At 71.6% G+C, this 114,049-nt stretch carries 103 protein-coding genes (2 of these 103 only partly in view); 48 read left to right on the top strand and 55 right to left on the bottom strand.

Annotated elements, in window-relative coordinates; all coding sequences use genetic code 11:
- Nucleotides 1–1,437: the 5' portion of a long-chain-fatty-acid--CoA ligase gene (locus tag OHA21_RS22630; protein WP_328478494.1), read on the bottom strand. It extends 111 nt beyond the left edge of the window; the window shows 1,437 of its 1,548 coding nt (coding positions 1–1,437); it begins with the start codon at nt 1,435–1,437; the stop codon falls past the left edge of the window.
- Nucleotides 1,438–1,578: 141 nt separating this feature from the next.
- On the opposite strand from OHA21_RS22630, the gene OHA21_RS22625 reads away from it, so the two are divergent.
- Nucleotides 1,579–2,802: an EAL and HDOD domain-containing protein gene (locus tag OHA21_RS22625; RefSeq protein ID WP_328476717.1), complete on the top strand. Its 1,224-nt coding sequence runs from the start codon at nt 1,579–1,581 to the stop codon at nt 2,800–2,802.
- A 1-nt stretch (nt 2,803) separates the two neighbouring features.
- Here OHA21_RS22625 and OHA21_RS22620 read toward each other — a convergent pair whose 3' ends face one another.
- From OHA21_RS22620 to OHA21_RS22610, 3 genes are all read right to left on the bottom strand, one after another.
- Nucleotides 2,804–3,199, bottom strand: a complete 396-nt coding sequence (locus OHA21_RS22620) for a hypothetical protein (RefSeq protein ID WP_328476715.1) — start codon at nt 3,197–3,199, stop codon at nt 2,804–2,806.
- Between the two features lie 111 nt (nt 3,200–3,310).
- Nucleotides 3,311–5,629, bottom strand: a complete 2,319-nt coding sequence (locus OHA21_RS22615) for an FtsX-like permease family protein (protein ID WP_328476713.1) — start codon at nt 5,627–5,629, stop codon at nt 3,311–3,313.
- Nucleotides 5,626–6,375, bottom strand: coding sequence for an ABC transporter ATP-binding protein (locus OHA21_RS22610; RefSeq protein WP_328476711.1), 750 nt, complete (start codon nt 6,373–6,375; stop codon nt 5,626–5,628). The genes OHA21_RS22615 and OHA21_RS22610 overlap by 4 nt, the downstream gene beginning before the upstream one ends.
- A 110-nt stretch (nt 6,376–6,485) precedes the next feature.
- On the opposite strand from OHA21_RS22610, the gene OHA21_RS22605 reads away from it, so the two are divergent.
- Together OHA21_RS22605 and OHA21_RS22600 are read left to right on the top strand one after the other, a co-directional pair.
- Nucleotides 6,486–7,733, top strand: coding sequence for a sensor histidine kinase (locus OHA21_RS22605; RefSeq protein WP_328476709.1), 1,248 nt, complete (start codon nt 6,486–6,488; stop codon nt 7,731–7,733).
- A complete protein-coding gene (locus OHA21_RS22600) occupies nt 7,730–8,383 on the top strand; it encodes a response regulator transcription factor (RefSeq protein WP_328476707.1) in 654 nt (217 codons plus the stop codon). The genes OHA21_RS22605 and OHA21_RS22600 overlap by 4 nt, the downstream gene beginning before the upstream one ends.
- Nucleotides 8,384–8,709: 326 nt before the next feature.
- Here the strand turns inward: OHA21_RS22600 and OHA21_RS22595 are convergent, their stop codons facing one another.
- The 11 genes from OHA21_RS22595 to OHA21_RS22545 all read right to left on the bottom strand — a co-directional run bounded on the left by OHA21_RS22595 (nt 8,710) and on the right by OHA21_RS22545 (nt 22,242).
- Complete coding sequence (locus OHA21_RS22595) at nt 8,710–9,345, bottom strand: hypothetical protein (protein WP_328476705.1); 636 nt, start codon at nt 9,343–9,345, stop codon at nt 8,710–8,712.
- Nucleotides 9,346–9,443: 98 nt separating this feature from the next.
- On the bottom strand, nt 9,444–10,199 hold the full coding sequence (locus tag OHA21_RS22590) for an ABC transporter permease (RefSeq protein ID WP_442875169.1): 756 nt from the start codon (nt 10,197–10,199) through the stop codon (nt 9,444–9,446).
- Between the two features lie 80 nt (nt 10,200–10,279).
- Nucleotides 10,280–11,260 carry an ATP-binding cassette domain-containing protein gene (locus OHA21_RS22585; protein ID WP_328476701.1) on the bottom strand — a complete coding sequence of 327 codons (981 nt, stop codon included), beginning with the start codon at nt 11,258–11,260 and terminating at the stop codon, nt 10,280–10,282.
- Between the two features lie 58 nt (nt 11,261–11,318).
- Entirely contained in the window at nt 11,319–14,588 is a 3,270-nt protein-coding gene (locus OHA21_RS22580) for an AfsR/SARP family transcriptional regulator (protein WP_328476699.1), read from the bottom strand.
- Between the two features lie 49 nt (nt 14,589–14,637).
- Nucleotides 14,638–16,017: a GGDEF domain-containing protein gene (locus OHA21_RS22575; RefSeq protein ID WP_328476697.1), complete on the bottom strand. Its 1,380-nt coding sequence runs from the start codon at nt 16,015–16,017 to the stop codon at nt 14,638–14,640.
- Nucleotides 16,014–17,081, bottom strand: coding sequence for a glycosyltransferase (locus tag OHA21_RS22570; protein WP_328476695.1), 1,068 nt, complete (start codon nt 17,079–17,081; stop codon nt 16,014–16,016). The genes OHA21_RS22575 and OHA21_RS22570 overlap by 4 nt, the downstream gene beginning before the upstream one ends.
- A 5-nt stretch (nt 17,082–17,086) precedes the next feature.
- The gene (locus tag OHA21_RS22565) at nt 17,087–18,034 is read right to left on the bottom strand and encodes a phosphodiester glycosidase family protein (protein ID WP_328476693.1); all 948 of its coding nucleotides are present in this window, start codon (nt 18,032–18,034) and stop codon (nt 17,087–17,089) included.
- 52 nt (nt 18,035–18,086) lie between these two features.
- Nucleotides 18,087–18,959: a helix-turn-helix domain-containing protein gene (locus OHA21_RS22560; protein ID WP_328476691.1), complete on the bottom strand. Its 873-nt coding sequence runs from the start codon at nt 18,957–18,959 to the stop codon at nt 18,087–18,089.
- Nucleotides 18,960–19,122: 163 nt separating this feature from the next.
- Complete coding sequence (locus OHA21_RS22555) at nt 19,123–20,904, bottom strand: carbohydrate-binding domain-containing protein (protein WP_328476689.1); 1,782 nt, start codon at nt 20,902–20,904, stop codon at nt 19,123–19,125.
- A gap of 10 nt (nt 20,905–20,914) precedes the next feature.
- Entirely contained in the window at nt 20,915–21,646 is a 732-nt protein-coding gene (locus tag OHA21_RS22550; protein ID WP_328476687.1) for a polyphosphate polymerase domain-containing protein, read from the bottom strand.
- Nucleotides 21,643–22,242 carry a DUF4956 domain-containing protein gene (locus OHA21_RS22545; protein WP_328476685.1) on the bottom strand — a complete coding sequence of 200 codons (600 nt, stop codon included), beginning with the start codon at nt 22,240–22,242 and terminating at the stop codon, nt 21,643–21,645. Before OHA21_RS22545 ends, OHA21_RS22550 begins: the two co-directional genes overlap by 4 nt.
- A gap of 153 nt (nt 22,243–22,395) precedes the next feature.
- Here OHA21_RS22545 and OHA21_RS22540 point away from each other — a divergent pair, with 153 nt between their 5' ends.
- Genes OHA21_RS22540 through OHA21_RS22525 form a run of 4 tightly spaced genes read left to right on the top strand, consistent with a single transcriptional unit; the run spans nt 22,396 to nt 26,208 of the window.
- Nucleotides 22,396–23,709: a ferredoxin reductase family protein gene (locus OHA21_RS22540; protein ID WP_328476683.1), complete on the top strand. Its 1,314-nt coding sequence runs from the start codon at nt 22,396–22,398 to the stop codon at nt 23,707–23,709.
- A 17-nt stretch (nt 23,710–23,726) separates the two neighbouring features.
- Nucleotides 23,727–24,137: an FMN-binding protein gene (locus OHA21_RS22535; protein ID WP_328476681.1), complete on the top strand. Its 411-nt coding sequence runs from the start codon at nt 23,727–23,729 to the stop codon at nt 24,135–24,137.
- 5 nt (nt 24,138–24,142) lie between these two features.
- Nucleotides 24,143–24,826, top strand: coding sequence for a response regulator transcription factor (locus OHA21_RS22530; RefSeq protein ID WP_328476679.1), 684 nt, complete (start codon nt 24,143–24,145; stop codon nt 24,824–24,826).
- Complete coding sequence (locus OHA21_RS22525; protein WP_328476677.1) at nt 24,823–26,208, top strand: sensor histidine kinase; 1,386 nt, start codon at nt 24,823–24,825, stop codon at nt 26,206–26,208. The genes OHA21_RS22530 and OHA21_RS22525 overlap by 4 nt, the downstream gene beginning before the upstream one ends.
- A gap of 218 nt (nt 26,209–26,426) precedes the next feature.
- On the opposite strand, the gene OHA21_RS22520 is transcribed toward OHA21_RS22525, so the two are convergent.
- Entirely contained in the window at nt 26,427–27,107 is a 681-nt protein-coding gene (locus OHA21_RS22520; RefSeq protein ID WP_328478492.1) for a GntR family transcriptional regulator, read from the bottom strand.
- 361 nt (nt 27,108–27,468) lie between these two features.
- On the opposite strand from OHA21_RS22520, the gene OHA21_RS22515 reads away from it, so the two are divergent.
- The gene (locus tag OHA21_RS22515) at nt 27,469–28,794 is read left to right on the top strand and encodes a PrpF domain-containing protein (protein ID WP_328476675.1); all 1,326 of its coding nucleotides are present in this window, start codon (nt 27,469–27,471) and stop codon (nt 28,792–28,794) included.
- 229 nt (nt 28,795–29,023) lie between these two features.
- Here the strand turns inward: OHA21_RS22515 and OHA21_RS22510 are convergent, their stop codons facing one another.
- Complete coding sequence (locus OHA21_RS22510; RefSeq protein ID WP_328476673.1) at nt 29,024–29,434, bottom strand: cupin domain-containing protein; 411 nt, start codon at nt 29,432–29,434, stop codon at nt 29,024–29,026.
- Between the two features lie 127 nt (nt 29,435–29,561).
- On the opposite strand from OHA21_RS22510, the gene OHA21_RS22505 reads away from it, so the two are divergent.
- From OHA21_RS22505 to OHA21_RS22450, 12 genes are all read left to right on the top strand, one after another.
- Entirely contained in the window at nt 29,562–30,134 is a 573-nt protein-coding gene (locus OHA21_RS22505) for a carboxymuconolactone decarboxylase family protein (RefSeq protein ID WP_328476671.1), read from the top strand.
- The gene (locus OHA21_RS22500) at nt 30,131–31,618 is read left to right on the top strand and encodes a sugar ABC transporter ATP-binding protein (RefSeq protein WP_328476669.1); all 1,488 of its coding nucleotides are present in this window, start codon (nt 30,131–30,133) and stop codon (nt 31,616–31,618) included. The genes OHA21_RS22505 and OHA21_RS22500 overlap by 4 nt, the downstream gene beginning before the upstream one ends.
- Nucleotides 31,615–32,568, top strand: a complete 954-nt coding sequence (locus tag OHA21_RS22495) for an ABC transporter permease (protein WP_328476667.1) — start codon at nt 31,615–31,617, stop codon at nt 32,566–32,568. The genes OHA21_RS22500 and OHA21_RS22495 overlap by 4 nt, the downstream gene beginning before the upstream one ends.
- 3 nt (nt 32,569–32,571) lie before the next feature.
- The gene (locus tag OHA21_RS22490; protein ID WP_328476665.1) at nt 32,572–33,501 is read left to right on the top strand and encodes a sugar ABC transporter substrate-binding protein; all 930 of its coding nucleotides are present in this window, start codon (nt 32,572–32,574) and stop codon (nt 33,499–33,501) included.
- Nucleotides 33,502–33,505: 4 nt separating this feature from the next.
- Entirely contained in the window at nt 33,506–34,426 is a 921-nt protein-coding gene (locus OHA21_RS22485; protein ID WP_328476663.1) for a LysR family transcriptional regulator, read from the top strand.
- Nucleotides 34,427–34,507: 81 nt separating this feature from the next.
- A complete protein-coding gene (locus tag OHA21_RS22480; RefSeq protein WP_328476661.1) occupies nt 34,508–35,410 on the top strand; it encodes a VOC family protein in 903 nt (300 codons plus the stop codon).
- A complete protein-coding gene (locus OHA21_RS22475; RefSeq protein ID WP_328476659.1) occupies nt 35,407–36,822 on the top strand; it encodes an NAD-dependent succinate-semialdehyde dehydrogenase in 1,416 nt (471 codons plus the stop codon). Before OHA21_RS22480 ends, OHA21_RS22475 begins: the two co-directional genes overlap by 4 nt.
- A complete protein-coding gene (locus tag OHA21_RS22470) occupies nt 36,822–37,592 on the top strand; it encodes a fumarylacetoacetate hydrolase family protein (RefSeq protein ID WP_328476657.1) in 771 nt (256 codons plus the stop codon). Before OHA21_RS22475 ends, OHA21_RS22470 begins: the two co-directional genes overlap by 1 nt.
- Complete coding sequence (locus OHA21_RS22465) at nt 37,592–37,963, top strand: VOC family protein (RefSeq protein ID WP_328476655.1); 372 nt, start codon at nt 37,592–37,594, stop codon at nt 37,961–37,963. The genes OHA21_RS22470 and OHA21_RS22465 overlap by 1 nt, the downstream gene beginning before the upstream one ends.
- Nucleotides 37,963–38,733, top strand: a complete 771-nt coding sequence (locus OHA21_RS22460) for an alpha/beta fold hydrolase (RefSeq protein WP_328476653.1) — start codon at nt 37,963–37,965, stop codon at nt 38,731–38,733. Before OHA21_RS22465 ends, OHA21_RS22460 begins: the two co-directional genes overlap by 1 nt.
- Nucleotides 38,730–39,176, top strand: a complete 447-nt coding sequence (locus tag OHA21_RS22455) for a GlcG/HbpS family heme-binding protein (RefSeq protein WP_328476651.1) — start codon at nt 38,730–38,732, stop codon at nt 39,174–39,176. The genes OHA21_RS22460 and OHA21_RS22455 overlap by 4 nt, the downstream gene beginning before the upstream one ends.
- Nucleotides 39,169–40,170 (top strand): hypothetical protein, encoded by a 1,002-nt coding sequence (locus OHA21_RS22450; RefSeq protein ID WP_328476649.1) that lies wholly within the window; start codon nt 39,169–39,171, stop codon nt 40,168–40,170. Before OHA21_RS22455 ends, OHA21_RS22450 begins: the two co-directional genes overlap by 8 nt.
- 40 nt (nt 40,171–40,210) lie before the next feature.
- Here OHA21_RS22450 and OHA21_RS22445 read toward each other — a convergent pair whose 3' ends face one another.
- Nucleotides 40,211–40,492 carry a putative quinol monooxygenase gene (locus OHA21_RS22445; RefSeq protein WP_328476647.1) on the bottom strand — a complete coding sequence of 94 codons (282 nt, stop codon included), beginning with the start codon at nt 40,490–40,492 and terminating at the stop codon, nt 40,211–40,213.
- 165 nt (nt 40,493–40,657) lie between these two features.
- Here OHA21_RS22445 and OHA21_RS22440 point away from each other — a divergent pair, with 165 nt between their 5' ends.
- From OHA21_RS22440 to OHA21_RS22415, 6 genes are all read left to right on the top strand, one after another.
- A complete protein-coding gene (locus OHA21_RS22440; RefSeq protein ID WP_328476645.1) occupies nt 40,658–42,100 on the top strand; it encodes an aldehyde dehydrogenase family protein in 1,443 nt (480 codons plus the stop codon).
- 21 nt (nt 42,101–42,121) lie between these two features.
- Complete coding sequence (lhgO, locus tag OHA21_RS22435; protein ID WP_328476643.1) at nt 42,122–43,318, top strand: L-2-hydroxyglutarate oxidase; 1,197 nt, start codon at nt 42,122–42,124, stop codon at nt 43,316–43,318.
- A gap of 107 nt (nt 43,319–43,425) precedes the next feature.
- Complete coding sequence (locus OHA21_RS22430) at nt 43,426–44,283, top strand: amidohydrolase family protein (RefSeq protein WP_328476641.1); 858 nt, start codon at nt 43,426–43,428, stop codon at nt 44,281–44,283.
- Nucleotides 44,280–45,947 (top strand): thiamine pyrophosphate-dependent enzyme, encoded by a 1,668-nt coding sequence (locus OHA21_RS22425; RefSeq protein ID WP_328476639.1) that lies wholly within the window; start codon nt 44,280–44,282, stop codon nt 45,945–45,947. The genes OHA21_RS22430 and OHA21_RS22425 overlap by 4 nt, the downstream gene beginning before the upstream one ends.
- Nucleotides 45,948–46,235: 288 nt before the next feature.
- The gene (locus OHA21_RS22420) at nt 46,236–47,462 is read left to right on the top strand and encodes an IS110 family transposase (RefSeq protein ID WP_328478252.1); all 1,227 of its coding nucleotides are present in this window, start codon (nt 46,236–46,238) and stop codon (nt 47,460–47,462) included.
- 52 nt (nt 47,463–47,514) lie between these two features.
- Nucleotides 47,515–48,564 (top strand): Ldh family oxidoreductase, encoded by a 1,050-nt coding sequence (locus OHA21_RS22415; RefSeq protein WP_328476638.1) that lies wholly within the window; start codon nt 47,515–47,517, stop codon nt 48,562–48,564.
- Between the two features lie 130 nt (nt 48,565–48,694).
- Here OHA21_RS22415 and OHA21_RS22410 read toward each other — a convergent pair whose 3' ends face one another.
- From OHA21_RS22410 to OHA21_RS22395, 4 genes are read right to left on the bottom strand one after another with little or no spacing between them, the layout of a single operon-like run.
- Complete coding sequence (locus tag OHA21_RS22410) at nt 48,695–50,296, bottom strand: methyl-accepting chemotaxis protein (protein ID WP_328476636.1); 1,602 nt, start codon at nt 50,294–50,296, stop codon at nt 48,695–48,697.
- 38 nt (nt 50,297–50,334) lie between these two features.
- Nucleotides 50,335–51,108, bottom strand: coding sequence for an ABC transporter ATP-binding protein (locus tag OHA21_RS22405; RefSeq protein WP_328478490.1), 774 nt, complete (start codon nt 51,106–51,108; stop codon nt 50,335–50,337).
- Nucleotides 51,109–51,155: 47 nt separating this feature from the next.
- The gene (locus tag OHA21_RS22400) at nt 51,156–52,178 is read right to left on the bottom strand and encodes a FecCD family ABC transporter permease (RefSeq protein ID WP_328476634.1); all 1,023 of its coding nucleotides are present in this window, start codon (nt 52,176–52,178) and stop codon (nt 51,156–51,158) included.
- Complete coding sequence (locus OHA21_RS22395) at nt 52,175–53,107, bottom strand: FecCD family ABC transporter permease (RefSeq protein WP_442875168.1); 933 nt, start codon at nt 53,105–53,107, stop codon at nt 52,175–52,177. Before OHA21_RS22395 ends, OHA21_RS22400 begins: the two co-directional genes overlap by 4 nt.
- Before the next feature lie 223 nt (nt 53,108–53,330).
- Here OHA21_RS22395 and OHA21_RS22390 point away from each other — a divergent pair, with 223 nt between their 5' ends.
- From OHA21_RS22390 to OHA21_RS22370, 5 genes are all read left to right on the top strand, one after another.
- Nucleotides 53,331–54,368, top strand: coding sequence for an ABC transporter substrate-binding protein (locus OHA21_RS22390; RefSeq protein WP_328476632.1), 1,038 nt, complete (start codon nt 53,331–53,333; stop codon nt 54,366–54,368).
- Nucleotides 54,369–54,432: 64 nt separating this feature from the next.
- The gene (locus OHA21_RS22385) at nt 54,433–55,419 is read left to right on the top strand and encodes an ABC transporter substrate-binding protein (protein WP_328476630.1); all 987 of its coding nucleotides are present in this window, start codon (nt 54,433–54,435) and stop codon (nt 55,417–55,419) included.
- Nucleotides 55,419–56,444 (top strand): FecCD family ABC transporter permease, encoded by a 1,026-nt coding sequence (locus OHA21_RS22380; protein WP_328476628.1) that lies wholly within the window; start codon nt 55,419–55,421, stop codon nt 56,442–56,444. The genes OHA21_RS22385 and OHA21_RS22380 overlap by 1 nt, the downstream gene beginning before the upstream one ends.
- Entirely contained in the window at nt 56,441–57,499 is a 1,059-nt protein-coding gene (locus OHA21_RS22375; RefSeq protein ID WP_328476626.1) for a FecCD family ABC transporter permease, read from the top strand. The genes OHA21_RS22380 and OHA21_RS22375 overlap by 4 nt, the downstream gene beginning before the upstream one ends.
- Nucleotides 57,496–58,290, top strand: coding sequence for an ABC transporter ATP-binding protein (locus tag OHA21_RS22370; protein ID WP_328476624.1), 795 nt, complete (start codon nt 57,496–57,498; stop codon nt 58,288–58,290). Before OHA21_RS22375 ends, OHA21_RS22370 begins: the two co-directional genes overlap by 4 nt.
- A gap of 657 nt (nt 58,291–58,947) precedes the next feature.
- Here the strand turns inward: OHA21_RS22370 and OHA21_RS22365 are convergent.
- The 12 genes from OHA21_RS22365 to OHA21_RS22310 all read right to left on the bottom strand — a co-directional run bounded on the left by OHA21_RS22365 (nt 58,948) and on the right by OHA21_RS22310 (nt 70,319).
- Entirely contained in the window at nt 58,948–59,589 is a 642-nt protein-coding gene (locus tag OHA21_RS22365) for a response regulator transcription factor (protein WP_328476622.1), read from the bottom strand.
- Nucleotides 59,586–61,664 carry a sensor histidine kinase gene (locus OHA21_RS22360; protein WP_328476620.1) on the bottom strand — a complete coding sequence of 693 codons (2,079 nt, stop codon included), beginning with the start codon at nt 61,662–61,664 and terminating at the stop codon, nt 59,586–59,588. The genes OHA21_RS22365 and OHA21_RS22360 overlap by 4 nt, the downstream gene beginning before the upstream one ends.
- Before the next feature lie 220 nt (nt 61,665–61,884).
- Nucleotides 61,885–62,571 carry a hypothetical protein gene (locus tag OHA21_RS22355; RefSeq protein WP_328476618.1) on the bottom strand — a complete coding sequence of 229 codons (687 nt, stop codon included), beginning with the start codon at nt 62,569–62,571 and terminating at the stop codon, nt 61,885–61,887.
- 231 nt (nt 62,572–62,802) lie between these two features.
- Complete coding sequence (locus OHA21_RS22350; protein WP_328476616.1) at nt 62,803–63,228, bottom strand: Hsp20/alpha crystallin family protein; 426 nt, start codon at nt 63,226–63,228, stop codon at nt 62,803–62,805.
- 88 nt (nt 63,229–63,316) lie between these two features.
- Nucleotides 63,317–63,655 carry an MmcQ/YjbR family DNA-binding protein gene (locus OHA21_RS22345; RefSeq protein ID WP_328476614.1) on the bottom strand — a complete coding sequence of 113 codons (339 nt, stop codon included), beginning with the start codon at nt 63,653–63,655 and terminating at the stop codon, nt 63,317–63,319.
- 172 nt (nt 63,656–63,827) lie between these two features.
- A complete protein-coding gene (locus OHA21_RS22340) occupies nt 63,828–64,457 on the bottom strand; it encodes an SRPBCC family protein (protein ID WP_328476612.1) in 630 nt (209 codons plus the stop codon).
- Nucleotides 64,450–64,815 (bottom strand): ArsR/SmtB family transcription factor, encoded by a 366-nt coding sequence (locus OHA21_RS22335; RefSeq protein WP_328476610.1) that lies wholly within the window; start codon nt 64,813–64,815, stop codon nt 64,450–64,452. The genes OHA21_RS22340 and OHA21_RS22335 overlap by 8 nt, the downstream gene beginning before the upstream one ends.
- Nucleotides 64,816–64,966: 151 nt before the next feature.
- The gene (locus OHA21_RS22330; protein WP_328476608.1) at nt 64,967–66,397 is read right to left on the bottom strand and encodes a cellulase family glycosylhydrolase; all 1,431 of its coding nucleotides are present in this window, start codon (nt 66,395–66,397) and stop codon (nt 64,967–64,969) included.
- Nucleotides 66,398–66,522: 125 nt separating this feature from the next.
- The gene (locus OHA21_RS22325) at nt 66,523–67,542 is read right to left on the bottom strand and encodes an ABC transporter ATP-binding protein (RefSeq protein WP_328476606.1); all 1,020 of its coding nucleotides are present in this window, start codon (nt 67,540–67,542) and stop codon (nt 66,523–66,525) included.
- Complete coding sequence (locus OHA21_RS22320) at nt 67,539–68,324, bottom strand: ABC transporter permease (RefSeq protein WP_328476604.1); 786 nt, start codon at nt 68,322–68,324, stop codon at nt 67,539–67,541. Before OHA21_RS22320 ends, OHA21_RS22325 begins: the two co-directional genes overlap by 4 nt.
- Nucleotides 68,312–69,208 (bottom strand): ABC transporter permease, encoded by an 897-nt coding sequence (locus OHA21_RS22315; RefSeq protein WP_328476602.1) that lies wholly within the window; start codon nt 69,206–69,208, stop codon nt 68,312–68,314. The genes OHA21_RS22320 and OHA21_RS22315 overlap by 13 nt, the downstream gene beginning before the upstream one ends.
- Entirely contained in the window at nt 69,201–70,319 is a 1,119-nt protein-coding gene (locus OHA21_RS22310; protein WP_328476600.1) for an ABC transporter substrate-binding protein, read from the bottom strand. Before OHA21_RS22310 ends, OHA21_RS22315 begins: the two co-directional genes overlap by 8 nt.
- A 410-nt stretch (nt 70,320–70,729) precedes the next feature.
- Here OHA21_RS22310 and OHA21_RS22305 point away from each other — a divergent pair, with 410 nt between their 5' ends.
- Nucleotides 70,730–71,068, top strand: coding sequence for a hypothetical protein (locus OHA21_RS22305; RefSeq protein WP_328476598.1), 339 nt, complete (start codon nt 70,730–70,732; stop codon nt 71,066–71,068).
- Here OHA21_RS22305 and OHA21_RS22300 read toward each other — a convergent pair.
- Nucleotides 71,065–71,709, bottom strand: a complete 645-nt coding sequence (locus OHA21_RS22300) for a LysE family translocator (RefSeq protein WP_328478486.1) — start codon at nt 71,707–71,709, stop codon at nt 71,065–71,067. The two genes, OHA21_RS22305 and OHA21_RS22300, sit on opposite strands and share 4 nt — an antisense overlap.
- 144 nt (nt 71,710–71,853) lie before the next feature.
- Here OHA21_RS22300 and OHA21_RS22295 point away from each other — a divergent pair, with 144 nt between their 5' ends.
- Entirely contained in the window at nt 71,854–72,399 is a 546-nt protein-coding gene (locus OHA21_RS22295) for a GNAT family N-acetyltransferase (RefSeq protein ID WP_328476596.1), read from the top strand.
- Here OHA21_RS22295 and OHA21_RS22290 read toward each other — a convergent pair.
- A complete protein-coding gene (locus OHA21_RS22290; protein ID WP_328476594.1) occupies nt 72,329–72,724 on the bottom strand; it encodes an SRPBCC family protein in 396 nt (131 codons plus the stop codon). The genes OHA21_RS22295 and OHA21_RS22290 overlap by 71 nt on opposite strands.
- Nucleotides 72,725–72,856: 132 nt before the next feature.
- Here OHA21_RS22290 and OHA21_RS22285 point away from each other — a divergent pair, with 132 nt between their 5' ends.
- Complete coding sequence (locus OHA21_RS22285; RefSeq protein ID WP_328476593.1) at nt 72,857–73,717, top strand: alpha/beta hydrolase family protein; 861 nt, start codon at nt 72,857–72,859, stop codon at nt 73,715–73,717.
- Nucleotides 73,718–73,741: 24 nt separating this feature from the next.
- Here OHA21_RS22285 and OHA21_RS22280 read toward each other — a convergent pair whose 3' ends face one another.
- From OHA21_RS22280 to OHA21_RS22265, 4 genes are all read right to left on the bottom strand, one after another.
- The gene (locus OHA21_RS22280; protein ID WP_328476591.1) at nt 73,742–74,308 is read right to left on the bottom strand and encodes a hypothetical protein; all 567 of its coding nucleotides are present in this window, start codon (nt 74,306–74,308) and stop codon (nt 73,742–73,744) included.
- A gap of 25 nt (nt 74,309–74,333) precedes the next feature.
- On the bottom strand, nt 74,334–75,161 hold the full coding sequence (locus OHA21_RS22275; RefSeq protein ID WP_328476589.1) for a class I SAM-dependent methyltransferase: 828 nt from the start codon (nt 75,159–75,161) through the stop codon (nt 74,334–74,336).
- A gap of 391 nt (nt 75,162–75,552) precedes the next feature.
- On the bottom strand, nt 75,553–76,023 hold the full coding sequence (locus OHA21_RS22270; protein ID WP_328476587.1) for a hypothetical protein: 471 nt from the start codon (nt 76,021–76,023) through the stop codon (nt 75,553–75,555).
- A 95-nt stretch (nt 76,024–76,118) separates the two neighbouring features.
- A complete protein-coding gene (locus OHA21_RS22265) occupies nt 76,119–77,633 on the bottom strand; it encodes a M28 family metallopeptidase (protein ID WP_328476585.1) in 1,515 nt (504 codons plus the stop codon).
- A 144-nt stretch (nt 77,634–77,777) separates the two neighbouring features.
- Between OHA21_RS22265 and OHA21_RS22260 the strand changes: the two genes are divergently transcribed.
- Nucleotides 77,778–79,244, top strand: coding sequence for an ATP-binding protein (locus OHA21_RS22260; RefSeq protein ID WP_328476583.1), 1,467 nt, complete (start codon nt 77,778–77,780; stop codon nt 79,242–79,244).
- A gap of 1 nt (nt 79,245) precedes the next feature.
- Here OHA21_RS22260 and OHA21_RS22255 read toward each other — a convergent pair whose 3' ends face one another.
- On the bottom strand, nt 79,246–80,856 hold the full coding sequence (locus OHA21_RS22255; RefSeq protein ID WP_328476581.1) for an acyl-CoA dehydrogenase family protein: 1,611 nt from the start codon (nt 80,854–80,856) through the stop codon (nt 79,246–79,248).
- A 178-nt stretch (nt 80,857–81,034) separates the two neighbouring features.
- Here OHA21_RS22255 and OHA21_RS22250 point away from each other — a divergent pair, with 178 nt between their 5' ends.
- From OHA21_RS22250 to OHA21_RS22240, 3 genes are read left to right on the top strand one after another with little or no spacing between them, the layout of a single operon-like run.
- Entirely contained in the window at nt 81,035–81,256 is a 222-nt protein-coding gene (locus OHA21_RS22250) for a hypothetical protein (protein WP_328476579.1), read from the top strand.
- Nucleotides 81,257–81,265: 9 nt separating this feature from the next.
- Nucleotides 81,266–81,958 (top strand): phosphatase PAP2 family protein, encoded by a 693-nt coding sequence (locus OHA21_RS22245; RefSeq protein ID WP_328476577.1) that lies wholly within the window; start codon nt 81,266–81,268, stop codon nt 81,956–81,958.
- Between the two features lie 10 nt (nt 81,959–81,968).
- Nucleotides 81,969–82,685: a phosphatase PAP2 family protein gene (locus OHA21_RS22240; protein WP_328476575.1), complete on the top strand. Its 717-nt coding sequence runs from the start codon at nt 81,969–81,971 to the stop codon at nt 82,683–82,685.
- Between the two features lie 7 nt (nt 82,686–82,692).
- Here OHA21_RS22240 and OHA21_RS22235 read toward each other — a convergent pair whose 3' ends face one another.
- Genes OHA21_RS22235 through OHA21_RS22225 form a run of 3 tightly spaced genes read right to left on the bottom strand, consistent with a single transcriptional unit; the run spans nt 82,693 to nt 87,229 of the window.
- On the bottom strand, nt 82,693–84,090 hold the full coding sequence (locus OHA21_RS22235; protein WP_328476573.1) for a sulfatase-like hydrolase/transferase: 1,398 nt from the start codon (nt 84,088–84,090) through the stop codon (nt 82,693–82,695).
- Between the two features lie 31 nt (nt 84,091–84,121).
- Nucleotides 84,122–85,096, bottom strand: a complete 975-nt coding sequence (locus tag OHA21_RS22230; protein WP_328476571.1) for a hypothetical protein — start codon at nt 85,094–85,096, stop codon at nt 84,122–84,124.
- 57 nt (nt 85,097–85,153) lie between these two features.
- On the bottom strand, nt 85,154–87,229 hold the full coding sequence (locus tag OHA21_RS22225) for a hypothetical protein (protein ID WP_328476569.1): 2,076 nt from the start codon (nt 87,227–87,229) through the stop codon (nt 85,154–85,156).
- A gap of 32 nt (nt 87,230–87,261) precedes the next feature.
- On the opposite strand from OHA21_RS22225, the gene OHA21_RS22220 reads away from it, so the two are divergent.
- The gene (locus OHA21_RS22220; RefSeq protein WP_328476567.1) at nt 87,262–87,912 is read left to right on the top strand and encodes a VOC family protein; all 651 of its coding nucleotides are present in this window, start codon (nt 87,262–87,264) and stop codon (nt 87,910–87,912) included.
- 114 nt (nt 87,913–88,026) lie between these two features.
- Here the strand turns inward: OHA21_RS22220 and aceB are convergent, their stop codons facing one another.
- Nucleotides 88,027–89,652 (bottom strand): malate synthase A, encoded by a 1,626-nt coding sequence (gene aceB / locus OHA21_RS22215; protein ID WP_328476565.1) that lies wholly within the window; start codon nt 89,650–89,652, stop codon nt 88,027–88,029.
- A gap of 19 nt (nt 89,653–89,671) precedes the next feature.
- On the bottom strand, nt 89,672–90,958 hold the full coding sequence (gene aceA / locus OHA21_RS22210; RefSeq protein WP_328476563.1) for an isocitrate lyase: 1,287 nt from the start codon (nt 90,956–90,958) through the stop codon (nt 89,672–89,674).
- Between the two features lie 128 nt (nt 90,959–91,086).
- On the opposite strand from aceA, the gene OHA21_RS22205 reads away from it, so the two are divergent.
- Entirely contained in the window at nt 91,087–92,538 is a 1,452-nt protein-coding gene (locus tag OHA21_RS22205) for a helix-turn-helix domain-containing protein (RefSeq protein ID WP_328476562.1), read from the top strand.
- Between the two features lie 44 nt (nt 92,539–92,582).
- Here the strand turns inward: OHA21_RS22205 and OHA21_RS22200 are convergent, their stop codons facing one another.
- A complete protein-coding gene (locus tag OHA21_RS22200) occupies nt 92,583–93,371 on the bottom strand; it encodes an aminoglycoside phosphotransferase family protein (protein ID WP_328476560.1) in 789 nt (262 codons plus the stop codon).
- A gap of 97 nt (nt 93,372–93,468) precedes the next feature.
- Here OHA21_RS22200 and OHA21_RS22195 point away from each other — a divergent pair, with 97 nt between their 5' ends.
- The 3 genes from OHA21_RS22195 (at nt 93,469) to OHA21_RS22185 (ending at nt 95,646) form a co-directional block, all read left to right on the top strand.
- The gene (locus OHA21_RS22195; RefSeq protein ID WP_328476558.1) at nt 93,469–94,236 is read left to right on the top strand and encodes a lytic polysaccharide monooxygenase; all 768 of its coding nucleotides are present in this window, start codon (nt 93,469–93,471) and stop codon (nt 94,234–94,236) included.
- 5 nt (nt 94,237–94,241) lie between these two features.
- Complete coding sequence (locus OHA21_RS22190; protein WP_328476556.1) at nt 94,242–94,799, top strand: DUF305 domain-containing protein; 558 nt, start codon at nt 94,242–94,244, stop codon at nt 94,797–94,799.
- 322 nt (nt 94,800–95,121) lie between these two features.
- Nucleotides 95,122–95,646, top strand: a complete 525-nt coding sequence (locus tag OHA21_RS22185; protein WP_328476554.1) for a GNAT family N-acetyltransferase — start codon at nt 95,122–95,124, stop codon at nt 95,644–95,646.
- A gap of 484 nt (nt 95,647–96,130) precedes the next feature.
- Here OHA21_RS22185 and OHA21_RS22180 read toward each other — a convergent pair whose 3' ends face one another.
- Complete coding sequence (locus OHA21_RS22180; protein WP_328476552.1) at nt 96,131–97,069, bottom strand: LysR family transcriptional regulator; 939 nt, start codon at nt 97,067–97,069, stop codon at nt 96,131–96,133.
- A 70-nt stretch (nt 97,070–97,139) separates the two neighbouring features.
- Here OHA21_RS22180 and OHA21_RS22175 point away from each other — a divergent pair, with 70 nt between their 5' ends.
- A complete protein-coding gene (locus OHA21_RS22175) occupies nt 97,140–98,015 on the top strand; it encodes a DMT family transporter (RefSeq protein WP_328476550.1) in 876 nt (291 codons plus the stop codon).
- Nucleotides 98,016–98,236: 221 nt separating this feature from the next.
- Nucleotides 98,237–99,244, top strand: coding sequence for a sulfotransferase family protein (locus OHA21_RS22170; protein WP_328476548.1), 1,008 nt, complete (start codon nt 98,237–98,239; stop codon nt 99,242–99,244).
- 24 nt (nt 99,245–99,268) lie between these two features.
- On the opposite strand, the gene OHA21_RS22165 is transcribed toward OHA21_RS22170, so the two are convergent.
- Together OHA21_RS22165 and OHA21_RS22160 are read right to left on the bottom strand one after the other, a co-directional pair.
- Nucleotides 99,269–99,907, bottom strand: a complete 639-nt coding sequence (locus OHA21_RS22165) for a response regulator transcription factor (protein ID WP_328476546.1) — start codon at nt 99,905–99,907, stop codon at nt 99,269–99,271.
- Nucleotides 99,904–101,061 (bottom strand): sensor histidine kinase, encoded by a 1,158-nt coding sequence (locus tag OHA21_RS22160; RefSeq protein ID WP_328476544.1) that lies wholly within the window; start codon nt 101,059–101,061, stop codon nt 99,904–99,906. The genes OHA21_RS22165 and OHA21_RS22160 overlap by 4 nt, the downstream gene beginning before the upstream one ends.
- Before the next feature lie 146 nt (nt 101,062–101,207).
- Between OHA21_RS22160 and OHA21_RS22155 the strand changes: the two genes are divergently transcribed.
- The 3 genes from OHA21_RS22155 to OHA21_RS22145 all read left to right on the top strand — a co-directional run bounded on the left by OHA21_RS22155 (nt 101,208) and on the right by OHA21_RS22145 (nt 106,943).
- Complete coding sequence (locus tag OHA21_RS22155; protein ID WP_328476542.1) at nt 101,208–101,963, top strand: ABC transporter ATP-binding protein; 756 nt, start codon at nt 101,208–101,210, stop codon at nt 101,961–101,963.
- Nucleotides 101,960–104,464 (top strand): ABC transporter permease, encoded by a 2,505-nt coding sequence (locus OHA21_RS22150; RefSeq protein ID WP_328476540.1) that lies wholly within the window; start codon nt 101,960–101,962, stop codon nt 104,462–104,464. Before OHA21_RS22155 ends, OHA21_RS22150 begins: the two co-directional genes overlap by 4 nt.
- A 148-nt stretch (nt 104,465–104,612) precedes the next feature.
- On the top strand, nt 104,613–106,943 hold the full coding sequence (locus OHA21_RS22145; protein ID WP_328476538.1) for an N-acetylmuramoyl-L-alanine amidase: 2,331 nt from the start codon (nt 104,613–104,615) through the stop codon (nt 106,941–106,943).
- Nucleotides 106,944–106,947: 4 nt separating this feature from the next.
- On the opposite strand, the gene OHA21_RS22140 is transcribed toward OHA21_RS22145, so the two are convergent.
- The 5 genes in view from OHA21_RS22140 to OHA21_RS22120 are tightly spaced (at most 11 nt apart) and all read right to left on the bottom strand, a layout consistent with a single transcriptional unit that may run on beyond the window.
- Nucleotides 106,948–108,939, bottom strand: a complete 1,992-nt coding sequence (locus tag OHA21_RS22140; RefSeq protein ID WP_328476536.1) for a response regulator — start codon at nt 108,937–108,939, stop codon at nt 106,948–106,950.
- Nucleotides 108,936–110,027 (bottom strand): chemotaxis-specific protein-glutamate methyltransferase CheB, encoded by a 1,092-nt coding sequence (gene cheB, locus OHA21_RS22135; RefSeq protein WP_328476534.1) that lies wholly within the window; start codon nt 110,025–110,027, stop codon nt 108,936–108,938. The genes OHA21_RS22140 and cheB overlap by 4 nt, the downstream gene beginning before the upstream one ends.
- Complete coding sequence (locus OHA21_RS22130; protein WP_328476532.1) at nt 110,024–112,093, bottom strand: hybrid sensor histidine kinase/response regulator; 2,070 nt, start codon at nt 112,091–112,093, stop codon at nt 110,024–110,026. The genes cheB and OHA21_RS22130 overlap by 4 nt, the downstream gene beginning before the upstream one ends.
- An 11-nt stretch (nt 112,094–112,104) precedes the next feature.
- Nucleotides 112,105–113,574, bottom strand: coding sequence for a methyl-accepting chemotaxis protein (locus tag OHA21_RS22125; protein WP_328476530.1), 1,470 nt, complete (start codon nt 113,572–113,574; stop codon nt 112,105–112,107).
- A protein-coding gene (locus tag OHA21_RS22120) for a chemotaxis protein CheW (RefSeq protein ID WP_328476528.1) crosses the window boundary here: on the bottom strand, nt 113,574–114,049 show its 3' portion. It continues 61 nt past the right edge of the window; only the last 476 of its 537 coding nucleotides appear in the window; its start codon lies beyond the right edge, outside the window — the gene reads right to left on this strand; the stop codon is at nt 113,574–113,576. Before OHA21_RS22120 ends, OHA21_RS22125 begins: the two co-directional genes overlap by 1 nt.

Genomic DNA, 114,049 nt, shown 5'->3' with positions numbered 1-114,049 from the left:
CACCAGCTCGTCCTCGGTGGCCTGCGCGCCCGGCTTGAGGATCACGAATGCCTTGATCTCCTCGCCGTGGCTGGGGTGCGGCACGCCGATCACCGCCGCGAGCGAGACCGCCTCGTGGGTGATCAGGACCTCCTCGATCTCCCGCGGGTAGACGTTGAAGCCACCGCGGATGATCATGTCCTTGGCCCGGTCGACGATGTAGTAGAAGCCGTCCTTGTCGCGGCGGGCCAGGTCACCGGTGCGGAACCAGCCGTTGCGGATCACCTCGGCGGTCGCCTCCGGCCGGCCGATGTAGCCGCGGAAGATGTTGTGGCCGCGGATCGCGATCTCGCCGATCTCGTCGGACGCCTCGATCGTGTTCCACTCCGGGTCGATCAGCTTCACCTCGACGCCCCAGATCGGGACGCCGATCGAGCCGGGACGCGGCTCGCTGTCCGGGTCGCTGAAGGTGGCCACCGGCGAGGTCTCGGACAGGCCGTAGCCCTCCAGGATGGTGACCCCGAAACGCTCCTTGACCGCCTTGATGATCTCCACGGGCAGGCTGGAGCCGCCGGAGACCGCGACCCGCATGTTGCCGGCGATCCGCTCCACGTCGACGCCCTCGCCCAGCGCGTTGAGCAGGCCCCACCACATGGTCGGGACGCCGGCGAAGAAGGTGACGTTCTCCGACTGCAGCAGCTGCACCGCGGCCGCCGCGTCGAAGCGGGGCAGCAGCACCAGGGTGGCGGCGGTGGAGAAGCCCGCGTTCATGTTGACCGTCGAGCCGAACGAGTGGAACAGCGGCAGCACCAGCAGGTGGGTGTCGGTGGCCGGCTGGGTGCCGAAGAGCCGGTTGCAGGTCAGCGCGTTGAGCACCAGGTTCGAGTGGGACAGCTCGGCGCCCTTGGCCTGCCCGGTGGTGCCGCTGGTGTAGAGGATGACCGCGGCATCGGTCTCGTCGCGCAGCACGGTCTCGAAGACCGGCGACTGCCCGGCCAGGCCCGAACCCAGCGTCTGGGCGCCCTCGATCGGCGAGGCGGCCGCCGGGTCGGCGGTGATCAGGAAGAACTGCTCGCAGTCGCCGACCTCGTGGAAACCCGCGAAGCCCTCGGCGCCCATCGGCAGTTCCGGGGTGCCCTCGAAGCACAGGTACGCCTTCGCCTGCGAGTCCCTCAGGTGGTACGCGATCTCGCGGCCCTTGAGCAGCACGTTCAGCGGGACGACGACGGCGCCGGCCTTCAGGATGCCGTAGTAGACGATCGGGAAGAACGGCAGGTTGGGACAGGAGAGCGCCACCTTGTCGCCGGGCTGGATCCCGCGCGCGACCAGAAGGTTGGCCACCTGGTTCGCCGCGGCGTTCACCTGTGCGTAGGTCAGCCGCCGGGGCCCGAAGACGACGGCGTCGCGCTCCGGGTAGTGGCGGGCGCTGTCCTCCAGCAGTACGGAGAGGTTGAGCATCCGGTGGTTCCCCTTCACGAGGTGAGCTGTGGCGGCGGTCTCATCCCAACACGCCCACGGGTAATGGTGGAAGCCTACGTTTCGGCTTTGTTTCCCGGCCGGATTCATCAAGTGAGCCCGTCCGGTGCCGATGGCCACGACGTGGGAATCCCGGTGTTGGACGCGGTGCACGTGGGCCGCCAGCCGATCTTCGATGCCAGCGGCGCTGTCGTGGCGTACGAGCTGCTGTTCCGTGGGCGGATGGACGACGTCGCGTCCGGCCGCCAGGACACGTATGCGACCAGCACCGTGATGATCAACGTGTTCACCGAGTTCGGCATCGCCGAGGTGGCCGGGCGGCGTCCGTGCTTCATCAACCTGACCCGCGAGTTCGTGACCGGGCGGCTGCCGTTGCCGTTCGGGCCCGAGCAGGTGGTGCTGGAAATCCTGGAGACGGTCGAGGTCGACGACGAGGTGATCGACGGGATCACCGCGCTGGCCCAGGCCGGGTACAAGATCGCCCTGGACGACTTCGTGTGGGGTTCCGGGCACGAGCAGCTGCTCGGCCTCGCCTCGTACGTCAAGCTCGACCTGCTCGACGGCGACCTGAGCCGGCTCGACGAGATCGTCAGCGCCTGCCGTGAGTACCCCGGTCTCGAGCTGGTCGCCGAGCGGCTGGAGACGGCCGAGCAGGTGGCCATCGCCGACCGCTACGGCATGGAGCTGCGCCAGGGGTACGCCCTGAGCCGCCCCCAGGTGCTCAGCACCCCCAGCCTCTCCCCGTCCCGGCTGCGCCGCCTCGAGTTGGTCTCCGCGCTGATGCACCCGGACGTCCGCCTCGACAAGATCACCACGATCATCGCGAGCGACCCGGCCCTCGCCATGCGGGTGCTGCGGGTGAGCAACTCGGTGGCCGCCGGGGTGGTCAGCCGGATCTCCTCGGTCCGCCAGGCGATCATGATGATCGGGCTGACCCACATCCGCCGCTGGGCCACCCTCATGGTGGTCGACGACGTGGCCGAGGCGCCGGAGGAGCAGCTGCTCACCGCGCTCACCCAGGCCCGGCTCTGCGAGAACCTGGCGAACCGCTTCGGCGTCGACCCGGGCGCCGCGTTCGTGGCCGGGCTGGTCACCGGGATGGCCCGGCTGATGGGGCTGAGCCCGGCCGCGATGACCGAGCAGCTGCCGCTGGCGGTGGAGGTCTCGGACGCGCTGACCTACGGCACCGGGCGGCTCGGCGGGCTGCTGGAAGCGGTCCGGGCGTACGAGGCGGGGGAGTGGGGCTCGGGCGACCTGGCCGGCCCGGCCCTGGACGCGATGCGCTGGTCGACCCGGACACTCAGCGCGGCGCACCGGTTCGTCCCGGCCGGCACCCGCGGCGGCTGAGTCAGCCCCTGAGGTCGGACTCCTCCTCGGCGTCCTCGGAGTCCGGGTCGTACTCCTCGATCTCCCAGTCGCTCTCCGACACCGGGTGCCGGCCGCTCCACCACAGGAAACCCGTGGTCAGAGCCAGGTTGAGCAGGGCCGGCCCGATGACGATCAGGTCGCCCACGGCGCTGTCGAACAGCTCGTACTGATTGTCGAGCAGGCAGACGAAGACCGACCACGGCAGTCCGAACGCGAGCAGGTAGAGGCCGATGAGCCCGGCCCCGATGTTCGCGTCCGGAGCGGACTCCACGGCGTCCTGTGCCGGACCGAGCCAGATGTAGACCACCGGCAACACCAGGACCGCCTGCACGGCGACCAGCGCCCAGAGCCACCTCCGGCGCGTGTCACTCCCCATCTTCCGACCCCTTTGGCTGAGCATTCGCTGAGAGCGATCGCGTCAGCCTAGAGGTTTTGTGCCGTCATCGGAGCCCCCCGATGTCGATCAGATTTCGGGGGGCTCTACCGATCACCGTCGGCGCAGGACCGGCACGGCCGCCGCGACCACCGCCACGACCGCGCAACCGGTGGTCACGGCGACGGCGGCCGGCCACGGGATCACCAGCGCGATCTTCTGGTCCAGTTCGGATTCGACGGCGGCCCGCACGCCGAGCAGCGAGACACCGGCGACCGCCCCGCCGAGCAGGGCGCCGACCACCACGGCCAGCAGTGATTCGGCCGACACGACCCGCAGGACCTGCCCGGTTCCGGCACCGGCGAGCCGGAGTGCGCCGAATTCTCCCCGTCGCGCGGCGGTCGCCATCAGCAGGGTGTTGGCCACCGCGATGCCGGTGTAACCGGCGGTCAGGCCGATCAGCGTCCACAGGAACAGGTCGACGAGCTGCCCCTCCTCGTCGATCTCCTGCCGGACGAACTCGGCGACCGTCATGGTGGTGGCGCCGGGGGCGGCCGTCGCGTCGCCGTCCAGGACGACCATCGAGGTCAGCGCCGCCGGGTCCCGTTCGCGGACCAGGTCGGCGGGGAACACCACCGGGGCGGGGGCTTTCCGGTCGATGGCGCGTACCGGGGTCTGTGACGTGCTGCCGTCCGGCCAGCGCACCGCGAGCGTGCTGCCGGCCTCGACGCCCAGCTCGGTGGCGGTGTCCCCGGCCAGGACCGCACCCGGCCCGGCGCCGGCCACACCGGCCGCGTAATAGCTGGTGAGCTGCCCACCATCGGCGATCAGGACCCGCGTCTCCAGCCGCGACTCGCCCGGCTGCCCGGCCACCGCGGCCGCGGTCAGGCCCGGCGTGCCGTCCGGAACCAGCAGGTTCGCCGCCGGGTACTCGGCGGCCTCGTCGATGCCGGCCGCGTCCTCGATGGTCGCGATGGTGCCGGTCAGCAGCACGGTCAGACCGACCGTGGCCAGCACCGGAGCGGCCGTCGCGGCGACCCGGCGGACCCCGGTCAGGGTGCCCTCGCGGACCAGCATGCCGATCGCGGTCCGGCGCACCGGCCAGGCCACCAGCCGCACCAGCGGGCCGATCAGCACCGGCGAGAGCAGGGTGGCGGCGCTGAGCAGCAGCATCGCGGCGCCCAGCCCGGCGGTGGTCTGCGCCTCCAGCGGCATCGACGGCATCGCCACCAGCAGCGCGCCGCCCGCCGCCGTTCCGAGCAGGCCGGACACCCAGCGGGACGCGGTCATCGCCCGCGGATCCACGGCCGCCTCGCGCAGCGCGTCCAGCGGCGGGACCCGGCTCGCGCGGCGGGCTGCCACGGCGACGCCGCAGAGCGCGACCAGCACGCCGAGTAACGCTGCGCCGAACACGGCGAGCGGCTGCCAGGTCACCGTGAACCCGGCCGGCTCCAGACCGGCGTCGACCATCGGGGCGGCCAGCAGCGGGGCGGTCAGCGCGCCCAACGGTGCCCCGACCAGGCCTCCCAGCAGGGCGATCAGGGTGGTTTCGGCGTACATCTGCCGTCGCACCTGACCGGGGGTCGCGCCCACCGCACGCAGCAGACCCAGCTCGCGCCGCCGCTGAGCGGCGCTCAGCGCGCAGGTCGAGGAGACCACGAAGATCGTGGCGAAGGCACTCAGCGTGACCAGCGCGATCAGCAACTGGGCGCCGATCCAGCGGATCCGGGTGACGTGCGTGGCCTCCAACTTGTCCCGTTCCGCCCCGGTCCGGACCGTGCCGGCCCCGCTGAGCAGGGCGCGCGCGGCATCGGCCACCTGCGCCTCATCACCGGTCACCGTCAGACCGATGAGGGGTACGCCCGGCGCGCGCCGAAACGCGTCGGAGTCCGCCACGTAGAACCCGGGTCCGTCCACAGTGCCGCTGACCGTCCACGACTCCGGCCCGGCCGCGGTCAGCACCTCGACCCGCGTGCCCGGGGCGACACCGGCAAGCGCCACCTCTCTCGTTCTGCCCGGCGCCTGCCCCGCCGTCAGCCGGTAGCCGCCGAGCTGCGCGGACGACCACGAGTGCCCGTCGACGCGGGCCGCTTCCGCGTCACCGGTCGCCCGGCCACCGGTCAGGCGCTGCACGTAGAACGCGGGATCGGGCACCGCCGCCGCGACCCCGGGCAGCTCGGCCAGCCGGGCCGCCAGCTTCGTCGCGTCCGCCGCCGTCCAGGGCGGGCGTTCCTCCTCGCCGTACTGATTCATGCCGACCGTCGCCGGCTGCACCAGCACCGGGGCGTCGTCGTAGCGGGCCGGCGCGACCGGCTGCGAATTCAGATGCAGGGTCGCCGAGCCGGCCAGCACCGCCACACCCAGCGCCACCGCGACGAACGTGCCGGCGAAACTCGCGAACCGGTGCCGCACCATCGCTACGGCCGCGCTCATCGGGTCACCGCTTCCAGGCGCGCGGTGTGCAGGGCGACCTGCTCCACGTCGACCGGGCCCTGCACGTCGTCGACCACCCGGCCGTCGGCCAGGAACAGCACCCGGTCGGCGTGCGCCGCGGCGAGCGGGTCGTGGGTCACCATCACGATGGTCTGGCCGTGCCGGTCCACCGCGGCCCGCAGCAGCCGCAGCACCTCCTTGCCGGAGGTGGCGTCCAGGGCGCCGGTCGGCTCGTCGGCGAAGAGCACCGCCGGCCGGGTGACCAGCGCCCGGGCGATCGCCACCCGCTGCTGCTGGCCGCCGGACAGCTCGGACGGCCGGTGCCCGGCCCGCTCGGCCAGGCCCACCTCGGCGAGCACCGCGCTCACCTCGCCCGGCGCCGGGCGCCGCCCGGCCAGGCGCAGCGGCAACGCCACGTTCTGCGCCGCGGTCAGCGCCGGCACCAGGTTGAAGGACTGGAAGACGAAACCCACCCGGGTACGGCGAAGCTTCGTCAAATTCCGTTCGCTGAGCCCTTCGACCGGCACGCCGTCGATCACCACCCGGCCCGAGCTGACCCGGTCCAGCCCCGCCGCGCAGTGCAGCAGCGTCGACTTGCCCGACCCGGACGGCCCCATCACCGCCGTGAACGTGCCCGGCTCGAACCGGATGTCCACCCCGTCCAGCGCGGCCACCGCCCGCTCCCCGGTGCCGTAACGCCTGGTCACCCCATGCAGCTCGACAGCCGCGGTCGTTCGTATCGTCATGCCCCTCAGCCAACCGCCCGGCGCGGCCGGGCACAGTCACGCGGACTCGACGATCAGGGGTATACCCAGCACTACCTACAGCCGGGAGGGTGGCCGGTAGCGTGCCGGGCATGGCCGTTCGTAACGCCTTGGAGGCGCTCACCCTGCGGCCCACGGTGTTCCTGCGTTCGGCCTGGCCGTGGCGGTCGCTGGCGTACCTGCTCGGGGGAGCGCTGATCGGTGCGGCGACCATCCTTGCGGTGGTCGGGCTGCTGCTTGCCGGAACCGTCCTGTCGGTGCTGGTCGTCGGCTTCGCCGGATACATCGCCACGGTCCTCTCCGGGATCGTGGTGGCCCGGGTGGAGCGGCGGCGGCTGCGGCTGGTGGACCTGGACGAGCTGCCGGACCCGCACCAGCCGCCGCCGCGGGCGGGGCTGCGCGCCTGGCTGAACCTGCGGTTGCGGGAGCAGGCGACGTGGCGTGAGCTGGGCTACGCGATGATCTCGGCGGGTGTGCTGTGCTGGATGGACGCGCTGGTGGTGGGCGGGACGGCGTACGCCGTGGCGGTCACGCTCGGCGGGCCGTACTTCATCAGCGACGAGCCGCTGTCGAACACGGTGTGGTTCACCCTGCTCGGGATTCCGTTGACGATCGTTCTCGCGTACCCGATCACCGCCTGGGCCGGGGCCCGCGCCGCGATGGCCCGGGCCATCCTCGCGCCGCGCACCGACGACACCGACGCCCGCCTGGTCGAGGTCACCCGGTCCCGGGCCCGGCTGGTCGACGCCTTCGAGGTGGAACGGCGCCGCATCGAACGCGACCTGCACGACGGCGCCCAGCAGCGGCTCGTCGCGCTCAGCATGCAGCTCGGCCTGGCCCGCCTCGAACTGCCGCCCGGCACGCCCGCCGCCGACTCCGTGGCGGCCGCCCACGATCTGGCCAAACAGGCCCTCACCGACCTGCGGGAGCTGATCCGCGGGGTGCATCCGCAGGTCCTCACCGACCGGGGCCTGGCCGCGGCCATCGGCGAGGTGGCGTCGACCGCGCCGCTGCCGGTCGACCTGAACGTCCGGCTGCCCGGGCGGCTGCCGGCGGCGATCGAGGTGACCGCCTACTTCGTGGTCGCCGAGGCGCTCACCAACGTGGCCAAGCACAGCGGCGCGCAGCGGGCCGCGATCCGCGCCTGGATCACCGACGGCCGCCTGGTCCTGGACGTCAGCGACGACGGCCGCGGCGGCGCCGATCCGGCCGGCGGATCCGGGCTGGTCGGGCTAGCCGACCGGGTCTCCGTGCTGGACGGGACCGTGACGCTGTCCAGCCCGGCCGGAGGGCCTACCCTCGTGCGCGTGGAGATCCCCGTGCCGTTCGAGCTGTCATGAGCGCGGCCCTGCGCGTCGTCATCGCCGAGGACGGCATCATCGTGCGCGAGGGCGTGGCCGGCATGCTGCGCCGGTTCGGGCACGAGGTGGTCGCTGCGGTCGGTGACGCCTCCGCCCTGCGGGCGGCGGTGGCCGAGCACCGGCCCGACATCGTGGTCACGGACGTACGGATGCCGCCCGGCTTCAGCGACGAAGGGTTGCAGGCCGCGATCGAGTTGCGCGCCGCCGACCCGGATCTGCCGGTGCTGGTGCTCAGCCAATATGTGGAGCAGACGTACGCCGCCGAGCTGCTCGACTCCGGCCGGGCCGCCGGGGTCGGCTACCTGCTGAAGGACCGGATCGGCGAGGTCACCGAGTTCGTCGACGCGCTCACCGCGGTGGCGGCCGGGCGCACCGTGGTCGACCCGGAGGTGGTCCGGCAGCTGCTCAGCCGGCGGCGGGATCCGCTGCACCGGCTCACCGCCCGCGAGCGCGAGGTGCTCGGGTTGATGGCGCAGGGCCGCTCCAACACGGCGATCGCCCGCGAGCTGGTGGTGACGGAGGCCGCGGTGGCCAAGCACATCGGGAGCCTGCTCGCCAAGCTGGACCTCCCGCCGGACGTCGACGACCATCGCCGGGTCCGGGCCGTGCTCGCCTATCTGCGTGGCTGACCGCCTGCGGGCCGCCTACCGCGTCGGGCGAGGAAGTCGCGGTAAGCGACCGGATACCGCTTGATTCGGCTGTTTGTCGGTTTTGGCGCAGCGGCCGATTCGGCAGTCTGTCGGAGCCATGGGTATGTGGGGACGGGTTCTGCCGATGCCGCCGCGAGCCGGCCCGGTCGGTCGGTCCGCGGCTGGCGCCCGTACCCCGACGGTTTTGGCGGTTGGTGGAAATCGGGCCGCAAGCGGTGAACCTGCCGTGCCCACCGGGGAGTACAGGAGATTGTCGTGGCGTGGGGCGATCGTGATGCCCGGAATCGTCCCGCGTCGCGGCCCTTTCAGTTCACCGCGACCGTGATGCCGGCCAGGATGCCGGAGGCGATGTCGTAGCGGTCGCGGGGGACGGCGTTGAGGATCGCGCCGGTGGTTGCTTCCGGGTCGTCGTCGTTCGGGGTCCGGGCTGTCGTCTGCTCCCGGTACGGCGGCAGGGCGGTGACCTGGGTGGTCAGATCCTCCGGGAAGTACAGCCGGCCGGTGTGTGCGACCGAGCGGCCGCCGGCGAGGTATCCGCCCAGGTGGACCTCGGCGCGGATTTGGACGGCCTGGCCGGGCAGCCAGCCGGGGTGGATCGTGCGGAATTCGGCGTACCCCTGGGGGTCGGTGGTCTGCGCGCCGCGCAGGAATTCGCCGTTGTCGGGGGCGATGTGCCGGATGTCGACGACCGCGCTGGCCACCGGGTCGCCGGTGAGGGCGCCGAGGACCCGGATGCGCAGCATCAGCGGCACGCCGGGGCGGTCGCCGGCGATGTCGCGGCGGACCAGTTCGAGCGGGAGCTGCTGGGAGCGGGCGGTGCCGGCGGGGGTGAGCAGCAGGGAGTAGGGCAGTGCGGGCCGGGCCGGGAAGTCGGCCCGGCGTGCGCCCGGGAACGTGGTCTCTTGCCTGGTGATGACCGGTCCGGTCGCGTCGTTCCGCACTGCCTACCCCCGCTGTTGATCAGTTAAATGATCTTTGCAGGGCAACAAGCAATTAGTGCTGTTTTAGGCGTTTTTGTCCTAAGGCTGCCGGCCCGGCCTCAGTTGCCCAGCTTGCGATAGCGGCGTACGGCCAGCGGCGCGAAGATCACAGTCAGCACGATCGGCCAGGCCACCGCGAGCAGCAGCGCATGCTCGGTCGGCCAGGAGTCACCGGCCAGCCCGGGATTGCCGAACAGCTCGCGGATCGCCGTGGTGGTCGCGGACAGCGGGTTCCACGCCGCGATCGTGCCCAGCCAGCCGGGCATCAGCTCCGGCGCCACGAAGATGTTCGAGACCGCGCTCAACGGGAACGCCAGCGGGAAGACGATCGTCGCGACTGTGTCCGGGTTCGGCGCGATCAGCCCGAGCGTCATGCCGACCCAGCTCAGCGCCAGCCGCAGCAGCAGGAGCAGACCGACCGCGGCCAGCATGTTCCCGATGCCGCGGTGCCACGTCCAGCCGACCAGCAGCCCGCACGCCACCAGCACGGTGGTCTCCAGCAGGGCGCGCGCCTGGTCGGCGATCGCCCGGCCGGTCATCAGCGCGGACCGGGCCACCGGCATCGACCGGAACCGGTCCACCACACCGCGCCCGACGTCGGCGGCGATGCCGGTGGCGGTCGCGCCGATGCCGTACAGCATGGTCATCACGAAGACGCCGGGGAGCAGGAACTCCCGGTAGCTCCCGCCGCCGGGCACCTGCATGCCGCTGCCGAAGACATACCCGAAGACCAGCACGAACATGATCGGCAGGCTGAAATAGATCACCAGTTCCTCGGGCGCGCGGATCACGTGCCGCAGATAGCGGCCGGTCATCACCCGGGCATCCAGGAAGGCGCGGCGCCGCCGGGCCGGGGAAGCCACGGTACGGGTGACCGGCGTTTCGGTGATGGTGGTCATCGGTTCTCCTCCGTCGCTGACGCCTGGGCGGTGTGGCCGGTGAGGTGCAGGAACGCCTCGTCGAGGGTGGGGCTGTGGATGCCGACGTCGGCCACCGCGATCCCGGCGTCCTGCAGCGCGCGCACCACCGCGGTCAGCGCGGCCACCCGGTCCGCGACCGGAACCCGCAGCCGCCGGTGATCCCGGTCCACGTCCGGCGCCGTGCCGGTGATCCGGGTGACCAGCGCCGCCGCGTCGTCGAGCCGGTCGGCGTCGCGGACACCCACCTCGAGCCGGTCCGCGCCGATCGCCGCCTTCAGCTCGCCCGGGGTGCCCTCGGCCACCACCCGGCCGGCGTCCACCACCGCGATCCGGCCGGCCAGCTGGTCGGCCTCCTCCAGGTACTGGGTGGTGAGCAGCACGGTCGTCCCGTCGGCGACCAGGCCGCGGACGGTGTCCCAGACCTGGTTGCGGCTGCGCGGGTCCAGCCCGGTGGTCGGCTCGTCGAGGAAGAGCACCTGCGGGCGGCGGATCAGGCTGGCGGCCAGGTCGAGCCGGCGGCGCATGCCACCGGAGTACTGCCCGGCCGACCGGTCGGCGGCGCCGGCCAGGTCGAAGCGTTCGAGCAGTTCGTCGGCGCGGCTGCGGGCCTCCCCGGCACTCAGGTGGTGCAGGCGGCCGAACAGGATCAGGTTCTGCCGGCCGCTGAGGATCTCGTCGACCGCGGCGTACTGGCCGGTCAGCGCGATCCGGTCGCGGACCACGTCGGGCCGGCGGGTGACGTCGGCGCCGGCCACCTCCGCCCGGCCGGCGTCGAAGCTGAGCAGAGTGGACAGGATCCGTACGGCGGTCGTCTTGCCCGCGCCGTTCGGGCCGAGCAGACCGTAGACGGTGCCGGCCGGGGCGTGCAGGTCGAATCCGTCCAGGGCGGTGGTGCCGTTCCCGCCCCGATAGCGTTTGCGCAGCCCTTCGGCCACGACCGCGGATGTCGTCGTCATGCGCTGAGCCTGGCCCGGCCCACTGACCGTCCACGCACCGCGCGCTGACGGCCGCCGGTCAGCCGGGTCGTGCCTGCAGAAGGGTGTAGACCTCGGCGGTGGACAGGGCGGCGCCGCGGGCCACGGCGGCGGCGTACGCGTCCGGGCCGAGCTTTTCGCGGGCGTCGGAGGCGACCCGCTCGGCCAGTTCGGAGCCCTCCATGTCGGGCCGCAGGCGCAGGGCCAGGACCGTGCTGAGCAGGGTGGCGGCCCCGGCGGCGTCGCCGTCGGCCAGAGTCAGCGTGGCCAGCCGGTCGATCGCCTCGGCCATCACCTGGAAGCCGAGCATCCCGGTGCGGACCGTGAACACCTGCCGGTAGCGATCGGCCGCGGTCACCGGGTCGCCGGTGGCCTCGGCGATCCGGCCCAGCACCACCAGGATCGCCATCCGGGTCCCGTCGGCGCCGTACCAGCCGTTCGGGCACGCCTCCAGAGCCGCCTGGCAGCGGCGGACCGCCTCGGCCAGATCGTTGCGGGTCAGGGCCACCGTGCCCAGGCCGAGCAGGGCGGCCGCGACCAGTTCGGGGGCGCCGCAACCGCGGGCCAGTTCGGCGGAGCGGGTGAAGTCGTCGGCGGCGCCGGCCAGGTCGCCGGCGCTCATCCGGCCCTCGCCGCGGCCGCGGAGCAGGTCGGCGACGTCCACCGTGGAGCCGAGTTCCCCGGCGAGCCGCAGCGCCTCGTCCATCGGCTCGATCGCGCCGGCCGCATCACCCCGCCAGATCGCCATCTCCGACATCCCGGACAGGGCGAGCATGGTGCCCCAGCGTTCGCCGAGCCGGCGGAACCCGGCCAGCGCGGCAGCGAAGTCCCGCTCGGCCTCGTCCACCGTGGCCCCGGCGAAGATCAGCATCCAGCCGCCGCCGATGCCGCCGAGCGCATGGCTCCACGGTTCACCGCCGAGCTTCGACCGCAACCGGTGGTTGAGGGCCACGACCTCGCCGGGTGCGGCGTCCGGCGGGCCGACCGCCATCGCCGACAGGTAGAGCAGGAACGGCTGGGTCGGCGGCTCGGTGAGCGTCATGATGAACTTCGCCCAGCGTGGCGCGGGTGGCTCGGCGCCACCGAGGGTCGCGTTGAGCACGCAGAGGGCGTACTCCTCGGTGAGTCCCGGCGGCGGCTCGGCGCCGGTGTCGCTCAGCACCCGCCGGGCCAGCTCGGTGGCCTCGGCGCGCAGCCCGCGCAGCCACCAGTAGAAGGAGAGCGCGGAGACCAGGCGCAACGCCGAGCCGGCGTCGCCGGCGGCCGAGGAACGCCGCAGCGCGGCGTGCAGATTGTCGCGGTCGGCGTCCAGCCGGTCCAGCCAGACGAGCTGTTCGGCGGTACGCAGCCGCGGGTCAGCCGTCCGCGCCAGGCCGACGAAGTACGCGGCGTGCGCGCGCCGCATCTGTTCCTGCTCGCCGGATTCGGCCAGGCGGTCCGCGCAGTACGCCCGGATCGTCGCCAGCATCCGGTAGCGGTCCCCGTCGCGCTCGATCAGCGACTTGCCCACCAGGCCGGTGAGGATCTCGACGCTGTCCGGCCCGGATCCGCAGATTTGCTCGACGGCGTCCAGTCCGGCGCTGCCGGCGAAGACGGTGAAGCGGCGGGCCAGGACCCGTTCGGGTTCGGTGAGCAGGTCCCAGCTCCAGGCGACCACGGCCTGCAGCGTCCGGTGCCGGGGGTCGGCGGTCCGGCTTCCCCGGGACAGCAGCCGGAACCGGTCGTCGAGGCGGGCGGCCACCTCGACGACCGGCAGGGCGTGCAGGCGGGCGGCGGCCAGTTCGACGGCGAGCGGCAGGCCGTCGAGCATCCGGCAGATCTGGTGGACCGCGGCGGCGTTCTCGCGCGTGACGGCGAAGCCGGGGGAGACGTCGGCGGCGCGGTCGGTGAACAGCCGGACGGCGGGGAAGTCGTGGCCGGCGGCGCCGTCCGGGGGCACCGGCAGGCCGGAGACCGGGATCAGGGTTTCACCGGTTATGCCGAGGGGTTCCCGGCTGGTGGCGAGGATGCGTACCTGCGGCGCGGCGGCGAGCAGCCGCCCGGCCAGGGTGGCGGCCGCGTCGACGACGTGCTCGCAGTTGTCCAGCACGAGCAGGAGCCGCCGGTTGGCCAGGGCGGCGACCAGCCGGTCGGTGGCGGCGGGCGGTTCGGCGGCGACGGCCTGCCGGTCGGTGAGGCCGACGTCGCGCAGGCCCAGCGCGCCGAGGACCGCCCGGGGCACGTCGTCGGCGCCGGCGGCGGCCAGCTCCACGAAGCAGGCGTCGCCGTCATGGCGGCCGGCGGACTCGGCGGCCAGCCGGGTCTTGCCGGCGCCGCCCGGGCCGTGCAGGGTGACCAGCCGGTTGGTGCCGAGCGCGGCGGCGACCCGGTTCAGCTCGTCGTCGCGCCCGATGAAGCTGGTCAGCTGGGTGGGCACCCCGAGGCGGACGGGACCGGCCGGTTCGGCAGGACCCGGCACCGGCGGCGATGGCGAGGGGCCGGACCGGGCGGCCGGCGGCGGGTGCGGCCGTGCGGCAGCCGAAGCCGGCGGAGTGGCGGTGCCGCGCAGGATCGCGGTGTGCAGGGCGGCCAGCTCGGGGGACGGGTCGGCGCCCAGCTCCTCGGCGAGGGTTCGGCGGGCTTCCTCGTACGTCGCCAGGGCTTCGGCCGGACGGCCGGCCGCGACCAGGGCGCGCATGAGCAACCCCCGCGGCCGCTCGCGCAGTGGATGCGCGGCAACCAGCGTGCGCAGCTCGGCGATCGCGTCGCCCGGCAGCGATGCGGGCGGCCCCGGAAGTCGGCTCCCGTCGCCCGGAGGCACCGGAGAGCCGGTCCGGCGCAGCTGGGCCTCGTGCCGGTCCTCGGTGGCGCTCAGGTGCAGTTCGGTCAGCCGGTCGGCGTGGACGCCGGCGAACGGCGCGCCGCGCACATCGGCCAGCGGCTCACCGCGCCACAGCGTCGCGGCCTCGTCCAGCAGCTTCGCGGCCCGGTCCGGGTCACCGGCGGTGAGGGCCTGCCGGCCGGCCGCGGCGAGGGCGGCGAAGCGGTGGGCGTCGACGTCGTCCGGTTCGACGGCGAGCCGGTAGCCGGCCGGGCCGAGCTCGACCGGCAGCGTCTGGCGCAGCCGGGACACCTGCGACTGCAGCGCGTTGCCGGCGCCGGCCGGCGGATGCGTGCCGTAGAGGCCGTCGATCAGCCGTTCGATGCCGACCGGGCGGCCCGCCTCGAGCAGCAGCATGGCCAGCAGGGCCCGCAGGCGGGGGCCGCCGAGGGGGATCGGCCGCCCGTCGGGGTGCTCCGCCCGGAGCGGACCCAGGATGCCGAACCGCATGCCGACGATTGTGACTGTTCGGAATACGCGGCCGACACCCCGGTCGGGGTCAGGCGGCGGCGGAGGCCGGGAGCTGGTCGGCGCCGTCGGCGGCGGCGACCCGGTTGCGGCCGGCGTTCTTGGCGGCGTACAGGGCGCGGTCCGCCGCGAGCACCAGCTCGTCGGTGGTGGCCGCGGCCGGCATGCCGGCGATGCCGACCGAGACGGTGACCCGGGACAGCCGGTCCGGGCCGACCGCGATCGGCGCGGCGCCCACCCCGCGGCGGACCCGCTCGGCGATCTCCCAGGCCTGCTCCGGCCCGGTGTTCGGCAGCAGCACGGCGAACTCCTCGCCGCCGTACCGGGCCACCACGTCGCCCGGGCGGATCAGCTCCTGCACCCGGTGGGTGACCTCGACCAGCACCCGGTCGCCGCCGTTGTGGCCGTACGTGTCGTTGACGTGCTTGAAGTGGTCGATGTCCAGCAGCAGCATGCTCAGCGGCTGTTCGTGCCGTTCCGCGCGGGCGCCCTCGTTGCCGAGCGCCTCCTCGAAGTAGCGGCGGCTGCGCAGACCGGTCAGGCCGTCGGTGATGGCGGCCAGCCGCTGCGCCCGGACCAGGCCGGTCATCCGGACCAGTACGAGCAGGAAGAGCACGTTGCAGACCGCCGCGGCGGCGACCACCTGGGCCTCGCGGCCGTTCGCGACCTGGAACAGGATCGAGGTCGGCGCGATCATCGCGGCCAGCGCCAGGATGACCAGTCGCCCGGTGGTGGCGTCCGGGGTGGCCGCGTTCGACTCGCTGACCAGCTTCGGGGCCGACGGGTGCAGCATGGCCGCGGCGAACAGGAAGCCCGAGGCGATCCAGAGCGCGTCCAGGTAGTTCGCCACCTGGTAGGTGCCGTTGAGGGTCTGGATGCTGTACACCGTGTCCGGGTAGAGCACCAGGCCGAGGTAGCCGCCGATCAGGCGCAGCGATACCGACCGGGGCCCGGCGCCGAGCATCAGCCGGGCGCCGACCGCGACGATCGCCGCGTCGATGGCGCTGGCCCCGTCCCAGCCGGGGGTGCGGCGGCGGATGATGAGCAGCAGGCCGACCGCCATCAGCGGGTAGGCGGCGAGGTAGAACGCGTCGGCGACGCCCGGGTAGGGCACCTCGTCGTTGACCAGCGCCTGGAAGTAGAAGATGACGTCGGCGGCCACGCTGACCAGCGACGACGCCGCCAGGAAGAGCGCGGCCCGGCGCAGCACGGGGTGGCGGCGGGCGGCGTACAGGCAGCACAGCGCGGAGACGGCGTTGGCGCTGACGTAGAGCGCCATCTGGGTTCCGGGCGACACGTCCAGGCGGACCAGGGCGTAGTACGCGGCGATGACGATCGGGGCGGCGGCCAGGCAGAGGTGCCAGGCCGCGATGCGCCGGGTCAGCACGGCGGAACTCGAGGCGCTGCTCATGAGACAAGGCTGCGGACCTCCGGGTGTCGGCCGGATGCGGCCGGGTTGCGATTCAGGCGCGGGTGGGCGAAGACGTACGCCCGTTGCAGCGCGAACCCGGCCAGGAAGAGCCCGAACTCGGTGACGACCTTGCTCACCACCAGCGATCCGGTTGCCGTGGCCAGCAGTTGCAGCAGCAGCACGTTCGCGGTCAGCGAGGTCAGGGCGAGCGCAACGTAGCGCGGCGCCGCCTGCCGGTGCGGGATCCGGGCGCCGCCGCGGAAGACCGCTCCCCGGTTGACGGTGTAGTTCAGGGTCGCGCTGACCAGGCGGGCGGCGACGGCCGAGGCGGCCAGCTCCCCGGTCCACGTGACCAGCCCCGCGAGCAGCGCGGCGTCCACCGCGAAGGCCAGCAGCGACGACCCGGCGAAGGCGAGCAGCGGCCGGTAGATCCGGGCCGAGTCGCGCAGCGGCCGGAAGTGCGACGATCTGTTGCCGTCGAGGTAGACGGTGGCGATCTCGACCTCCTCGATCGGCATCCGGTCCCGCGCGGCGCGCAGGAGCAGGCGTAGCTCGTACTCGAACCGGTCGCCGGGCACCTCGCCCAGCGTGCGCAGCATGCGGGCCGGATAGCCGCGCAGCCCGGTCTGGGTGTCGGTGACCGCCAGGCCGGTCGCCAGCCGGAAGAACAGCCGGGTGGCGGCGTTGCCGAAGCGGCTGCGGGCCGGCACCGGCCCGGTGAAGCGGCGTACGCCGAGCACCATCGCCGCATCACCGGTGCCGACCCGGGCCGCGACCGCCTCGATGTCCTCCGGCCGGTGCTGCCCGTCGCTGTCCGCGCAGACCACGTCCTCGCCGGGGTGGCGGGCCCCGATGTGCGCGAAGCCGGTCTTCAGGGCGAAGCCCTTACCCCGGTTGTGGTCCAGCGTGACGATCTCGGCGCCGGCCAGGCGCGCTTCGGCGAACACCTCGGCGTACGCGTGACCACTGCCGTCGTCGACCACGACCACCCGGTGCCGGCCGAGCCGGTGGACCAGGTCGGCGAGCCGGCCGTCCGGCTGGTACGCGGGAATCAGCACGATCATGACGATCAGCCCGCGACGTACAGGATGTCGCTGGTGCCCCGCTCCTGACCTTTGCCGAGCGGGTTGTTCACCAGCCCGCCCTGGAAGATCATCGCCGAGGATCCGCCCCCGTCGAGGTTGTAGGCGACGTCGGCGCCGCGGTCGGCGAAGATCTGCGCGAACTCCGGCATGGTGACGCCCCGGCTGTACCCCTGGCTGCGCCCGTCCACCACGATGAACAGCAGGTGGTTGGCGTCGATCAGGCCGACCCCGGTACGCGGCTGGTTGCCCTGCACCGAGTGGTTGCCGAAGTTCGTGTCCACCTCGACCTGGTCGATGCCGCTGATCACCGTGCCGTTCTCGACCAGCCCCGGCCCGAACGACAGCGTGTTCCACACCCCGGCGGCGAGCAGCTTCTCCGCGGTGGTGCTGGTCTCGTCGTACAGCGAAGCCGATCCGTCGGCGTAGAACGCCAGGCCCTGCCGCGCCCCGGAGTCGCGGAACGCCACCCCGTTGCGGATCACGATGCCGGTGTCCCGGAACCCGTAGTAGTCCCCGTTGATCGCGAGCACCGCGTTCACCGAGGCGGCGATCTGCGACGGGTCGGCGATGATGTTCTCGCCGAACTGGTCGTTGGCGAAGGCGGACCGCACGATCGTCGCGTCGCCGACCCGCACGTCCGCGACGAAGTAGGTCACCTGGTCCGACCCGGATCCGGTGACCACCTTCTCGATGGCGATCGTCGCGGTGTCGCTGGTGTATCCGGTCGCGGTCGCCGTGCCCGAGGCGTCGGCCTCGGCGGCCACCACGTTCGTCGCGGTCAGGGCGGAGGCGCCGGACACCTCGACGTGGTCGAGCACATACCGGTCGAGGGCCCAGCCCCCGCCGGCGCCGGCCGCGGCCAGCAGACCCAGACCACCGGCCAGCAGGCCACGTCGGCTGATCTTGCGAGTTTCGCTGTTGAAGCTGTTCACACTCGGAAGTGAAGCGGCGGAGCTTGTGCGGGATCTGTGCCCCGACTTGGCGTTACCCGTCCAGCTCGGCGAGCAGCTTGCGCAGGAACGTCGGCGTCCGGCTGGGGTGCTCGGCCTCGATGAAGAGCCGGCCGATCGCCGCCGCGTAGTGGTCGACCTCTTCGCGCTTCTCCAGGTAGAGACCGCTGGTCAGATGCTCGATGTAGACCACGTCGGGCAGTTCCTGATGCGGGAAGCGCAGGATGCTGAACGCGCCGCCGGCCGCGGCGTGCCCACCGGACTCGAACGGCATCACCTGCAGCCGCACGTTCGGCGAGTCGCAGGCGGCGATCAGCGACTCGATCTGCTCGCGCAGCACCGCGCGGCCGCCGATCGGGCGGCGCAGCACGGCCTCGTCGAGGACGGCCCAGAGCCGGGGCGCGTCCGGGCCCTCGAGCACCTGTTTGCGGGCCATCCGCAGTTTGGCGCGCCGGTCGATCTCGCCGGGGGAGGCGTTGTCGTGGCCGAGGCGGATCACGGCCCGCGCGTACGCGTCGGTCTGCAGCAGACCGGGGACGAACTGCACCTCGTAGGTCCGGATCAGCTCGGCGGCCTGCTCCAGGTCGAGGTAGTTCTGGAACCAGTTCTCGAGGACGTCGCCGTACGCCTGCCACCAGCTGGGCGCGTTCGCCTCGCGGGTCATCGTCAGGACCCGGGTGTGTTCTGCGGGGTCGTCCACCCCGTACAGCTTCAGCAGGTCGGTGACGTCGCGTTCCTTGAAACTGACCCGGCCCAGCTCCATCCGGCTGATCTTCGACTCGGAGCCGCGGATGTGATAGCCGGCCTGGTCGCGGGTCAGCCCGGCGGCCCGGCGCAGGGCTCGCAGGTGCGCGCCGAGCTGGAGCCGGCGGACTGTCGCGCCGCCGGACTCGTGGTCAGTGCTCACCCGGGCCTCCCCGATCAGGGATCTTGCAGCCGCCGGATGGGTCCTTTGTGGAACCGCCGGCCGGGATTCCTGGTCAGCTTACCCATGCCTGAACCGGAACAGTCACGTACCCGATCGACGAACAGCCCCCGGCGCGTCGCCGGGGGCTGCTGGCCGGGCATGATCAGCGCGGGCCGCGGCCACCGCCGCCCGCCGGGGCCTCACCCGCAGTGACCGTGGCGACCTTCGTGGCCGACCCGAGGGAGCCCTCGGCGGCCAGCCCACCGGTGCTCGCGCCGCCGGCCGAGCCGCCGGAGTAGACGGTGTACTGCTCGCCGGACGTGATCGCCGACGACGAGTAGACGATGTTCTGCATGCTCTTGCTGGTCACGTAGGTGGCCACCACGTCCCCGTCGGCGTTCACGATCTGCAGGGTGGTGTCGGCCGCCACGGTGCCGTCCAGGGTGACGGAGAGCCAGCCCTGCGGCGAGTCGGTGCCCGGCGCGACCACCATGCCGGAGCTGCCGGACGCCAGCAGCACACCGCCGCTGATCGTGAAGGAGCCGTTCACGTCGAGCGCGCCGTTGCCGCCCTGCTGCGGGCCGTTGACCACCACGGTGCCGCCGGTGATCGTCGCGGTGCCGTTGGAGTCCAGGCCGTCGCCCTCCGAGTTGATGACCAGAGTTCCGCCGTTGACGGTGACGGAGAAGTCGCCGACCTCGCTCCCACCGCCGCCCGGGCCGCCGCGCTGGCCGGTCTCAGCGGTGGACGTTCCGCCGGCGCCGTTGATGCCGTCGTCGCTGGAGGTGACGGTCACGGTGCCGTCGTTGAGCACGAAGTCGGCTGCTTCCAGTCCCTCGACCGCCGCGGTCACCTCGACGCTGCCGCCGTCGACGATCTGTTGTCCCTCCGCGTGCACCCCGTCGTCGCCGCTGGCCACGGTGACCTCCGCGCCGGCGAAGTGGATCGCGCCGTCGCTGTGCACCGCGTCGTCGGAGGCGTCCACCGACGCGGCGCCGCCCTCCAGCACGGTGATCACGCCGGACTTGAGGCCCTTGGCGCTGGTGTCGTCGCTCGGCTGGACGCTGTGCCCGCCGCCGGCGGTGACCGTGATCGTTCCGCCGGTGGTGACGATGTCGGTGACCGCGTCGACCCCGTCGCCCTCGGCCTCGATGGTCAGCGTGCCGCCGGCCACCGACACGTAGCCGGAGTCGGCGTCCTCCTCGTTGTCGGCCTTCACGCCGTCGCCGCCTGCCGTGACGGTGATCGTGCCGCCGTTGACCACCACGTAGTCCTTGCCGCGGATCCCGTCGTCCTTCGCGGACACCGTGATCGTGCCGGACTGGATGAGCGTGCCGTCCTTGCTGGCGATGCCGTCGTTGCCGTTTCCGGTCACGGTCAGCGAGCCGTCGCCGGTGACGGTCAGATCGCCGGCGCTGAACAGGGCGGCGTTCACGTCGGCGTCCTCGGCGTACGACGAGGTGTCAGCCAGCCTGTTGGTGCTCCCGTCGGCGAGCTGCACCACCAGCTCACCGGCTTCGGTGGCGGCGATCGCGGCGGTGGTCGAGCTGGTGATGTCGACCCCGTCGAGGATCAGCGTGACGGTGGCGTCCGGCGCGTTGACGACGATCTGGCCGTCGGTGAGGGTGCCGCTGATCCGGTAGGTGCCGGCCGCACTGATCGTCACGGTCGAGCCGTCGATCGTCACGCCGTCCGCGGACGACGAGGCGGAGTCGCCGGCGAGGGTGATCTCGGCGGCGGCGGAGGTGTCGACGGTGGCCGCGGTGTGCGCGGTCTTGTTGGCGGCCAGCACCGCAGCGGCGCTCTGTGTGCCGTCCACGGCCGAGGCGCTCACCGCAGTCGTCGCGGCGGTGGCGGCGGTGGTCTGGTCCGACGAGCCGCTCCCGCAGCCGGCCAGAAGCGAGACGGCGAGCACGGCGGCGACGACCTTCTTACGAATTCTCATGGTGGGTTCCTCAGCGGGTGAAGTGGCGGCGCAGCACGGGGTGCCACCGGTTGGCGGGCAGGTCGGGGCGCAGGGCGGCGAGGCCGGTGGCGTACTTAGAGATCGAGCAGGGGCGGTGACCGAGCGACCAGAGCAGCCGGTCGACGTCGGAGGCGGCCCGGGCGGTCTTGGTCTCCACGATCACCGAGTGCGGCATCCGTACGGTCGAGCCGTCCGGCAGCATCCAGGCGAGATCGGTGTCGACGGTGACCCGGCTGCCGGTGGACGGGACGTACAGCGTGCTGCGGCGGTAGTGGGTGGCGAGCACCGGGCGGAACTCGTGCGCGTCGGCCGGGATGCCGGCGCCGGCGAGCACGTCCTGGCACTCCGCGCCGAGGTCGGTGCCGTTTCCGGCGTACGCAATCCGCTCTTTGATCGTCAGTCCGCGGGAACCGCGGGTCTTGATCTCGAGAAACTCCAGGCCGCTGTCCAGGTAGGTGCGGATCCGGACCTTGAAGCGGCGCCGGCGGCGGTGGGCCGCCGCGAGGTAGGCGTCCAGGCCGGCGGTGTCGAAATAGACCGACCGGTACGCGAAACCGCGCCGTCCCTCGATCTCCAGCATCCGCACGCCGGCCGGCATCAGGTCGAGCACGCCGGGCAGCTCGGTGGCCGGGATCAGGTACTTGCGGTCCAGCCGGGTCAGCAGCGCCGCCTCGCCGACCAGGTCGTCCAGCGCGATCGGCGCGAAGGTCCGTGCGCTCATCCGGCGTTCACCCGCTGCACCTGCGGGCTCGGCTCACGCCGCACCCGGCCGGCCGGCGCCGCGACGTAGCGGACGTCGACCAGGGTGCTGTCGTTGACCAGGTCGACCTGCTTGACCACCAGGCCCATCACCTGGCCGCCGAGCAGCGTCTCCAGGTGGGTACGCAGCGCGTCCTCGTCGGTGTACGCCACATCCAGCCGCAACTGCTGATTGCGGTAGCGGCGGAACAGCGACGGATGGTCACCGACGTAGAGAGCCGCCACCACCAGCAGCATCAGGCCGCCGGACAGCAGGTCCGGGGTGCCGCCGAGCCCGGCGATCAGGCCCAGTGCGAGGGCGGCGAAGTAGTAGGCGATCTCGTGCTGGGCAATCTCGTCCGACCGGAGCCGGATGATCGAGAGGACGCCGAACAGGCCGAGGCCCAGCCCGGCCCCGACGGTGGTGGAGCCCAGCACGATCGCCACCGCGAGGACGCCGATGTTCACCCCGAGGAACGCGGCGACCAGGTCGCGGCGGCGGTGCCGGGGGAAGTAGACGCCGAATGTCAGCAGGGCGATCGCGGTCAGGTCCGCGGCTACGGCGAGCAAGGTGTCCAAGAGTCTGTCCTTCAGCGGGAGTTCATCAGCTGTTCCCATTGAGGGGTCGCTTCCTGTTCACCTCCTGTGAAGCGGCTTTGCGGAGCCCGTTTCTTAGCGAACATTTACGGTCGTCCTGACCGGCTCTTAGGTGGGCTGGAGACGGTGGGCACCATGACCGTCACCGCCGTGCGCACACCCGCACCCACCACGCAGCATCGGAACCGGCGCTGGTGGGGAGCAGCCGCTGCCGGGCTCAGCCTTGTCATCGTCACCGCGCTCTGGGCACGCAACGGGGGCAGCCTCACCGACCTCACCGGGATCGGCCGGCTCACCGGCCTGTGGGCCTCCGACCTGCTGCTGCTCCAGGTGCTGCTGATGGCCCGGATCCCGGTCGTCGAGCGGGCGTTCGGTCAGGACCGGCTGGCCCGCTGGCACCGGTGGACCGGGTTCAGCTCGTTCTGGCTGATGGTGGCGCACATCGTGACGATCACGCTGGGCTACGCGGCCGGGAACACCAGTTTCCTCGTGCAGCTGTGGGACCTGGTCCGGACGTACCCCGGCATGCTTCTGGCCGCGGCGGGCACGGTGTCGCTGCTGATGGTCGTGGTGACCTCGATCCGGGCGGCCCGCCGCAGGCTGCGCTACGAGTCCTGGCACCTGCTCCACCTGTACGCCTACCTCGGCGTCGGTCTCGCCCTGCCGCACCAGATCTGGACCGGTTCCGAGTTCACCGGCAACGCCTGGGCCCGCGCCTACTGGTGGACGCTGTACCTGGGCGCGGCGGGTGCTGTCCTCGCGTACCGGATCGGGTTGCCGGCCTGGCGCAACCGGCGGCACCGCCTGGTGGTGAGCCGGGTCGTGCCGGAAGGCCCGGGCCTGACCTCGGTGTACCTGACCGGGCAGCGGCTCGGCGATCTGCCGGCGCGGGCCGGGCAGTTCTTCCACTGGCGCTTCCTCGACGGGCCGGGCTGGACCCGGTCGCACCCGTTCTCGCTGTCGGCCACCCCGGGTGCGGACATGCTGCGGATCACCGTGAAGAACCAGGGCGACGGCAGCGCCCGGGTCGCCGCCCTGAAGCCCGGCACCCGGGTTCTGGTCGAGGGCCCGTACGGGAAGCTGACCGGCGAACACTACGACGGCGGCCCGGTCGTGATGCTGGCCTGCGGCATCGGGATCACCCCGCTGCTGTCGCTGCTGGGCGAGCTGCCGTACCGCGACGGCGAGGCGACCCTGGTCCATCGGGTGCGGACCGAGGCCGACCTGGCGTTCCGCGACGAGCTGGAGTGGTTCGCCACCCGGCGCGGCGTGCGGGTGGTGCCGCTGGTGGGCAGCCGGCGTGAGCATCCGGTGACCGACCTGCCGGTGGTCGCGGGGGCGCACGTCTACATCTGCGGCCCGGAGGAGTGGGCTGTCGCCGCCCGTGCCGCGGCCATCGAGGCGGGCGCGCGCCCGGACCGGATCCACACCGAACTGTTCGCCTGGTGATCGGGAGTCTCGGAAAAATGCGACGAATCGTTCTTTGGCTGCTCTCCACCGTCGCCGCGCTGGTGCTGCTGTTCAGCTACCGCACCAGCACCGGCGCCTCGCTCACCTCTGAAGTCGTAGCGAGCGCGCCGGTGGACGCCGGATCCGGCGCCACCTACACCGGCGACACCGTGCAGACCCAGGAGGGCGACGTCCAGGTCGTCATCACGGTCGCCGACGGGAAGATCACCGCGGTCAGCGTGCCGGTGCACCCGTCCGGCAGCGCCCGGCACGACGAGATCAGCGCACGGACGCTGCCGGCGCTGGTCGAGGCCACCCTGGCCGCGCAGAGCGCCGACATCGACTCCGTCTCCGGCGCGACCTACACCAGCGGTGGCTACCAGGAGTCACTGCAGTCCGCGCTCGACCAGGCGGGCCTGGCAGGCTAGATCACATGCGGATCCTGGTGGTGGAGGACGACGCGGCGGTACGCGACTCGCTCGCCCGTACCCTGCGGTTCGAGGGATATCAGGTGCACACCGCCGGTGACGGGCAGCAGGCCCTGGACGCGGTGCGCACCGGCGAACCGGACGCGCTGATCCTGGACGTCAGCATGCCGCGGATGGACGGCCTGACCGCCTGCCGGCAGTTGCGCGCCGACGGGGTGGTGCTGCCGGTGCTGATGCTGACCGCCCGCGACAGCGTCGGCGACCGGGTCGCCGGCCTGGACGCCGGCGCCGACGACTACCTGGTCAAACCGTTCGCCCTGCAGGAGCTGCTGGCCCGGGTCCGGGCGCTGCTGCGGCGGGCGGCACTGGCCGCGCCGGCCGCTGACCTGCTCACCTTCGCCGACGTACGCCTCGACCCGGACACCCGCGAGGTGTGGCGGGGCGAGCGGTCGCTGCGGCTGACCCGTACCGAATTCGCCATTCTCGAGGCGTTCCTGCGCCACCCGCGGCAGGTGCTCTCCCGGGCGCTGCTGTTCGAGCAGGTCTGGGGCTACGACTTCGGCGAGCAGTCGAACAGCCTGCACGTCTACCTTGGCTACCTGCGGCGCAAGCTGGAGGCCGAGGGTGAGACGCGGCTGCTGCACACCGTCCGCGGGGTCGGTTTCGTGCTGCGCGAGGAGCCGCTGTGAGCCCGGCCGCCTGGTGGCGGTCCCGCACCCTGCACGCCCGGCTGTCGTTGCTGGTCACCGGGGCGGTCGCGGCGGCCGTGCTGGTGGTCTCGGTGGGCGCGTTCCTCAGCGTGCGCGAGATCCAGAAGAGCAAGGTGTCGGCCGAGCTGATGGCCGACGCCCGGACCATCGCCGCCGACCCGCAGCAGTGGCTGGCCGCCGAGGGCGCCCGCTACGAGTACCGGCCGGCCGGCGCCGGGCGGGAACTCGGACCGTGCTGGCAACTTCTGGACGCCGCCGGGTCGGTGGTCGGCGGGACGGCCACCCCGCTGCCGGTCACCGACGTGGCCCGGAAAATCGCCGCGGGCGGGCACCGGGAGCTGCAGGAACAGGTCACTATCGGGCCTGGCGACTACCTGATGCTCACCGTGCCGATCGAGGGCGGGGGAGCCGTACAGGTCGCCGTCGACCGGGACCCCGACCGGCGCGTGCTCGCCCTGTTCGCGATCCTGCTGGCTGTCGGCTGCGCGGCCGGGATCGGCGGGGCTGCGCTGCTCGGGCGTACCGTCTCGCGCGCCGGCCTGGCCCCCGTCGACCGGCTGACCGGCGCGGTCGAGGACGTGGCGGTGACCATGGACCTGACCCGGCCGATCGAGGTGTCCGGCGACGACGAGATCGCCCGGCTGGGCCGCTCGGTGAACGCCATGCTCGCCGCCATCGACGCCTCCCGGCGGGCGCAGCGGGCCCTGGTCGAGGACGCGGGGCACGAGTTGCGTACGCCGCTGACCAGCATCCGCACCAACGTCGAGTTGCTGCTCGCGGTGGAACAGCGGCCCGAACTCGCCCACCGCCTGCCACCCTCGGAACGCCTCAAACTCCTCGACGACCTCGACGCCCAGGTGCGCGAGCTGGCCACCCTGACCACCGAACTGGTCGAACTGTCCCGCGAGGAGGGCAGCCGCGAGACGATCGAACAGGTCGACTTCGCCGACGTGGTGACAGCCGCGATCAACCGGGTCCGGATCCGGGCGCCCGGCCTGCAGTTCGACACGCTGCTCACGCCGGTCACGGTCATGGGCCGGCCCGGCGAACTCGAACGCATGGTCGTCAACGTCCTCGACAACGCGGCCAAGTGGAGCCCACCCGGCGGCACCGTCACGACCCGGCTGACCGCGGGCGCGCTCACCGTCGCCGACACCGGCCCCGGCATCGCCGGGGAGGACCTGCCGTACATCTTCGACCGCTTCTACCGCGCCCCGGCCGCACGTTCCATGCCCGGCTCCGGCCTCGGCCTCGCCATCGTCGCGCAGACCGCGGCCCAGCACGGGGGCACGGTCAGCGTCGGCCCCCACCAGCCACACGGCACGCTGATCACAGTGCGACTACCTTTCCGGTACGCGTGACGCCGCCCCCGACCCCACCCACCCCGTCCCCGCTCACCCGGGGCGACCTCAGCGCGTCCCCAGGCCGATGCGCCGCCGCCGGGCTGATGCGGTGGCCCAGCTGTCACCCAGCCGGCCGGACCACTGGGTGAGCCCGGCGGCGGCGCTGGGGCCCGGTGGCGTGCGAAGGTCGCCCCGGGTGAGCGGGGACCGGTGTCGTGCGTACAAGGAATGGGTTTTCAGGTGGCCAGGTAGTCCAGGCCGCGCAAGGTCTCTATGACGCTGGCGATGTGGTCGCGCATCGCGGTCTCCGCGGCCTTCGGGTCGCGGTCCCGGATCGCGGCGATGATGCGTTCGTGCTGGGGCAGTGACTTCTGGGGGCGGCCGGGGACCAGCGAGAGCATGTACTGGTGGCGGACCAGCTGGCCGCGCAGGGTCTCCACGATGCGGTCGGCGGTGCGGTGTTCGGCGATCCGCCGGACCAGGGCGTGCAGCCGCTGGTTGAGGTCGCTGTAGCGGCGGTGCTCGCCGGCTTCGACCGCGCGGCGCATCAGTATGCCGATCTCGTCGAGTTCGGTGGCCTGGTCGTCGGTGACGCGTTCGGCGGCGCGGGCGGCGATCAGACCCTCGACGACCATCCGCACCTCGGTGATCTCGACGGCTTCGGCCATCGACACCTTGCGAACCTGGGCGCCGCGGTTGCGCTGGGTCTCGATCAGGCCTTCGGCGGCGAGGTCCTGCAGCGCGGCGCGGACGTTGAAGCGGCTGGCTTCGAGGCGGGCGCAGAGTTGAGCTTCTACCAGGCGTTCGCCCGGCAGGTACACACCTTTGAGGATGGCGTCGCGCAGCGCGTTCCGGACCTGCGCCGCGGTGTTGATGGCGCGCGCCGGCCGGCGTTTGGTCTGGCGGTCAGAAGGCATCTGCACCCGTTGCTCCTCAGGCCTGTGGCTCCTGGCCCGTTGCTTCTGGTCTGTTGCTCTTGGCCCGTTGCTCCCGGCCGTTCACTCCCGGCTGGTTGTTGCCGGCCCGTTCTGCCTGCCCGTTGTTGCCGGCCCTGCCCGGCTGCCGGCTCGTGCTGCCGCTCGTGCTGCCGGCTCGTGCTGCCGGCTCGTGCTGCCGGCCCGTCGCCGGCAGCCCGTTCGCCCAGCTCAGAACGGACTTACCCACCCGAAGCCTGCCTTGCACCCACAACATTGTCAACAATTGATCCTGGGTTCCGACAGGCTTATTGTTCGTCCCGGCGGCTTTCCAGACATGATTGTCGACAATCAGGAGCGGGCGATGACGCGGATTCCGGTCGTGATCATGCGGGGCGGCGCCTCGAAGGGCGCGTACTTCCTGAGCGCGGACCTGCCCGCCTCCCCGCAGGACCGGGACGACGTCCTGTTGTCGATCATGGGCTCACCGGACCCGCGGCAGATCGACGGCATCGGGGGTGGCGATCTGCGAACCAGCAGGGTCGCCGTGGTGAGCCGGTCAGCCGATCCGGCCGTGGATGTCGACTGTCTCCTGCTGCAGGTGCGGGTCGATGAGCCACGGGTCAGCGCCGGGCTGCTGTGCGCCGACATCCTGGCCGGGGTCGGCCCATTCGCGATCGAGCGCGGTCTGGTGGCCGCGTCCGGCGCGACGACTCCGGTGCGTGTCCGGATGGCCGTTGGCGGCGCGCTCGTGATCGTGCATGTCCCGGTGAAAGGCGGGCGGCCGGAGTACTCGGGGGAGACCGCGATCAGCGGAGTGCCGGGGAGGGCGGCCCGCATCGAGGTCGAGTTCCGGGAAGCCGGGGCGCTGTTGCCGGCCGGCCGGAAGGCCGGGGCGTTGCCGCCGGCTGGGCGGGAGGCGAGGGTGCTGTTGCCGAGTGGGCGGGCGGTTGATGACCTGGGTGAGGTGGCGGCCACCCTGATCGACAACGGGACGCCGCTGGTGCTGGCCGCCGCGTCGTCGCTCGGGGTGAGCGGCTATGAGTCACCGACGCGCCTGGAATACGACGAGCGGCTGCGCCGCCGGGTCGAGGCGCTGCGGATGGCTGCCGGGGAGCGGATGGGCCTGGGTGACGTTCGGGCGGCGATCGACCCGCAGGTCTGCCTGCTGGCCCCGGGCGCTGAGGGCGGCAGCCTGTGCACCCGGATGTTCGTCCCGCACCGCGTGCACCCCGGAATCGAGGCGCTCGCCGCTGTCACCGTCGGCGCCGCGGCTGCCCTGCCCGGCACGATCGCGGCCGACCTGGCGGTGCCGGCCGACTCGAGAGCGGGCCTGGCGGCGGCCGGCATGGCAGCGGGCCTGGCGGCGGCTGGCGTGAGAGCGGCGGCTGGCGTGAGAGCGGCGGCCGGCTTGAGGGCGGCGGCCGGCTTGAGGGCGGCGGCTGGCGTGAGAGCGGCGGCCGGCTTGAGAGCCGGACTGGCTGCGGCGGGCGGCTTGAGTGCGAGCGTGGCGGCGGGTGGCGAGGCGGCGTCGGGCGGCCGCAGGGAGTTCCGGCTTGAACATCCGTCTGGATTCGCTGACGTGGTGGTCGAGACTGACGTCGCCGGAGCGGTGATCACGGTGAGCCGTTCGGCGGTTGTCAGCACGGCCCGGCTTCTGCTCGAGGGCGAGGTCCACGTCCGCGTTTAGCTGCCAATATTGGTGACAATCGAAAACGCCCCGTCACCGCAGGTGGCAGGGCGTTTAGCGTCGCTTCCGGAAAGCTGAACGAAGCCTGAGAAGTGATTTTGTTGACATCATTGGGGACGATTCGTAGCGTGCCCGTTACGCCCGTCACACAAGCATGCCTCGTCCCCCGGCGGCTGCGTGACGAGGCGCGGAAAGGTCCGGGATGTTGGCTTCGAAACTGCGCGGACGCTCAGTCCCGGCCCATCTGGTCCTGCGGGGACAGGTGCTCCACGGTCACGCCGGTCTCGGTGAACGTCCGGGTCACGTGACCCGACGTGTAGACCCACAGGATCCGCAGCGGCTGGTCACCCACATTGCGGAACAGATGGGGGATCGGCGACGGGATGTACGTGGTGTCGTACCGGCTGAGCCGCGTCACCGTCCCCTCGACGAGCACCTCGGCCTCGCCGTCGAGGATCGTCACGTGCTCGTCGCAGTTGTGCGAGTGCATGGGCGCCCCGGTGCCGACCGGGTAGACGCTGATGCCGCTGGTGATCCGGTTCTCGCCGCCGGCCGCGGACGTGGTGATCAGCGGCGTGGTGACGATGGCCCCGCCGCGGTCGAGAACGGGAACCTGCGACGACTTGATGATCACGGTCATGGCCCGAGCGTAGGACTGCCGGGCGCACGTCAGGCGCAGCCTTACCTTGCGTTCGGCGACCTGTGAGGGCGATTTCCCCGTTGTTACGTTCCTGCGAAACATCACCAGCTAGAGGGGCCAGTCGTCGATGAGACTTCCCGTGATCAACCCGGATGACATGACTCCGCGCCAGCGGGAGGTGGCCGAGCGCATCGCCGGTCGCCGGGGCGCGGTCCGCGGACCGTTCCGGGTGTGGCTGAACAGTCCGGAGCTGTGCGACCGGGTCGAGTCGCTGGGCGCGTTCCTGCGCTTCGAGTCCAGCCTGCCGTTGCGCCTGCGTGAGCTGTCGCTGCTGATCGCGGCCCGGCACTTCGACGCCCAGTACTCCTGGAACGCGCACTGGGAGAAGGCGGTCGCCGAGGGCATCCCGGCCGAGGCGGTGCGGGCGATCGCCGAGAAGCGCGAGCCGGCGTTCGCGTACGCCGAGGACCAGGTCTTCTACCGGTTCTGCACCGAGCTGCTGGAGGACCATTTCGTGTCCGCGGAGACGTTCGCCGAGGCGAAGGAGCACTTCGGAGCCCAGGGCCTGGTCGACGCGGTGGGTTCGCTCGGCAACTTCAGCATGCTGGCGATGTGCCTGAACGCCTTCGAGGTGGACCTGCAGGCCGATCGGGAACCGCCTTTTCCTGATATCCGTGGGTACGCCCGGGCCGCCGGATGACGGCGCCGATAGTCCGGGTCAAGGGTGTCACCAAGAGCTTCGGCGGTGCGGCGGCGCTCAAGGACGTGTCGGTGGACTTCCGGCCCGGCGAGGTGCACGCGCTGATGGGCATGAACGGCGCCGGGAAGTCGACGCTCGTACAGATCCTGTCCGGCGCCCTGACCCCGGACACCGGTGAGCTGGAGGTGGGTGGCCAGAAGCAGGACCACCTCACCCCGCGGCAGGCCCGCAAGGTCGGCATCTCCACCGTCCCGCAGCGCCGGGAGCTGGTGATGAGCCTGACCGTCGCCGAGAACATCATGCTCGGCGACCTGCCGACCAGCGGCGCCGTGGTGCGCTGGAAGTCGGTACGCGACACCGCGCAGCGGGCGCTGACCGACCTCGGCATCGCGATCGACGCGGACGCGATCGCCGGCGACCTGACCGTGGCCGAGCAGACCATGGTCGAGGTGGCCCGCGAGGTACGCCGCGGCGGCCGGGTGCTGATCCTGGACGAGCCGACCGCCTGCCTCGGCCCGGAGGCCGCCGCGCAGATCCGCGACCTGGTCGTCCGGCTCCGCGACAGCGGCGTCGCGATCATCTTCATCTCGCATCACATCTCCGAGGTCCTGCATCTCGCCGACCGGATCACCGTGCTGCGCGACGGCGAGGTGACCTGGGCGGGCCCGGCGAAGGACACCGACGAGGCGGGTCTGGTCCGCGACATGGTCGGCCGGGACGTGGTGTCGCAGCGCCCGGTACGCGCCGAGCGCTCACCGGAGGTCGGGATCAGCATTCGCGGGCTCCACGACGGCCGGTTCCTGCAGGGCTTCGACATCGACGTGCACCGCGGCGAGGTCGTGGCCGTGCTGGGCCCGGCCGGCGACGCCCAGTCGCGCCTGTTCGACCTGCTCTCCGGCCGCCGCCGGGCCCAGAGCGGCAGCGTCGAGATCACCGGCCGTCCGCTGCGAAGCGGAAAGATACGGCACTCGCTGGCCAGTGGTCTGCGATGCGTGACCGGCGACCGCCGCCGGCTCGGGCTGATCCCCGGCCTGACCGTCGACGAGAACATCCTTCTCGCGCAGGACCGGCTGGACCGCCGCCGGATGCACAACTGGCGACTGCTCACCAAGCGGGCGGCGCCGTTGCGGGCCGGCTACCGGGTGGTCTCGCTGGCCGAGAACCCGCCGGTGGAGCAGCTTTCCGGCGGCAACCAGCAGAAGGTGCTGCTGGCCAAGTGGCTCGGCACCACGCCCTCGGCGGTGCTGCTCGAGGACCCGACCAACGGTGTGGACGTGGCCGCGATGGCCGAGATCCACAGCCTCGTCGACGAGCTGACCGGCCGGGGCGTCGCCGTCCTGCTGGCCTCCTCGTCCGCCGAGGAGGTGATGCGCCTGGCCGACCGGGTCGTGGTGGTCCGGGACGGCCGGCGGATCGCCGAGCACGAGGTCGACCGCATCACCCGCGACGAACTGATCGCGGCCACGCTGGGAGGAACACTGTGACCTATCAACTGGCGCTCCCCAGAAAGCTGTCGGTTCCGCACGCCGGCCTCCTGCTGGTGCTGGCCGGGATCGTCGTGTTCGCCAGCGTGCGGGCTGACGCGTTCCTCAACACGAACAACCTGCTCAACGTAATGCGCCAGGTGAGCGTGGTGGCCGTGATCGCGGCCGGCCTCACCCTGCTGATGATCGCCGGCGGGATGGACTTCTCGATGGGCGGCAACGTCGCCGTCACCACCGCGGTGGCAGCGCAGATGCTCTCGCACGGCTACTCGACCGCGCTGACCCTCGCCGCGTCGATCGGCCTGTCCATCGCGATCGGCCTCGTCAACGGCATCGTGGTGACCTTCACCAACGTGGCGCCGTTCGTCGCGACGCTGGCCACCGCGACCCTCCTCGACGGGGTGGCGCTGCTGGTCATCAACGGGATGAGCATCTCGATCGGCGACCACCTGTCCACGCTCGGCAACGGCACAACGTTCGGCCTGCCCAACCTGATCTTCGTGGCGGCGCTGGTGCTGGCGGTCACCGCGTTCGTCATGCGTTACACCGCGTTCGGCCGCGACGCTTTCGCGATCGGCGGCAACGAGGAAGTGGCCCGGCTCAGCGGCATCAACGTGGTCCGCGACAAGCTTCTCCTGTACGGCCTCGCCGGCGCCCTGTCCGGCCTGGCCGGCATCATGCTGCTCTCCCGGCTGGCGGCCAGCAGCCCCGGCACCGGCGGTCTGCAGTTGCAGCTGACCGCGGTTGCCGCCGTGGTCATCGGCGGCACATCGCTGGCCGGTGGTCGCGGATCGATCGTCGGGACCATCCTCGGCGTGCTGCTGCTCGGCGTCGTTGCCAACGTCCTCAACCTGCTGCAGATCTCCTCGTACTACCAGCAGATAGCTGTCGGCGCGGTGCTGCTGGTCGCCGCCATCGCGAACCTTCTGCACAACTCGAGAAAGCGATAAGAGATGAAATTTCGAGCAGCAGCGGTCGCAGCGCTCTGTGTGCTAGCGACCGCAGCGTGCAGTGACGAAGCCGGTGCCGGCGGCGACACGGTCACCCTCGGATTCGTCAACGGCGCCAACACCGAGTTCCACACCTGCCTGCAGCGGGCGGTCGACTCGGAGGCGAAGACCGCGGGCGCCAAGCTGATCACCGCCAACTCGAAGCAGGACCCGGCCACCGAGCTGAACAACATCGAGGACATGATCTCGCGCAACGTCGACGCGCTGATCGTGCAGACGGTGAACGTCGACGCGCTGAAGAACGACATCACCAAGGCGAAGAACGCCGACATCCCGATCTTCCTGACCTCGGTGATCACCCAGGACACCTCGGAGATCCTCGGCGCGGTCGTGGTGGACCTGGAGAAGGTCGGCGCGCTCGACGCCGGCTTCATCGCCGAGGACGCCGGGGACACCCCGGTCGAGGTGGGCATCATCGCCGGCGCCCCGGGCGCCGCGTCCGACCTGATGGTGAAGGGCTTCGAGAGCGCCCTGCCGGCCACCGCCACGGTGGTCGCGAACCAGCCGGGCATGTTCAACCGGACCAAGGCGCAGGACGTCGCCGAGAACATGATCCAGGCGCACCCGAACATCGCGTACGCCTTCGTGGCGAACGAGGAGATGGCGTTCGGCGCGCTCCAGGCATTCGAGGCGGCCGGCAAGAAGGTCAAGATCGTCACCACCAACGGTACGGACGAAGGGCTCGCCGCCGTGCAGGACGGCCGGTTCGCCGCCACGGTCGCCAACTCGGCGACGGTGACCGGTCAGCTCGCCGTCAAGAACACGCTCGCCCTGCTCAACAAGGGCACGAGCGAGAAAATCGCGAACACCCCGATCAAGTTGATCACCAAGGAGAACCTCACGGACGCGCCGAAGTACTGTCTGGAGGGCTGACAAAGTGGATCGCATTCTGGTCATGCGCAGTTTCGTCACGGTCGCGAAGGTCGGCAGTTTCAGCGGGGCGGCCAAACAACTCGGGACCTCGGGATCTCTGATCTCCCGGCACGTCGCCGATCTGGAGAAACAGCTCGGCGTGCACCTGGTCAACCGCACCGCCCGCTCGGTCAGCCTGACCGAGCCGGGCCTGCGGTACAGCGAGTTCGCCCAGCGGATCCTGGACGAGATCGACCAGGAGGACGCCCGCATCGCGGAGGCGCACGACCGGCCCGAGGGCCCGCTCTCCATCATCTGTCCCAAGTGGATCGGCGGGCTGGACCTCGGTGACGCGATCGCCGAGTTCTCCGTGGCACACCCCAAGATCGCTGTTCGGTACGAGCTGGGCGGCATGTCCGACCGCACCTACGACTTCCTGGACAGCGGCTTCGACGTCGCGTTCCACACCCGGGACCTGCGGGACTCCAGCGTCCGGCTCAAGCGGATCGCCTCGCTGCCGTTCGTGCTCTGCGCGTCGGACCGGTACGTCGCCAAGCACGGCCTGCTCACCGACCCCAACGACCTCGCCGACCACGACTGCCTGGTGCACGTGAACGACCCGGTCTGGCGGATCGGGCACGGGCACGCCAGCACCCTGCACAAGATCCGGAACATCGCGTTCCAGTCGAACTCGTACGTCGCCCTGCACAAGGCGGCGGTGCACGGCCGCGGCATCGCGCTGCTGCCGAGCCGGTCGGCGTACGACGACCTGGTGGCCGGCAACCTGCGGGTGCTGCTGCCGGAGCTGCCGGTGCCCAGCCGGTCCCTGTACGCGATCTACGGCCCGGCCCCGCAGGTGCCCCGCAAGGTCGAGGTCTTCCTCGGTTACCTGACGAAGTGGTTCGCCGAGAATCCGCTCCCGGTATTCGAACGCGACGCGCAATAAAGGCTTGCGAAATCGCGGGGGTGGACCCGGCGAAAAGGCTCCTAGGATCGATTTCGACACCTGGCAGAAAGGTAGCCGACGGTGGGAATCCAGCGCATCGAGTCGGTGACGTACACCGTCGATGATCTCGACACCAACGTACGATTCTTCGAGGACTTCGGCCTGACGCTCGTCTCCCGCGACGAGACCCGGGCGGTCTTCGAGACGCGCATCAAGCAGACCCTGCACCTGGATGCCACCGAGCGTCCCGACCTGCCGGCTCCGGTGGAGAACGGCCCGACGCTGCGCGAGATCGTCTGGGGCGTCGACACCCGCGCCGAGCTGGAGCGGCTGGCGAAGCAGGCCGGCGCCGACCGGGAGACCCCGGACGGCGTCCTGCACACCGTCGACCTGACCGGCTTCGGCGTCGGCCTGACCCTGGCCCGCGCCTTCGACGGCGAGCACGACGCGCCGCGCGCGGCGAACAAATCCGGGTACGTGAACCGGGTCAACGCCGCCCTCGAAACGGTCGGGCAGGTCCGCCCGATCCGGATGTGCCACGTGGCGCTGAACATCCCGAAGGCGGGCCGCGAGGAGGCAGTCGCCTTCTACACCGAGCGGCTGGAGTTCATCCCGACCGACGTGGTCAAGCCGATGGGTGTGTTCATGCGCGTCGAGGGCGACGCCGACCAGCACAACTTCCTGCTCTGCCACCGTCCCGACAAGGCCGGCGTCAACCACGTCTCGTACGAGGTGAACGGCTTCGACGACGTGATCGAGGGCGGCAACCACATGATCGAGAAGGGCTGGCAGGAGGCCCGCAGACTCGGCCGGCACACGGTCGGCTCGAACGTCTTCCGGTTCGTGCACGCCCCGTGCGGCGGCCGGGTCGAGCTGGCCGCCGACATGGACCGGATCGACGACTCCTACGGCACCCGGGTGCACGAGACCACGCCGCCGCATCACATCTGGACCCTGCGCACCAACCGGGAGAGCAGCTCATGACGCTTTTCATCGATGGCGAATGGATCACGACGGGGAACACCGCGCCGGTGATCGACCCGGCCACCGAGGAGGTCACCGGCGAGATCTCGCTCGCGAGCACGGCCGACCTCGACCGGGCGATCGCGGCCGCGGTCCGGGGCGGCCGGGCCTGGCGGAACACCCCGATCGCCGACCGCACCCGGATCCTGCTCAAGGCCGCCGACCTGCTGGCTGCGCGGGCTGATCATGTCGCGACCGTGATGACCCGCGAACAGGGCAAACCGAGAAGCGAAGCCAAGGGCGAGGTGCTGCGGGTGGCCGGCGCGTTGCGCTGGGACGCCGAGGACGCGCGCCGGGCGTACGGCCGGATCATCCCCTCCGCCGGCGACACCGTGCTCAGCGTGCGGCACGAGCCGATCGGCCCGGTCGCCGCGTTCACCCCGTGGAACTTCCCGGCCGGCTCCCCGATGCGCAAACTCGCGGGAGCGTTGAGCGCCGGCTGCTCGATCGTCATCAAGGCCTCCGAGGAGACCCCCGGCACCGCCATCGAGATCGTCAAGTGCTTCGCCGAGGCCGGGTTGCCGGCCGGCGCGCTCAACCTGGTCTTCGGCGATCCGGCTGAGGTGTCGAAGCATCTGATCGCCGCACCGGAGATCCGGCTCGTCGCCTTCACCGGCTCGATCCCGGTCGGCAAGCTCCTGGCGTCGCAGGCCGGCGCCGCGATGAAGCCGTCGCTGATGGAGCTGGGCGGGCACGCCCCGGTGATCGTCTGTGCGGACGCCGACCCGGTGCAGGCCGCTCGCAAGGCTGTCGCCGCCAAGTTCGCCAACGCCGGCCAGGTCTGCACGTCGCCCAGCCGGTTCCTGGTGCACCAAAAGGTATATGCCGGATTTGTTGAGGAATTTCTGGCCGCGACCGCGAGAATCAAAGTCGGGAACGGCCTCGACGAGGGCGTGGCCATGGGCCCGCTGGCGAACGCAAGGCGGCTCAAAGCCATGGAGGAGTTCGTCGCCGATGCGGTGAGCCGAGGCGCGAAGATCCAGACCGGCGGCGAACGACTCGACCGGCCCGGCTTCTTCTTCGCGCCGACGGTCCTGACCGACGTGCCGGGGGATGCGCGGGTGATGCGGGAGGAACCGTTCGGCCCGATCGCGCCGATCGTCGCCTTCGACGACCTCGACGAAGCGCTGAAGACCGCCAACGAGCTGCCCTATGGCCTGGCGGCCTACGGGTTCACCAGGTCGTCGAAGACCGCCGAGAAGCTGATCAACGGCTTCGAGGCAGGCATCCTCTCGATCAACCACTGTGGTGGGTCGGTCCACGAGGCGCCGTCCGGCGGGGTCAAGCAGTCCGGCTACGGCCGCGAGGGCGGACCCGAGGGCCTCGAGGCGTACCTGGTCACCAAGCGCGTCTCGCACCTGCTGGTCGACTGATGCGCTACGCACGCATCGAGGCCGGTGGCCGCCCGGCGCACGCCGAGATCGCCGACGGGATCGCCCACGTCCTGACCGGCGACCCGATCCGCGGCGCGGTGAAGCGGACCGGTGACCGCCTGCCGCTGGAGAACCTGACGTTCCTGCCCCCGGTGATCCCCGGCGTCTTCTACGCGGTCGGGTTCAACTACCGCAGCCACGTCGAGCACTACGGCAAGAAGGCGCCGGAGCGGCCCGAGGTCGGTTACCGCGCCAACAACGCGCTGACCGGTCACCGCGCGCCGATCATCAGGCCGGCCGACGTGACCGGGCGGTTCGAGGCCGAGGGCGAGGTGGTCGCCGTCATCGGGCGGGTCCTGAGGAACGCCACCCGGAGCGAGGCGCAGGAGTCGATCTTCGGCTGGACGATCGGCAACGACGTCAGCGCCCGTGAGTGGCAGCACGCCGACCGCACGTTCTGGCGCAGCAAGAACAGCGACACCTTCAAGCCGATGGGCCCGTGGATCGAGACCGGCGCCGACCCGATGACGCAGACCACCACCGTCCGTGTCGACGGTGGCGTCCGCGCGCGGTTCCCCACCGGCGACATGATCTTCGACCCGTACGACTACATCGTCGAGACCAGCAAGTACATCACCCTGCACCCCGGCGACGTGCTCTGGATGGGCGCCGACAGCACCGTCCAGCTCGAGCCCGGTTCCACCGTGGACATCGAGATCAGCGGGATCGGCACGCTCTCCAACCCCGTCCTGGCAGAAAGGCACCCCTGATGAGCAATGCGCCCAAGTACATCCATCACGTCAACTTCCCGACCACTGATCCGGAGCGCACCAAGGAGTGGTACTCGAAGGTGTTCGGGCTCAAGGCGATCACGCCGAAGAGCAACACCAAGGTGGTCCTGATGACCCGGGGCAACTTCGACCTGCACTTCACCCCGGTCGAGGAGATGGACCGGATGGCGCCGTACCACTTCGCGATCGAGGTGGAGGACTGGGACGCGTTCCTGGCGCACCTCAAGGAGCTCGGCATCCGGCACACCCGGCCGGTCGAGCGCCCGGAGAACCAGTCCAAGTTCTGCTACATCCACGACCCCGACCACACCATGATCGAGCTCGTCTACCACGGAAAGCGGCCGGCCTGATGCCATTCACCACTGCTCCGGACGGAGCGAAGATCTACTACGAGCGGCACGGTGACGGGCCGGCGATCCTGTTCGTGCACGGCTCGGGCGGGCACCACGCCGCCTGGTGGCAGCAGGTCGCCGCGCTGCGCGACCGCTACACCGTGGTCACCGTCGACCTGCGCGGCTTCGGCAAGTCGGACTCCTCGATGCCCGAGTTCGACGGGCAGGACTTCCCCGGCGACCTGATCGCGGTCCTGGAGGCGGAGGATCTGCGCGACGTGCTGCTCGTGGGCCAGTCGATCGGCGCGGTCGCGGCCCTCAAGGCCGCGATCACAACCCCGGATCGGGTACGCGGAGTCGCGCTCGGCCACTCCCTCGGCGGACTCGACCACCCGGAGCTGTCCGAGCTGGTCGCCGCCGACCGGGCCGAGGCGGTCAAACTGCCCGTGCTCGACCGGCTGCTGAGCAGGCGGTTCCAGACCGAGGAGCCGGCGAAGACGTTCCTGTTCCAGCAGATGGGCACCTTCAACGTCGCGAAGATGGCCGACCTGCGGAACCTGTCCGTCAACGGTCCGTCCATCGAGGACATCGTCGCGTCGGGCGTACAGATCTGGTTCCTGGCCGGCGAGACCGACGCCGTGCTGAGCGTGGCCACCATGCGCCGCGCGCACGAGCTGGTGAAGGGCTCGCACCTGGAGGTTGTGGAGGGCGCGCCGCACTCGATGTACTGGGAATCGCCCGACCTCTACAACGCCGCGGTCGCGAAGATCCGGGAGGCCCTCTCATGACGAAGCTGACCCTCGCCGAGGCCGAGCAGATCCTGGCCGGCACGCTGCAGCGCGGCGAAGCCCTGGGCAAGGCGCTGAGCGTCGCGATCGTCGACGCCGGCGGCCACCTGATCTCGGTGAAGCGGTCGGACGGCGCCCGCGCGCTGACCCCGAGCATCGCGATCGCCAAGGCCTACAGCGCCGCGATCATGGAGCGGCCCACCAACATGCTGTACGACTGGGCGCAGAGCAACCCGGGCTTCTTCGCCCAGCTCTCCGAGATGGCCGCGCACCCGATCGTGGCCACCGAGGGCGGCGTGACGATCAAGCGGGACGGCGAGATCCTCGGCGGCCTGGGCGTCTCCGGCGGCACCCCCGCCGAGGACCAGCAGGCGTGTGAAGAGGTGCTGAAAGAGCTCGGCTACGAGCTCGTCTTCGCGGCGTGGGGGAAGAAACGTGGCTGACACCTTCAAGTTCCGCATCGACCACCACGGCAGCCTGGTCCGGCCGCCGGAGCTGCTGGCCGCGCGCGCCGCGAACAGTCCGGACCTGCGGGAGATCGAGGACGCGGCGATCGCCGAGGCGGTCCGCAAGCAGCGCAAACTCAGCCTCACCGTGGTCACCGACGGCGAGTTCCGGCGGGCCGACCTGCGCAGCGCCGTCTTCGACGCGGTGCACGGGTTCCGGCGGGCCGAGGACGAGCGGTGGGTCGCCGAGGGGGAGCTCAAGGCGTACCGATCATTGGTTTCGGAAGATGTTGCCGCGGTCGCGGCCCTGACCCAGATCCCGGCGAAGGCGACGCTGCCCTCGCCGGCCTACCTGGCCGCGCAGACCTATCAGCCGGGCGGCCCGTGGGCGAGCGCCCGCGAGCTGGGTGAGGCCCTCGCCCAGCTCGTGCGTGACGAAATCGAGGCGATCATCGCCCGCGGGGTCCGCCTGATCCAGCTGAACAACCACGGGTACGCGGAGCACCTGTCCGGCGCGAGCTACGGCGCGCTGAGCTTCGAGGACGCCATCGCGGTCGACTCGATCGCGGTGAGTGTCGCGGACAAGCCGTTCAACGTGCGGATCGGGCTCTGCCCGGCCACCAGCGCCACCGGTGACGTGGACGTGGCGGCCGCCGAGCGGCTCTTCGCGTCGGTGCCGGTGGACCGCTGGATCCTGCCCTACGACACCGGCGCCCCGGCCGAGACCGAGCTGCTGCGGGTCGTGCCCGCCGAACGGGACGTCTGCCTGGGCATCGTGTCACCGTCGACCCCCGAACTGGAGGACGTCGACACGGTGATGACCCGGCTGGACGTGGTGGGCTCGATCCGCGACCTCGAGGACGTCGCGATCAGCCCGAGCGCCGGGTTCTCCGACGTGGCCGGCCGCAACGCGATCGGCGTCGAGGACCAGTGGCGCAAGCTCACCCACGTGGAGACGTTCGCCCGGATGTGCTGGGGCAACGAGCTCTGACCCGGGAGAAAAGGGCCGGCCGGGCGGCCGGCCCTTTCTTTCACAGCACTTCGGCGAAGGTGACCCGGCGTTCCAGCAGGCGAGGCCGGACCGTGCCGATGATGTACTCGGCGAAGTGCGTGCTGTTCGCGTGCGCGTCGAACGCGGACCGGTCGGTGTAGACCTCGTAGAGGACGAACGACGTCGCGTCCTCGGCATGCACCACATATTCGAGATTTCCCGGCTCGCTATGGGTGTGTTCGCGCATTGTCAGCAGCGTGTCGCGGACGAGCTCGGCGTCTTCCGGCGCACACCGGTAGTGGGCGATGACGGCATAGGCCACGGTTTGGCTCCTCGGTTGGGTTCCGGGAATTCCACCAGTGAAACCGGAACCTCCACCAGGGGAAATCGGTGCGCCGGGCGCAAGCAATGCTTCCTCCGCAACGCATGGTGCGCGCATTTCCCGGTTCCTAGCATTCGCTGCATCCCTTTCTGTTGAGGAGCAGTGATGTCCGTTCGCACCATGGAGACCCTCGCAGGCGGACGCTGGGTGGGCGCCGGCAGCTGGGTCGACGTCTACGACCCCACCGATGTCCGGGCGCCGTTCGTCCGGGTGCCGGCCCTCACCGCCGCCCAGGTGACCGGCATCTACGAGGCGGCCCGGGCCGGTTTCCTCGCCTGGCGCGCGCTCGGCGCGATCGAGCGGTCGAAGATCCTCGCGAAGGCCGCGGTGCTGCTCCGGGTCCGCAACGCCGAGATCGCCGCGGCGATCGTCACCGAGAACGGCAAGACCCTCGCCGAGGCCCGGGTCGAGGCCGAGAAGGCCGCGGACTTCTTCGAGTACTACTCGGCGGTCGGCCGCCAGGAGTACGGCTCGCTGATCCACGATGCCCGTCCCGGCACCCGCACCGGATTCCAGCGTGAGCCGCTCGGCGTGGTCCTCGCGATCGCCCCCTGGAACGACCCGCTGATCACCCCGGCCCGCAAGCTGGCGCCGGCCCTCGCCGCCGGCAACGCCGTGGTGCTCAAACCGGCCACCGAGACCCCGACGTCGGCGTTGCACCTGGCCCGGGCCCTGCACGACGCGGGCGTACCGGCCGGTGCGATCAACGTGGTGACCGGGCGGACCGCAGAGATCTCCGACGCGCTGCTCGACGACCCGCGGATCGCCGCGGTCAGCTTCACCGGCGGCAACGACGTCGGCGAGGCCCTGCGGGTCCGGCTGGCCGCCCGCGGCGTGCGGTTCCAGTCCGAGCTGGGCGGCAAGAACGCCTCGGTGGTGCTCGCCGACGCCGACCTGGAGAAGGCCGCCACCGCGGTGGTCGCCGCGTCGTTCGGCCAGGCCGGGCAGCGCTGCACCGCGACCAGCCGGGTGCTGGTCGACCGGACCGTCCACGACGAGTTCCTGACCCTGCTGCGCGCCAAGGTCGCGGCGCTGCGGGTCGGGTCCGGCCGGGCCGAGGGCACCCAGGTCGGCCCGCTGGTCAGCGCGTCGCACCGGGACAGCGTGTTGCGTGACATCGCGACGGCGGTCAAGCAGGGCGCCCGTGTCGAACTCGGCGGGGAGGAACTGCCCGGCGCCGGTTGCTTCGTGACGCCGGCGATCCTCACCGGCGTCACCCCGGACATGGACGTGTGGCGCGCGGAGGTCTTCGGGCCGGTCCTGGTGGTCCGGCCGGTCGACGGTTTCGACGAGGCGGTCGCCGCGGTCAACGACACCCGGTACGGCCTGGCCGCGGCGGTCTTCACGGACAGTCTCGCGGCGGCGCACCGGTTCCTCGCCGAGGCCGATTGTGGACAGATCGCGGTCAACACCACGACTTCCGGCTGGGATGTGCACATGCCGTTCGGTGGCTTCCGCGAATCCGGCTCGCCCTTCAAGGAGCAGGGCGCGGAGGCGCTGCGGTTCTATACCAAGGTCAAGACATTCGCCATCCACTTCGGTGGGTGAGGCGCTAGGAGGAACACGCAGATGGCGGACGAGACCATCGGGATCGTCGGGGCCGGCATCGTCGGCCTGGCGATCGGCCGGGAGATCTCCCTTCGGCGGCCGGGCACCCGCGTCGTGGTCCTGGAGAAGGAACCCGAGGTGGCGCTGCACCAGACCGGTCACAACTCGGGCGTCGTGCACGCCGGCATCTACTACACGCCGGGCAGCCTGAAGGCTGAGCTGTGCACCCGCGGGCGGCTGCTGCTGCGCGAGTACTGCGCGGAGCGGGGGATCGCGTACGACGAGTGCGGCAAACTCGTCGTCGCGGTGCGCCCGGACGAGCTGGGGCGCCTGGACAACCTGGAGAAACGGGCGCGGGAGAACGGCGTACCCGGTCTGCTCCGGGTCGATCCGGCCGGGATCCGCGAGATCGAGCCGCATGCCGCCGGCCTCGCGGCCCTGCATTCGCCGGAGACCGCGATCACCGATTTTCCCGGCGTGGCCAGGGCCTTCGCGGCTGATATCAAGGCCGCCGGGGGAGAGGTACGCACGAACTTCCCGGTCACGACGATCAAGAAGGACGGCGGGTCGATCCGGGTCGAGTCGGGCGAGCAGACCGTGACCGTCGATCAGGTGATCGTCTGCGCCGGCATCCACACCGACCAGGTGTCGCGCCTGGCCGGGGACGCCCCGGCGCCGCGGATCATCCCGTTCCGCGGCGAGTACATGCGCGTCAGACCGGAGAAGGCGGACCTGGTCCGCGGCATGATCTACCCGGTCCCCGACCCGCGTTACCCGTTCCTCGGCGTGCATTTCACCCGCCGGGTCACCGGGGTCGTCGAGGTCGGCCCGAACGCGGTGCTCGGCCTGGCCCGCGAGGGCTACAAGCGCAGCGACATCTCGGTACGTGATCTGGCGGGCATCGCCGCCTGGCCGGGCACCTGGCGGATGGCGCGGCAGCACTGGCGTACCGGGGTGAAGGAGGTCCGCGGGTCGCTCTCGATCCGCCGCTACATGGCCGACGCCATGCAGTACGTGCCCGAGATCGGCGCGGCCGACGTCGTGCGTGCCGGAGCCGGCGTGCGCGCCCAGGCGCTGGACCGCGACGGCGCCCTCGTCGACGACTTCCGGATTCACCGCCTCGGCCCGGTCACGGCCGTCCGGAACGCTCCTTCACCTGCGGCAACGTCCTCTCTCGCGATCGCCGAATACGTCGTGGACGACGTCTTCAGCAGGTGACGCCCGGCGCAACAACCGATTGCGCGTCACGGACTCCGCAAGGACGCGAATCACAAATAGCTTCATGGCATCCCCTGGAACCACAGCCGGAACGAAAGGAACCACATATGTTCGTCGTCGACTCCCAGGTGCACATCTGGAAGGAAGAGACCCCGGACCGTCCCTGGGTCCCGGGCGCTCGCGAGCGTATCCGGCTGAACGGCCACCGGGAGGACCCGTTCAGCTACGAGGAGTGCCTCGCGCTGATGGACGAGGCCGGCGTCAACCGGGCGCTGATCCTGCCGCCGTCCTGGGAGGGCGACCGCATCGACTACGCCCTGGAGGCGTGCGAGGCGCACCCCGACCGGTTCGGCATCATGGCCCGCATCCCGCAGAACAAGCCTCTCGAGGGTGCGGCCATGTTGCGGGACTTCGCCCCGAACCCGTACGTGAAGGGCACCCGGCTGACGTTCCACCGGCCGATCGACCGGAACTGGATGATCGACGGCACCAACGACTGGTACTGGCCGATCGCCGAGGAGCTGAACATCCCGACCATGGTGCACGCGCCGGTCTGGAAGGCGGAGCTGGGCCAGATCGCCGCCCGCCACCCGGGTCTGAAGATCATCATCGACCACATGGGCATCATGGCCCGCTGCGTGGACGACGCGATCGGCTACTGGGTGTCCGAGACCGCCGACCTGCACAAGCACCCGAACATCTACGTAAAGGTGTCGGCCCTGCCCGGCTACTCCACGCAGCCCTTCCCGAACCTCAACATCGAGAAGTACGTGCGTGAGATGGTCGACAAGATGGGACCGCAGCGCTGCTTCTGGGGCACCGACATCACCCGCCTGCTGGGCCACGGCCTCAGCTACGTGGAGACCATCGAGCAGTTCACCAAGCACTACGAATTCACCGCCGAGGAACTCGAGTGGATCATGGGCCGGGGTATCTGCGAGGTCCTGGACTGGCCGATCTCATGAGCCGCACCGATGGCGGCGACGCGGTCGTCAGCGCGTTCAACGCGATCGGGGCGGACTACATCTTCTCCTCGCCGGGGTCCGAGTGGGCCCCGGTGTGGGAGTCGCTGGCCCGGCGGCACCGCGACGGGCTGCCCTGCCCCCGTTACCTCGACCTGCTGCACGAGACGGTCGCGGTCGGCATGGCCACCGGCTACGGCCTGGTCACCCGCCGCGCCCAGGGCGTGCTGCTGCACGCAGGCCCGGGCCTGCTCCAGGGCTCGATGGCGGTGCACGGCGCGCTGCTCGCCGGCGTGCCGATGGTGGTGGCCTCCTCGGAGTCGATCACCTACGGCGACGGTCCGGGCCCCGACCCGGGCGGCCAGTGGTACCGCAACCTGTCGGTGGTCGGCGGCCCGCACACGATGGCCGCGCCGTTCGTGAAGTGGTCGAACCAGGCGGCGAGCGTGCACACGCTCCCCACCATGATCACCCGGAGCGCGGAGCTGGCGTCGCGCGCGCCAGCCGGCCCGGTCTACCTCAACATCCCGCTCGAGGTCCTGCTCGAGCCCTGGTCCTCCGAAGATGTCAAGCCGGTCGTCCCGCAGGGCAACACGGTGAGCACGGCTGAGGACATCCAGGCGGTCCTGGAACTGCTCGCGGCCGCCGAGAAGCCGGTGATCATCACCGAGACCACCGGCCGCGAGCAGGACGGTCTGGAGGCTCTCGTCGAGTTCGCCGAGACGCTGCGGATCCCGGTCGTCGAGCCCAACTCGGCGGTCTGCGCGAACTTCCCCCGCGACCACGAGCTGCACGCCGGCGGCGAGATCGAGCAGTTCGTCGACACCGCCGACGTGATCGTGCTGCTCAACTGCCGGGCGCCGTTCTACCCGCCGAGCCGGAAGCCGGCGCGAGCGAAGATCGTCGTCATCGACGAGGTGCCGCAGCGGCCGCACATCGTCTACCAGGTGCTCAACGCCGACTTCTACCTGGAGGGCGGGGTCGCCGCGACACTGCGCGAGATGGCGGTCCGGGCCCGCGAGCAGGGCCTGATCGCCCGGACCGCGGACACGTCCTGGCACGCCGCGGAGATCGCGGCGGTGGCGGCGGCGGAAGACCGTTCCGGTGACGGCATCGACCCGGTGCATCTCGTCGCCGCGCTGCGTTCCCTGGCCGACGACGCGATCGTGGTGGACGAGACGATCACGCACAGCCGGGTCGTCCAGCGGCACCTGCAGCGCACCACCCCCGACTCGTACTTCTACGTACAGGGCGGGCTGGGCCAGGGCATCGCGGTGGCGCTCGGCGTGAAGCTGGCCGCCCCCGCGAAGCAGGTGATCTTCACGGTCGGTGACGGGGCGTTCCTCTACAACCCGATCGTCCAGTCGCTGCAGGCCGCTCGCAGCAACGGCCTGCCGATCCTGATCGTCGTCTTCAACAACACCGAGTACCGCTCGATGAAGATGAACCACCTGCGGTTCTACCCGCAGGGCGCGGCGGTCGAGACCGGGGAGTTCCTCGGCAACGACCTCAGCGACCAGCCCGACCTGGCCTCGCTGGCCGAGCCGTTCGGCATGCACGGCGAGACCGTCACGGTCCGCGACGAGCTGACCCCGGCGCTCGATCGCGCCCTCAAAGCGGTCCGCAACGGCACCACCGCGATCGTCAACGTCCACGTAACCCGATAGCGGCTGGTCGACAGGGCTGTTTCCCGGCCCCCCGGAACAGCCCTAATGAGATTTACCGGGTCGGCGTGAGTCAGACTCGGTGCCGGTAGCCGCCGGCAGGTGAGCACTGCTTAGCCCAGGACGTCGAGTCCTATTGACAGATCGTGCCCCGCCTGGTGGTCGGGAGACCAGACCGCTGATGGGATGTCGTGCCCGCTGCGCTTTGGCGTGAGCACTTGATCATTAGGTTGCGGTAGTGCTCCCGCAGGCTGCTACGGATCGGCCGTGAACAGGGAGGACGAGGCGTTGTTGCTGCTGGTCGGGGACGACTGGGCCGAGGATCACCACGATGTGGAGGTGCAGGACGAGGCCGGTCGCCGGTTGGGCAGGGCCCGCCTGCCGGAGGGGATCGCGGGCATCTCCCGGTTGCACGCGATGATCGGCCAGCACGTCGGCGACGACGACGAGCCGGTCGAGGTCGTGGTCGGGATCGAGACCGAGCGGGGGCCATGGGTGCAGGCGCTGCTCGCAGCCGGCTATCAGGTGTACGCGATCAACCCGTTGCGGGTCGCCCGGTACCGGGAACGGCACAGCGTGTCCGGGGCCAAGAGCGACCCGGCCGATGCGCACACCCTGGCCGACATGGTGCGTACCGACCGGCATCAGCTGCGGCCGGTCGCCGGGGACAGTGACCTGGCCGAGGCGATCAAAGTGGTGACCCGGGCGCACAAGACGCTGATCTGGGAACGGACCCGGCACACACTGCGGCTGCGGCGGGCGTTGCTGGACTTCTTCCCCGCCGCGGTGACCGCCTTCGACGACCTGGACGCCCCGGACACCCTCGAACTGCTGGCGGCGGCACCGGACCCGGTCACCGCTGCCGCACTCGACGACGAGCAGATCACCACGGCGCTGCGCCGCGCGCGCCGCCGGGGCATACCCGGCAAGGTGGCCAAGATCCAGGAGGTGTTACGGACACCGCAGCTGGCCCAGCCGAGCGTGGTCGCCGGCGCCTACGCGGTCACCGTGCAGGCCCAGGTCGCGATCCTGACCACCTTCAACACCCAGATCGACATGATGGAACAACAGGTGGGGGCGCATTTTGGCCGGCACCCGGACGGTGAGGTCTACCTGAGCCAGCCCGGCCTCGGTGGCATCCTCGGCGCCCGGGTGCTCGCCGAGTTCGGCGACGACAAGACCCGCTACTCCGATGCCAAGGCCCGCAAGAACTACGCCGGGACCTCCCCGATCACCAAGGCATCCGGCAAGAAGAAGATCGTGCTCGCCCGCTACGTCCACAACGACCGGCTCATCGATGCCCTCGGCCAGCAGGCCTTCGCCGCGCTGAAGGCCTCACCCGGCGCCCGCGCTTACTACGACCAGCAACGCACGCGCGGCATCGGGCACCGCGCCGCGCTGCGCCAGCTCGGCAACCGCCTCGTCGGGATTCTGCATGGCTGCCTCAAGACCGGCACCCCGTACGACGAACACACCGCCTGGACACACCATCAACAAGATCAACAACTTGCCGCTTGACATCAAAGATCATGGGATGTCTGTCAACCAGCCTGCGTCTCTTGGAGTAGCGATGCCCCCTCAGAAAGTTCTGGTGCCGGCTGACGAGCTGCGCGCCTTCACCACCGCGCTGTTCACCGCCGCCGGCGTCACACCGGAGCACGCCGCCACGATCTCGGACGTGCTCACCTGGGCCAGCCTGCGTGGCGTCGACTCGCACGGCGCCTCCCGGGTGCCCCGCTACCTGGAACTGCTCGACTCCGGCGAGGCGAACCGGGACCCGTCGCCGGCGTTCAGCTCGACCAGCCCGGCGGTCGCGGTGCTCGACGCGGACCGGGCGCCCGGACCGGTGGCGCTGACCGCGGCCGCCGACGAGGCGATCAGCCGGGCGCGGGCCAGCGGCATCGGGGCGGTGGGCGTACGCCGTACCGTGCACACCGGCGCCATCGGCTACTACACCTCCCGGATCGCCGACGCGGGCCTGGTCGGGATCGCCTTCGTGGCCGGGATGCCGAACATGGCGTACCCCGGGGTGAAAGGCGCCGCCGTGGCGACCAGCCCGCTCTCGATCGCGGTGCCCGCCGCCGGACAGCCGCCCGCGCTGCTGGACATGGCGACGGCCGGCATCGCGCTCGGCAAGATCGCGCAGTTCCGCAACGCCGGCAAGCAGCTGCCGGAGGGCACCGCGGCCACCGCCGACGGCACCCCGACCACCGACCCGAACCTGGCGAAGATGCCGCTGCCGCTCGGCGGGGTCAAGGGCGCCGGCATGTCGCTGGTGTTCGAGCTGCTCACCAGCGTGCTGGTGGGCGCGCCGATCTTCAGCTCGTTCCACGGCGACGACCCGCAGGGCCGGGTGCACCGGCAGAACGCCCTGATCCTGGCGCTGGACCCGGCGGCGTTCGGCAACGCCGACGAGTTCGGCCCGGCGGTGGCGTCCACGCTGGACACCCTCAAGGGCCTGACTCCGGCGGAGGAGGGCACCGAGATCCGGTATCCGGGTGAGGGCAGCGCCGCGGTCGCCGGCCGGCGGGCCGCCGACGGCGTGCCCGTGGCGGCCAAGGTCTGGGGTGAGCTCCAGGTCGCGGCCGAGAAGCTGGGCGTGCCGGCGCCGGCACTCTGACGAAACGAACGCCGCGGTCCGGATGGCGAGGCGAACGAACGCCGCGGTCCGAGAGGCGAGGCGGACGAAACGCCGCGATCTGAAGGCGAACGCCCGGTCCGAAGAGGGCCGGGCGTTCGCTTGCGGCGCTTCAGCGGTAGTTGAACCGGCCCACCAGCTGGTTCAGGTCGTCGGCGAGCGCGGCCAGCTCCGTAGCGGCCTGCTGGCCGGCCGAGGAAGCCGCCCGGCTCTGGTCGGCGGCGCTGGAGACGTGCCCGATGTTCTCGGCGATCTGCCGGGCGCCGGTCGCGGCGGTCGCCACGTTGCGGTTCATCTCGGCGGTCGTCGCGGTCTGCTCCTCGACCGCCGAGGCGATCGTGGTCTGGAAGTGGTTGATCTTCTCGATCACCTCGCCGATCCGGGCGATCGCCGCCACCGCGCTCTCGGTGTCCGCCTGGATGGCCTGCACCCGCTGCGAGATGTCCTCGGTCGCCTTCGCGGTCTCCTGGGCCAGCTCCTTGACCTCGCCGGCCACCACCGCGAAGCCCTTGCCGGACTCGCCGGCCCGGGCCGCCTCGATCGTCGCGTTCAGGGCCAGCAGGTTGGTCTGCTCGGCGATCGAGGTGATCACCTTGACCACGTTGCCGATCTCCTGCGAGCTGGCGCCGAGCTTGCTCACCGTCGCGGTGGTCTCGGCTACCACGGACACCGCCTGCGTGGTCACCCCGGCGCTGGCCGTGGCGCTCTGCGCGATCTCCTGGATCGCCTGGGTCATCTCGCCCGCGCCGGTGGCGACGGTCTGCAGGTTGAACGACACCTCGCCGGCGGCGCTGTTCGCCGAGCCGGCGCGTTCCGACACCGCCTGCGAGCCGGCCACCGTCTGGTCGTTGACCCGTTCCAGCTGGGCCGAGCTCTGCGCCAGCATGGCGGAGCTGTCGGCCAGCGCGGCGACCGTGTCGCGCACCGACCGGGTGGCCCGGTTCACCGAGCGGGCCATCGCCCCGATCTCGTCGTTGCCGCTGGCCGGGACGGTCCGGGTCAGGTCGCCGGCGGCGACCGCCTCCATCGCCTCGGCGACCGGGTCGAGGCGGCGGGTGATCGACCGGGCCACCAGCACCGCGAAGCCGATCCCGAGGGCCAGGGCGACGGCCAGCATGATCAGTACGCTGCGCCGGGCGGCCACATAGGCGGAGTGCGCCCGGGCGGCGGCCTCCTCGGCGCTCGTCCCCTCCTCGATCACCAGGTCGTCGACCGACCGGGACATGCCGCCGATGACCTCGTCGAAGTCGATGCCCGGGTTCTGCCCCGCCTTGGCGGCCGCGAGCGCGGTGTCGAACTGGTTCCAGTACTCGGTGAACTCCGCCAGCGTGGCGGTCGCGGTGGTGGTCTTCGGCTGCGCGGTGTACGCGGCCAGCGCCTCCTCGAGCTCCTCGATCGCGGCCGCCTGGCCCTTGCCCGCGGCGGCCCGGTCGGCGGCCGACGTGCCGGCCGAGACCAGCGAGGTGGAGTAGTGGTTGATGTCGGACTGGGCGCCACGGATGTGCCCGAGCAGCGTCAGGTTGCGCACGTTGGTGTCGCGCAGCTGGTTCATCCGGTCGTCCATGTCCGCCATGCGCTGCACCCCGAAGGCGCAGGCCGTGGTCAGGGCAGCCGCGACGACCAGTGTCGATGCGAGGATCTTGTTCCGGACCCGGAGGTTGGTGAACCCCCGGGCCAGGCGGTTGCCGTCGTCCGGCGCGGGTTCAGGGGACATGCCCCTTCAATCGTCTGACCGACGCGCGGGTTGAGGAATCAGGACACCGCGGCACGGCGGCGGGCGGCCGGCACGACCAGCGGCGTACCGGTCTCCGGGTCGTCGATCACCCGGCAGGGCAGCCCGAACACGTCGGCGACCAGCTCCGCGGTGAGCACCTCCTCCGGCCGGCCCGAGCCGACCACCTTGCCCTCGCGCATCGCGATCAGGTGGGTGGCGTAGCGGGCGGCGTGGTTGAGGTCGTGCAGGACCGCGACGAGCGTACGGCCCTGGGTCTCGTGCAGCTCGGCGCAGAGGTCGAGCACCTCGATCTGGTGCGCGATGTCCAGATAGGTGGTCGGCTCGTCGAGCAGCAGCAGCGGCGTCTGCTGGGCGAGCGCCATCGCCAGCCAGACCCGCTGCCGCTGGCCGCCGGAGAGCTCGTCGACGTTGCGGTCGGCCAGATCGGCCACCCCGGTCGACTCCATCGACTCGGTGACCACCTGCTCGTCGGTGCTGGACCAGCGGCGGATCAGGCTCTGGTGCGGGTAGCGGCCGCGGGCCACCAGCTCGGCGACGGTGATGCCGTCCGGCGCGGTCGACGACTGGGGGAGCAGGCCGAGCGTCTTGGCCACCTGCCGGGTGGGCAGCGAGTGCACGTCGGCGCCGTCCAGCAGGACCGTGCCGGCGGTCGGCTTGAGCAGCCGGGACAGGGCCCGCAGCAGGGTGGACTTGCCGCACGCGTTCGGCCCGATGATGACGGTGAACGAGCCGTCCGGGATGTCGACGCTGAGCTCCTCGGCGATGACCCGCTTGTCGTAGGCCAGAGTCATTCCCGTACCGCTGAGGCGACTCATCTTCTCTCCTGTGCTTGTCATGATCAGATCCGGCCGCGCCGGCGTTCGGTGGTGAGCAGCCAGACCAGGTATCCGCCGCCGATGATGCCGGTGACCACGCCCACCGGGAGCGGCCGGCCGGCGTGCTGGGCCAGCCAGTCGGCGCCGGTCAGCAGCAGCGCGCCCATGGCGAGCGAGGGCACCAGGTTGGGCCCGGGCGCCCGGGTGAGCCGTTTGGCGAGGTGCGGCGCGATCAGCGCGACGAAGGCGACCGGCCCGGCCGCAGCCGCGGCGCAGGACACCAGCAGCGCGGCGGTGAAGAGAGCCCCGGTACGAAGAACGCCCACCGGTACGCCCAGAGCCGCCGCCGCGTCGTCGCCCATCTCCAGGATCCGCAGCCCCGGACCGCAGGCCAGCAGCAGGATCGGCAGGGTGACGGCGAGCACCGCGAGCAACGGCCCGGCCTGCTGCCAGTCGCGGCCGTCCAGGCTGCCGGTGAGCCAGAGCATCGCCCGGGCGTTCTCCATCTGCACGCCGCGGGTCAGCAGATATCCGCTGATCCCGGTGAGGATGGCGGCCAGCCCGATGCCGACCAGGATGAACCGGTACCCGTGCAGGCCGTGCCGCCCCCCGATCAGCCAGATGAGCGCGGCCGCGCCGAGCCCGCCGGCCATCGCGGCGAGCGACAGCTGGGTGCTGGAGCCGCCGAGGATCACCACGGCCAGCGCCGCGGTGCTCGCGCCGTTCGTGATGCCGAGCACGTCCGGGCTGCCCAGCGGATTGCGGACCAGCGACTGGAAGACCGCGCCGCCGGCCGCCAGGGCCATCCCGACCAGGATCGCCGTGATCATGCGGGGCAGGCGCAGCTCGTTGACGATGAAGTCCTGCGCGGCGGTGCCCTGCCCGAACAGGGTGCGCACCACGTCGGCCGGGGCGATCGGGTACTCACCGGTGCCCAGCGTCAGCACGCTGATCACGGCGGTGCCGAGCACCGCGACGATGCCGACCGTCACCGCGCGGGGACGGATGCCGACCCGGCTGCCGATGGTGCCGTCGAGTGTGGTCATCGGGCCGCTCGCACGAGGTAGAGGAACAGGGGGCCGCCGAGGACCGCGGTGACCGTGCCGACCTGCAACTCGCCGGGGCTGCCGACGACCCGGCCGAGCACGTCGGCGCCGAGCAGCAGGACCGGGGCCAGCACCGCGGTGTACGGCAGCATCCAGCGCAGGTCGGGGCCGGTGAACGGGCGGACCATGTGCGGGATCAGCAGCCCGACGAAGACGATCGGCCCGCAGGCCGCGGTCGCGCCGCCGCAGAGCAGGGTGACCGCGACCAGGACCGCCGTGCGGATCACCACGGGCCGGGTGCCCAGGGCGCGGGCCGCGTCGTCACCGAGCGACAGCGCGTTGAGCGGGCGGGCGGCGGCGAGAGCGATCAGCAGGCCGGCGGCGAAGAACGGCAGCAGCCGCACGATGGTGGCGAAGTCCGCGCTGGCCAGCGAGCCGGCGGTCCAGAACCGGACCTTCTCGATGGCCTGCGAGTCGGACAGCAGCGCGGCGCTCACATAGGAGTACAGCGTGGCGTTCAGCGCGGCGCCGGCTAGGGCCAGCCGGGCCGGGGTCGCCGAGCGTCCACCGCCCACTGTGTACACCAGCGCGGTGACCACCGCGGCGCCGAGCAGCGCGAACCAGATGTAGCCGTAGAAGGTGCCGATGCCGAGGAACACCGCGGCGCTGGCCACGCCGGCCGAGGCGCCGGCGTTGATGCCGAGCAGGCCGGGATCGGCCAGGGGATTGCGGGTCAGTGCCTGCATGATGGTGCCGGCCAGGCCGAGGGCCATGCCGACCATCAGACCGAGCAGCGTACGCGGAAGCCGCATCTCATGCACGATCCGGTAGTACTGCGAGGACGGGTCGGTGAGACCGGCCCACACCTCACCGGGCGCGAGGAAGCGGGCGCCGAACCCGATGCTGAGCATCAGGACGGCAGCGAGCACGACGAGCGAGACGAGCAGGCCGATCAGGCGCACGGAGGAGCGCCGGGTCACCGGCTCGGCCGGTGCCGGGGAGCGTAAGCCCTGACGGGTCAGGGTGTCAGAGGTGGACAGTTGCGGCTCCCGTCACGGTTCAGCTCATCCTGTTGACGCGCGTTCGGCTCGTTAGGTTAGCCTAACCAACAACTGGTCGGACGGCCGGTCGTACCCCTAGGAAAGAATGACGATGTCGTACTCGAACCTTTCTTTGTCCCGTCGTGGCCTGCTGGCCGCGGGTGGCGCCACCGCCCTCGGCGCGCTGCTCAGCGCATGTGGCGGTAACGACGACTCCGGGTCAGCGTCCGGCACCTCCTCGGCCGCCGCGGCCGGCCCCTGGGCGTTCACCGACGACCAGCCGAAGGACCTGAAGGCCGACAAGACCCCGAGCAAGATCGTCGCGTTCACCGGCACCGCCGCCGCGCTGGCCGACCTCGGTCTGCAGGACAAGATCGTCGGCGTCTTCGGCGAGACCAAGAAGGCCGACGGCACCGCCGACCCGCAGGCCGGCTCGCTGGACGTCAACAAGGTCGAGATCATCGGCAACGCGTGGGGCGAGTTCTCCGTCGAGAAGTACGCGGCGCTCAGCCCCGAGCTGCTGATCACCCACATGTTCGACCCGGGTGCGTACTGGTACATCCCGGACGAGAGCAAGGACAAGATCCTGGGTCTCGCGCCGACCGCCACCATCACCGTCGGCCGGGTCCCGCTGACCAAGCCGATCGAGCGGTACGCCGAGCTGGCCAAGTCCCTCGGCGCCGACCTGAACGCGCCGAAGGTCACCGAGGCCAAGGCCCGCTTCGAGAAGGCCGCCGCCGACCTGTCCGCGGCCGCCAAGGCGAGCGGCGGCATCAAGGTCCTCGCCAGCTCCGGGTCGCCCGACATCTTCTACGTGTCGAACCCGAAGGTGTCGTCCGACCTGATGTACTTCAAGGAGCTCGGCGTCGACGTCATCGTCCCGGAGAAGACCACCGACGGTGACTACTACGAGTCGCTGAGCTGGGAGAACGCGGACAAGTACCACGCCGACATCATCTTCCTGGACGCCCGTGCCAGCGCTCTGCAGCCGAAGGACCTGACCGCCAAGCCGGCCTGGAACGCGCTGCCCGCCGTCAAGGCCAACCAGGTCTTCCCGTGGGAGGCCGTGCCGATCTACTCGTGGGCCAGCGCCGCGCCGCTGCTGGAGGCACTGACCGCCGCGATCACGAAGTCCAAGAAGCTCGCCTGACGGATCAGACCGGATGCCCCGCCCACTGTGGCGGGGCATCCGCGGTTGAAGCGGAGTGCCTCACATGTCTCGCAGAACACGCGCCCTCATAGCCCTCGTCCTCACCGGCGGTCTCCTCGCGGCGTGCTCCTCGCCGGAGGAGACCGAGCCCCGGGAAGGCTCGTCGGCCGCCGCCGCGTCCTATCCGGTCAGCGTCACCCACAAGCTCGGCACCACCACCCTGGAGAAGGCGCCCGAGCGCATCGTCGCGCTCTCCGACGCCGACCTCGACGCGCTGCTGCTGCTCGGCGTGCAGCCGGTCGGCATCTACCAGTCCCTCCAGGAGGGCGGCGTCAACCCGTGGGCGAAGTCGAAGCTCACGAGCAACCCGAAGCAGCTCGCGGTGGGCGAGAACGGCGTCGACCCGGAGGAGGTCGCGGCGCTCAACCCGGACCTCGTGCTGGCCGGCGGCGACTACTACGTCGACACCCTCTACAGGGGCATCGGCGAGCTGGTGCCGACCACGGCGTACGAGTCCGGGCCGTTCGAGGACCCGTGGCAGACCACGCTGCGCCAGGTCGCCAAGCTGCTCGGCAAGTCCGAGCAGGGTGAGCAGATCATCAAGGACGTGCAGGCCAAGGTCGACGGGGTGAAGACCCAGTACCCGGGGCTCGCCGGCAAGACGTTCTCCATCTCGCAGGTCTTCGAGGCGGGCACCATCGGCGTGCTCCGCTCGGACAAGGACGTCACCGTCAAGGCGTTCAACGACTTCGGGATGAAGCTGGCCCCCGGTGTGGCCGCCCTGCCCGGTGACGAGTTCGCGGTCACCCTCAGCATGGAGAAGGTCGCCACGATCGACGCCGACGCGGTCATGGTCTACTGCACCGAACCGCAACTGCAGACCGCCCTTGAGGGGAACACGCTGTTCAAGAACACGCCGGCGGTCAAGCGCGGCGGCTACCTCGCGTTCGACGTCGGCACCTTCATGGCGCTGCGCAACCCGAGCCCGCTGTCGATCCCGTACTTCATCGACAACACCATGCCGTCGGTGGCGAAGGCCGCGGGAGCCTGATGACGGTCGCCGGGACACTCACCCGCACCGGGCGAGGGTCCCGGCCGGCCTGGCTCGCCGTTCTGGTTCTGCTCGCCGTGGTCGCGGTGCTGCTCAGCCTCGGCCTCGGCGCGCAGACCGTACACCCGGCCGACGTGTGGCAGGCCATCGTCGACCCGGACACGTCGGACGCCACCGCGGTGGTCCGGGAACTGCGCGGTCCGCGTACCGTGCTCGGGGTCCTCTGTGGTCTCGCGCTCGGCGCCGCCGGCGCCCTGATGCAGGGGCACACGCGCAACCCGATCGCGGATCCCGGTCTGCTCGGTGTCTCCGCGGGCGCCTCCCTCGGGGTGGTCGTCGCGATCGCCTTCCTCGGCATCGGGACGTTCCACGGCTACATCTGGTTCGGTTTCGCCGGTGCGCTCGCCGCGAGCGTGCTGGTCTTCGCCCTCGGCTCGGCCGGAAGCCACGGACCCACCCCGGTCACCCTGGCCCTGGCCGGCATGGCGCTCAGCGCGCTGCTCGCCTCCTTCACCTCGTCCATCCTGATCGGCAACCCGGAGACGATGTCGGTGTTCCGGTTCTGGGTGGTCGGCTCGCTCGCCGGGCGGGACATGACGACGGCCTGGGAGGTCGCCCCGTTCATCCTGGCCGGGCTGGTCCTGGCGGCCGTCAACTCGCCGGCGCTGAACGCGCTCGGCCTCGGCGAGGACGTGGCCCGGGCCCTCGGGCAGAACATCGCCCTCGCGCGTACCGCCGGAGTGGCCGCTGTCGTGCTGCTGGCCGGCGCGGCCACCGCCGCGGTCGGCCCGCTCGTCTTCGCCGGCCTGATCGTCCCGCACCTGGCCCGGGTGATCACCGGCCCGGACCATCGGTGGCTCATCCCGTTCTCCGCCCTGCTCGGCGTCAGCCTGGTCCTGCTCGCCGACGTCACCGGCCGGATGGTGGCCCGCCCCGCCGAGCTGCAGACCGGCATCGTGCTCGCGGTCGTCGGCGCGCCGTTCTTCATCTGGCTGGTCCGCCGGATCCGGATGGTGCGGCTGTGAGCAGCACACTCCTCGAGCTTCCCGGCCGCCGTGTCCTGCGGGCCGGGCCGGTCTCCGCCGTGGTTCCGGTACGCACCGTGGTGGTCACCGTCCTCGCCCTACTCGCAACGGTCGCCGTCGGGGTCCTCGCCGTCGGCCGCGGCGACTTCCCGATGACCCCGCAGACCGTGTGGGAGGTCGCCACCGGCGGCGGCACCCGCATCGAGCGGCACATCCTGCTCAACCTGCGGCTGCCCCGGGTGCTCTGCGGCCTGCTCGCCGGAGCCGCCCTCGCGGTCGCCGGTGCGCTCACCCAGACCTTCGCCCGCAACCCCCTGGCCAGCCCGGACGTCCTCGGTGTCACCTTCGGCGCGTCCGCCGGGGCGGTCACCGCGATCGTGCTGGGCGGCGTCACCGGCGCGGTGGGCGTACCCCTCGCGGCGCTGGCCGGGGCCCTGCTGAGCGCGGCGGTCATCTACCTGCTCGCCTGGCGGCAGGGCATCGACGGCTACCGGCTGGTGCTGATCGGTCTCGGCGCCGGGCAGCTGCTCGCCGGCTACACCTCGTGGGTGCTGCTCCGCGCCGAGCAGGTCGACCTGACCCGGGCCAACATCTGGCTCAGCGGTTCCCTCGCCGGTCGGGACTGGACCCACGTACGCCCACTCGCTGCCGCCCTGCTCGTCCTGCTGCCCGCCGCGCTCGCGGTCACGGTCGCGCTGCGGGTGCTCCAGTTCGGCGAGGACACCGCCCGCGGGCTCGGCCTGCGGCTGCAGACCGCCCAGCTCGGCGTCGTGGTGGTCGCCGCCGCCCTGGCCGCCGCAGCCGTCGCCTCGGCCGGGCCGATCGAATTCGTCGCCTTCGTGGTGCCGCAGATCGCCCTGCGCCTGTGCGGTGGCAGCCGGCCACCGCTGGTCGCGTCCGCGGTGTTCGGCGCCCTGCTGGTGGTCGGCTGCGACCTGCTGGCCCGGATCGTGATCGCACCGGCCGAGCTGCCGGTGGGCCTGGTCACCGCCATGGTCGGCACCCCCTACCTGCTCTGGCTGCTGCTGCGGAGATCTCGGAGGACCAGCGCGTGAACGACCGGCTGCGTGGCGAAGGCCTGCACCTGGCCTACGGCGACGTAGAAGTAACCAAAGACCTGGATATTTCCGTCCATGACGGTGTCATCACCACGATCATCGGGCCGAACGGCTGTGGGAAGTCCACAGTGCTGCGCGCCCTGGGCCGGCTGCTGCGGCCCGCCGGGGGAGAGGTGCTGCTGGACGGCGCCCGCATCGACAAGATGCCCACCCGCGAGGTCGCCCGGGTCCTCGGCGTCCTCCCGCAGTCCCCGACCGCCCCCGACGGCCTGACCGTCGCCGACCTGGTGATGCGCGGCCGGCATCCGCACCAGAGCTGGTTCCGCCAGTGGTCCGGCGACGACGAGGCCCTGGTGGCGGACGCGCTGCGCTGGACCGGAATGCTGGAGTTCGCCGCCCGCCCGGTCGACGCCCTCTCCGGCGGCCAGCGCCAGCGCGCCTGGATCAGCATGGCCCTGGCCCAGGGCACGGACCTGCTGCTGCTGGACGAGCCCACCACGTTCCTGGACCTGGCCCACCAGATCGACGTACTCGACCTGATCCGCCGCCTGCACCGCGAGAAAGGCCGCACGGTCGTGATGGTCCTGCACGATTTGTCGCTGGCCGCCCGCTACGCCGACGTGCTGATCGCCATGAAGGACGGCCGGATCGTCGCCACCGGCAGCCCGGCCGAGGTCCTCACCCCATCACTGCTGGACAAGGTCTTCGGCCTGCGCGCCATGGTCGTCCCGGACCCGGCCACGGGGACGCCGCTGGTGGTCCCGCTGCCCCGCCCGGAAGAGCCTTAGCCCGGCTCCAGCCTTCGGCCCCTGCCGGGCTCCTCCCTCGCCAGCCCGCCCACGATCTTGAGCACCACCGCCCATCGCCGCCGCCAGGCGTCTGCCACCTGCAGCCGGCGGCCGCAACGTCTGCAGCCGGCTGCCGACGAGCCCGCTGTGCTACCTGCCGTTGCGATCTTGTGCCCGTTGCCCCACGGGAGGGTGCACCCGAGCCCAAGATCGCAACAGAACGTGGCGCACGATGAATTGCGCCTGGCAGCAACCGACGTTACGGCCGCGAGTGGCCACTCCGCCGCTGGGAAGCGGCCTGGATTCCACCGCAACAAGCCGTGGAACCCGGACCAGACGATGAAGACAGCCCTCGATCCCGCCGCGACGGGCCCTGCGGCTCGGGCCGGGCGCTCCGGCCGCGGGGGGGGCTGGGGGCTCGAAGGCTGAGGGCTGGGGGCTCGAAGGCTGGAGGGCTGGAGGGCTGGAGGGCTGGAGGGCTGGAGGGCTGGAGGGCTGGAGGGAAGCAGCCTGGATTCGCCACGACGGGGGCTGAAGAGCCGGACCACCCGCCCGGGCCCGGCGGTCGCCGGGCGGCCGGGACCACCCACTCAGCTCGCGCCGTAGCGGGGGACTGCGAAAATCCGGCGGGACGGCGCTGACCCGTACCGTTGCGTCTCAAGCTCCCCCGAGCCCCGCCTCCCGGGCCCGGACTATGGCCTGGGCGCGGTCGGCGACCCGGAGTTTGGCCAGGATGGCCGAGAGGTAGTTACGGACCGTCTTGTCGCTGAGCGAGAGGCGCCGTGCGACCGCGAGATTGTCCAGGCCGCGGGCGACCAGATCGAGGACGTCGAGTTCACGCTGGGTGAGTTCGGGGAAGGGCGAGCCCGCGGTGCGTGCGCCGGTCAGGAAGCCGAGTGCGCGTTGGGCTACCGGGCCGGAGAAGAGGACGTCGCCGTTGGCCACGGCGCGGACGGCGCGTTCCAATTCGTCCGGGGAGGCGTTCTTGAGCAGGTAGCCGCGCGCGCCGGCGCGCATCGCGGCGAAGACCGAATCGTCGTCGTCGAGCATGGTGACCACCAGGATGCGGACCTGCGGGTCGCGGCGTACCAGTGCGGCGGTGGCCTCGACACCGGAACCGCCGTCTTCCAGATGCAGGTCCATCAGCACGACGTCGGGGCGCACGGCGGCGACCACGTCGAGCGCGGCAGGCAGGTCGGCGGCCTCACCGGCCACCTCGATGCCGTTCAGGGAGAGAAGCAGCGAGCGTACGCCCATCCGGAACATCGGATGGTCATCGACGATCACGACGCGGATCATCGGGGGACCACCACCCGGACCAGCGTGCCGCGGGGTACCGCCGTGCCGAGAGCGAGGGTGCCGCCGAGTTCCTCGGTGCGTTCCCGCATCGAGCGCAGGCCGATGCCCGGTTCGGCGGCGCCGTCCAGGCCGCGGCCGTCGTCGGCGACCTCCAGGACGACGTTGCCGCCGTCCACGGCCAGCCGCACGGTGGCGCTGTCGGCCCGGGCGTGCCGCCGCGCGTTGACCAGCGCTTCCGCCGCGATGCCGTAGAGGCCGGCGGCCAGTTCCGGCGGCAGGTCCCCGGTGTCGCCGGAGACTGAGGCGGTGACCGCGAGGTCGGGGCCGCCGAGCCGGCCGGCCAGTTCGGAGACCGCGGCGCCCAGGCCGTGCCGTTCCAGCGAGGGCGGCAGCAGCGCCCGGGCGAGGGTGCGGACGTCCTCGGCGCTGCGGTCGAGTTCGACGCGGAGCTGGTCGAGCATCCCGGCGGCCTCGGCGGTGCGGCCGGTGTCGAGCAGGTTGCGGGCGCCGCGCACGGTGAGCCCGACCCCGACCAGGGTGGGGCCGAGCCGGTCGTGCAGTTCGCGGCGCAGCAGGCGGCGTTCCTCGACGCGGGCCGCGGTGGTGCGGGCCCGGGCGGCATCCAGTTCCCCGGTGCGCACGGCGAGCTGCGCGACGGCGGCCACCGGGCCGGCCAGCACGGCAAGATCCTTTTTGGTACGCGCATCGAGCTTCTCGCCCGGCGCTCCGGTGACCACCAGCCAGCCGGCGTGCGCGCCGCCGTAGCTCAGGTCGACGGTGAGTGGGGGTCCGCCGGGATCGCCGGCCGCCGCGAGCACCTGCACGTCGGCGGCGCCGTTCTTGGCGCTGTTGTTTGTGGCGCCGCGATCTTCGGCGGCGCTGTCTGTGCCGTCTTCGTCGGTTTTACGGTCTTCGGTGCTCCGGTCGGGGATCTCGAGGCGCACCGAATGCAGCCGCAGCGACTCGCGGATCGCCTCCAGAGCGCCCTCCACCGGCCCCGCCGCGTCGCTGCCGATGCGCCGGGCCAGCCGTTCCGCGGCGGTTCCCGGCCGGGCCGACGGACCGCGCACCAGATGGTCGACCCGGTCCTGCAGCCAGGTCCGCGCCGGGAACACCGCCATCGCGAGCACCGCCGCGGCGACCGCACCGGCGGTGCCGTCCGGCAGCGGCACCAGCGCGACGACACCCTGGGCCAGCAGCACGTAGGCGGCCACCGAAACCGCGGTGAGCAGAGACCAGACCAGGGTCCGGCTGACCGCGACGTCGATGCCCCACAGCCGTTGCCGCAGCACCACGGCCAGGGTGGCGGCCGGGAAGAACGCCTGCGCCGCCATCTGCAGGATCGGGGTCACCGACGCGTACGCGATCGGCCGCGACACCTCCAACGGCAACGCGAGCGGAACGAACGAGAGCGCCATCAGCGCCGAACCGATCGCCAGCCAGCCCAGCCCGCGCCGCCGGTCCTCCGGCAGCCGCCGCCAGCGCAGTACCGCGTCGCCGGTGGCCCAGAGCCCGAGCAGGACGACCACGCCCATCTGCACCGGCAGGGTGTTCTCGACGAACGCGTCCCACTCCGGGCTGCCGACCCGGATCACCCCGTTGACCGGCCGGATCACCCGCGCCAGCGTGATCGCCGCGCTGACCGTCGCGCCCGCCGCCACCGCGACCCGGGCGTGCCGGGGCAACCGGTCGTCCCGGACCAGCCAGGGCACCACGGTGATCAGCGCGAGGGTGCCCGGCACCCAGGCCGTCCCGACGACATCGAGCAGCTGTTCGGCGAAGGGCGGCCCGCCGGGAACCTCCAGCAGCGGGTACCGCTGGCCGATCGCCGCCAGCCCGCACCCGATCGCGGCGAGCCCGGCGAGCGCGCCGACCGTACGCGCGCCCCGGCTCAGCAGCAGCCCGGCGAGCAGCCCGTAGACCACGGCGACGATCACGTCGTTGAGGTAGAACCATTCGGTCCAGGCCTCTTCGGTACCGGAGAACGGCAGCATGACGACCGCGATCACCGCGGTGAGAAGCGCGACGGCGGCGACCGTGGTCGCCGCCGCCCGGTGGTTCGAGGTCCCTGGCACGCGGCCATGATGTCAGCCCGGCCGCTGATCTCCAGTCGTCTGATCGACACTCCACCGTCCGGCGGGCGGCCATTTCTGCTGCCCGGGCCGCCGCTTTGCCGACCGCGCCCCTGCTTTGCCGAGCGCCCCCCGCTCGACCACACACGCCGCGTGACGGCCCGCCGCGCCCCCGCGCGACGGGCCGTCGTACCGCCGCGCCGCCACGCGGCGGGCCGGCGCCTCAGGCGCGGCGGCGCAGGGCGAACGCCAACCCGGCGATGACCAGCCAGATCGCCCCCAGGTAGCCGGTGAGGTACTGCTGCGGGAACACGTTCACGGCGATCATCAGCAGGCTGAACACCGCGCTCACCCAGCCCAGCCAGCGGGGCGCGGCGCCGTGCCGCAGGGCCGCCCAGGTGACCGCGCCGGTGGTGAGCAACAGACCGGTCCACACCCAGGGCAGCGTGTCCATCAGGCGCTGCAGGCTCATCGCGATGTCCGGGTCGGCCGGGTTGTACGTGTGCAGCACCTGGAAGTACACCTCGGTGACCGGGCCGGAGCCGACCAGCACGAGCGCGGTGACCAGCAGGGCGCCCCAGCCGGCGAGGTCCGGCAGCAGGCTCCCGGCCGGGGACTGGGCGGCCAGCCAGCGTCGCAGCCCCGCGCCGAAGACCGCGGCGGCCAGGCCGGACAGGACCATCAACGGCAGGAACACCGCGATGGTCAGGCTGCGATCGTAGGACTCGGCGTACATGAGGGCGGCGTCGGCGTACACCGGTTCCGCGCTGTACATCGCCAGCCCGGACTCCAGCATGAGGGCGGCGAAGCCGGCCGCGCCGGCGAGCACGCCGGCGACGGCCCAGCCGCGGCCGGGGGTGGCAATGGATGCGGGCGCGGGCGCGGCGGCCAGGTCCGGGTGGTCGGTCATGGAAAGGCTCCTTCGAGACGTACGCGGGGCAGGCTCGCCCGCTGCCGAAGAAGATCTCCCGCCCGGTGTCCCGGTTTCCACGGACACCGGTCCCAGATTTCCGGGATCCTGCCCGGGCCCGGCGATCCGCGCCGCCGCCCACGCCCACGCCGCCGCCCACGCCCACGCCGCCGCCCACGCCCACGCCGCCGCCAGCTGCCCTTCGCCGCCGCTCGCTGCCGCGGGGCGCGCTCAGCCGGCGATCTGCCGCCGCTCGTCGCTGCCGGCTGTGATGTTGATGCGGCGCGGCTTGGCGCGGTCCGACACCGGGATGCGGATGGTCAGGACCCCGTTTTCGTACGCAGCCTCGAGCTTCTCGGTGTCGAGAGTGTCACCGAGCAGCAGCTGCCGGCTGAACGTGCCCATCGGCCGCTCGGAGATCACCTGCTCGACGCCGTCACGCTGGGCGCGCCGGCGTTCGGCGCGGACGGAGAGCACGTTGCGCTCGACGGTCAGGTCGATCGAGTCGGGGTCGACGCCGGGCAGGTCGAAGTAGACGTGGAACCAGTCGCCATCGCGCTCGGCGTCGACGTGCATGACCGCGGGGCGGCCGGCGGTGCCGAAGAAGGTCTCGGCGAGACGGTCGATGTCGCGGAACGGATCGGTACGCATCAGCATGGCCAACTCCTCCCTGGCTGAAACTGCCTCCGATTTCGTATTAGCACTCTCGGGTGGCGAGTGCAAGACGGCAGTTTGTATCAGCAGTTCAGGGCCGTTCCTTCTTCGGCAGAGCGGCCACCACCGCCTCGTAGGAGGCATCGACCGCCTCGAGGATCTCGTCGTCCGGGATGGCGCCGCCGACGCGCAGGCTGTTCCACCCGTAGCGTCCGATGTAGGCGCTGGCCGTCGCGTCCTCCGGATAGCGGGCGAGCCACTCGTCGGCGGCATCCCGGTTGCGGCCGCACTTGACGCCGACTCGCTCGCCGGTCCCGACGAAGGCGAAGATCTTGCTGCCCACCTTGGCCACGACGTCGCCCTCCCAGGGCTCGTCCTGCCACGCGCCTGGCTTGGCAAGGCAGTGACTCAACAGCTCAGCCCCGGTCATCAGCGACCCCCTCCCGGTCAAGAGCCACCCTACGGCGCTGACCCGGCCGCCCGCCGCCCGCTATCCGAGCCGATCACCCCGGCTGGCTGTGAGGGCTGTTTCCGCGCTCGCGAAACAGCCGTGAGAGCCAGCCGGCCATCCCGGCCCGTCGCTGAGGGCCGGCCGGGTGTCCTCAGGTGCCGGTGTAGAAGGCGTAGGTGGCGGCAGCCCGCCGGCGGGCCGTCTCCGGGTCCTCGCCGGCGGCGATGTCGGCCTCGGCCCAAGCGTCCCCGCTGAGGCGCATGAAGAGCGCACCGTCCGGCGACCCCATCCAGGCCATGATCGCGTCGTCGTCGCGCGGGGCCGCCGGGTCGCTCAAATGCAGGGTCAGGCCCAGCATGCCGGAGTCCCAGCCGATGCCGGCCGCACCCGGGCCGTACTGCTCCCAGTGGTCGTCCACATGCGCGATGTGGCTCAACGAGAAACGGGTGCGCGAAGGTCCCTCCGGGATGAGCCGGACCTCGATCCAGCTGATCCCGCCACCGAACTCCCAGGTCGCGTCGTATCCGTGCGGCCGGTCGCAGCGGGTGATCGTCCCGCCGGCGTTGCCCTCGAGCTGATACTTCCCGCCCTCGCGCAGCTCGCCGGAGATCGGGAGGAACCAGCGCGCGATCCGCGAGGCGTCGCTGACCACGTCCCACAGGTCGTCGAGGTCCGTGTCGTACGCCTGGCTGATCGTGACGACCCGGGCCTCCCCAGCTTCGAGGACGCGGGTGCCGAGCTCTCGCCGTACCTCACTGATCTGTTCTTTGACGTCAATCATCGTGCGCTCCTGAGTCGGTCGGGGTTGTGGCGAGACGCCGCAGGCGCTTGCCGCGGGCGACCTCGGTGGCCATCGCGGCGAGGTGCGGCGCCCAGAACCGCCGGAACGGCGCCAGCCACTCGTCCACCTGGCGCAGCGCGGTGTCGTCGACCGCGTAGAGCCGCCGCGCGCCTTCCGGCCGGACCGTGGCGAAGCCGTTGTCGCGCAGCACGCGCAGGTGCTGGGAGACGGCCGGCTGGGTGATGCCGAACTCGGCCCGGATGGTGGCGGTCACGGCGCCGGAGGTCTGCTCGCCGTCGGCGAGCAGCTCGAGGATCCGGCGCCGGACCGGATCGCCGAGGACGTCGAACGCATGCACGGGCTCACCCTATCAGAAGCCACTTATATAAGTGAGGGCTGTAATGAGGAGGCGCCGGGCCCACCCGAAGGTGAGCCCGGCGCCGGTGGCGACCCGGATCGTGGGTACGGGCCGCCGATCGGGACCGCTCTGGCGGGAGCGGCCCCGAACGTCAGGCGGTGGGGAAGTTGTCCGCGGTGCGGATCCGGGAGCGCAGCAGCGTTCCCGAGTCGGTCAGCACACCGGTCCCGGCGAAGCTGCCGCCGGAGCAGGTGCCCGGTCGCAGCGCCGCGCTGCCCTCGGCCTTGTCGGCCCACGACCAGTTGGCGTAGCCGATCTTCAGCCGGTCCAGCAGGTCGATCCAGGCCGTGGTGCTGGCCGTGTCCACCGAGCCGCCGCCGTCCGCGGTACCCGTGCCGAACTCGGTGACGAACAGCGGCAGCGAGGCCGCCGCCCGCTGCACCTCGGCGCGGTAGTTGTCCTTGTGTGAGCCGGCGTAGAAGTGGAACGCGTACATGATGTTCGACGCGTTGACCGGGTTGCTGATGATCTCCGACGAGCTGGAGCCCTCCGAGACGCCCAGCGACGACCAGGCGCGGGTGCCGACGATGATCACGGCGTCCGGGTCGTTCGCCCGGATCACCGGGATGACCTGCTCGGCGTAGTTCTTGATGCCGGCCCAGCTCACGCCGTTCGGCTCGTTGGCGATCTCGTAGATGACGTTCTTCTTGGCGGCGTTGCGCTGCGAGACCGCGGCGAAGAAGGTCTTGGCCCGCTGCAGGTTGTACGCCGGGTCACCCGGGTTGAGGATGTGGAAGTCGATCATCGCGTACATCCCGCGGGCCTCGGCCAGGTCGACCAGGTTGTTGACCTGCGAGGTGAAGCCGCTCGGGTTGGTCTCGTAGCCACCCTCCTGGACGTACATCGCGATCCGGAACAGGTCGGCGTTCCAGTCCTTCGCGATCGCGTCCAGCGCCGTGCCGGTGTAGCAGTTCGGGAACCACTGCAGACCGTGCGAGCTCATGCCGCGCAGCTGGACCGGCTTGCCGTACTGGTTGCACAGGAAGTTGCCGCAGACGCGCAACTGCCCGTTGATCGCCAGCGGGGTGGAGCCGGTCGGCGGCGGAGGCGTGGTGACCGAGGCCGACGGCGAGGGCGCCGGGGACGAGGGCGCCGGAGAGGAAGCCGCCGGGGACGAGGGCGGCGTGACCGTTCCGGTGCAGGCCTTGCCGTTCACCAGGCAGCTCGTCGGTCGGCCGGTCCCGTTGGCGATGAAGCCGAAGTTGGCCGCCGAGTTCCCGGGGATCGTCGCGTTCCACCCGGCCGGCGTGAACGTGTAGGTGCTCCCGGACACGCTCATCGTCGTGTTCCACGCCTGGCCGACCGTGGTGCCGGCGGGCAGGACCAGCTCGACCTTCCAGGTGTTCAGCGCGGTCGACGACTCGTTGTTGACCGTCACCTGTGCCTGGTAGCCACTGCTCCACGAGTTCGCCACCGTGATGGTGGCGGTCTCCGCGTTGGCCGGCAGCGCGACGAAAGCCGCGAACGAGGTGGCGGCCACGGCGAGGGCCGCGGCTAGGATGGTCTTCGCTCTGCGTTTCATGTGCACCTCGGGGGATGGAGGCGGAGCACCGTGGTGGGTACGGCGCTGGGGAAATCCGCAATGGGAGCGCTCCCAGTTGGGGCTCCGACTCTAACCCGCCGATAGAAGCGTGTAAAACGCAGGGCTTACTCCAATGCCACCGCCACCGGATTCAGCGTGACCCGCACCGGGGTGCCCGGGGCCAGATCGGGCAACCGTCCACTGGGGACCTGCGCGACCACCAGGTGTTCGCCGACAGTGACCGTGACCCGGCTCGTCGGCCCGAGGAAACTGCTGGTCAGCACCTGTGCGTCGCCGTCAGCGTCCGGGATGACGTCCACCGATTCCGGGCGTACGAGCGCCGTCGCGGCGCCGCCCGCGTGGGGCGTCACCAACGGCAGCCGGGTGCCGAAAACCTCGATCCCGTCGCCGTCGACCGTACCGGGCAGCCGATTGCTGAGCCCGACGAAATCGGCCACAAACGCGGTCGCCGGCCGCAGGTAGACCTCGGCGGGCGGGGCCAGCTGCTCCAGCTTTCCGGCGCGCATCACCCCGACCCGGTCGGCGACGGCGAGGGCCTCCTCCTGGTCATGCGTCACGAACAGGGCGGTCGTACCGATCTCGGTCTGGATCCGGCGGATCTCGTCGCGCAACTGGACGCGTACCTTGGCATCCAATGCCGACAACGGCTCGTCCAGCAACAGCACCTGCGGCTCGATGGCGAGCGCGCGCGCCAGCGCGACACGCTGTTGCTGGCCGCCGGAGAGCTGGTGCGGGAACCGCCCGGCGAAGCCGGCGAGACCGACCAGGTCGAGCATCTCGGCGGCCCGCGCCGATGCGTTGCGGCGGCCGCGCAGGCGCAGGCCGAACTCGACGTTGCGCTGGGCATCCAGATGCGGGAAGAGACTGTACGCCTGGAAGACCATGCCCATGTCGCGCCGGTTCGCCGGCAGGCGCGTGACGTCCTTGCCGCCGACCACCACCCGCCCGGCGTCGGCGTCGTCGAGACCCGCGAGGATCCGCAGCGCGGTCGTCTTGCCGCAGCCGGACGGCCCGAGCAGGGCGATCAGCTCGCCCGGCTCGATCGACAGGTTCAGGTCGTCGAGCGCGTGCGTCTGGCCGAACGTGCGGCGCAGCCCGTCGAGGTGAACACCTACTCCAGTCATCGGGACTCCCGTTTTCCGAACAGCGAAAGCACTAGGAGCAGGGCGAACGCCAGCAACAGGGCGGCGAGCGAGACGGCCACCGACATGGTGGCGCTGCTCTTGCCCAGGTAGTCGATGGCGACCTGCAGGTTGGTGCGGTGCAGCAGTGACGCGATGGTGAACTCGCCGAGCACCAGCGCCACGGTCAGGAATGCGGCGGAGAGCACGGCCGAGCGGATGTTCGGCAGCACCACGCGCCAGATCACGGTGGTCCAGCTCGCGCCGAGACTGCGGGCCGCCTCGGCCAGCGTCTGCACGTCGATGGCGGAGAGGCCGGCGTCGATCGCGCGGTAGGCATAGGGCAGGACCAGGACGGTGTACGCGAAGACCAGCGTCAACGACGAGCCGCCGAGGAAGTAGTTGACCCAGGCGTACACCGGCGCCAGCCCGACCACCAGCACGATCGCCGGGATGGTGAGCGGGAGCAGACAGAGGAACTCGACCAGCCGGCGCAGGCGGGGCAGGCGCAGGCGTACCCAGATCGCCGTGGGCACCAGCAGCACCAGCATGAGCAGCGAGGTCAGCGACGCCTGGCCGAGTGAGGCGACGATGCCGTTGGCGAGATCGGGGTAGGTCTCGCTGAGCCGTGGCCAGTTCACCAGCAGCGGCCAGGTCTCGGCGTCCCGGGTGCTGAACTCGACCATCGCGATCAGCGGGACAACGAAGAACGTGCCGAGGACGAGCAGCACGCTCCAGCGGAACGCCCGTTGCCGGCGGGCCCGGCGTACGGCTAACCCAGCCATCGGGCGGTCCTTTTCTGCAGCAGGGAGTAGAGGGTCATCACGACCGCGACGACGACCACCATGCCGAGCGCCATGGCCTTGCCAAGGTTCGCCTGGCCGAGGACGACCTCGCTGGTCAGAGCGCCGCGGATCTGCAGCGGCACGATCGGGCTGCCCTGGCTGACCAGGGCGGCGGCGGTGGCGTACGCGGAGAACGCGTTGGCGAACAGCAGCAGCGTGGAGCCGAGGAACGCCGGGGCGAGCAGCGGCCCGGCCACCCGGGTCCAGTACTGCCAGGTGGTGCCGCCCAGGCTCTCGGTCGCCTCCCGCCACTGTGGCCGGATGCCGTCCAGCGCGGGCAGGAACACGATCACCATGAGCGGGATCTGGAAGTACGTGTAGACCAGGGTCAACCCCGGAAGTTCGAAGAGCCAGACCCCGTTTGCGTACGGGTCGAAGCCGTGCTCGGTCAGCCAGAGCGTGAGGAACCCGGACAGGCCGATCGTGGCCAGGAACGCGAAGGCGAGGGTGACCCCGCCGAACTGGGCGAGCACCCCGCACGCCGCGGTGACCATCCGCCGGAGCAGACCGCCCGTTCTGGCGGTGACCAGCGCGTACGCCAGCAGTGCTCCGAAGATCGCGCCGATCAGCGCGCTCGCCGCCGACAGGGTGATGCTGCGGCCGAAGGCCGCGACGACGTACTCGTCGCCCAGAGCGCGGACGTTGCCCAGGGTGAAACCGCCGGCGTCGGAGGCGAACGCCCCGATCACCACGACCAGCGTCGGGATGATCAGGAAGATCGTCACGTACGCGAAGAACGGCACCGTGCCGAGCAGTGACGAGGCGCCCCGCAGGCGTGGCCGCCGGGCCACGCGCTGCGGAGCGGTCGTGGCGATCTCAGCCAACGGCCTTGGTCCAGTTCGCGGCGAGGTACCCCTTCGCCTTGGTGTTCTGCGCCTCGGTCGGGATCACCGGAGTGCCGTCGACCTTGGGCAGCGCGGCGAACGCGGTCGCGTCGATCGTGCCGGCCTTCTGCATGGCGTCGGCGCGCACCGGACGGGCGCCACCCTTGAGCCACAGGTTCTGGCCCTCGTCGGAGTAGAGGAACTCCTGCCAGAGCCGCGCGGCGGCCGGGTGCGGCGCGTCCTTGTTGATCGCCTGCACGTAGTACGAGCCGAGCACCGCGTTCGACGGGACGAACGTCTTCCAGGTGCTGACCTTGGTGGCGCTCGCGGTGTTCAGGTAGTCCCAGTCGAAGACGACCGGCGTCTGGCCGGACGTGATGGTCGCCGGGTTCGGGTCGACCGGCAGGAAGTTGCCGGCCTTCTTCAGCTCGCCGAAGAAGTCGACGCCGGGCTTGACGTCCTCCGCCGAGCCGCCCTTCGCCACCGCGACCATCTGCACGCCGCCGAACGCCGCGCCGGCCTGCGTCGGGTCGCCGTTGAGCGCGACCTTGCCCTTGTACTCCGGCTTCAGCAGGTCGTCCACGCTGGTCGGCGCGGGCACCTTGGCGCTGTCGTAGCCGATCGACATGTAGCCGCCGTAGTCGTTGACCCAGGCGCCGTTCGCGTCCTTGAGCTCGGCCGGGATCTCGTCGAACGTGGCCACCTTGTACGGCGCGAACATCGCCGTGTTGGCGGTCGCCACCGCGCCGCCGAGGTCGAACACGTCCGGGGCGGTGTCCTGCCCCTTGAGCTGGTTGGCCGCGTTGATCTCGTCCTGGCTGGAGCCGTCCGGCTGCGCCGAGTTGACCTTGATGCCGTACTTGTCACCGAACGTCTTGATGATCTCGCCGTAGTTCGCCCAGTTCGGCGGCAGGGCGATCACGTTGAGCTGCCCCTCCTTCTTCGCCGCGGCGATCAGGGCGTCCATGCCGCCCAGGTCGGCGGCGCTCGCCGCGGTGGCCGCGCTGCCCGCGGCGGCCTCCGTCTCCTTCTCCGGCGGGGAGCAGGCCGCGGTGGCGGCGAACATGGTCGCGGCCGCCACCACGGCGACCGAGCGGGAAAGGGTGCGCACTGTGTTCCTCCTTCTGCGGCACCGCAACCGGTGCGCGCTGGTGGATCATGAAAGTGCTTGGTGGAGGAAAGGCGTACGGAAGAAGTCCGCTCGGCGACGTTTAGCTGTTCCGGCGAAGGTCACTCCCGGCCGCGGTTCTTTCTGCACCATCGCACGCAGCCCGGAAGATCGAAAGCGATCATTGGTAACAGCAGAAGGGCCCCGCCCGCGTCCCCTTGGCGGAGGGGAGTGCGAACGGGGCCTTCGGCGCCGCCGGATTGCTGGGGACAAGTCCGCCGGCGCTGCAGTGTTCCTCTGTAAGAGTGTCTGACCGGGCCGGATAGGTTGCGTAATGTGATCTAGATCTCAGTCCGGGCTGATATCAGTGGCCGCCGATGATTCCTGGAACCGTGTGGCAGACTCACCGATCGATGGAACCCAGCCCGAGCAGGACAGCTCCGGCCCGGATCGCGGCGGCGCTCGGCGCGGGCGGCGTCGTGGTGCACCTGGCCCTGGCCGGCAGCCACTCCGGTCACGCTCCGGTGGCCTTCGCCGGACTCGCCGTGCTGGCGCTGGTCTGCGTGCCGTGCGGGCTGAAACTGTGGCACCGGCCGGACGACCGCGGCGCCTGGCTGAGCCTGCTCGCCCTCAGCGCCATCATGATGCTGCTCCACCTGGGACTACGCCCGCAGGGTGCGATGCTCGTCGCGACGGTGGCGGTCCCGGCCGGGCAGGTGCTGATCGGCGCCCTGGTGCTGGCCCGCCGCTAGGCGGCCACCGGGCGCGCCCGGTCCGTGGCGAGCTTGACCGCGATGACCCCGAGCACCGTCCCCATCAGGTAGCGCTGCACCCGCAGCCAGCCGGGCCGCCGGGCCAGGAACACCGCGATCGTCCCGGCGGTGAGCACGATCGCCAGGTTCACCGCCATGCTGACCAGCAGCTGCACGCCACCCAGCAGGAAGCCCTGCGCCATCACGTGGCCGGCCGCCGGGTCGACGAACTGCGGGATCAGCGACAGGTACATCACCGCGGCCTTCGGGTTCAGCAGGTTGGTCAGCAGGCCCATGGTGAACAGCCGGCCCGCCGAGTCGGCTGCCAGCGGCTGCGGCTCGAACACCGACGTCCCGCCCGGGCGCAGCGTCTTCCAGGCCAGCCAGGCCAGGTAACCCGCGCCGGCCAGCTTGATCGCCGTGTACAGCTCCGGCACCGCGACGAACAGGACGGACAGCCCGAGATTGGTGGCGGTGAGGTAGACGAGGAAGCCCAGCGCCACCCCGGCGAGCGAGACGATCCCGGCCCGCGCTCCCTGGGTGATGCTGCGCGAGACCAGATACATCATGTTCGGCCCGGGCGTGAGAACCATGCCCAGGGCGACGGCGGAGACGGCGAGGATCGACGAGAGGGTGACCACGCCCCCACGCTTCCCGGCCCGGCGCCGCGCCGCGACGACCAATTCCACGGCCGTGGCCTGCGGCTGTTCTGGTGATCCGCCGTTCGGATCACGGTCCATCGGCCCGCCGGTGGCCCAAGTCGGCCGAACGGGCAGAATGGCCGCGTGCGCGACAGTACAGAGTGGACGGACATTCGCCCGGGCCGCCCGGCCGACGTGCCGGCGGTGCTGGACCTGCTCGACGGCGCGGTGCGGTGGCTGAGCGACCGCGGGCGTCCCGGCCAGTGGGGCACCGAGCCGCTGTCCGCCAACCCGCGCCTGTCCGCCCTGGTCAATCGCATCGCCGCCGACGGCGGTCTGCACGTCGCGGTGCACGGCGAGCGGGTGGTGGGCGCGCTGGGCTTCGGCAACCCGCCGGCGTACGTCGACCGGGCACCCGAGCCGGAGCTGTACATCGTCCTGCTCGTGACCGATCGGGATCACAACGGCCGGGGGATCGGCGCCCGGCTGCTGGACCACGCCCGGGCGGTCGCCGCGGACGAGGGCATCGGCCTGCTCCGGGTCGACTGCTACGCCGGCGACGACCGGGCCCTCGTCCGGTACTACGAGGGTCAGGGGTTCACAGCGACACAGGGCTTCGTCATGGCGCAGCCGGCTGATCCGTGGCCGGGCCAGGTGCTGGAGCAGCGCCTGCCTCCAGGTTCTCCCTGAGCCGGTTCAGGTCGGTCATCACCGCCGCGCTGTCCCGCTCGAGCTCCTCGGCGGTCATGCCGGGGAAGGGGCGCAGGGTGAAGACCACCTCGGCGCCGTCGCCGTGGGAAGTGACGCGCATGGGCACGTACACCGTTTCGCCGGCGGGCGTCCGGACCTCGTGATCCAGGACGCCGAAATCGTTGCGCGGCGCGAAGGTGACCTGGGCGTCGCTCTCGATGCCGGTGACCCATTCCCGCAGGTTCGCGACGTCTGCCGCGTACTCATAGACGGTCTTCGCCGGGCGGTCGATGCGCACGCTGAGGAAGCGGGAGTCCGAGGTCATCCGGTCATCCTTCCATCAATCGCGGGCCCTTGACGCCGATCCCATCGATGACCATAGTCCGTATCCATGAATGTGACATCGTTCCGTTCTTGGAAACAGTGGGCTGCTGCGGCGTCGGTTGCACTGCTCGCTGTGACGCTTGCCGCGCCGGCTCCCGCGCACGCCGCGACCACGGCGGTCGCCGGCTATCCGACGACGATCAACGGTGACAGCGCCGACGTGTACCACCCGGTGACCGGCACCCGGCTGCCGGTGGCTCTGCTGCTCCAGGGGGCGAACGTCGACAAGTCGCACTACTCGGCGTTCGCGACGAAGCTCGCCTCGTACGGTTTCGTCGTGGTCGTCCCCAACCACACCCGGTCCCTGTTCGGCGTCAGTGGCCTCTATCCCGAGGGCGCGCAGGCCGGCTGGACCGTCGACTGGGCCGAGGCCGAGGACGACAACGCCGCCTCACCGCTGTACCGGCGCATCGACGAGAACACCCTCGTGCTGGCCGGCCACTCGTTCGGCGCCGCCACCGCGCTGAGTCTCAGCACCGGGCTCTGCGTCATCCCGTTCTGCGCGATCGCGAACACCGCGCCGGGTGAGCTGGAGGCGGTCGTCCCGTACGGCGGCAACAACGTGCTCTACGGCACCGACCTGGTGCTGCCGGTGCTGAACAACGTGCCGATCGGATACATCCAGGGCACTGTGGACGGGGTCGCAACCCCGGCCGAGGGGCGGACCACCTATAACCTGACCGCGGGCACGCCGAAGGCGTTCATCGAGCTCGCGGGCGCCAACCACTACGGCATCACCAACGGGCAGAACCCGGCGGGCGCTCTGCCGGACGCCTCGGCGCAGACTCTGAGCCAGGCGGTGGGCGTCGAGACCATCGCACGATGGTCGGCCCAGTGGCTGCTCGCGCAGACCGGCGACAGTGCGGCGAAGAAGTACGTCTACGCCACCGGCGACGCGACCGATCCGAACGTGACCGTCACCTACGTCAAGTAGCTGCTGCGGAGGTGGGGCCGGGCGTCAGTGCCGCCGCTCGGCCCGGCGGCGCCCCTTCTTGCCCTCGCGCTGGGCCGGCACCGCGGCGACCAGCTGCTCCGGCCAGGTGACCCGGACGGCGCCCTGACCCTCCCACTCCTCGGCCAGCTCCAGCAGGTCCTGCACGGCCTCGTTGACCTGCTCGTCGGTCCACGGGAACGGGCCCGAGTCGAGCAGTGCCCAGGCGTCGCGGGTCAGGACCGGCACCTTCGTGGTGTCGCCCTCCTCGACCGCGCGGTGCACCACGTCGGCGATCAGCTCGGCCAGGCCCAGGGCGCGCTTGTTGGCATCGAGGAGCCGCTTGCTGCGGGCCGCGGCGTCGTACCGTGGCTTGCCGCTGAGCAGCCGCATGTTCGGGAAGACGCCGCCGGCCGCGATCGACCCGAAGACGCCGCCGGTCATCCCCAGGCAACGCTCGGTCGCGAAGCAGGCGAGCTCGTGGGGAACCCGGTGTTGTCGATCATGGGCGGGTATCTGAAGCACCACGCCGTCGTCACGGTGCACTGTGGCGACGGCGGACCCGATGGTGCTGTGAGCGAACAAGATTTGCATCCGGTAATACTGCCATCACTGACCGCTACAAGTCATCGACCAGGGAAGATCGACTCTGCGGGGCCGATCCGGCCACCAGCAGGTGGGCACTCATCGGAATCAATTCCGGCTCGGCGCTGTACAACCGGGCCAGCTTCAGCGCGCCCTCGAAGATCGCGTCGGCGTCCGGCCCGCCGGCCGCGGCCTCCGCCGCGGTCCAGAGTGGTCCTTCCACACCATGCACGGTCACTTCCGCCAGGCCGGCCTCCCGGCACTCAGACACCAATTCGGGTACGCGGTGAAAGTACGCATGCGTGAAGCCGATCGACGGATCGTTCTCCCCGCTGGTGATCAGCTTGGCCGCCTCGTCCAGGACCCGGTCGGTGAGCTCCGCCTTGGTCGCCATGTCGAGCGGCCCGGCGAACCGGGAGATCGCCGCCGCCAGAACACGCCCGCCGGGCCGGGTGACCCGCACCGCCTCCCGCAGTGCCCGCACCCGCTCCTGCCGGTCCAGCAGGTGATAGAGCGGCCCGAGGAGCAGCGTCGCGTCGTAGCCACCGTCCGGCTCCGGCAGATCCCGCGCATCGCCGACCACCGCGTCGACTGGCGGGTCTCCGGCGCGGGCCTGCTCCACATGCGCCGGAACCACATCCACCAGCCGAACCCGGTACCCGGCCGCGGCAAGCGGCCGCGCATACGCGCCGGGCCCACCACCGACGTCCAGAATCGCCGCCGGCGCGGGCGGCAGCAGCTCTTCCAGCAGCTCGAGAGTGCGGATCCGCTCCAGCCGCGCCTGCGGCCGCCGATCGAGCCGGCCGGCCTCGTCATACCGCTCCGCGTAGTAGCTGACGATCTCCGCAGTCATCCGGTCCATGCCGGGATCCTGGCAAGAAGGCCGCCCGAGCGGCACCCCATTTCCCGCCGCCCCGAATCCAGCTGACGCTCACTGTCGTCTCCCGGCCCCCGGAAGCAGCAGTGGTGGTCAGCCGGGTCGTCCGGCTGACGCCGAGTGTCGTTTCCCGGCCCCGGAGGCAGCAGTGGTGGTCAGCCGGGTCGTCCGGCTGACGCTGGGTGTCGTTTCCCGGCCCCGGAGGCAGCAGTGGTGGTCAGCTGGGGTTGTCCGGCTGACGCTGGGTGTCGTTTCCCGGCCTCGGAAGCAGCGGTGGTGGTCAGCCGGGTTGTCTGGCTGACGCTGGGTGTCGTTTCCGGGCCCCGGAGGCAGCGGTGGTGGTCAGCCGGATTGATGGTGGCGGCGGGAGCAGGGTTCAAGGGGCGGGCCGGTCGGCTTCCGGCGGGAGGCGGGCTTCGATCTCGGCCTCGACGGCCAGCAGCACCAGCGGCGGGCCCGGCTGGAGCAGGCCGCCGAGCAGGGCCATCTGCTGGCAGGGGATGACCTCGTAGGTTTGTTCACCCCGGAGAATCCGCAGGAACCACCTGCTCGACGACGCGTCACGCTCCAGGCCGGTGATCTCGGCGTACGGGATGCGATAGGTCGAGGTGATCCAATGCTGGGTGATCGCCTCATCGTCGATGACGGTGCGCACCCGGCAGCCGCCGATCAGGAAGGCGGCGAAGGCGGTCAGTGGCACCAGGATGAGAAAAGCCTTGGCCACGGCCGCGATGCTCGCCTCGCGGAACACATAGCCGACGACCGGGACGGCGAAACCGATCGTGAACAGCAGGACCACCGCGCTCCAGGCGAGCCACGGCCGGTAGCGGTAGGTGCGGGACGGCATCCCGCCATGCTGGCGGATGATCGCGAGCCGGTGGGGGCACGGGGGGAGAGGTGGAACGGTGGGGGCGCCCGGCCGGGCGCCCCCACCGGAGGGGATCAGCGCAGCGCGTGCGAGCCGGAGTCCGCCGTGGCCGCGGCGGCCTTGGCGGCGGCCGGGGCCGGTACGGCGAAGTCCGCCCGGGTACGTGCAAGCGTGTAGGTCGCGTGCGCGGCCGCGTCGCCGAGCTCGCTCAGGGCCCGCTTGTTCAGGTTGCGGATGTCGTCGCAGGCCTCGTGGTAGCACGGGTCGTACGGCTCGCCCGCGGTGCCGCCGTACTCGGCCGCCTGCTCCGGCGTCTTGACGCCCTCGGCGCCGCTGAACAGGCCGCCGGCCGGGATGCCGACCGCGATGAACGGGCCGTAGTCCGAGCGGCCGTCGAACGCGGTGGGCTCGCTGGCCAGGCCCTGCCCGGTGAAGTAGTCGGTGAAGATCTTCTCGATGTCACCGGAGCCGGCCGGGCCCTCGGTGCCGGTGTCCGAGCCGTCGCCGTCGTAGACGAAGCGCACGTAGTTCGGCGAGCCGACCATGTCGAAGTTCAGGTTGGCGAAGATCGTCTTCTGCTGCGCCTCGCTGAGCTGGGCCACGTAGTGCTCCGAGCCGAGCAGCCCGGCCTCCTCGGCGCCCCAGAACGCGAACCGCAGCTGCTGCCGCGGCTTGATCTTCAGCTTGGCGATCTGCTCGGCGATCTCCAGGATGGTGGCGGTGCCGCTGCCGTTGTCGTTGATGCCCGGACCGGCCGCCACCGAGTCGAGGTGGGCGCCGACCACGAGCACCCGCTCGTCGTCGCCGCTGCGGCTGTCCGCGATGATGTTGCTGGTCGTGGCGCCCTCGCGGGTCTCGGTGCTGGTCTGCACCCGGACCGTCACGGTCCCGGCCTCGGCGGCGTCGAGCGCGCTGCCGTCGGCGAAGCTCAGGCCCACCACCGGGATGGTGAAGATCGCGCCCAGGGTGCCGGTGAGCAGCTCGTCGCGGCCCGGCTGGCCCTCGTTGAAAATGATCACCGCGTCGTAACCGGCGGCCTGCGCGTTCTGCGCCTTGACCGAGAAGTCACAGCCACCACGCTGGATCAGGGCGATCTGCGGCGCGGTCGCCGACGCCGGGGTGAAGTCGGTTACCGCGCACCCGGCGGCCGAGCTGGGCTCGGGGGTCGGCGGCAGCACGTTGTTCAGCGCGGGGACGACCTGGCCGGTCACGTCGCCGGTGCCGGAGTAGTCGAAGGTGTGCGTCTCGTAGGCCGGCCCGGCCGGGGACACCCGGGTGAGCTGGGCGGGCGCGAGCTCGCGGTAGAACGGGAAGGTGAACTTCTGCTCGGAGACGCGGTAGCCCGCCTTACGCAGCACGCTCTTCACATAGGCGGCACTCGCGTCGTACCCCGGCGTGCCGGAGGCGCGGGTGTCGTCGTTGCGGTCGGCGATCTTCTGGAACGCCCGCAGGTGGTCCAGGACGCCGTTCACGGTCACCGCCTCGCGGAGCCGTTTGCTGCTGTTGTCGTGGTGCCCGCCCGCGATCGCCGGTTGTGGGGCGAGGGTCGCGAGCAGCGTCGCGATGACGGGGATGGCCAGTTTGCGCAAGGGGATCTCCTCTGTATGGCAACAGTGGCATCGAGGGTGGTCAGCGGGCCGAGATTAACCGACCTGGATCAATGGCGAAAGCGGAGCGGCGTGGTCGTGTCACTCTTGGTGGGTCGGCAAGTGGACAGCAGGTCGGAGGAGAGCATGTCCGAGGCGAGCTTCGCACGGCCGCGCAGTGAGAGTTTCGAGTACGCGGGAGCAGTCATCGAAATGGTGGATGCCACCACGTTGCTCGCCGCGGCCCGGGTGAACCCGGTCGAGTTGCTGCGCCGCGCGACCTGGCCGGCGCCGGTGCAGCGGGTCGACCTGACGGTCGCCGGTGCGGACGACCCCGCCGGCCCGGTACACGTGTTCACCGCCCTGATCAGTGCCCGCGCCGAGGAGATGTCCACTGAGCGGATGCGCAAGCTGGTGCTCGGCCAGGACCCGCTCGGCGTGCTGCTGGCGAAACGGATCGCCGCGGGGGACCCGGTGGCCACCCGCATCGTGGACGGTGTCGGTACTGCGGCTGCGGCCGCGTACCGAAAATTGGGTCTTGATCGTCCCTCCGGCCCGGCGGCCGGGCGCGAACCCGGCGTGCTCGCCGACGCCGCCGTGGGGTTGCAGGCGACCGTGACCTATGAGGACGAGGGGACCGTGGCCCGCCTGGAGGCCCGTGTGCCGCGCGACGACGTCGGCCCGGACCATCTGCGCGCCTTCGTCACCCTGACGCTGCAGGCGGTGATCGAGCTGACCAGCCCGGACGCTCTGCGCGGCCGGCGCTATGTGATCAGCCGCGAGTCCCTGCCGAAGGCGCCGGTCACCACCCAGGCGGTCACCCTGGACATGGTCGGCGGGCTCGCCGACGTGGTCGCCGAGCTGCGCCAGATCGCGGTGTCGTTCCGGCATCCGGAGGCCATGGCACGGTGGGGCGCGCGCCGGCCGCAGGGCATTCTGATGTACGGGCCACCCGGCACCGGCAAGACGATGCTCTCCCGGGCGCTGGCCAACGAGATCGGCGCCGACTTCCGGGAGATCCGCACGCCGGAGATCCTCGACAAGTGGCTGGGCGGGTCGGAGCGCAACATCAAGCAGATCTTCCGCGACGCCCGCCGCTACCGGGTGCCGACCCTGATGCTGTTCGACGAGTTCGACTCGATCGTCAGCTACGCGGGCGCCGGCGGCGACGCGGCCAGCCAGGCGCTGAACGCGGTCGCCGGCATCTTCAAGCAGGAGATGAACGATCTGATCGAGGCGAACCCCAACGTGATCGTGGTGGCGACCACGAATTTCCCGCACCGGGTGGACGAGTCGCTGATCCGGTCCGGCCGGTTCGACATCAAGATCAGCGTGCCGAAACCGGACGAGGTGAGCCGCGCCGAGATCTTCCGCAAGATGATCCGCGGGCTGATCGCGGCGCACGAGAACCCGGACTTCCGGATGTTCGCCGAGGACCTCGACGCGCCCGCGCTGGGCGTGGCCAGCACCGGCATGACCGGCGCGGACATCAAGGAGGTGCTGCGCCGGGTGCAGCTGGCCAAGGCGATGCAGGAGGCCCGCAGCGGAACGGCCGGGCCGATCACCCAGCAGGAGCTGCTCGACGCGGTCCGCGACCTGCGCGGCCGCGCCTGAGCTAGGCGGGCATCGCCCGCTCGACGATCGCCGCGGTGTCGACGCCGGGCGGCAGGGTGCCGAAGGTCTGTCCCCAGTCGCCGCCGAGGCGGCTGGCGCAGAACGCGTCGGCGACCGCGGCCGGCGCGTGCCGGACCAGCAGCGAACCCTGCAGGACCAGGGCCATCCGCTCGACCACCCGGCGGGCCCGGGTCTCCGGGTCAGTGCGGTCGGCGAGCCGCTCGCGCAGGTCGGCGATCGCCGCGTCCAGGCGCCGGTCGGCGCCGGCGGCCGCACCCACCTCGGCCAGGAACGCCTCCACGCTCTCCGGGCTGCGCTGCATCGCCCGCAGCACGTCGAGGGCCTGCACGTTGCCGGACCCCTCCCAGATCGAGTTGAGCGGCGCGTCGCGGTAGAGCCGGGGCAGACCGGAGTCCTCGACGTAGCCGTTGCCGCCCAGGCACTCCAGCGCCTCGCCGACGACGGCCGGCTGGCGCTTGCACACCCAGAACTTGCCGACCGGGATGGCCAGCCGCCGGAACGCCTGCTCGTCGCGGTCGACCGCGCCGGCCAGCCGGATCGCCAGCGCGGTCGCCGCCTCGGACTCGACGGCCAGGTCGGCGAGCACGTTGCGCATCGCGGGCTTGGCGATCAGCGGGCCACCGAACGCGCTGCGATGCCGCGCGTGGTGGATCGCCGGTACGAGCGCCGCGCGCATCCCGGAGGCGGAGCCGATCACACAGTCCAGCCGGGTCATCGCGACCATCTCGATGATCGTCCGTACGCCCTGGCCCTCGCCGCCGACCAGCCAGGCGGTGGTGCCGTCGAACTCCGGCTCGCTGCTGGCGTTGCTGCGGTTGCCGAGCTTGTCCTTGAGCCGCTGGATGCGGAACACGTTGCGGGTCCCGTCCGGCAGGATCCGGGGGGCCAGGAAGCAGGAGAGCCCGCCCGGCGCCTGCGCGAGGACCAGGAACAGGTCGCACATCGGGGCGCTGGTGAACCACTTGTGGCCGCGCAGCAGCCACGTGCCGTCGCCGGCCGGGGTGGCGGTGGTGGTGTTGGCCCGCACGTCCGAGCCGCCCTGTTTCTCGGTCATGCCCATGCCGGCGAGCAGGCCGCGCTTCTGTGTGGGCGTGCGCAGGCCGGGATCGTACGCCCGGCTGGTGAGCAGCGGCTCGTAGACGGCGGCGAGATCCGGGTTCTGCCGCAGGGCGGGGACCACGGCGTAGGTCATCGAGACCGGGCAGCCGTGCCCGGCCTCAACCTGCGACCACACATAGAAGGCGGCGGCCCGGGCGACGTGCGCGCCGGGACGGGTGTCGGCCCAGGCGGCGCCGGCCAGCCCCTCGCCGACGGCGACGTCCATCAGCCGGTGCCAGGACGGGTGGAACTCGACCTCGTCGAGGCGGTGGCCGTACCGGTCGTGGGTCTGCAGGCGGGGCTCGTACCGATTGGCCTCGTCCGCCCAGCGCTGGGCCTCGGCGCCGCCGGCGAGCTTGCCGAGCCGGTGCAGATCGCCGGCGGCCCAGCCGGCGCCCTCCCGCTCGGCCGCCTCCAGCAGCGCCGCGTCGGCGGCGACGTCGTGGTCGAGCAGGAGCGGCGGCTGGTTGAACACCTCGTGCGTAGCGGTCACCCGCCGGAATCTACTCGCCGGTAGCCCGCTCAGCGATGGCCCGGACGTGCCGAACGTAACGGTGTGGGGGCTGCGCCGAGCGTACGGTTCCGGCCGCTCGCGGCTCTGCGGCGCGGTGAGCTGATCCCGACCATCGGCCTGCTCGTGGTCATGCTGGTCATGCGACGCGGCCCGCGGCGTGGACGCGGTCCGCTCCTCGGTGCACGACATCAACGCCGGGGCGGGCGCCGCGCACGCCGCCACCGAGCAGATGGCCGACCACGCCGCGCAGGCCGACCGGGCGGCCGAGGCGCTGACCGTCAGCCTGCCGGCGATCCGCAACGCGATCAAGCAGGTCAACGAGCTGGGCAGCGGCGCGGCGCCGGACCCACAGGTGCTTCGCAGCCGGGGTGTGGGGTAATAGGCCGCCATGCGGCCCGACCACGAGACCACCCTAGAGGTACGCACGACCGCGGCGGTCGCGGCGGCGGCGATCCTGCTCGTCCCGTTCGCGCTGATCGCCGCGCTGGTCGCCGGGCAGTACACGCCCCTGCACGACCTCGACGCCCGGATCACCGACCGGCTCCACCAGGTCGCCCTGGACCATCCGGGCTGGGCCGGCGCCATGGAGTGGTGGAGCCTGATCTTCCACCCGACGACGTGGCGGATCGCGGCGGCGCTGCTGGCGATCTGGTTGTGGCGGCGGCACGCGCGACCGTTGGCCGTCTGGGTGGTCGCCACGGTGGCGGCGGGTGCGCTGCTCGGCGTACTCCTCAAGCTTCTGTTCGGAAGGCACCGCCCGGACCTGCTGGATCCGGTGGCGCAAGCCACCGGCTACGCGTTCCCGTCCGGCCATGCGATGACCAATGCGCTCGGCGCGGCCGTGTTCCTCATGGTGCTGCTGCCGCTGCTGCGCGACCGCCCGCTCGCCCGCGCCGCCCTCTGGCTGGCCGCGGTGCTGATCCCGCTGGTCACCGCGTACACCCGGGTCGGCCTCGGCGTGCACTGGACCAGCGACGTGACGGCCGGCCTGCTGCTGGGCGTCGCCCTGCCGGCCCTCTCCGTCCTCGCCTTCCCGCGCCGGTTCAGCGGGACCCGTGTCGCTGAGAGCGTGCCTGGGTAGAGAGCGGTTCGTGCTGACCGTCACCGCTCAAACCCTCAAGCGGGTCGTGCTGCCGATCGCTGCCCTGCTGCTGTTCATGATCGGGCTCGGGATCCTGCTGACCCGGGCTGCCGCGCACCTGTGGCCACTGACCATCGAGGACAGCGTGAACCGGGAGTTCGCCGGCGACCGCACCGAGACCCTCGACGACATCTCGCATCTGGTCAGCGGGGTGGCCGACACGCCCCGGATCATCGGTGTGACCGCCGCCGCCGCGCTGGTGCTCTGGCTGGTGCTGCGCCGCTGGCGCGAGCCGGCCTTCCTGTGCCTGGCGGTGACCGCGCAGGCACTGGTCTTCTACTTCACCACCAAGGCGATCGACCGGCCCCGCCCCGCGGTGCAGCGGCTCGACGAGTCGCCGCCGACCTCCAGCTTCCCGTCCGGGCACACATCGGCGGCGGTCGCCCTCTACCTGGGCCTCGCGGTCCTGCTCGCCGGGCTGGCACGGCACACCTGGCTCAAGGCGCTGTGCTGGGCGCTGATCCTGGTGCCGCTCGGGGTGGCGATGGCCCGGATGTACCGGGGCATGCACCACCCGAGCGACGTCGTCGCCGCCTTCATCAACGGCACCACCTGCGTGATCGTGATGTCGCGCGCGTTCCTGGACCGGCACGTGCGCGCCTGGCGGCTGCAGATCCCCGGCCCACGCCGGCCGGCGCCCGTCCCGGTGGCCCGGCCGGCCGGCTGAGCGGAGGTCAGCTGTAGCGCAGCTGCGGGGCGTCGATCTCTTCCCAGCGGGCCCGCAGCTCGGCGACCAGCGCCGGGTGCCTGGCGGCCAGGTTGGCCTGCTCGCGCGGGTCGTTCTCCAGGTCGTACAGGGCGTCGGCGCCGGTCGCGCTCAGCCGCAGGTACTTCCACTTGCCGCGGCGCAGCGCCCGGTTCGAGCGGGTGCGCCAGAACAGGTCCCGCTCCGGGGCCTTGGCGCCGCGCAGCAGATAGCCGGCCAGGCTGGCGCCGTCGAGCGGGTAGTCCGGGTGCGGCTTCGCCCCGGCGATCTCCAGCAGCGTGGCGGTCCAGTCGTGGGTGACCAGCGGGACGTGACTGACCTGGCCACTGCGGATCCGGGCCGGCCAGCGCAGGATGGTGGGCACCCGGATGCCGCCCTCGCTGAGGCTGGCCTTGTTGCCGGAGAGCGGCCAGTTGTACGAGAACCGCTCGCCGCCGTTGTCGCTCTGGAACACCACGACCGTGTCGCGTTCCTGGCCGGTGTCACGCAGCGCCCCGAGCACCTGGCCGATCCGCCGGTCCAGGTTCTCCACCATCTTCTTGTAGGTCTCCAGCGACCCGCCGTCACGGTGGAAGAGGGCCTGCCCGTCGCCGGCCTTGATCCGGGCGGTGATCTCCTCGCTCACCGCCCGGTCGCCGGGCGCCTCCCACGGCCAGTGCGGGCTGGTGAAGTTCAGGTTCAGCAGCCACGGCTTTTTGTGGTCGCGGCGCACGAACTGCTCGGCCCGGTCGGCGATGACGTCGGTGTAGTACCGCCCGTCGTTCTCGGCCGGGGTCTCGCCCTCGTAGAGGTCGTAGCCGTCGAGCGTGTACTTCGAGTAGTAGTCGACACCACCGGAGTAGTTGCCGAAGAACTCGTCCCAGCCGACCCGCAGCGGGCTGAAGTGCGGCAGGAACCCGCCGTGCCACTTGCCGATCAGGGCGGTGGCGTAGCCGGCCTCCTTCAGCAACGAGGCCAGCGTCGGATGCGAGGCCGGGATGCCGTCGCGCTCGTTGGCACTGCCGATCGGCTCGGGCAGGCCGCCGGGCGTGCGGCCCGGGTAGCGACCGGTGTAGAACGCGACCCGGGTGGGGGAGCAGACCGCGCCGGCCGAATACCCGTCGGTGAAGCGGACCCCGGCCTTGGCCAGCCGGTCCAGGTGCGGCGTCTCGATGTTCGGCGACCCGTAGCTGCTCAGGTCCGCCCAGCCGAGGTCGTCGGCCAGGATGAACAGGATGTTGGGCCGCTTCGAGGAGCCGGGCTTCGCCTGGAAGGGGCGCTCCTCGGCGCCACCGGCGAAGGCTGGTTCGGCGGTCAGGGTGGTCGCGGCGGCGGCGCCGGCGAGCGCGCCGAACACGCCGCGCCGGGTGGTCCCACGGTTGGTCACGATGTCTCCAGTGGATCAGGGGAAGCCGAGATTATCGATCGATCCGGTAGGAGTAAAGGGTGATCCCGGTCCTTGGGCCGCCGCGCTGGAGACCGGCTGCCAGGGCGGCCAGGCCCAGCAGCAGCACCACGATGAACAGGGCCGGCCCGGACCGGTCCCAGTCGGCGTAGCCCTTCCAGGCCTCGGGTTCGTCCTCGTGGGCGGTGTCCACGAGATGCGCCGTCGGTGGCTGCTGAGGCAGGGCGAAGTCCACCTCGTACTGGGTCGTAGTGCTCAGCGATGCCCCCAGGTCTGCCGCCATCGATGTGTCCAGGCCCGCCGTCATCGACCACGTTTCGGTGGGCTCCTCGATCGGCTGGCCCGACACCAGGTCGTTCCCGCCCGCGGCGGTCAGCGCGCCGAAACCCACCACCAGCACCGGCAGCAGGGCCACAGCGGCAGCGCGCAGCGGCCCCCGCCGGACGAGCCCGGCGTTCACCGCGAAGCCGAGCAGAATCAGGGCGGTGGCCGGCGCCAGCAGGACGGTGGCGCGATCCAGCAGGTCCGGGCCGGTCAGCCACGGTACGAGCGGCTGCTGCCACAGCATCTCCCAGGTGATGCCGCCGACCAGCAGGGCAAACGGGGCGGCGGGCAGGAGCCGTCTCTTGCTCCACCGGTCGACCCGGGCCAGGACGGAGCCGGCGAGAGCGGCGACCGCGCCGGTGACCAGGCCGATCGCGGCGAGTTCGTGGCCCGCGCCGAGCGCGCTGTCGTCGGGACGGTAGTAGCCACCGGCCTGCGACTCCGCGACTACGACGGCCGCGGTCAGGAGGGAAAGGCCGGCGAGCAACAGCTGTTCCGGGCGGCTCCGGTGCGAGGTCGAGCCGGCCAGGGCGTACGCCAGCAGAGCGGCCATGGTCGCGGTGCCGTTGAACGGCAGCAGGCCGTGACCGGCCAGGAGGAGGCCGGCGACCTCGAGGACGGCGAAGGCCAGGAACCACTGGGCCGGTCGGTTCGGAGTGCGCACCTGAGCATGATCCGCACGGTGCTACAGAATCGCAATCCTTCCGGCATCCAGTGCAAATCAGCCAAAAGGTCGGGCCGAGTCTCGCGTCGGGGTGCCGGCCAGCGCGGTGATGGCTGCGTCGATGCGGTGGCGGAGGCGGTCGTCGGCCCACGACGGATCATCGAGGCCGGCGGTGGGGATGCGTTCGTCGCGGTCGGCCAACTCGGTCAGGGCCGGGATCGCGGTGCGGGCGGCGATGGCGACCAGCGTGTCCAAGGCCTGGTGGGCAGACGTGCGGCCGGCGGCGATGGTGTCGACGAGGGGGTCCGCCAGGTCGGCGGGGGAGACGCCCAAGCGATGGAGAGCGCGCGCCGCGCCACTTCGTGCGGACGGCTCGGATTTCAGCAGTTTGTGCAGCTCGGGCTGGAGGTCGTGGCCGGTGCCCAGCTCGGCGAGAAGGGTGGCTGCGTCGCCGGCCGGGGCGAAGCCGGCCCGGACCACCGCGCGCAGGGTGGGCAACACCAGGTCCGGGTCCGCGCCGGCCCGCCATGCGAGTCGTGCGGCCGCTACCTGCTCGCGGCGGAGCTCGTGATGTTCCGCGGCGGCGGTTCCGGTGAGCCATCCGGCGAGGGCGGGCAGCAGGACTGCGGCTGCCGGGCCGGCGTCGGCGATCAGGTCGAGTTCGTAGGCGACGTGGCGGGAATTCCCGGTGAGCAGGATCGTGGCGGCGGTGACCAGCGGGACGGCGTTGCCGGTCAGTTTCAGCACGGCGTGACCGGCGCGGACGTCGCCGTGCTCGGCCCGCTCGGTGAGGGCGGGCACGGCGGGAAGCGCGGCCGGGCCGAACGCGGCGAGAGCGCCTGCGGCGGCGACGGGGAACTGCGGCAGGACGGCGATCAACTCCGGGATCGCGCCGGCGGCGGCCGGGCCCCATGCGGCCAGCACCCGGATCAGGTCGGCGGTGGCGTTGCTCGCCGCCCAGGGATCGGACGGCCCGGTTGGCGCGGGCCGGGTGGGCGCGGGCGCGGCTATCCGGTGCCGGATGGCGGTGAAGAGCGCCGGGTCGAAGGGTGGCGGTTCGAGGCCGGAGAAGATGTCCGGAGCGGCGCCGGCGTCCCAGGCCGTGAGCAATGCCTCCCGGTAGCCGGGAGATCCGAGCCGGATCAGGATGCTGAGCGCCTGCCTGTCCCCGCTCGCCGCCGGTCCGGTCAGCGCATCGGCCAGCGGCGCGGCCGCCTCGCCGGCGGCCAGCGCGGCGGAACAGGCCGCCTCGCGTACCTGCGGATCGGGGTCGGACAGCGTCCGGACCACGGGGAGCAGGTCGGTCGCGGCGGAGCGGGAACGCCGGAAGCGGTCGCCCAGCGAGTAGGCCAGATGGGTCCGCGCCGCGGTGCCGCCGGACCGGGACATCGTGTCGGCCAGGACAGCGGCGGCTTCGGGGGTGGCCGTGCGGAAGACCCGATGCCAAGCGGAGCGTGCGCCGGACCAGGGGTTGTCGTGCGGCTCGATCCGGGCGAAGGCGTCGGCCACCGGTTGCCGGGCGCCGGGTGGCAGCGAGTGGCCGGCTCGCGTTGTGGCCAGGGCGGCAGCGACCCGGATCTGCGGCGACGGGTCATGGAACGCGGTGGCGAGCAGCGAAGCGGTGGCGGTGGGATCAAGCATCATGAGACCCGGGAGCAGGGTCGCGCGTACCCCCGGATCTGTCTCGGTCTCCCAGTGCTCGCGCAACGTGTCGTAGGTGTGCGGGCCGCTCCACGCCGCCGCGTATGCGGCGTGGCGCCGGATCGCCGGATCCGGATCGGCCAGCAGCGGCAGCAAGGGCCCGCTGTGCACCGCGACCGCGGCCCGGACCAGGGGTTGCGCGGCCCCGTCGGCCTGCTCGGGATCGCACAGCGCGCCCAGCAGGCGCAGCAGGTGATCGCGCTGGTGGACGCCGTCGGTGGTGGCCAGCTCGATCAGGAACGGGACAGCCTCGGCGGTCACCGGGTAGACGGTGCCCTGGTGCCAGAAGCTGGAGGCGAACTCGTACCGGCCCTCGCCGGCGACCTCCGGATCGGGTGAGGCGATCGCCCGCAGGATGTCCGGCGCCTCGGTGCACGGGCCGTAGGCGCCGTCGAGCGACTCCCAGTCGATGTTGTCGATCCCGATGAGCACCGGATCACGGTACGCGGTGCGAGCATGAGGGCATGACGAAGCTGAGTGGACAGGAGATCGCGGACCGGTCGCCCGCGGGGTGGGTCTATCTGCCGGGGGCGCTGCGGACCCGGCTGCGGACCGGAAGCTTTGCCGCCGGGCTGAAGCTGGTGAACGCGATCGGTGCGGCGGCCGAGGCGGCGGATCACCATCCGGACCTGGACCTGCGGTACACGTACCTGGACGTGTCGCTGTTCAGCCACGACGTGGGCGAGGTGACCGCGCGTGATCTGCGGCTGGCGGCGACGATCAGCGAGCTGGCCGCGGAGGCCGGGGTGGTGGCGGAGTCGGCCGGGGTGGTGCGGCTCGAGCTGGGGCTGGACAGCCCGGCGTACTCACGGGTGCTGCCGTTCTGGCAGGCGCTGCTCGGGTTGGAGCACCGCACCAGCGAGTTCGGTGACGAGCTGAACGACCCGGCCGGGCTGCTGCCGGCGGTGTGGTTCCAGGAGTCGGGTGACGAGGAGCCGCGGCAGCGCTGGCACCCGGACCTGTGGGTGGATCCGTCCGAGGTGCAGCCCCGCATCGATGCCGCGATCAAGGCCGGCGGCAGCCTGGTCAGCGACGCCGAGTCACCCAGTTTCTGGGTGCTAGCCGATCCGGAGGGCAACAAGGTCTGCCTGTGCACCTGGCAGAGCCGGAGCTAGAGCTTTGTAGGGACAGGGTCTGCAGGCTGGAACCGAGAAGCAGACCCTGACCCGAGAAGGTCGATAGACGCGACGAGGCGGGGTGGCCCGAGCCACCCCGCCTCGCCTCACAGATCAGGCCGCGACAGTAGCCTGATCAGTGACCGGAGCCGCCGACCCGCCGGACAGGTGCCGAAGGTAGGCCGGGAGGGTCAGGAACTCCGGGCAGGTCCGCTCGGTGAGCAGGACCACGAGCAGGGTCCGCGCCTGGCCGAAGCACCGGGCCGCGTCCTCGTCCAGGGCACCTGTCTCGCTGAGCACATCGAGCTCCTCGCGCAGCATCCGGGTGACCAGGGCGGCGGTCACCGGCACGCCGTAGTCGGTCGGGGTGCCCGAGGAGATCCACTGCCAGAGCTGCGCGCGGCAGATCTCGGCGGTGGCGGCGTCCTCCATCAGGCCGCCGAGCGCGACCGCGCCGCGCCCGCCCAGCCAGGCGGCGATGTAGCGCAGCGCCACGCTGCAGTTGTTGCGCAACGCCACCTCGCTGACGGTGACGTCGGTCGACCGGATGCCCAGCAGGTCGGCGGCGGTGACCCGCACGTCGTCGCGCTTGCGCACGATCTGGTGCGGCTCGGCGCCGAGCCACTGGTCGAACACCTCTCGGCAGGTCTCGACCAGGCCGGGGTGCGCCACCCAGGAGCCGTCGAAGCCGTCGCCGACCTCGCGCCGCTTGTCCTGGCGGACCTGGTTGAGTGCCCGCTTCGCGGCCACCGGGTCACGGCTGGGCACGACGGCGGCCATGCCGCCGATCGCGTGGGCGCCGCGCTTGTGGCAGGTCCTGACGAGCAATTCGGTGTACGCCCGCATGAACGGCGCCGTCATGGTGACCTGGGACCGCTCGGGCAGGACCACGTCCGGCCGGTTCTTGATCATGCTGAACAGGTAGTCCCAGCGTCCCGCGTTGAGTCCGGCCGAGTGCTCGCGCAGCTCGTACAGAATCTCCTCCATCTCGAACGCCGCGTTGATCGTCTCGATCAGCACGGTGGCCCGGATGGTGCCGCGCGGGATGCCGAGGTATTCCTGCGCGTAGACGAAGACGTCGTTCCAGAGGCGGGCCTCCAGGTGCGACTCCAGCTTCGGCAGGTAGAAGTACGGTCCGCTGCCCCGGTCGATCTGCTTCTGCCCGCAGTGGAACAGGTACAGACCGAAGTCGAACAGCGAGGCCGACACGGCCCGGCCGCCGATCCGCAGGTGACACTCCGGCAGGTGCCAGCCCCGCGGCCGGACCATGATCGTCGGAACCTGGTCGCCGATCTCGTACCGGCGGCCGTCAGCCGCGGTGAAATCGAGGGTGCCGTCCAGGGCGTCGCGCAGGTTGAGCTGGCCGAGAACCACGTTCTCCCAGGTGGGGGAGGTGGCGTCCTCGAAGTCTGCCATCCAGACCTTCGCGCCGGAGTTGAGCGCGTTGATGGTCATCTTGCGCTCCGGCGGACCGGTGATCTCCACCCGCCGGTCGGTGAGGTCCGGCGCGGCCGGGGCGACCTGCCATGACAGGTCGTCCCGGACGTGCTGGGTGGAGGCGAGGAAGTCCAGGTCGGTGGTGCGGGTGGCCCGGCGGCGCCGGCGGCGCTCCAGCAGCTGCACCCGGCGGGCGCCGAACTCGCGGTCAAGCGCCACGATCAACTCGACGGCCTCGGGAGTCAGGATCTCGGAGTAACGGCCGGCGGTCGTACCGGTGATGGTGATCTCTTCGGCGCCCATTGTTCCTACCCGTCTTCCCTTAGAACTGCTCGGCCTCGGTGGAACCGGAGAGGGCGGTGGTGCTGCTCTCCGGGTTGAGCGCGGTGGAGACGGCGTCGAAGTAACCGGTGCCGACCTCGGCCTGGTGCTTCGTGGCGGTGTAGCCGTCGGCCTCGGCCGCGAACTCGGCCTCCTGCAGCTTCACGTAGGCCGTCATGCCGGTCTCGGCGTAGCCCTTGGCCAGCTCGAACATCGAGTGGTTGAGGGCGTGGAAGCCGGCCAGGGTGACGAACTGGAACTTGTAGCCCATCGCGCCGAGCTCCTTCTGGAACCGGGCGATGTCGGCGTCGTCGAGGTTGCGCTTCCAGTTGAACGACGGCGAGCAGTTGTACGCGAGCATCTTGCCCGGGTGCTTGGCGTGCACGGCCTCGGCGAACCGCTTGGCGAACTCCAGGTCCGGCTTGCCGGTCTCGACCCAGAGCAGGTCGGCGTAGTCGGCGTAGGCCACACCGCGGGCGATCGCCGACTCCTCACCGGGACGCACCCGGAAGAAGCCCTCGGCGGTGCGCTCGCCGGTGAGGAACGGCTGGTCGCGCTCGTCCACGTCGGTGGTGAGCAGGTCCGCCGCCAGGGCGTCGGTCCGGGCGATCACCAGGGTGGGCACGCCGGCCACGTCGGCTGCGAGGCGGGCGGCGTTGAGCGTACGGATGTGCTGCTGGGTCGGGATCAGAACTTTGCCGCCGAGGTGGCCGCACTTCTTCTCGCTGGCCAGCTGGTCCTCCCAGTGCACGCCCGCGGCACCGGCCGCGATCATGCCCTTCATCAGCTCGAACGCGTTGAGCGGGCCACCGAACCCGGCCTCCGCGTCGGCGACGATCGGGGCGAACCAGTCACGCTCATACTTGCCGTTCGAGGTGTCGATCTGGTCGGCGCGGATCAGCGCGTTGTTGATCCGGCGGACCACCGCGGGCACCGAGTTCGCCGGGTAGAGCGACTGGTCCGGGTAGGTGTGGCCGGAGAGGTTCGCGTCCGCCGCGACCTGCCATCCGGACAGGTAGATCGCCTTCAGGCCGGCGCGCACCATCTGGGTCGCCTGGCCGCCGCTCAGCGCGCCGAGCGCGTTGATGTAGTCCTCGGTGTGCAGCAGCTCCCACAGCTTGGCGGCGCCACGCTCCGCAAGAGTGTGCCGCTCCTGGAGAGTGCCCCGCAGCTTCACGACGTCCTGCGCGGTGTAGTCGCGCTTGACGCCGGTCCAACGGGGGTCGCCGGCCCATTCCCGAGTGAGGTCCGCAGCGGTACCGCCCCTGGTTTGGTTCAGCTCAGTCATCGAAAGATCCCTTTCCTGCCCTGTCGCGTTCTTCCGGGTGGAAGAACTTCACTCTCACGGATCACACAAGCCCCTTTGAAGGGCTTCCGGGGGAGAAGAAGCTCGTTTTTTCTGCTAGGTTGAAACACGTGACCGCTTCACCTTCCCCCGAGGCTCCCGTCGATCTGGTGACGCTCGGGCAGCGCCTGCGACACCTGCGCCGCACTCGTGGCATGACACTTGACCAGCTCAGCGACGCTGTCGGCCGGGCGCCGTCCCAGCTGTCGCTGATCGAGAACGGGAAGCGGGAGCCGAAGCTGTCGGTGCTCCAGGCGATCGCGAGCGCCCTCGGCGTGCCGATGCAGGATCTTCTGCGCCCGGAGGCGCCGAGCCGCCGCGCCGGGCTGGAGATCGACCTGGCGCACTTCCAGAAGAGCCCGGCCTACGTCGCCCTCGGTCTTCCCGCGGTGCGAGCCGGGCGCCGCTTGCCGGCCGACGCCCTGGAGTCCCTGATCGGGCTGCACCGCGAGCTCAACCGGCTGCACACCGAGCAGAGCGCGACGCCCGAGGTGGCCCGGCGCGCCAACGCGCAGCTGCGCGCCGACATGCGCCGGCGCAACAACTACTTCGCCGAGATCGAGCAGGCCGCGGCCAAGGTCCTGCAATCGGTACGGCACACGACCGGCCCGCTGTCGCAGCGCGGGATCCTCGACATCGCGGCCCAGATCGGGTTCAGCCTGCACTACGTGAACGACCTGCCCACCTCGACCCGCTCGGTCACCGACCTGAAGAACCGGCGGATCTACCTGCCACAGGTGGCCAGCGGCAAGGGGCACGACCCGCGCGCGGTGGTGCTGCAGACGCTCGGGCACTTCGTGCTCGGCCACAACAACCCGGCCGACTACGGCGACTTCCTGCGCCAGCGGGTCGAGGTCAACTACTTCGCCGCGGCGCTGCTCATGCCGGAGAAGTTCGCCGTCGAGTTCCTCACCGAGGCGAAAGCCGACCGGGCACTGGCGATCGACGACTTCCGGGACGCCTTCGGGGTGTCGTATGAGACGGCCGCGCACCGGTTCACCAACCTGGCCACCCACCATTTCGGCATCCCGGTGCACTTCGCCCGGGTGCACGAGAGCGGCATCGTCTACAAGGCGTATGAGAACGACAACGTGCGCTTCCCGTCCGACGTGACCGGCGCGATCGAGGGGCAGCCGGTGTGCCGCAAGTGGGCGTCGCGCACGGTTTTCGAGGCCGACGACCCCTATTCGTCGTTCTACCAGTTCACCGACACGACCGCGGGGACGTACTGGTGCACCGTCCACGTCGAGGCGACCAGCTCGGGGCTGTTCTCGGTCACCGTCGGCACGCCTTATGAGCATGCCCGCTGGTTCCGGGGTGGGGATGTGACCGGGCGGACCGTCTCGAACTGCCCGGACCCGGACTGCTGCCGGCGACCACCCACCGACCTGGTGAACCGCTGGGCCGGCAACGCCTGGCCGAGTGCGCGCGTGCACTCACATCTGCTTGCCGCGCTGCCACCGGGCACCTTCCCGGGCGTGGACAACCGCGACGTCTACGACTTCCTGGACCGTCGCGCCTGACCTTTGCGGTGGGGCGATACTTCGCCGGATTTCGCGCTGTCGGCTCAATCCGCGGGAGGTGCAGCATTGTTCGTCACCGCGTCGTCGAAGGCCTTCCGGTGCTCCCGGATGTAGGCGGCGTCGCCCAGATATTGGCGGTGGTGGCCGTCGGCGAGGTGGCCGGCGAAAGCGGCGTTGCCGCCGGCGGCCTCGGCGTGCATGTGGTCGACCAGCCACTGGATTCGGGCCACCACGGTGTCGATCAAGGCCGCGCGGTCGGGCCGGGACAGGCCGTAGCTGTCGCAGAACAGGCGCAGGCGGGAAGCCTGCGAAGAGACCGTACCGAAGCCGTCCGAGTTGTCCGGCGCGGCCAGCGGCACCCAGCGGTAGGCGGCGAAGGCCACGTCCCACAGCCGCGGCCCGGGCATCGCGTAGTCGAAGTCGATCACACCGGTGACCCGGTCGCCGGTGAGGACGCAATTGTGCGGGGCGTAGTCGCCGTGGCAGATCACCTCGACCGGCTCGCGGGCCGGGACCTGCCAGCCGTCGCGGGGTGCCGACAGCGCGAAATCTGCCACGGCGTCGTGGTAGGCGCGCAGCAGCGAAGCGGCGGTGACCAGGGCGGAGGTCGATGCGGCAGCCGGGGTGGGCGGGTAGTTGGAGACCTCGCCGGGCAGGAAGTCCAGGATCTCGTGGCCGTCGGCCGTCACTCCGTGGAAGCGGGGCGTCCCGGCGAACCGGTCGAGATGCCGGAGCAGGTCGTGCACGCGTGGCGACCAGGAGCCGGTGGGTCGGCGTACCCGGTCACCGGCCCGGACCACCTGGTTGACGCCGCCCGCGAGGATCTCCTCCATGCCGTTGATCTTAGACCCTAAAGAATCCTTAACAGTATTTACTGTTAACAGCCTTTAATTTACGTTGGTGAACACGTCGTCCCCTAAGGAGCAACGTATGAGGCGCAGGTTCACCCTTCCGGCCATGACCGTCGCGGCGGTCACCGGATCTCTGTTCGTGGCCGTCTCCCCGGCGTCCGCGCACGGATACATCTCATCCCCGCCCAGCCGTCAGGCCAACTGCGCGAGCGGCGCGGTCTCGGGCTGCGGCGACATCGTGTACGAACCGCAGAGCGTCGAGCAGCCGAAGGGCTCGAAGCAGTGCAACGGAGGCGGCAGCCGTTTCACTGTGCTCAACGACAACAGCAAGAGCTGGCCGGCCGCGTCGGTCGGCCAGAACGTCACCTTCAACTGGGTGCTCACCGCCCGGCATTCGACGGCGACGTGGGAGTACTTCATCGGCGACACGCTGCTGGCCTCCTTCAACGACGGTGGCGCGCAGCCGGGGGCGACCAAGTCGCACACGGTCAACATGAAGGGCTTCAGCGGACGGCAGACGGTTCTCGCCCGGTGGAACATCTCGGACACCGTGAACGCGTTCTACTCGTGCGTGGACCTGAACATCGGCGGCGGCACCACGAACCCGACGCCGACGCCGACGGCCACCAGCAGCCCGACGCCGCGGCCGACGGCGACGACGAACCCGCCCACCCCGACGCCGACGGCGACGACCAACCCGGGCGCGACGTCCTGGGCGGCGGGTACGGCGTACAAGGTCGGTGACCGGGTGACGTTCAACGGCCGGTCCTACCAGTGCCGGCAGGCGCACACCGCGATCACCGGGTGGGAGCCTCCGTACGTCGCGGCGCTGTGGACCGCTCTGTAACAGGTGTGGGCGGCCCGGTTCGCCGGGCCGCCCTGGCCCTGTTCCTGCTGGCCCTGCTGGTCGCGGGGTGCGGTGGGCAGCAGCAGGAGACGGCTGCGCACAACGACACCGACGCGATGTTCCTGCAGATGAGCCTGGCCCAGATCGGCGAGGGGCAGCAGGTGGCCGCCGTCGCCGAGGAACAGGCGGCGAACCCGGAGATCCGCGCGATCGCGGCCGAATTGCTCGGGCAGTGGCGTACCGAGAGCGACACCATGCGCGCCTGGCTGCTCAGCTGGCAGCGCCCGGTCGAGGCCGACCCGTCCGCCGGGGTGCACGCCGGGCACGGCGACCTGCACTCGCTGCGCGAGGAGGACGTGGCGGCGTTGCGGTCGGCGAAAGGCGCCGACTTCGATCGGACCGCGGTGGCGCTGCTGCTCGGCAACCTGCACAACGGCATGGAGACGATCCGGATGGAGAGCGAGGGCGGCGCCTATCCGCCGGCCGTGCAACTGGCCGGCCAGATGACCGAGTCCCGGCAGCAGCAGATCCAGCGCCTGCTCGCGCTGGCCTCAGCCGCCTGACGATCAGCGCCCGGCGAGACGCGAGGCCGGCGTGCGGCCGGCGCGCGGCATGCGGCGGTGCCCCAGCGGGCGTGAGGCCGGCGCGCGGCGGTGCCCCAGCGGGCGTGAGGCCGGCGCGCGGCGGTGCCCCGCGGGCGTGCGGCCGGCGTGCGGCGGTGCCCGGCGGGGGTGAGGCCGGCCGCGGCGGTGCCGGCGGGCGTGAGGCCGGCGTGCGGCGGTGCCCGGCGGGCGTGAGGCCGGCCGCGGCGTGCGGCGCCAGTCGATGTCTTGGGGAGCGCGAGGCCGGCCGCGACCCGCGGTGGGGCCCGGGTACGGTCGGCGCATGCCCGAGTTGATCGCGCCGACGGTTCGTCTGCACGCCGCGTGGATCGAGTCCCACGACGAGTGGGGCCGGGGCGTGCACCAGCCCGGCGCCGGCCTGCGGCCCGATGTCGACGTCGACTCGCCGGCCGGCTTCGCCTCGTGGGTGGCGCGGCTGCTGGTCGAGGAGGACACCTCGATCCCGGCGGCGGAAGGGCTGGTGCACTGCACCTACCGGTGGATCGTGGACGGTGACCGCCTGCTCGGCACGATCTCGCTGCGGCACGAGCTCAACGACTTTCTCCTCGAGGCCGGCGGCAACATCGGTTACGGCATCCGCCCGTCCGAGCGCCGCCGCGGCCTGGCCACCTTCGCGCTCGGCGAGATGCTCACCGAGGCCCGCAAACTCGGCCTCGACCGGGTGATGGTCAGCTGCGACGTGGACAACCTCGCCTCGGCGCGCACGATCCGACGCCACGGCGGCGTCCTCGAGGACATCCGGGACACCTCGATCGGCACGGTCAAACGCTTCTGGATCAATCTTTAGTACGCGCGACGAAAGTCCCGCCCACCCAAGCGATCACCTGCCACTCCAGGCCGAAGCGCCCCTGCCGGGCTTACCCAGCCGGTCCAGCCGGCCAGCCCCTCAGGACCGCTTCAGCGGGCAGGAAACAGCCCTGAGTGCCGGCCGGGCAGTTCGGGCTGGTTCTCACGGCTGTCTCGGAGGGCAGGAAACAGCCGTGAGCGCCAGCCGGGCAGACCGGGCTGGTTCTCACGGCTGTCTCGGAAGGCAGGAAACAGCCGTGGGCGCCAGCCGGGCAGTCCGGCTGGCTGCCGAAGCTGTTCTCGTGGGCGAAACGACACTGAGCGTCAGCCGGGCAGCTTGGCTGGCTGCCAGGGCTGTTCTCGTGGGCGGGAAACGACCGTGAGGGCCGGCTGGAGGTGAGGGTGAGCCCGGCGCGGGCGCTGGGGCCTGGACCACCTGGGTGGTCGCTTCGTAGTGGGGGACGGGCACGGTTTGCGGGGACGGGCTAGGCGTACCGATGGTTGGTCAGAGGGGTTGCGGGGAGCGCGGTGACGGTCTCCTCGAGGATGCGCAGCAGCGTGCCCACCAGGGGGTTGGGCCGGCGGCGCCGGGCTGTGGCGACGCCGACGTAGCGGCAGGGGCCGGGTGGGGCGAGGCGGGCGGCCGTCAGGCCGGAATGATCGGCGGTGAGGGCGACCTCGGGGATCATGCTGATGCCGATGCCGGCGCGGACGAGTGACTGGGCGAACTGGTAGTCGGTGCCGCGGCAGGCGGTGCGGACCTGGAAGCCGGCCATCGCCGCGTAGTGGTCGAGCAGCTCGCCGACGATCATGCAGCCGTGCACCCAGCGTTCGCCGGCCAGTTCGGCGACGGTGACCGAGGTGCGGCCGGCGAGGTGGTGGCCGGCGGGCAGGACGATCCACATCGGGTCCTCGAGCAGCGGCGCCCAGGACAGCCCGGAGCGGTCGCCGGGACGCACCGGCGGCGGGCCGTCGAAGTGGTAGGCCAGGGCGACGTCGGCGGAGCCGGTGCGGACCAGCGGCAGCGCCTCCTCCGGCTCGCTCTCGATCACGGTCAGCTCGACGCCGGGATGCGAGGCGGTGAACCGGGTGAGGGCCGGCGGGAGCAGGCGCTGGCCGCCGCTGGTGAAGGTGGCGACGGTGAGCCGCTCGGTGCGGGCGGTGGCCAGCTGGGCGATCTCGCGTTCGGCGCAGAGCAGCTCGGCGGCGATCGCCTCGGCGGTCTCGACCAGCACCCGGCCGGCGTCAGTCAGCTCGACGCCGCGGGTGCTGCGCCGCACCACCGGGGTGCCGACGGTCCGCTCCAGGGCGCTGATCTGCTGGGACACCGCGGACGGGGTGAGCCGCAGCTCAGCGGCCGCGCGGTTGAAGCTGCCCTGCCGGGCCACCTCGGTCAGCACCTGGAGACGCCGCGAGTCGATCATCAGTTTTCCTTAACACCGCATCAGCAAGCCATCACTACCGCTTACCACCGTACCGAGTGAGGGTAGGGGAGTGAATCGTCTCGCCTGGCTCCTTTTCGTGATGGTCTCGGTCCTCTGGGGCATCCCGTACTTCCTCATCAAGATCGCGATCGAGGACCTGTCGCCGCTGCTGGTGGTGGCCGGCCGGGTCGCCATCGCGGCGGCCGTGCTGATCCCGATCGCCCTGATGCGCGGCACCCTCGGAAGCCTGCGCGGCCGGATGCCGGCCGTCACCCTGATCGCGATGGTGCACATCGTCGGGCCGTTCCTGCTCATCACCTACGGCGAGCAGCACATCTCGTCCTCGCTGACCGGAATCCTGATCGCCGTCGAACCGGTGGTGATCGCGCTGCTGATGTCGCGGACCGAGCCGCTCACCCCGATCCGGGTGGCCGGCCTGGTCGTCGGCTTCGCCGGGGTAGTGGCACTGCTCGGCCTGGACGTCTCCGGTGACTCCGGGCTGCTCGGCGCCGGCATGGTGCTGCTCGCCGCGATCAGTTACGCCGTGGCGACCATGCTGGTGCAGCGCCGCGCCGCCGACATCCCGCCCGAGGCGCTGACCGTCGGCACCACCTCGATCACGACTGTGGTGCTGCTGCCGTTCACCTTCTTCGCCCTGCCCACCGAGCCGGTCGGCGCGGACTCGTGGGCGGCGCTGGCGGTGCTCGGCGTCCTCTGCACCGCGGTCGCCTTGCTGGCGTTCTATAAGCTGATCGGCCTGGCCGGCTCGAACCGGGCCGGCCTGGTCACGTACGTGAACCCGGTCGTCGCGGTGCTGCTCGGTGTGGTGCTGCTGAACGAGTCGATCGGCGTGGCCACAGTCGCCGGTTTCGCGCTCGTCATCCTCGGCTGCTGGCTCTCCACTCGCCCGGCGCCGGTACGCGAGCGGGAGTCCATCGGCGTGTGAGATGTCGCAATTCGTGCCGGATCGGTTACGGTCCGGTCCGGCGCGGCGGCTTTTGCACTTCGTCGACCAAGATTGCCAGAAAACTCACAGCTGACAGATGGCTCTCATGTCTTGGCTGCACAGACTTTTTGCGGAATCTTTTCGAAGTCTTCAAGATCTGTGCGGAGACGTGGAGAGGAGCGACATGACGAACCGGGTGGAGCTGATTTACGGTGGCCGCCATGTCCAGTGACCGCCCGATCTTCGTCGTGGGCTGCCCGCGATCCGGCACGACGATGTTGCAGCTCATGCTCCATGCGCACCCGCGCATCGCTCTGCCGCCGGAGACCCGCTTCCTGCTGGCCGGCTGGCAGCAGCGTTCCGACTTCGGTGATCTGACCGACGCCGGCAACCGGAAGTCGCTGGCCGAGTTCATCGTCACATCGCCGCAGTTCACCGACCTCGGGCTGGACGAGACCGAGGTGGTCGACGCGATCGTCACCGGCCCGCCGACGCTGGGCTCGGCGTTCGGCATCGTCTTCCGGATGTACGCGCAGCGCTTCGGCAAGCCGCGCTGGGGCGACAAACGCCCGATGTATCTGCGGTACCTGCCGACGATCCTGAAGCTGTTCCCGGACGCGCAGATCATCAACATCATGCGTGACGGCCGGGACTGCGTAGCGTCGCTCAAGGAGACGCCGTGGAAGCCCGAGGAGTTCGACACGCTCCTCGACTACTGGAAGAAGTCGGCGGAGGCCTCGCTGGTCGCCTCCCGCGTCTACCGCAAGGACGTCTACCACCAGGTCCGCTACGAGGACCTGGTCGCCGACCCGGAGCCGCACCTGCGGAAGATCTGCGCCTTCCTCGAGGAGGACTTCGACCCGGCGATGACCGCGCCGAACAAGCTGGCCTCGGTCGCCGTGCCGGAGTACAAGACCTGGCACACGCTGACCCACCAGGCGCCCACCACCGAGCGGATCCAGAGCTGGCGCAAGCGGCTCAGCGGGGACGAGATCCGGCAGTGCGAAGATGCGTTCGGCGAGCTGCTGCCGCACTTCGGCTACGAGCCGTCGATCCCGATCCCGCGCAGTGTCCGGATGCGCAACGACGCGACCCAGCTCGCCAAGAAGCGGCTCGGCCCGGCCAAGCGTGCCGTCACCGGTCTGCTGTCGCAGGCGCGCCGTCACCCGGTCACCGAGACCGAGCCGCCGGTCGCGGCCCGGCTCACCAGCCGCCAGCTCGCGGGCTGACGTACCGCCGGGCGTGGGGCCGGGTCAGCCGACCAGGCGCCGCTCCCACGCCCAGGCGGCGATCTCCACCCGGTTCCGGGTGTCCAGCTTGGCGTGCACGCTGCCCAGGTGGGTCTTGACGGTGCCGACCGAGATGAACAGCTCGGCGGCGATCTCGGCGTTGGTCAGGCCGCGGGCGGTCAGGCGGACCACCTCCAGCTCGCGCGGGGACAGGCCGCCGTCCTCCGCCGGCTGAGCCGGGGTGGCCAGGTGCTGGAGCAGGCGTACGGTGACCGACGGGCTGATCAGGGCGTCCCCGGAGGCCGCGGCGCGTACCGCCTCGACCAGCAGTGCCGGGCCGGCGTCCTTGAGCAGGAAGCCCACCGCGCCGTTGCGCAGCGCCTGGTGCACGTACTCGTCCAGGTCGAACGTGGTGACCACGACCACCTTCACCGGGTCGGCGACGCCCGGGCCGGCGAGCAGCCGCAACGCCTGCAGGCCGTCCATCTTCGGCATCCGGATGTCCATCAGCGCCACGTCCGGCCGCAGCTGCCGGGCCTGCGCGACCGCCTCCACGCCGTCGGCCGCCTCGCCGACCAACTCCATGTCCGGCTGCGCACCGATGATCATGCCGAAGCCGGTGCGGACCATGGCCTGGTCGTCGGCGACGAGTACGCGAATCAAGAACCACTCCAGTTCAACGGTAGAGAGACGTCGACCACCCAGCCGCCGTCCACGCCCGGGCCGGCCGAGAACTGCCCGCCGACCGCGCGGACCCGTTCGGTCAGCCCGGCCAGACCGTATCCCGGCCGGTCGCGCGGGGTGGCCGGACGGGGTGGCGGCCCGTCGTTCGCCACCCGCACCAGCAGGTGGTCCGGGGTACGCCGCAGCCACACGTCGACGGCCGACGCGCCCCGGGCGTGCTGCCGGACGTTGGTCAGCGCCTCCATCACCACCCGGTACGCCGAGGTGGAGACCTCCACCGGCAGCCCGGTCGTCTCCCCGTCCCGATGCAGCCGGGCGGGCACCCCGCCGGCCGCGGTGAACTGCTCGACCAGCGCCTCCAGCTCGGGCACCCCGGCGATCGGGGCGAGCGGCGCGTCCGGCCGCGAGTCGGGGTCGCGCAGCACCCCCACCATCCGCCGCATCGACGCCATCGTCTCGGCGCCGGCCTGCTCGATCTGTTCCAGGGCCAGCAGCACCCGTTTCGGGTCCTGCTCGGCGATGAACCGGGCGCCCTGGGCCTGCACCACGATGCCGGTGACGTGGTGGGCGATGAAGTCGTGCAGGTCGCGGGCGAACTCGGTGCGCTGCTCGGTGCGGACCGCGTCCAGGGCGCGTTGCCGGTTGCCCTCCAGCGTGCGCAGGTAGACGCCGACGCCGATGGCGGCCGACCCGATCAGCGCCTGGAGCAGACCGAAGACCAGGTAGGTGCGCACGTCGCCGGAGCGCAGCGGGAGCAGGGCGACGGCCAGCAGCAGGGCGGCGCAGGCCGCTGCCGCCCAGCGGGCCGAGCCGCGGCGGGCCACCACCATGAGCACCCCGAACAGGGCGGCCGACTCGGCGAGTCCCCAGATGGCGCCGCGGTCGGTGCCGCTGAGCAGGAAGGTGAGCAGGATCGACTGCCCGGCCAGCACCAGCGCCGCCTGGGGCAGCCGGGACGAGCCGGGCCGGTGCACCGGGAGCCAGACCGCGGCCGCGACGACCGCCGCGCCCACCTGCCAGAGGCCGAGTTCGAGGCCTGCCAGCATGCCGCCCTGCACGTCGACCAGGCCGAGCACGGCCAGGGCGCCGAGCGCGGTGAGCTGGCCCAGGTGGAGCAGGGTGCGGTTCATCATCGTGACCCAGCGTAGGCGGCCGGACGGGCTCACCCATCGGCCGAAAGGCAGAGTCGCCGCCGGCCGGGCCTGTCGCCGGGCCGATGTGCGGGCGGCCGGGGATCGAACAGGATCCCTCTGTCCCTTTCCGCTTCCTGGGAGCACTCATGCAGACGCAGTCATCACCCGACACTCTCGCGGCCGTCGCGGCCGTGGACCTGGTGAAGGTGTACGGCACCGGCGACACCGCGGTCCGCGCGCTGGACGGGGTCACCGTCGGTTTCGACCGTGGCCGGTTCACCGCCATCATGGGCCCGTCCGGCTCCGGCAAGTCCACCCTGATGCACTGCCTCGCCGGCCTGGACACCGCCACGTCCGGCCAGGTGCTGCTCGGCGGCACCGACCTGACCCGCCAACCGGAGAAGGTGCTCACCAAGGCCCGCCGGGAGCGCATCGGCTTCGTCTTCCAGTCGTTCAACCTGCTGCCGCAGCTCACCGCGGCCGCCAACATCACGCTCCCGCTGGACCTGGCCGGGCGGAAGCCGGACGCCGAGCTCTACGACCGGCTGGTCACCACGCTCGGCCTGACCGGGCGGCTCGGTCACCTGCCCAGCGAGCTCTCCGGCGGTCAGCAGCAGCGGGTGGCGCTGGCCCGGGCGCTGGTCTCCCGTCCCGAGGTGATCTTCGCGGACGAGCCGACCGGCAACCTCGACTCGCGGTCCGGCGCCGAGGTGCTGGGCCTGCTGCGGGACTCGGCCACCATGCTGGGCCAGACCATTGTCATGGTCACCCATGACCCAGGGGCAGCGGCGTACGCGCATCGCGTCGTCCTGCTGGCCGACGGCCGGCTCGCCGGGGAGATCCATCAGCCGGACATCGCCGCCGTCACCGACGCCCTGCAGTCGCTGGCGGCCGCCCGATGAGCATCGTGCTGCGGACCCAGCTGACCGGGGTGGCCCGGCGGCCGGCCCGGTTGCTGCTCACCGGACTGGCGGTGCTGGTCGCGTCGTTCGTGGTCTATGCGACGGTGCTGGCCCAGCAGATCACCGAGCGCAGTGTGCTCAACGGGCTGAGCGGCACCCCGGAGGCGGTCGGGCTGGTGGTCCGCGACGGGGCGATCACCGCCCGGCAGCTGGCCGAGATCCAGAAGCTCCCGGGCGTGGCGGAGGCGGTCGGGCGTACCGAGGCGGGCGGGCAGGTCGGCGCGGCCGAGTACCTGGCGGTGATCGCGGACCCGGGCAGCGGCCCGCTGAGCCTGCTGACGATGCGCGAGGGCCGCTATCCGGCGGGTCCGGGGGAGATCGTGGTGACGCCCCGCACGGTGGACCGGATGGGCCTGACGGTCGGCGCGACCGCCGAGCTCGACACCGGCACCGGCAAGCCGGCGCACCTGCGGGTGGTCGGGGTGGCCGAGACCCGCGACGATTTCGGTTTCATGGCGTACGCGCCACTGGCCACGGTCACCGCACTGGCCGGTGGGGACGCGCTGTCCCAGATCGACGTTCGCCTGGACTCCGGCGCCGACACCGTCGCCCTGCAGGAGAAGCTCGCGAGCCTCACCGCCGACCCGGAGGCGGCGCCCGAGGTGGCCACCGGCGCCGAGGTCCGGCTGGCTGAGGCCCGCGAGGCGGCGTCCGAGGTCGACCAGGTCTTCGCCGTGGTCGCGACGTTCGTGGCGGTGGCCGTGGTGGCCGCCGGCCTGATCGCCGCCTCCACGTTCCGGATCGTCTTCGCGCAGCGGATGCGCCAGCTCGCCCTGCTGCGGGCGGTCGGCGCCGGGCGCGGCTCGCTGGCCCGGGCCCTGGCCGCCGAGGGACTGCTGATCGGGCTGGTCACCGGGGTCACCGGCGTGCTGGCCGCGCTCGCCGCCGGACATCTGGTGCCGCCCCTGCTCGGACTGTTCGGCTGGAAGGTGTCCGGGCCCGGGTTCCCGCTCGCCGCGGCCGCCGGGACCGTCGCGCTCGCCGTACTGATCACGGTCCTGGCCGTCCTGGCCCCGGCGCTGTCCGCCTCGCGGGTGGCCCCGCTGGAGGCCCTGCGGACCGCCGCCTCGACCGGCGCCCGGCGTGGCATCGGCGGGCTGCGCTGGGCGACCGGCCTGCTGCTCACCGCCGCCGCGTTGGCCGTCGCCGGCTACGTCGTGGCCAGCCTGCCCGGCCCGAACCCGGACAGTTATGACCCGATGCCGCTGCTGCTGGCCGTCGTGGTCTCCGGCGGGCTGGCCTTCCTCGCCCTGATCGCGCTCGGCCCGGCGCTGGTCCGCCCGGTCCTGGCGATCTCCGGCTGGCCGCTGCGCCGGCTCGGCCCGGTCGGCAAGCTGGCCGTCGGCGGTGTTGGCGGCAGCACCCGCCGGGCGGCCGCGGTCTCGGTCGTGGTCGCGCTCGGCGTCACGCTGATCGCCGGGGCGCTGGTCGGTGGCGCGTCGATCCGGGTCCTCGCCGACCGGGAGCTGGCCGCCTCGGCACCGGCCGACTTCGAACTGACCTCGCCGGAGGGCGGGCCGCTGCCGGCCGGGGCCGTCGACCGGGCCCGCGCCAGCGCGGATCTGACCCGGGTCACGCCGTACCGGCGGGTGGCCGACATCAGGATCGGTGGGCTGTCCGACGTCGGCGCGACCGATCTGGCCCTGACCGCGCTGCCGCGGCTGGCCGACCTGGACACCGCCTCGGGCCGGGCCGGCGATCTGGGGCCCGGCCGGATGATCCTCGGCCGCTACGTGGCCGACCTGGAGGGCCTCCGCGTCGGTGACACCGCGGTGGTCTCGGCCGGTGGTAAGCAGGTCACGCTGACCGTGGCCGCGGTGCTTGCCGACATGGCGCCGCTGCACACCGGCCTGCTGGTCGACCCGGCCGACCTGACCGCGCTGGGCGCGCCGGCCGCACCCACCGGGCTGCTGGCCGACGCGGCCGGCGACGGCGAGCAGGCGCGCACCGACGGGTTGCGGTCGATGCGCGCCGCGACGGCCGGACAGCCGGGGTACGGCGTAGCCGTCCTCGCCGACCAGCGGGACCAGATGAACACGGCGCTGACCCTGCTGCTCGCCATCGCCGTCGGCCTGATCGGGCTCACCGTCCTGATCGCCGTGGTCGGCGTCGGCGCCACCACCGCGCTGTCGGTGGTCGAACGGGTCCGCGAGTCCGGTCTGCTCCGGGCGGTCGGGATGTCACGCGGCGGGCTGCGCGCCATGCTCACCACCGAGTCCGCCCTGTACGGGGTGATCGGCGCGGTCCTCGGTCTGCTGCTCGGTGTCCCGTACGCCTGGCTCGCCCTCTCGGCCACCGGCGTGAACGCGCCGCTCAGCGTGCCGGTGTGGCAGCTGGCCGCGGTCTTCGCGATCCTGGTCGGGCTGACCGCGCTGGCCGGGGTGCTGCCGGCCCGCCGCGCCGCCCGGGTGAGCCCGGTGACCGCGCTGGGCGCCGACTGACCGCAGTCACCGCGAGCCACTCACCCGAGGTGGCTCGCGGTGACCGTCCAGTTACTGATAACGATCTCCCGAACCGGTCCATCCATCGATCGGACGCTCCGGTAGCGTTCACGCGCGCAAGATTCTCTTGGGGACGCGGGGGCGGGGAATGCGGAGACGGTTGGCGATCGGTGTCGGCGCGGCGGTGGCGGTGCTCGCCGCGGGTGGTGGGGTCGCGGTGCTGGCCTGGCCCTCCGGGGCTGAGGAGAACGCGGCGGCCGCGGCTACCGAGCAGGTCGAGACCCTGGCGCCGGACCCCAACGCGGAGCCGCCCCGGATCAAGACCGACCTGCACACCGTCGACGTCAGCGGCTCCGGTGGCTCGGCCGAGGTGCCGCAGCGCGACACCGAGCGGTTCAGCCTGCTCGGCGTGACCTGGGCGAACCAGAGCGACGCGCCGAAGGGCGCCATCGAGGTGCGGACCCGCAGCGTCAAGAGCGGCAAGTGGTCCGGGTGGGAGAGCCTGGACCTGCGCGACACCGGCCCGGACGGTGCGGAGGCCGCCGACCCCGGCCGGGGCGCGACCGAGCCGCTCTGGGTGGGACCGTCCGACGGTGTCGCCGCCCGGATCGCCGGCGGCGGCTCCGAACTGCCGGCCGGCCTGCGGCTGGATCTGATCGACCCGGGCGCCGAGCCCGGCGGCCGGGGTGGTGGCGAGCCGTCCGGGCCGGCCTCCGCTGATCCCGGCGTCGTCGCTCCGCCGCCCGCGCCGGGCACCGGGACGGAGACCGACGAGCCGGAGACCGGGACCTCACCCGACCCGGACCCCGAGGACGAGGTGGGCGCGTCGGCCACGCCGCCGGCCAAGCCGCCGGTGAGCACCACCACCGGCGCGACCACGCCGCCGTCGGTCCAGCCGAGCACGCAGGCCACCACCACGCCGCCGACCGGCCAGCCGACTTCGGCCACGCCGATCCCGACCTCGACGGTGCCGGTGAAGGCGCAGTTCCCGGCCTACGTCAGCCGCAAGGGGTGGAGCGCCGACGAGACCATCGTCAAGTCGATCGACGTCGCCAGCGAGGTCAAGGTGGTCTTCGTCCACCACACCGCGCACAGCGCCAAGGCGAACGACTACGCGTGCTCCGAGGCGCCGGCGATCGTGCGGGCCATCCAGTCGTACGACGTGAAGAGCGACAAGTTCTCCGACATCGGCTACAACTACCTGGTCGACAAGTGCGGGCGGCTCTACGAGGGCCGTCGTGGCGGCGTCGAGAACGCCGTGGTGCCCGCCGCGATCATCGGTTTCAACACCGGCTACGCCTCGATCGCGGTGATCGGCAACTACGAGACCGCGGCGTCCAGCGCGGCGATCGAGCAGATCCTGGCCCAGGTCGCGGCTGCCCGGCTCGGCAAGTACGGCTACAACCCGACCAGCAAGGTGACCGTCAAGGCCGGCGTGGCCAACGGCAAGTTCAAGGCGGGCGAGAGCGTGACGCTCGGCCGGCTGTCCGGTCACCGCGACGCGTACGCCACCGCCTGCCCGGGCGCCAACCTGTACGCCCGTCTGACCGCCATCCGGGCGCTGTCCCAGGAGATGGTCACCGGGATGACGCTGTGGTCGGTCGCCGGCGGCAGCGGCACCGCCGGGATCTGGTACGTCAAGAACCAGGCCCGGATCTCCTGGAAGACGAGCACCCCGGCGACGCAGATCAACCGGGTCGAGGTGCTGGTCGACAGCAAGGTCACCGCGACGCTGCCGGGCACCGCCACCAGCGCGACCGTCAGCCTCACCCCGGGCGCGCACTCGGTGGCGATCCGCGCGGTGCACAACTCCGGCACCACGGCCCGGCTGGTCGTCCCGATCCACGGTGATCCCACCGCCCCGTCGACCCCGTCCGCGCTCGGCGTCGGCCTGCGCACCGGCACGGTGAGCGCCACGGTCGTGCCGGTCACCTTCGGATTCCAGGCGACCGACAACGCCAAGCTCGCCGGGTACACGATCAGTCACCCGCGGGCGGGCACGGCGGCGGCCACCGCGTACTCGTGGCCGACCACGGTCCGGCCGGGCGCCACCAAGTACGCGCTGACCGCCAAGGACTACGCGGGCAACGTCAGCAAGCCGGCGTCGGTGACGCGCACCGTGGTGCTCAGCGCCGAGACCGCCGCCAAGAAGACCGGCAGCTGGACGAAGAAGAGCGGCAGCGGCTACCTGGGCGGCAAGGCGCTCGCGGCCACCGCCAAGAACCGGAAGCTGACCTGGACGTTCACCGGCCGGTCCGCGGCGCTGCTGTTCACCAGGAGCGCCAAGTCCGGCAAGGCCGCGATCTACGTGGACGGCCGGAAGGTGACCACGGTCGACCTGAAGTCGTCGAAGACGCTGAACCGGCAGGCGGTGTGGACCCGCAACATGGCGTACGGCAAGCACACCGTCGCGATCGTCGTGCTCGGCACCTCCGGCCGGCCGACGGTCGTCTCGGACGGTCTCGCGTACGTGAAGTGACGCTCTAACCGGAGCGGCGGGCCGCGCCACGCCGCTCCGGGCCGGTGTACTCGTCGGCGGGCGGGAGGGTGAACCAGAAGGTCGCCCCCCGCCCTTCGGCGCTCTCCGCCCGGATCTCCCCGCCGTGCCGTTCGACCGCCCGGTTCACCGTGGTCAGGCCGATCCCGGTGCCGGGGAAGTCGCGGGCGTCGTGCAGCCGGGCGAACGGCCGGAACAGCTGGCCGGCCTGCTCGGCGGGGAAGCCGGCCCCGTTGTCGCGCACGTAGTAGCGCCCGTCGTCCCAGCCCACCTCGACCACCGGCTGTTCGACCTTGCGGCTGAACTTCACCGCGTTGTTGATCAGGTTCTCCAGGATCACCCGGACCAGGCCCTCGTCGGCGTCGGCGGTCATGCCCTCGCGGACGGTGAACGCCACCCGCCGGTCCGGGTCCCGGGCGGAGACTTCCGCGATGACGCTGCGGGCCGTCGCGGACAGGTCGAACTTCGCCCGGCGCAGCTCACCTCGGCTGGCCCGGGCCAGGATGAGCAGCGACTCCACCAGGTCCGCCATCCGCATCGCGGCGGCGTGCACCCGGGTCAGCCGGTGCCGGGTCACCTCGCCCAGCACCTCACCGTCCTCCTCCTCCAGGATGTGCTCGGCGAAACTGGTGATCACCTGCAGCGGCCCGCGCAGGTCGTGCGATACCGAGCCGGAGAACGCCTCCAGCTCCTGGTTGCGCCACTCCAGCTCCTCGACCAGGGCGGCCCGGGTCTCGGCGAGCTGCCGGGCGGCCCGCTCCTCGGCGGCGTCCAGCTCGCGGCGCATCAGCTCCTCGCGGATCCGGCGGGCCTCGTCGTGCGACTGCTTGCGGCGGATCTGGGCCCGGACGTGCGCCAGCAGCCCCTCCGGGATGTCCACCCGGCGCACGTAGTCGTCCGCGCCCGCGGCCAGGCAGTCCAGCATGGCGTGCTCGTCGCCGGTCACGATCACCGGCAGGTCGCCGATCTGCGGCACCTCCCGGATCCGGCGGCAGGCGTCGCGGGCCTCCTCCACGTCGTCCTCGAAGCCGACCACGATGCAGTCCGCAGCCTGCTCGGTGAGCAGCTCCAGAGCGTCGTCGACGGCGGGTGAGACGACCGTGTCGTACCCCTCCGGGCGCAGCGCGTCGGCCCAGACCTCCTGGTCCTCCCGGTTCGGCGTGATGATCAGCACCTTGCCCGGGCCGTGCAGGCTGCCGATCACCTCGATCGGCAGCTGCTCGGCGCTCTGCCGCAGCACCGCGGCCAGCTTGGCCAGCACCACGGCCAGGTCCTGCTGCTTGCGGACGAAGGCGTCGGCGCCCGCCTCCAGCATCTGCATCTCGGTGGCGTAGTCGTCGGCGGCGGTCATCAGGATGCACGGGGTGTCCCGCAGCGCCGGGTCCAGGCGGACCCGGCGGATCACCGTGGCGCCGTCGATGCCGGGCATCACCCCGTCCACGATCACCGCGTTTGGCCGCCGGTCCGCCGCCATCCGCAGCCCCTCCTCGCCGCTGGCGGCGGTCAGCACCGCGTAGCCCTCCGGTTCGAGCAGGTCGCGCAGCTGTTCCCGGAAGGTCAGGCTGTCGTCGATGACCAGGACGGTGGCCCGGTCGCCCGGCTGGTCGGCCGGTTCGCCCAGCAGCTGGCGGGTACGCGCCACCACGTACCCGGAGTCGTACGGCTTGCCCACGTACTCGTCGGCGCCGACCCGCAGCCCGGCCAGCCGGTCGGTGACCTCGCTCTCGCTGGACAGCAGCATGGTCACCACGTCCGCGCGGCCGGGGGTGCGGCGCAGCTCGGTGAGCAGCTCCAGACCGTCCGCGTCGGGCAGCAGCACGTCCAGCACCGCGGCGTCGAACCGGGCGCCGGTGAACGCGGTACGGGCCTCGGCCCCGGTGGCGCAGAGGATGGTGGCGAACCCGTCGTCGGAGAACGCCTCGTGCAGGTCCATCCGCACGGTCAGGCTGTCGTCGACGATCAGCACGGTCGGGGTCATCGGCGTGCCCCCGCCGGCTGCAGGTCGGCGAGGCGGGCGGCCATCCGGGCCGGTGGCAGCACGTGCTGGGCCGCGCCGAGCAGGGCCGCCTCCCGTGGCATGCCGTAGACCGTGCAGCTCGCCTCGTCCTGGGCGAAGGTGACCGCGCCGCGGCTGCGCATCTGCAACAGTCCGGAGGCGCCGTCACGGCCCATGCCGGTGAGCAGGCAGCCGGCCGCGGTGTTGCCGAACTCGGTGGCGACTGACTCGAACAGCACGTCCACCGCGGGCCGGCAGGAGTGCCGGGGCGGGCCGTCGCTGAGCCGCAGCAGGTGGTCGCGGACGTACAGGTGGCGGTCCGGGGGCGCGAGCAGGATCTGGCCGGCGACCCGGCTGATCGGGACGCCGTCCTGGGCGTACCGCACGTTGCGGCCGGTCTGCCCACCCAGCCAGTCGGAGAACGCCACCGCGAACTGCTCGCTGGCCGCGATGTGCTGCACGCACAGCACCGGCGTACGGAAGTTCGGCGGCAACTCCCGCAGCAGCTCGGTGAGCGCGGCCGGACCGCCGGTCGAGGCGCCGACCGCCACCACGCTGAGCGCCTCGGTGAGCGGCGGGGGAGCAGCCGGCGGCGGCGGAACGACCGGTATGACGGGAAGCGGGTCGGCCCAGCGCCGGTCCTTGCGGCCGTCGAGGCGGGCCCGCGGATGGGTGATCACCCGGATCCGGGCCACCATCCGCAGGGTGGCCCGCAGCCGCTGCGACCAGTCCGCGTCCGAGTCGTCGCCGCGCGGCTTCTCCAGCACGTCGACCGCGCCGGCCGCGAGCGCGTTGTAGGTGCTGAACAGCTCCTGCCGGTCGGCCGAGGAGACCACCAGGATCGGCGTCGGATGCTCCGCCATGATCTGTTCGGTGGCGGCCAGGCCGCTGATGCCGGGCAGCATCATGTCCATGGTGATCACGTCCGGCCGCAGCCGGGCGGTCATCTCCACGGCGCGCAGCCCGTCCACCGCCTCACCGACCACCTCCAGCTGAGGATCGGAGGCGAGCGACTCCCGCAGGAGGCCGCGCATGGTCGCGGAATCCTCGACGATCAGTACCCGGGTCATGAGCGCACCACCAGCCGCCGGATGTGGTTGAGGAGCTCTTCCTGGTCGAACTCGCCTTTGATCACGTACGCCGACGCGCCCACCGCCCGGCCCCGGTCCCGGTCGGCCGCGCTGGCCCGGGAACTGACCAGGATGGCCGGCACCCCGGCCGTGTCCGGATCGGCGCGGGTCCGCTCGACCAGCGTGAACCCGTCGATGCCGGGCATGTCGATGTCGGAGAGGATCAGCCCGTACCGGCGGGTCCGGACCCGTTCCAGGGCCTCCTCGCCGGACGCGGCCAGGTCCACCTCGAAGCCTGCCGACTCCAGGATGCTGCGTTCCAGCATCCGGGTGGTCAGCGAGTCGTCCACCACCAGGATCGGCAGCGGCGTGCTGGCCGTCGCGCCGCCGGGCCGGGCGCCCGCGGCGTGGCCCCGCAGCACCTCGGCCGCCAGCCCCTGCGGGTCGAGCACCAGGCGCGGGTTGCCGTCGGCGTCCACCGACACGCTGCCGATCACCGAGCTGGCCGGGGCCAGGTCCGGCAGCGGACGGGCGACCAGCGCGGACGTGCCGGCCAGCCGGTCCACGCCGACCGCCACCGCGCCGGCGTCACTGTTGACGACCACGGCGGCGCCGGGGGTGGGGGAGTCCGGGACGGTGCTTCCCGCGTACAGGGCTTCGGCCAGCGGCAGGAACGGCGCCGCGCTGCCGTCGTAGACGATCCGGCCGGTGCCGGCCGCCGCGGCGGCCTCGGCCGCGCTGAGCCGCACACAGCCGCGCACCGCGTCCAGCGGCAGGGTGGCGACCGTGCCGCCGGCCTCGACGATCAGGCCGGTCATGCTGAGCAGGGCGAGCGGGATGGTCAGCTCGACCGTGGCGCCGGCGCCGGGCACGCTGCGCACCGCCACCTCGCCGTGCAGCTGGGCGGCGACCTCGCGGACCGCGTCCATCCCGATGCCGCGCCCGGCCACCTCGGTCACCTGCGGCGAGGTGCTGATCCCGCCGCGCAGCACCAGGTCGAGCAGCTCCTGCGGGTCCGGCGGGCGGGCACTGGGCCCGAGCAGGCCACGTTCCTGAGCGGTACGCCGCAGCGCGTCCAGATCGAAGCCCCGGCCGTCGTCGGCGCACCGGAACACCGCCCACCGGCCCCGCCGCTCCACCTCGACCGCGATCGTCCCCTCGGGTGGTTTGCGGGCCGCCAGCCGCTCCGCCTCGGACTCGATGCCGTGCACCACCGCGTTGCGGACCACGTGCAGGAACGCGCCGCTGACCGGGCCGAGCAGGTGCGCGCCCATCCGGATGTCGGCCCCGTACGCCTCGAACCGGACCCGCTTGCCCTCGCCCTCGGCGGCGTCGCGGACCGCCCGGCGCAGCGCCGTGAAGATCGTCCCGGCCGGCACCAGCCGTAGCCCCTCGGCCTTGGCCCGGACGTCCTCCAGTTCCCGTTCGATCTGGTCCACCGCGTCGGTGATCAGCCGCCCGGCCGAACCCAGCTCCCCGGCGAGCCGCTCGGCCGCCGCCCGGGTGGTCCCGGTCGGCGCGGTCCGGCCGGTGCGCAGCTGGTCGGCGAGCGACACCGCGGACCGGTGCAGTTTCTCGATGGTGACGTTCAGCCGCCGCAGCGGCGCCATCCGGGCGTTGGTCTCGGTGATCGCGTCCAGCAGCTCGTCCAGGTCGGCGGTGGCCGCCCGGTTCGGGATCGGCGCCTCCGGGTGCGGGGCAGGCTCCTCGGGGGCGTCCGGTTCCGGTGGCGCCGTGGCCGGCGGCTGCGGCGTCTCCAGGGCGCTCACCTGCGCCGAGATCTCGTCGTTGAGGCGCAGCAACTCGCGCATCTCGTCGGCGGCCAGCGGCCCGGTCTCGACCCGGTGCGGGACCAGGATCTCCTCGAACGCGTGCGCCCGGTCGGCGATGTCCTTCTGCTTCACCACCCGGGCCGCGCCCTTGAGCGTGTGCGCGGCGCGCAGCAGCCGCGCCACCGGCTCCGGTCCGGGCCGCTGGTCCAGGTCGAGCACGCCGGCGCTGATCTGGTCCACCAGGTCCCGGGCCTCGACCCGGAAGTAGCGCAGCGGATCCCGGCCTTCGGGCATCGACGCCGTCCTCAGCGCCGGCCGGTGCCGACCAGCTCCAGCAGGTCGCCGGAGAGGTTGGAGAGGTGGGCCGCGGTCTGCTTGGTCTGCACCGCGCTCGCCTCGGTCTCGCGGGAGACCCGGGCGGTGTCCGAGGCGGCGACGTTGACCTGTTCCACCGCGGTGGTCTGCTGCTTGGTGGAGAGTTCGATCTCCCGGGTGGCGTCGTTGGTGGTGGCGACCAGCTGCACGATCTCCCGGAACGAGTTGGTGGCGTCGTCGAACTGCCGGGCCCCGGCGTCGACCGCCTTCGCGCCGATCTCGGTCGCCATCACCGTGGTGTTCACCGCGCCGCGCACGTCGTCGATCAGCGCCCGGATCTCCTTGGCCGACCCGGCGGTACGGTCCGCCAGCTTGCGGATCTCCTCGGCCACCACCGCGAACCGGCGGCCCCACTCGCCGGCGCCGCTGGCCTCGATGGTGGCGTTGATGGCCAGGATGTTGGTCTGCTCGGCCAGTTCCGAGACCAGGTCCACGACGAGGCCGGCCTGCTGCGACTTCTCACCGAGGGCGAGCATGTGCTGCACGATCTGGTCCACCTGGGAGCGGATCGCGGCCATCGACGCCCGGGTCTGGTCGATCGTCGAGTCGCCGGTCCGCGCGGCCGCCTCGGTCTCCTCGGCGATCTTCGACACCCGCTGGGCGGTCTCGGCGATCTGCCGGGAGGTGATCAGCAGCTCGCTGATCGTCGTGGTGATCTCGCTCATCGCGCTGGCCTGGTCGCGGCCGCCGTTGACCTGCTGGGCGGCCGCCGCCTCGAGCTGCGCCGAGGAGCTCTGGATGTGGCCGACCGCGGCGCCGACCTCGCGGCGCAGGTCCCGGCTCAGCCGCCAGGCCACCACGATCGCGCTGGCGGTGGTCAGGACGCCCAGCCCGATGATCACTGCGATGGCCAGCGTGGCCCGGTCCGAGGAGTTCTGCCGTTCGCTCTCCACACCGGTCTGGACCTGTTCGACCAGCTTCGCCAGGGCCGCCTCCAGACGCCCCCGGACCGGTATGGCCACCTCTTCGTTGAGCTGGGCCGCTTCGCCCACCCCGCCACCCTGCGCGGCGCGGCGGGACATCACCGTGGACACCACCTCGGCGTGCTCCGCCTCGATCGCCTCGACCTCGTCGAGCTGGGCCGCCGCCGACCCGTCCAGGGATCCACGGAGCAGTTCCAGCTCGCGGAGGAACTCGGTGCGGTCGGCGGCGGCCAGCTCGGCGTAGTCCTCGGTGCCGTAGAGCAGGTAGCCGCGGAAGTCACCGAGCCGGGTCTCCAGGATCCGTCCGATCCGCTCGGTGCGGGTCAGGTCCCGGGTGGCCGCCGTGATCGCCGCGTCCTTGGCGTTCACCACGAAAGCCATGCCGATCACCGAGATGATCACCGTGAGCAGGGTGAGCAGGACGGTCCCGGTGACCCCGATCGCGAGTTTTCTGCCGTAGCTGCGTCCGGCCATCATCAGGACTCCTCGGGGGCGAGCGGGTGCCCGGCCAGCTGGTGGACCAGGGCGCGGGTGGTCGGCACGTCGATGATCGGCCGGTCGCCGTCCGGCAGCCGGACCATCCCGTGCAGGTAGCCGTGGGGACCGCCGTCGGCGAGCCCCTGGACCACGTCGGTGGCCGGCACCCGCAGGTGCCGGTCGAGTTCGTGGAAGGCGAGAGCGAGCGGCGGGGCACCGGCGGTCAGCGCCAGCCAGCGGGGCTTCCGGGCGATCGGGTGGCCGAGCAGTGTGGCCAGGTCGTAGACGGGCACGATGGCGCCGGCGAAGCCGGCCACCCCGAGCAGGGCCCGCAGCGTGGTGGGCAGCGCGGTGACCGGACGGTCCGGATGCACGCCGGAGGTCTGGGAGAGCCGCAACGTGTACGGGCGATCGCCCACCTCGATCGCCAGCAGCTCGATGCTCGCGCCGTCGAAGGTGCGGGCCGGCTCGGCGA

This window comes from Actinoplanes sp. NBC_00393 (genome assembly GCF_036053395.1).
Lineage (GTDB): Bacteria > Actinomycetota > Actinomycetes > Mycobacteriales > Micromonosporaceae > Actinoplanes.
This window is presented reverse-complemented; position numbering and strand designations above follow the sequence as displayed.

Coding starts and splice junctions, on each gene's coding strand:
- OHA21_RS22570 (WP_328476695.1), bottom strand. CDS start 17,081: ATGATCGTGCTGATTCCCGCGTACCAGCCGGACGGCCGGCTCGCCGAC.
- OHA21_RS22490 (WP_328476665.1), top strand. CDS start 32,572: ATGAAATTTCGAGCAGCAGCGGTCGCAGCGCTCTGTGTGCTAGCGACC.
- OHA21_RS22505 (WP_328476671.1), top strand. CDS start 29,562: ATGAGACTTCCCGTGATCAACCCGGATGACATGACTCCGCGCCAGCGG.
- OHA21_RS22590 (WP_442875169.1), bottom strand. CDS start 10,199: ATGACCGGCCGCTATCTGCGGCACGTGATCCGCGCGCCCGAGGAACTG.
- OHA21_RS22440 (WP_328476645.1), top strand. CDS start 40,658: ATGTCCGTTCGCACCATGGAGACCCTCGCAGGCGGACGCTGGGTGGGC.
- OHA21_RS22260 (WP_328476583.1), top strand. CDS start 77,778: ATGTCCGAGGCGAGCTTCGCACGGCCGCGCAGTGAGAGTTTCGAGTAC.
- OHA21_RS22455 (WP_328476651.1), top strand. CDS start 38,730: ATGACGAAGCTGACCCTCGCCGAGGCCGAGCAGATCCTGGCCGGCACG.
- OHA21_RS22465 (WP_328476655.1), top strand. CDS start 37,592: ATGAGCAATGCGCCCAAGTACATCCATCACGTCAACTTCCCGACCACT.
- OHA21_RS22415 (WP_328476638.1), top strand. CDS start 47,515: ATGCCCCCTCAGAAAGTTCTGGTGCCGGCTGACGAGCTGCGCGCCTTC.
- OHA21_RS22610 (WP_328476711.1), bottom strand. CDS start 6,375: ATGACGATACGAACGACCGCGGCTGTCGAGCTGCATGGGGTGACCAGG.
- OHA21_RS22330 (WP_328476608.1), bottom strand. CDS start 66,397: ATGAAACGCAGAGCGAAGACCATCCTAGCCGCGGCCCTCGCCGTGGCC.
- lhgO (WP_328476643.1), top strand. CDS start 42,122: ATGGCGGACGAGACCATCGGGATCGTCGGGGCCGGCATCGTCGGCCTG.
- OHA21_RS22550 (WP_328476687.1), bottom strand. CDS start 21,646: ATGAGCGCACGGACCTTCGCGCCGATCGCGCTGGACGACCTGGTCGGC.
- aceA (WP_328476563.1), bottom strand. CDS start 90,958: ATGACTGAGCTGAACCAAACCAGGGGCGGTACCGCTGCGGACCTCACT.
- OHA21_RS22220 (WP_328476567.1), top strand. CDS start 87,262: ATGACGAAGCTGAGTGGACAGGAGATCGCGGACCGGTCGCCCGCGGGG.
- OHA21_RS22150 (WP_328476540.1), top strand. CDS start 101,960: ATGAGCATCGTGCTGCGGACCCAGCTGACCGGGGTGGCCCGGCGGCCG.
- OHA21_RS22140 (WP_328476536.1), bottom strand. CDS start 108,939: ATGACCCCGACCGTGCTGATCGTCGACGACAGCCTGACCGTGCGGATG.
- OHA21_RS22340 (WP_328476612.1), bottom strand. CDS start 64,457: ATGATTGACGTCAAAGAACAGATCAGTGAGGTACGGCGAGAGCTCGGC.
- OHA21_RS22305 (WP_328476598.1), top strand. CDS start 70,730: ATGGAACCCAGCCCGAGCAGGACAGCTCCGGCCCGGATCGCGGCGGCG.
- OHA21_RS22460 (WP_328476653.1), top strand. CDS start 37,963: ATGCCATTCACCACTGCTCCGGACGGAGCGAAGATCTACTACGAGCGG.
- OHA21_RS22320 (WP_328476604.1), bottom strand. CDS start 68,324: ATGGCTGGGTTAGCCGTACGCCGGGCCCGCCGGCAACGGGCGTTCCGC.
- OHA21_RS22275 (WP_328476589.1), bottom strand. CDS start 75,161: ATGGACCGGATGACTGCGGAGATCGTCAGCTACTACGCGGAGCGGTAT.
- OHA21_RS22615 (WP_328476713.1), bottom strand. CDS start 5,629: ATGAGCGCGGCCGTAGCGATGGTGCGGCACCGGTTCGCGAGTTTCGCC.
- OHA21_RS22475 (WP_328476659.1), top strand. CDS start 35,407: ATGACGCTTTTCATCGATGGCGAATGGATCACGACGGGGAACACCGCG.
- OHA21_RS22145 (WP_328476538.1), top strand. CDS start 104,613: ATGCGGAGACGGTTGGCGATCGGTGTCGGCGCGGCGGTGGCGGTGCTC.
- OHA21_RS22555 (WP_328476689.1), bottom strand. CDS start 20,904: ATGAGAATTCGTAAGAAGGTCGTCGCCGCCGTGCTCGCCGTCTCGCTT.
- OHA21_RS22470 (WP_328476657.1), top strand. CDS start 36,822: ATGCGCTACGCACGCATCGAGGCCGGTGGCCGCCCGGCGCACGCCGAG.
- OHA21_RS22185 (WP_328476554.1), top strand. CDS start 95,122: ATGCCCGAGTTGATCGCGCCGACGGTTCGTCTGCACGCCGCGTGGATC.
- OHA21_RS22510 (WP_328476673.1), bottom strand. CDS start 29,434: ATGACCGTGATCATCAAGTCGTCGCAGGTTCCCGTTCTCGACCGCGGC.
- OHA21_RS22500 (WP_328476669.1), top strand. CDS start 30,131: ATGACGGCGCCGATAGTCCGGGTCAAGGGTGTCACCAAGAGCTTCGGC.
- aceB (WP_328476565.1), bottom strand. CDS start 89,652: ATGGGCGCCGAAGAGATCACCATCACCGGTACGACCGCCGGCCGTTAC.
- OHA21_RS22270 (WP_328476587.1), bottom strand. CDS start 76,023: ATGCCGTCCCGCACCTACCGCTACCGGCCGTGGCTCGCCTGGAGCGCG.
- OHA21_RS22400 (WP_328476634.1), bottom strand. CDS start 52,178: ATGACCACACTCGACGGCACCATCGGCAGCCGGGTCGGCATCCGTCCC.
- OHA21_RS22390 (WP_328476632.1), top strand. CDS start 53,331: ATGTCGTACTCGAACCTTTCTTTGTCCCGTCGTGGCCTGCTGGCCGCG.
- OHA21_RS22170 (WP_328476548.1), top strand. CDS start 98,237: ATGTCCAGTGACCGCCCGATCTTCGTCGTGGGCTGCCCGCGATCCGGC.
- OHA21_RS22365 (WP_328476622.1), bottom strand. CDS start 59,589: ATGATCCGCGTCGTGATCGTCGATGACCATCCGATGTTCCGGATGGGC.
- OHA21_RS22125 (WP_328476530.1), bottom strand. CDS start 113,574: ATGATGGCCGGACGCAGCTACGGCAGAAAACTCGCGATCGGGGTCACC.
- OHA21_RS22405 (WP_328478490.1), bottom strand. CDS start 51,108: ATGACTCTGGCCTACGACAAGCGGGTCATCGCCGAGGAGCTCAGCGTC.
- OHA21_RS22245 (WP_328476577.1), top strand. CDS start 81,266: ATGCGGCCCGACCACGAGACCACCCTAGAGGTACGCACGACCGCGGCG.
- OHA21_RS22385 (WP_328476630.1), top strand. CDS start 54,433: ATGTCTCGCAGAACACGCGCCCTCATAGCCCTCGTCCTCACCGGCGGT.
- OHA21_RS22575 (WP_328476697.1), bottom strand. CDS start 16,017: ATGAGCAGCGCCTCGAGTTCCGCCGTGCTGACCCGGCGCATCGCGGCC.
- OHA21_RS22620 (WP_328476715.1), bottom strand. CDS start 3,199: ATGGGGAGTGACACGCGCCGGAGGTGGCTCTGGGCGCTGGTCGCCGTG.
- OHA21_RS22195 (WP_328476558.1), top strand. CDS start 93,469: ATGAGGCGCAGGTTCACCCTTCCGGCCATGACCGTCGCGGCGGTCACC.
- OHA21_RS22380 (WP_328476628.1), top strand. CDS start 55,419: ATGACGGTCGCCGGGACACTCACCCGCACCGGGCGAGGGTCCCGGCCG.
- OHA21_RS22410 (WP_328476636.1), bottom strand. CDS start 50,296: ATGTCCCCTGAACCCGCGCCGGACGACGGCAACCGCCTGGCCCGGGGG.
- cheB (WP_328476534.1), bottom strand. CDS start 110,027: ATGACCCGGGTACTGATCGTCGAGGATTCCGCGACCATGCGCGGCCTC.
- OHA21_RS22180 (WP_328476552.1), bottom strand. CDS start 97,069: ATGATCGACTCGCGGCGTCTCCAGGTGCTGACCGAGGTGGCCCGGCAG.
- OHA21_RS22200 (WP_328476560.1), bottom strand. CDS start 93,371: ATGGAGGAGATCCTCGCGGGCGGCGTCAACCAGGTGGTCCGGGCCGGT.
- OHA21_RS22425 (WP_328476639.1), top strand. CDS start 44,280: ATGAGCCGCACCGATGGCGGCGACGCGGTCGTCAGCGCGTTCAACGCG.
- OHA21_RS22290 (WP_328476594.1), bottom strand. CDS start 72,724: ATGACCTCGGACTCCCGCTTCCTCAGCGTGCGCATCGACCGCCCGGCG.
- OHA21_RS22130 (WP_328476532.1), bottom strand. CDS start 112,093: ATGCCCGAAGGCCGGGATCCGCTGCGCTACTTCCGGGTCGAGGCCCGG.
- OHA21_RS22160 (WP_328476544.1), bottom strand. CDS start 101,061: ATGATGAACCGCACCCTGCTCCACCTGGGCCAGCTCACCGCGCTCGGC.
- OHA21_RS22600 (WP_328476707.1), top strand. CDS start 7,730: ATGAGCGCGGCCCTGCGCGTCGTCATCGCCGAGGACGGCATCATCGTG.
- OHA21_RS22280 (WP_328476591.1), bottom strand. CDS start 74,308: ATGCAAATCTTGTTCGCTCACAGCACCATCGGGTCCGCCGTCGCCACA.
- OHA21_RS22350 (WP_328476616.1), bottom strand. CDS start 63,228: ATGCTGATGCGTACCGATCCGTTCCGCGACATCGACCGTCTCGCCGAG.
- OHA21_RS22155 (WP_328476542.1), top strand. CDS start 101,208: ATGCAGACGCAGTCATCACCCGACACTCTCGCGGCCGTCGCGGCCGTG.
- OHA21_RS22585 (WP_328476701.1), bottom strand. CDS start 11,260: ATGACGACGACATCCGCGGTCGTGGCCGAAGGGCTGCGCAAACGCTAT.
- OHA21_RS22355 (WP_328476618.1), bottom strand. CDS start 62,571: ATGACCGACCACCCGGACCTGGCCGCCGCGCCCGCGCCCGCATCCATT.
- OHA21_RS22580 (WP_328476699.1), bottom strand. CDS start 14,588: ATGCGGTTCGGCATCCTGGGTCCGCTCCGGGCGGAGCACCCCGACGGG.
- OHA21_RS22345 (WP_328476614.1), bottom strand. CDS start 63,655: ATGACCGGGGCTGAGCTGTTGAGTCACTGCCTTGCCAAGCCAGGCGCG.
- OHA21_RS22540 (WP_328476683.1), top strand. CDS start 22,396: ATGACCGTCACCGCCGTGCGCACACCCGCACCCACCACGCAGCATCGG.
- OHA21_RS22535 (WP_328476681.1), top strand. CDS start 23,727: ATGCGACGAATCGTTCTTTGGCTGCTCTCCACCGTCGCCGCGCTGGTG.
- OHA21_RS22530 (WP_328476679.1), top strand. CDS start 24,143: ATGCGGATCCTGGTGGTGGAGGACGACGCGGCGGTACGCGACTCGCTC.
- OHA21_RS22515 (WP_328476675.1), top strand. CDS start 27,469: ATGACGCGGATTCCGGTCGTGATCATGCGGGGCGGCGCCTCGAAGGGC.
- OHA21_RS22325 (WP_328476606.1), bottom strand. CDS start 67,542: ATGACTGGAGTAGGTGTTCACCTCGACGGGCTGCGCCGCACGTTCGGC.
- OHA21_RS22430 (WP_328476641.1), top strand. CDS start 43,426: ATGTTCGTCGTCGACTCCCAGGTGCACATCTGGAAGGAAGAGACCCCG.
- OHA21_RS22605 (WP_328476709.1), top strand. CDS start 6,486: ATGGCCGTTCGTAACGCCTTGGAGGCGCTCACCCTGCGGCCCACGGTG.
- OHA21_RS22520 (WP_328478492.1), bottom strand. CDS start 27,107: ATGCCTTCTGACCGCCAGACCAAACGCCGGCCGGCGCGCGCCATCAAC.